This is a genomic window from Archangium violaceum, assembly GCF_016859125.1.
Taxonomy (GTDB): domain Bacteria; phylum Myxococcota; class Myxococcia; order Myxococcales; family Myxococcaceae; genus Archangium; species Archangium violaceum_A.
The window spans coordinates 10,882,977-10,996,169 of the sequence record NZ_CP069338.1 but is presented as its reverse complement, the minus strand read 5'-3'; the positions used below and the strand labels follow the sequence as shown (position 1 = coordinate 10,996,169).

The following is a 113,193-nucleotide window of genomic DNA, read 5'->3' as shown; positions in this document are numbered from 1 at the left end:
CAGAGGCGGCGGACTCCCGCGGCCAGGAACGCCCCCAGGGCGATGGTCACCGCGTAGTGCGCGGGCAGGATGAAGCCCACGCCCATGGCCATCGCCGAGGGCAGCAGGCGCGCCAGCCGGCCTCGCGCGGCCATGGACAGCAACACCCCGGTTCCGAAGCCCAGCCCCACGGCCAGCAGGGCGCGCGGTGGCAGCCCGTCCAGCCCTTTCGAGGCGAACTCCGCCACGGTCTTGAACTGGTGCGCCGCGGGCACGGGCAGCTCCGGAGTCCCCAGCCCGTGGGCGGCCACGAGGAGGGAGTAGGCGGGGAGGGAGACGGCGGCCCCCAGCAGGAGCCCGATGAGTTGGACGAGGAACTGGCGGGAGGGGGTGGCGCCCAGGAGGCGCCCGGCCTGGAGTGAGCACAGGCTCAACCCCGTGGGCGCCGCCGCCCCCGATACCACCGAGCCGGCCGCGACGTTGAGCGCGGCCTGCCCCGGCGACACGAGCCCGAAGGCCACCTGGGTGAGTTGCCCCATCTGGCTGATGGGGTGGATGTCCGTCTGCCCCGCGCTGTGGGCGCACACCAGGCACAGGGGGAGGACGAGCAGCAATGACAGGAGGAGCTGGAGCGGGTGCATGTCCAGGGCGAGGCCACTCGCGACGAGCGCGAGCAGGGCGGTCGGCAGCACCGCGCGCCCCACCCGTTGGGCCGCCGTTGCCTCCCAGCCCACCGTCCCGCGTCCGAGCCACCACAAGTCCCCCAGCACCTTCGGGAGGGTGCTCACCAGTGGCACCAGCGAGCTGATGGCCGCGCCCACCATCAGCCCCACGCCGGGCCAGGTGAGCCACGCCACGAGGGCTCCGAACTCGGCCTGGGCCACATGCCCCTCGCGCACCAACCAGGGGGCCAGACCTCCCCACGCCACCAGCGTGCCCAACAGCAGGCTCAGTCCACCCTGGACCCCCAACATCATCCCGATGCCCAGCATCATCGGATTCCATCCCACCCCGAGCAGCAGCTTCTCCAGGGGGATGCCCCTCCACTGCCCGGGCAGCAGCCAGACCGGGGGAAACACCCCCCCCACATCTCGCAGCCAGGTGAAGAGCATGGCTCCCAGACCCGTGCCCCACAGTCCGCGTGCCCGCCTCCGGTGCGCCGGTGTGGGGGTGTTCAGCGTGGAGATGAGCTCCGCGGTGGCGATGCCGGTGGGGAAGGGCAGACGCTCCTGCTCGAGCAGGCGCCGCCGCAGCAGGTAGGCGATGAGCACCCCCAGCGCTCCCAGCCCCACTCCCCACAACGCCACCCACCCGCCGGACGGCCGCACTCCCAGGAGCGCGAGCGCGGGTATCGCTCCCAGGAGCCCCGCGGCGGAGGGCAGGGTCCCCACCGAGACAGCCAATGTCTGGGCGAGATGGGTCTCCAGGGAAGAGGGGGCGTTACCTCGCCGGCCCACGAGCGCCGACATGCAACTGAAGGTCAGCAGTGTGGCGATGATGCTGCCCGTCTCCCACAGGCCAGTCTTCAACCCCATGTAGACATTGGTGAGGGCCAGCAGCACGCCAATGGTTCCGCCCGACAGCAGCGCGCGTGCGGTGAGCTCGGCGGAGCCGAACGAGAGCGCGGGGACGAAGAGAGACGGTGCGGCGGTGGGGACTTCCGAGACGGGTGCTGAAGCCTCCCCGGAGTGAGACACCCATCCCTTGCTCATGGTGAACCCCCGTTCTTTCGGGAATTCCATCACAAGCAGGGAGTGGATTTCCATCCGCTCCGGCTCTCAATTCCTCTCGATGTCTGATGTTGAACCAGACGGAATGACACACAGCTCGCGGCACACTCCCGCACAAACGCTCACTGTCTCCCCTGGGAATCCTGTCAGGAAGCCCGGAGGGCGTGACGGCGCCGTGCCGCCTCCGTGAGCGTCTCCGCATCCATCAGCACCGCTGCCTTTTCCTGCGCGGAGAGCGGCTCCCGCCGTCCTTCCAGCAGCTTGCGGCGGGCCGAGGCGAGCGCGAGCGGTGCCACACCGGTAACCGGCAGGGACTCCAGCAGCGCCAGGTGCAGCGCGTGCGCGCGAGGATCCGTCAATACCCGCTCCAATCCGTCCTCCACCGGCTCCAGCTCGCGCTGCGCGAGCTCGAGGGCCCGGGCTACCACGGCGGGAGGCGCCGACTCCTCGGGGATGAGGAACAGGCCGTGGCGCGCGGCCCACGCGCCCAGCGACGCGCGCGCCGTCCACACCGACATCGGGATGGACAGCAGCAGTCCCGCCACCACCGGCGACAGCCACAGGAGCAGTCCCGGGGACAGGGCGAGCGCCACGGCCGCCAGCACCACGCCCACCAGCGTGTGCACCGCATGGCGCCGCGCCGCCTCCGCCCACGGCAGGTCCTCGTCGTCGCGCTGCTGGCTCGTCCAGGACACCTTGTAGCCGAGCAGCGTCCCGAAGACGAAGTGCGACTGGAAGAGCATCATCACCGGGGCGAGCAGCATGGACACCAGGCTCTCGGCGAGCACGCTCAGCACCAGCCGTCCCCGGCCGCCCATGAGCGCCGACTCCTCCCTCCGCGTCAGTGCCAGCGCGAGCCCGAAGGCCTTGGGCAGCAGCAGCATGGTCAGGGACACACCCATCAACCCCAACGCGCCCTCCGCGTCGAACGTGGGGTTCAGCGCCGCCACCAGGCCCGACAGCAGGAAGAGCAGCCACAGCGGCGAGGCCACGTAGGACATCACCCCCATGAGGAAGTGACCCCGGCTCACCGGGTGCAGCCCGCCCGCGAGCACCAGCCGCAGGTGCTGGAGGTTGCCCTGGCACCAGCGCCGATCCCGCTGCGCGTAGGCCAGCAGGTGGGGCGGAGGCTGCTCGTAGCTGCCGTCCAGCTCCGGCACCAGCCACACCGTGTAGCCCGCGCGCCGCATCAGCGCCGCCTCCACGAAGTCATGGCTGAGGATGTGGCCACCGAAGGGCTGCTGCCCCGGAAGCACCGGCAGCCCACAGTGCTCGGTGAAGGCCGCCACCCGCAGGATGGCGTTGTGGCCCCAGTAGTTGGACTCGCCGAACTGCCAGGCCGCCGCGCCCGCGGCCACCACCGGCCCGTACAGCCGGCCGGCGAACTGCTGCAGCCGGGCGAAGAGCGTGGCGCGTCCCACGCACCGCGGCGGAACCTGGAGGATGCCCGCGCGCGGGTTGAGCTCCATCAACCGCGCCATCTTCACCAGCGTCTCGCCGGACATGAGGCTGTCGGCGTCCAGCACCACCATGAAGTCGTAGCGCTTGCCCCAGCGCTCGCAGAAGTCGGCGAGGTTGCCGGCCTTCTTGCCCCGGTTGTCCGAGCGCCGCCGGTAGAAGATGCGCCCCTGTCCGCCCACCCGGCGGCACAGGTCCGCCCACGCCAGCTCCTCGGCCACCCAGGCCTCCACGCGCGTGGAGTCGCTCAGCACGTAGAAGTCGAAGGCGTCCAGCCGCCCCGTGGCCTTCAGGGACTCGTAGGTGGCCTGCACGTTGGCGAAGACCGATGCCGGATCCTCGTTGTGGATGGGCATCACCACCGCGGTGCGGCTCTTCAGCGGGGCCGCGGCCTCCGCCGCTTCCGGCCACCGCAGGCCGGCCAGGCGCCTACCAGAAGCGAGCTGGAGGAAGCCCGCCACCGCCGTCCAGAAGGACAGGGCGATCCAGGCGAAGCACAGGGTGAAGAAGCCCCCCATCACCCATTCGGGCGCGGTGAGACCCTGGGCGCTCAGCAGCCGGAACATCTCCCACGTCGCGAGGACGGTGGAGATCGCGGCCAGACCGAGGACACACCCCCGCCGAAGCCCGGCGGTTTCGGGCGAGAACGAATGCGCGTGCATGAGGGCTCCTACGGCTCAGCGAGAGATGGAGATGTCCGGCTCGCCCGCCCGCCACCAGCGGCGGATGAGCTCACCCAAAGGCCACAGCACCAACTGCTGCTCCGGCATCGTCGTGGGACTCTCTTCCGGGGCGGGGACGGGCACCGCGGCGCGCAGGGCCCGCGCGAGGTCCACCGGCAACGCACCAGGACCCGCCGTGAGGACGCCCGCACCCCAGCGAGCCCCCTCGCACAGCACGAAGGCCGCACGGCCCCGCGCCAGCAGCGCGCCACCGCTCGCGTGGGCGACGTCGAACACCCCGGACAGCCAATCCTCCATCCGCGTCCGGGCGAGGGCCTCGGCCTCTCGCGGCCCCACGCCCTGCTTGCCCGCGAGCACCCACTGCGCCAACCGGGAGAGGTCACCGTCCGTGGTGAAGCCGAAGGACCGGAAGAAAGCGTCGAGCGCCTCGCGCGTCTCCGGGGAGAGCCCCTCCACGGACTGGAGGGTGGAGTGGATGGTCGGCGTCTTCACGGTGTCCATAGGTAACTCCATGTCTCGGTGAGGGTTTCGGATCCACGTCGCAGGAAGCAGCGAAGCTCGGTGGGAGCACCCGCTTCGGGTACCAGCTCGAAGGTGGCTCGCCAGCCACCGGTGACGTCGTTGCGCTGCGCGATGGGGTGGAGCACCTGGCCCTTCGAGGTGGTGACGACCGCCTCCACCGGGCCTTCGCCTTCCGGGCCACCGCGCGAGAACTCGAGGACGAAGCGCCGGGCCGCCGGCGTGCTGCCCGCCGCGACGCGCGTGGCAACGGTCTGGGCCACCGTGGGGCGCTCGGGTGGCACGCTGCCCCAGGACAGCCGCCAGCCCATGCGCAGCTCGGCTCCAGGGCCGAAGGGGGCCTCGGGCACCCAGTAGGCCACGATGTTGTCGTTGATCTCCTCGGCGGTGGGGATCTCCACCAGCTGCACCACGCCGCGGCCCCAGTCACCCAGGGGCTCCACCCAGACGCCAGGACGCTTGTCGTAGCGCGCCTCCAGGTCCTCGTAGCTGGTGAAGGCCTGATCCCTCTGCAGCAGGCCGAAGGCGCGCAGTCCCTCCACCTGGAAGCTGGAGACGTTCAGGTGGGCGGGATTCTGGAGCGGGCGCCACAGCTGCTCCCCGTTCTTCATCCACAGGAAGAGGCCGTCCGAGTCATGCACCTCGGGACGGAAGTCGTCATAGGTGCCGCGGTCGTTCTCTCCGAAGAGGTACATGCTGGTGAGCGGAGCCACCCCGAGCCGCTTCACCGCCTTGCGCGCGTAGAGCGTCGCCTCGACCTCCATCACCGTGCGCTCGCCCGGGATGATGACGAAGCGGTACGCCCCCGCGACGCTCGGGCTGTCCATCAGCGCATGCACCACGACGCGATCCGCGCCGGGCGCGGGCTTCTCCAGCCAGAACTCCCGGAACGAGGGGAACTCCTCTCCCTCGGGGAGCGCCGTGTCGATGGCCAGCCCGCGCGCGGACAGCCCGTACACGTTGCCGCGGCCCAGGGCGCGGAAGTAGCTGGCGCCCAGGAAGGCCACCAGCTCGTCGAAGTGGTCCGGCCGGTTGAGCGGGTGGGCGAGCCGGAAGCCCGCGAAGCCGTCCACCTTCGAGGGCGGCAGTTGCTTCACGAGCGGGCCATAGCTGAAGAGGTCCGTCGAGAAGCGCACCTTCTCCGTCCGCCCGCCGTCCACCTCGTGAATGATGATGGGCGAGGTGTAGAAGAACCCCGGATGGAAGAACTGCGCCTGGAAGGGCAGGCCGGCGTCGCGCCACCGGGCCTTCTCCGGGCGGAAGCGGATGTCCCGGTACTGGTCGTACGTGAGCTGCGCGTACTCCTTCGGCACGGCCGGCACCGGGGCCTGGTAACGGCGGCCGGCCAGCTCCCGGGCCCGGGCCCTCACGAGGTCCGCGGTGGAGCTCCGCTTCCCGGGTGCACTGGATGCCTTCGGCGCGGCTCCCGCCACCACCGCCCACACCATCCCGAGCACGCACACCACTCGTGCTCCTCGCTCAGCCCAAGTCCTCGACCTCACTTCCATGACCCTCCTGGCTGTGACGCACCGCGTTCCGGCTGCTAGCAACGGGTGTGCCAATGCCCGGGAGGGCGCTGGAATCAGAGGAGCGTCAGGGCGGCACCCCTCTGTCGACAGTGAATTTCCTTGCGACTCAAACGAAATCGCGGGGTTGCAATGCCAACGGCCGATCCCTTTCGGGGGAGGGCGCTGGCCAGGGTGTGGAGCAGAGGAACAGGGGCGGTGAAGGCATTGTCCGTCTGGTCCCCAACGAGGGGCGTGACTGGGGAGCGGTGGCGGACGTGTTCATCTGTGGGAGACCGGTCATGCCGAGGGTGGCACCAACCGCACCACCCTCTTTCCCGTGTCCTCACCGCGCAGGAGTCCGATGAAGGCCTGGGGTGCGTTCTCCAGGCCGTTCACCCTCCTCCTTGCGTACCTCGTTCCCCGCGGGCCGGTGGATTAGCAGCCTCGCGTCGCGAGCGCTCTATCCCAGCCACTCCGGATGTTTGACCGTGCCATCGAAGCGTTGGCTGACCTTGTACTTCTCGAAGGAGCCGTCCCTGGCGGCCTTCTCGGTCTTCGCGAGCAGGGCCCCCACTTCCTTCTCCGAGAGCGGCTTGAAGCCCCGCGCGACGGAGAGCGCCTGGTTCAGCCGCTCCATCGAATCCATCCCGGTGATCATCACGCTCACCGGCAGGGACAGGGCGTAGCGCAGACAGTCCGGAGCGCTGACGGTCTTGCTCTCCAGGATGATGGCGCCTCCCAGGGGCTTCATTCCCAGCACGCCGATCTCCTCGCGCACGAGCACGGGCAGGACACGCTTCTCGAAGCTGTCGAAGTGCGCGTCCATCACGTTGAGTGGCAGCTGCACGGCGTCGAAGCGGAAGTCGTGCTTCTTCGCTGTCTCGAGCATCTTCAGGTGGATGGCGGGCGACTTGTGCCCGGTGAAGCCGAGGAAGCGCGCCTTGCCCGCCTTGTGCGCCTCGATCATCGCCTCCATGGCGCCCCCCTCGGCGAAGGAACGGTCGGGGTCGTTGTCGCGGATGATCTCATGCAACTGCAGCAGATCGAGGTGGTCGGTCCGCAGGCGCTCGAGCGACTCGTCGATCTGCTTCGCGGCCGTCTTCTTGTCGCGGCCGTCGATCTTCGTCATCAGGAACGCCTTGGACCGGTAGCCGTCCCGGAGGGCCTTGCCCATCCGGATCTCACTCTGCCCGTTGTTGTAGTCCCAGCAGTTGTCGAGGAAGTTGATGCCGCTGTCGAGCGCGCGCCGGATGATGCGGATGCTCTCGGCTTCGTCCTTCTGGATGCCGATGTGGAAGCCGCCGAGCCCGAGACAGGAGATCTGCTCACCGGTGCGTCCCAGCTTCCGGCGGGGGACCGCCTGGGGCGAGGAGGGCTTCCCCGCGGCGAAGGCGCTCGGGGCAATCATCAGCGCGAGTGTGGCTTCGAGAAACTCCCTCCGGTTCATGGCGGCGTCCTCCGACGAGCGCGCGAGCGGACGTGCGCGCGACGCGCGGGGGAGATTGCTCGCCACGGCAACCGCTCACAATCCGTGCATTCGTGGAGACCGAGGGGGTGGGGCACTCACGTTGGGCGGAGTACGTGTCTCGCGTCGGGGCTATCGCGAAGGCAACACTGTCGCGCCCTCGTCGAGGCGTCGCGGGGGAGCGGCCGCCCGGGTTCCGAGCCGTACGCGCTCCGGTGAAGTGAAGGATAGTGTGCAGTGTCCGTGCAATGCGAGTGCAGGTTCCCAGAGCCGCTGCGCGCTTCGGGTGCTGGGTCCTACATGACTGCCTGAAATCTGACGGACCCGATGTGAAGTGAAGCATCTCCGTGCTGCAAAATTCACATTCATACCATGTACACGCCTTCTCCATCCCTGCAGCGAGATGAAGCGCAGCGCCTGCGAGCGCTCGAGCTCTCTGGCCTTCGCGATGCGTTACCCGAGCCAGATTACGAGGACATCGTCCGGCTCGCCGCCGAGGCGTGTGGCACCCCCATCGCGCTCATCAGCCTGGTGGAGCGCGACCGGCAATGCTTCAAGGCGAACGTGGGGTTGCATGGGGTAGGGGAGCAGGAGCGCTGCATCTCCTTCTGCTCCCAGGCCATCGAGCGGGAAGGCGTCCTGCTCGTCGAGGACACCATCGCGGATGAGCGCTTCGCCACCAATCCGCTCGTGCAGGGCGAGCCGTTCATCCGCTTCTACGCGGGCACCCCCATCCAGACGGAGGACGGCTTCCCGATCGGCTCCCTCTGCGTCATCGACCATCGGCCGCGCGGGCTGGGGGAGTCGCAGCTCCGGAGTCTGCTCGCGCTCAAGCGCCAGGTGGAGCTGATGCTGCGCATGCGCTCCCAGGTGCGCCTGCTGAAGGCCCGCAACGCCGAGCTGGAGCAGTCCCAGGAGCGTACGAGCGTCCTCAACACCTACCTCCAGGCGGAGGTGCGCGAGCGCCAACGCATCGAGCGTCAACTCCTGGAGCAGCAGACCCTGCTCTCCAGCATCCTGGCCCACATTCCCCACTCGGTGTTCTGGAAGGACCAGAACAGCGTCTTCCTGGGCTGCAACCCGCAGTTCGCCCGGGACATGGGGCTCGCCTCGCCGCTGGATATCATCGGCAGGACGGACTTCGAGATGCCCGTCTTGAGCGAGTACGCCGAGGCGTACCGCCGGGATGACCGCGAGGTGATGGAGTCGGGCATCCCCAAGCTCGCCTTCGAGGAGCCCCTCCGCCAATACGCTGGAGCGATGTCCTGGGTACTCACGAGCAAGGTGCCGCTGCGGGACGCGAACGGAAAGGTGACGGGGGTGATCGGCATCTACGCCGACATCAGCGAGCGCCGGCGTCAGGAGGAAGTGCTGCAAGAAGCCAAGGAGCTCATCGAGCGGGACGCGGCTCGCCTGGAGGAGCAGGTCCGCGAGGCCCACGAGCGCACCCGTCAACTCATGGAGCACTCCGGTGAGGCCGTCTTCGTGCTCGACGCGGCCGGGAGCGTGCTGGAGGTCAACCCGGTGGCGGAGCGGCTGCTGGGCATCTCCCGTGGGCAGTTGCTCGGCACTCCCTTCGAGGCGCTGGTCCCGGAGGAGGAACGGGAGCCATTGCGACAGGCGCTGAAGGACCTGCTCGCCCGCGGCACGGTCTGCCTGGAGGACCTGGGGTTGCGCTCGGCCAACGGGGCTCGCGTGGCCCTTGGGATCGCCGCCTCGCTCCAGGTGACGGGAGAGACCCGGCAGTTGCTCATCGTCGGCACGGATCTCACCGAGAAGCGGCGGATCGAGCAGCAGAGCATCCAGAACGATCGGCTCGCGGCGATGGGCGCGCTGGCGGCGGGTATCGCCCATGAAATCAACAACCCGACCTCCTTCGTGCTCTCCAACCTCAGCTGGCTCCAGGAGTGGCGGGACGAGCTGGCGCGGGAGCTGGTGGCACTGCCGGGGCTGCATCCACGTCTGGTGGAGTCCCTCTCCGAGGCGGAGGAAGTCATCGCCGAGAGCCTGGTGGGAGGCGGGCGCATCCGGGACATCGTGCGCGACATGCGCTTCTTCTCGCATACGGCGGGCGAGGAGATGGCGCCCGTGGACATCCACGCGTGCCTCGACGTCGTGCTGCGCATGGCCCACAACGAGTTGAAGCACACGGCGCGGGTGGAGAAGCAATACGCCGACGCGCTGCCACTCGTGTCCGGGAGCGAGGGCCGGCTGAGCCAGGTCTTCCTCAATCTGATCATCAATGCCGCCCAGGCCATGCGGTCCGGAGGAGGGCTGGAGCGCCACGTCCTCCGGGTCGTCACCGCGTTGGAGGGAGGGGTGGTGCGCGTCGATATCTCGGACACCGGGCACGGGATTCCTCCCGAGGTGCTGCCACGTATCTTCGAGCCGTTCTTCACCACGAAGCCGACGGGGGCGGGCACCGGGCTCGGCCTGTCCATCAGCCACTCCATCATCCAGAAGATGGGCGGTGAGATGCGGGTGCGGAGCGAGCCCGGCCGGGGCACCACCTTCACCCTGTTCCTTCCGGTGCCCTCTTCTGACACTTGATTCGCGCGGAGCGGCGGGCCCGTGACTTCACACGGGCGCGAGCTCCCGCTTCAGCGCATACTGGGCGGCATGGTGTCGGGCAAGGAGATGGTCCTGATGTTCCTCGCGGCCGCGTGCTTCGCGGTCGGTGGGATTTTCATGAAGCTTTCGGCGGGAGTCTCGCGTCCGCTTCCCATCCTGGCCTTCCTGGCCTTGTTCCTGCTCGGGGCCCTGCTCCAGGCCTTCGCGATGCGCCGCGCCGATCTGGGGGTCGTGTACATCGCGGTGCTCGGATTGGAAGCGGCGCTGGCGCTCGTCTTCAGCATCGCGCTCTTCCACGAGGGGCTCTCGCTCGCACGAGTCGTGGCGGTCCTGCTCATCCTCGCGGGCGTCGCGTTGCTGCGCGTGGCCTAGCGAGCCCGGTCGCCTGGGGATTCGGTAGACGATTTCACCGCTGACGGCCGGCCCATATCGCCCCACCTCGGGGTGTTGAGCACGGTACCCCTCGCGCTTCCCAGGCGTGATAGAGGGGCCCTCGTTCCATGCTCATGAGCAAGCCCCAGCGTCTCCAGAAGCTCGCCGCCGCCGTCTTCACCACCATGGACGAGGCGCGCAAGCGCAAGCTCGCCACCGGTGCCGATGTCATCAACCTGTCCATCGGTAGTCCGGACCTGCCTCCCGCTCCGCACATCACCGAGGCCATGGCCCAGGCCATCCGGGATCCCGGCAACTACGGCTATCCGATGAAGGACCTGCCCGCCTTCCGCGAGGCGGTGGCCGGCTGGTACCAGCGGCGCTTCGGCGTGGCGTTGAACCCGGACTCGGAGGTGCTGGGGCTGATCGGCTCGCAGGAGGGCCTGGCCCACATCACCCAGGCGCTCACGGATCCGGGCGATCTCGTGCTGGTGCCCGATCCGGGCTACCCCATCTACACCGCCGGTCCCGTCCTGGCCGGCGCGGAGCTCCACCCCGTCCCCCTGAAGGCCGAGCTCGGGTACCTCCCGGATCTCGAGTCCCTGCCGGAGGACGTCAAGCAGCGCGCCAGGCTCTTGATCCTCAACTATCCGAGCAACCCGCTGGCCGCCGTCGTCCGGCCCGGGTTCTTCGAGCAGGCGGTCGCCTTCGCGCGCCGCTACGGCACGGTCATCCTGCATGACGCCGCCTACAGCGAGCTGAGCTTCGATGGATACAGGCCGCCGAGCTTCCTGGAGACTCCGGGTGCGCGGGAGGTGGGCCTGGAGTTCAACTCCCTGTCCAAGACGTACAACCTGGCGGGGGCGCGCATCGCCTACGCCGTGGGCAACGCGCGGCTCCTGGGCCTGCTGGCGGAGGTGAAGGCCCACCTCGACTATGGGCTCTTCCGTCCCATCCAGCTCGCCGCGGTCGCCGCCCTCACCGGGCCGCAACAGTGCGTGGCCGACATGGCCGCCACCTACCAGCGCCGCCGGGACGTGCTGGTGGACGGGCTCAACCGCCTGGGCTGGGCCGTCCCCAAGCCGAAGGCCACCATGTTCTGCTGGGCGCCCGTGCCGCGCGGCTTCGAGTCCAGCCTCGCCTTCGCCATGGCGCTGCTGGAGCAGGCCTGCGTCACCGTGGTGCCCGGCAGTGGCTTCGGCGCCATGGGTGAGGGCCATGTGCGCATCGCGCTCGTGCAGAGCGAGGAGCGGTTGGCCGAGGCCGTCGAGCGGATCGCCCGCTCGGGCATCCTGGAGAAGCGCGCGGCGTAGAGCGCTGACGCCGATGACCTTGATGGGTTGAGCAGGGACTGCTGAGGCGCTCGGAGTCGGACATGGCGGGGCTCGACGGCAGGTCGTGCACTCCACCCGGTGGCGAACGCACCTGTGGACGGGGTGTGCCGTCGTGGTCTCCGTTCCACGCCATGTGGTCGCCCTGCCACGATTCCCAGGCACAGAGAGGCTCGACCGTGGCCGGGTGGATCCTCTCGAGAGGAGTGCTTGCCTGCCAGCCAGTTCCCGTTCGTCACCCTGACCGTCAACGTGCGCGATCGCGTCACGGGCAAGCGCGTGGGCGGGCTCACCCGAGACGCCTTCTCCCTGCGCGAGGACATGGTCCCCGGGGAGATCGTCTCCTTCGAGGAGCAGCGCCTGGACGGCCCTTCCTCCACGGCCCCGGTGGACGTGGTCTTCGTCTTCGATCAGACCGGCAGCATGAGCGAGGAGATCGCCGGCCTGGTGGAGCGCTCCCGCCAGTTCGCGGACATCCTCGGCAACAGCGGGTTCGACTTCCGGCTCGCGCTCGTCTCCTACACTGGATGCCGGGCCGGCTGGGGGGCTCCTTCTTCGACAAGGACTCGGGAGATTTCCAGGAGATCGTCCGCTCGCTCGCGGGCGGCGTCGCGGTGAACTACGTGGTCAGCTACCGCAGCCCCCGGCCGCGGGATGACGCCACCCGCCGCGCGGTGGAGGTCCGGGTGAAGGTGGGCAAGGACTCGGGGCTGGACGTGACGCAGTACCAGGCGCCGAGCTGGGTGACCGCCAGCTCCCGCATGGACTTCTTCCAGGGCGAGGAGAGCCGTTACGCGCCGCTCCACGTGGTGGATGGTTCACCCGACACCGTGTGGGCCGAGGGCGTCCCCGGCCAGGGCGTGGGCGAGTGGCTGAACCTGCGCTTCGAGAAGGAGGAGACCGTGAGCCGCGTGATCCTCACGCCTCCGCCGGCCGGCTACGCGTGCCCCCGGGATAGCCCGCTCGCGCCGCACGGTGGCCGCGGCCGAGAGCTCCGAGTCGCTCAACAAGAAGGGCGAGCGGCTCTATCACCAGGGCAAGCTCCGCGAGTCCATCACGCTCTACCAGCAGGCGATCGACAAGGACCCGACGCACGCGCAGGCCTACAGCAACCTGGGCCTGTCCTACCAGAAGGTGGGCGACTTCCCGAACGCCATCTGGGCCAACCGCAAGGCCATCGCGCTCGCGCGCGGGGCGGGGAAGAATGGGGTCATGGCCAGCTCGTACTACAACATCGCGCGCATCTTCGAGGCCCAGGGCGACTGGAAGCAGGCCGAGCAGAACTTCTGGTGGGCCCGGCAGAACCGGCCCATGAAGGTCTACGACGACGCCATCCTGCGCATGCAGGGCAAGCAGGCCGAGGCGAAGTAGGGCCCCCGTCCCCACGTGTTCCCGAGAGATTCCATGCACCGCTCCTTCCGCATCCTGGCCACGCTTCTCTGTACCTCCCTGCTCGCTCCCTCCGCGCATGCCGCGGGCCTGAAGGTGTCACTGACCGAGCGCACCCGGTGGCCCTCGCCCCTGTCGTCTCCCCAGGCCTTCGACGTGGCCTCCCGCGCGGAGATCGCCGCGTTCACCGAGGTGATGGCGGCCTCCGACGCGAGCACCGACGTCCCGGGAGACGCGGCGTCGGTGGCGAAGTGGAGGGAGCGGATGCGTGGGGTGCTGGTGGAGAACTTCGCCCGGGCCCGGGAGACGTGCGCCACCGGGGCCCCCTTCTGCGAGGGCTCCGTCCCGAAGGACTGGGACGCGCTGGTCGCCGCCTCGCGCGCGGGCCTCGCGAAGCTGCCGGCGGAGCTGGCGCCCTGGTACGCGGAGCAGAAGCCCTTCTACCAGGGCTACCTGTACGAGCTGGTCCGGCTGGCGGGGCTCTTCCCCAAGGTGACGAGCGAGATCCTCCCCCTGTCGCCCGCCGAGCGCTTCGGCCTGGAGCTGCCGGACCGCCACTTCCTGCTCACCTTCGATGACGGCCCCACGCCCAGGGGAGGGGAGACGGACACGCTCCTCGCGCTGCTCCGCTCCGAGGGCGTCCACGCGGCCTTCTTCCTGCTCGGGAACAACTACGAGGCCCGGCGCAAGGCGACCTCGGTGGAGCAGCTCCGGGCGCTCTACGCGGGGATGTGCGTGGGCTCGCATGGGCAGGAGCACCGCTCTCACGCCACGTGGGACGGCGCGGTGGCCGGCATGCAGTCCTTCCATTCCAGGCTCGCGGAGAGCCTGCCGGAGGGCCAGGCGAAGCTGACGCTGTTCCGCCCTCCGTACGGACAGCGCAACCCGGAGCTCCTCCAGGCGCTGGAGCGCGGCGGGATGAAGAACGTCCTGTGGAATATCGACTCGCAGGACTGGCACTCGAGCAACACGGGGGCGAAGGCCGCCGGGCGCGTGCTGTCGCTCATGCTCCTGTGGCGGCACGGCACCCTCTTGTTCCACGACATCCACCCGATGGCCCGAGAGGCGCTCCCGCGCATCTGGCGCGAGACGCGCGGCTCGGGGGTGCGCTGGGTGGACTGCCGCGCGGAGTAGGGGAGGCCGGGCCCTGGAAACGACGAAGGGGGGCGTCTCCGCCCCCCTCGTGGAAGTTCCGTGCCTGCGAAGGTGCGTGCACCTTCATGGTTGATTCGAATCGACGGCCCATGGGCCTCGCGGCCCTGGTGCCACGTCGCGTGCTCTGCACCTACGTGTTCACCGTGCAGCATCCCTCGGATCACGGCCACTTCGCCCTCTTCAACACCGCGTCCGCGATCTTCTCTTCCCCTGCGTTCCGTCCCACCCGCCCAACCAGTCAAGTTCGGGACTGGGTACGACTTCTCTGGTAACCTCCGAAATTTTCGGAGGTGTACCGGATGTTCGACGAAGACGGTGGACAGGCAGGACGTGGGTTGCCCTGGCGGTTGGAGCCCGGAGCGGAAGTGGCCGGTTTCATCATCGAGGGGCCACTGGCCTCCGGCAGCTTCGGCTCGGTGTACCGGGCGAGGCGGGGGGAGCGACCCTTCGCCATCAAGCTGGTGGGCATCGAGCCCCGGAGCAACCGGGAAGTGGACGCGCTGCGCCTGATGCGGCACCCGAACGTGGTGAGCTTCCACGGGTACGGCTTCTGGCCGGACGAGGAGCCGCGCTCCCTGGTGCTGGCCCTGGAGCTCGTCGAGGGCCGTCCGCTGGATGTGTGGGCGAAGGAGGAGAACCCCTCCGCGCTCGAGCTCGTCATGCAGGTGCTGCTGCCGTTCGCCCTCACCCTGGCGGACGTGCATGCGGCTGGCGTCGTGCACCGGGACATCAAGGAAGCCAACATCGTCGTGCGCGAGGAGGACGGGCAGCCGGTGCTGGTGGACTTCGGTGCGGCGGGCCTGGAGGGAGCGCAACGGCTGACGATACGGATGCCGCCCGGCACCCCCGAGTACCGCAGCCCCGAGGTGTGGCGCTTCGCGCGGGAGTGGGAGGGCGAGCACTATCCGTTCACGCCAGGAGACGACCTGTGGGCGGTGGGTGTCGTCACCTACCTCCTGCTGACGCGCCGGCTTCCCTTCGGGGATGGGAACGACCCGGACATGGTGCAGGCCATCCTCGGGAAGACCCCTCCGGCGCCGCACGAGCTCAACCCGCGCGTGCCTCCGGCGCTGGGTGAGCTGTGCATGCGGATGCTGGAGAAGGAGCCCGGGGCCCGGTACGCGGATGCGAAGGCGCTCGCGGAGGCGCTGTCCGAGGTGTGGGCCCAGGCCGACAAGTCCTGGCGTGTGCCGCTGTTCCCCGAACCCGGCCGCGAGGAGCGCCCGGCGCCAGTGCCCGCCCCCGCGCCCGTGGTGCCCGAACGTCAGGGGCGCGGAGGGTGGCGGCGCGCGGCGCTCGTTCTCCCCGTGGTGCTGGGGGTGGTCACGTTGCTGGCGCCTACCACCCAACGTCTGGAGTCTGCTCCATTGCCCCCGCCTCAGCAGGTCACTCTTCGCCAAGAACTGGCGCCAGCGAAGGTGACGGGAGAAGTTGGGCAAGACGCGGGACCGAAGAAGTCACCCACCCCCGCGCCCGTCGCCACCGCGACGAACAAGAGCGAGGAACCCAAGATGACGAAATCCCAGAAGACCCGTGCCCTGCTTTCCGCCGGCCTCGTTGCGACCTCCGCCTGCGCGGGGGGGGGAGGGCCGGCGCTGCGTCCACCGCCGAAGCCAGAGGCGTGCCCGCCGGGGTCCATGTCGGGCCACACGAGACTCGGCATCAGCGAGGGCGATACTCTGCAATTCTTCATCCGTCCCTACAATGGCAGTCCTAGCAATCGCATGATTCCTCCCGAAGAAGCCATTCTTTCGGAGGGGGAGGTCGATGGCGAGAACGTTGGTCAATACGGGGAGGTCTCGAGCCGGACTCGTTTCCGTGGCAAGCTGATTTTCGGGAATGGGCGTGTCTATGGCCGTTTCACCGAAGCCCACCTGAATGGCAATGAGGTCGTGCCAGTCTGCATGGAACTCGTGGTGCTGCCTGGGACTTCCGGTATGCCGCTGCTCGGCGCTCCGGTGAGTCCCGGTAGTACCTCCAAGCGGGCAATCGTCAACAACGCATTGTTCATCCAAGCGGTCCGGGCGTTCCACTGACCGGAGCCGGAGGCCATTGCCCGTGCTAGCCCATTCTCCCTCTTCCCTCCTGGTCCTCATGCTTCTCCAGGGTGCTCCTGTCGAGTATCCGCCTATCGTCAGGGTTTGCGAGGACTTGAAGCGCATCGAACTTTCGTTGGCGCCCGCGGGGGAGGCACGCGAGATCTGCGTCAGCCCAGGGCACATGACGACCATCGTCTTCGATGTGCGCACGGATGTGGAGTTGCAGGATGAGGCGCGCTTCCTGGAGGTGACACGGGGACGCGGCATCATCAGCCTCCTGCCACCACAAGACATGGTGCCTGGGGAGCGCCTCCGGCTCACGGCTCATATTGGAGACGGGCCCTCCCAGCAGCGTGTCACTTTCACGCTGCTGGCTCACTCTGGGCTGGCGACACATCAGGTGGAGGTGTATCGCGACCGGCGCTCCAGGGAGTCCTTCCTTCACGAAGTCGCCCTGGAGCAGGCGAAGAACCGGGAGTTGCGTGCGGAGCTCAGGCTCATGCGGGCCCGACTCGAGCAGTCAGGTGGGATTGGGGGCCTGGTTGCCAGGAAGAAGATCGACACGTATGGCATCCAGGTCCGACCATTGAGTGGGAAGGATACGGTCGTTCAATTGAAATCCGATGGCCTCACGTGCGTGAAGGCTGTCAGCTACCGTGCGGACAAAGGCATCGCGGTTCAGGTATCGCTATTGAACTTGAGCTCGGAGCCCTGGATGACGGTCGACGCTTCGCTGGTGGACGCGGGAGGCAGGGAGATGGAGGGACTGAAGATCCGGCAGGACGTGCCTATTCCGCCCAAAGGGGACGGTCCGGTCTTCGTGGAGGTTGATGCTCTCTTATCGGAAGCTCAGGGTGAACTGTCTCTCACGCTGTGGGATGACAGCGCGCGCAGCATCACCCTTCACGGGTTGAAATTCCCGTAGGTCCGTATCAGGCACGTCCGTCGCTCATGGTCCTTTCCACGGGGTGAAGCTCAGACTTCCTCGTCGGGTAGAAGTGAGAGAAGCAGTTCGTCGTCAGGACCGAGAGGCCGCCACCCGGGGGGGAGGCGGCGTGGAAAGGAGAGCTGTCCTGACCTGCCTGGCATAGCGGTTGGCGTCATCCAGCTCGGCCGGCCAGCCGTTGGGAAGACACTCGGAGAGTTCGCGCACAAGCACATCGCGCACAAAGCGTGTGACCTGCTTGCGCTGCTCCGCCTCGGCTTCGTGCAGCGCCTCCATGATCATCCGGTTCCATTCACCGGGCCATGCGCGCCCCAGCTTCCAATTCCCACCGCCATGGATGGCTTGGTGGTATGCCTGCTCCAGTTTGACGCAGAACTCGTCAATGTCCATCTCGCCGGTGAAGCCGCGCTTCTCGAACCACTCGCGGAACTCCTTGGGCATGACATGGTGTCGCGGCGGCTCGGCCATGCCAGCCCCTGCTTTGCCCGTTTCGTGCAGGGCCCCCACCTCGGGCCCATCTCCCAGTACCTCACGCACGCCCCGAGGCAGCTCGCCTCGAGCCTGCGCCAGCATCACCTGGCCGGCCTGAATCCGCACGGTGGCGCTGACGACGGGCAGGGAGAGGACGCCCGCGCGCACCAACTGGCGCACCCTCTCCACCCACTCGGCGGACACGACAATCCGCGTGCCCATCGTCACGCCGTCGCCGCCTACCGTCAGGCCAGTACCCACCAGGGCGGGAGCGGACGGAGGCGCCGAGGGCAGCGAGAACCTCATCGTCGAGAGCATCGTGACAGTCTCGATGGCTTCCTTGAGCACCAGCATCTTCTGGAGGTGCTCCGCCGCCACGCGCATTCTCTCCACGGTGGCCGCGAATTCCTCCGCGAGGTGGCCGACCAGCGGGGGCACGTCTCGCGCCACGGCCTCCACCTGCTCGTGCTCTCGCGAGGAGAGCGCCCGCATGGCGGGCTCGAGCATTTCCTGCCTGCGCCACATGTCCGCGAAGAGCGTCTCCACGGGGTAGAGGTGCTGTTCGAGCGCGACGTCGGCGAGATTGAGGAAGTCGAGCCAGACGGCGAGCAGGAGCGAGCCCACCATGGCGGCCTCCAGCCGTGGGCCAGCCACGCGCAGCAGAGCGAGCTGCATGTCCGGGTCTTCCACCTCCGACGCGGCGTTGGCCAGCCGGGTGGCGGCGGTGAGCTGGGCCTCCTTCCACCTCAGTTGCGTGGCGCCGTAGTCGGCGTAGCGGAGGAAGACACCGTTTCCACTGGCGAGGCCCCGGCCACTGGCGTTGAGCCGGGCGAACTCTCTGGAGATGCGGCGGGTGGAGCCTGACACTTCGCGGCAGGCCCCGTGGCCTCGCCCGGCGTGTAGCGCAAGCGCGTCCCCCTGCCGGGCGGGGGTGTCAGCGACGCACAGCCGGCGGACAGCAGGGCCAGGGCGAGCACAAGACCCACCCACCGGGCCCGGGGCGCTTGGGAGAGCAGCAGCACCAGCAGCGTGGACGTCATCAGCGCCTCCGATGGGGAACTCCCCACTCTAGCGGGCACCTCCGACAGATCCGGATAGCCAAGAGAAGGCGGGTGTGTGCGACCTGATTCCCAGGTCCAATGATTCCGACGACTCAATTCACCTGGATGCGCGAGGTGCCGCGAAGGCAGCACCCGCGTCAACCAGTACGCGGGGGGTGTGGTCCACGTGTGAATCGGAGCACGGCTTCAGGAGGGCGCGGTCTCCAGTCCTCAGCCACCGTTCCAGGTCCTCCCAGCTCGCGTGCCGGTCGAGTCCGGGTTTTTGAAAGATCCTTGTTAGCATGGGTGCCCTCCCTTGGAGGGGCTGATGACTTCCACACTGCTGGTGCTGCTGCTGTTGTCCCAAGCGGAGTGGCCCGAGTCCTCCCCCTCTGGGGCCATGTCTCCGCCGTGGTGGCCAATGCTCGCTGAGACCCTGGCGCGCAGGTGGGTGGCGCTGCTGCTGGGGGTCGCGCTGCTCACCACCGGCTGCGTCACGCTGGAGCCGCAACCTGGCGGGAACTCCTCCCAGGGCCCACGCGCCCTCTCTACGTTGCGCAAGACGACGGCCAGGACGCCCTCATTCGAGGCGCCTCCCTCTCTCTCTTCCGCCGAGCCAGGTGAGCAGGAGCGACCGCAGCGCCGCTGGAGCGCCCGTGGACCGGGCCCGGACGCCGCCCTGGCGAGCATGGGCGAGGCTTCTCCCCGCGAGGTGGCCAGCACGGGGCGTGCTGCCCAGGGCACTGCTACCTGCGGAGGAGAAGCCGTGCCCCCTGGCTGGCCCGACTTCTCCTCCGGCGACAGGGAGGCACTCCTTGCTCCCTTCCTCACGTGTACCTCTCCCACCGAATTTCTCGCGCTGCAGGAGCGCGTGGACATGCCCCGCGTGGTGGCGTCCTTGGATGACTGGCGCGCCGTGCGTCTGGGTGCCCAGGGTACACCGCGCGAGGATGCCGCCCGCCTTCTCAACCGCAAGCGCGCATCCTTCCTCGTGGATGCGACCGAGGACCATGGAGCTGTCAGAGCCGAGGTTCTCTCCCTCTTCATCATCAATTCGGCCCATGACGATGACTTGAGGGAGATTCTCTTTCTTCTCGCCCGTGACAAGCGGCTGGAGGAGATGCTCGGACTGCTGCCCGCCTTCAAGGCGGCGCTGGAGAAGAGAGGGCTGAGACCCTCGGACTGGCCTGAGCGGGACTTTGAATGGAAGGACGTGGGCCGAGGCCTCGCCCGAGCTGGCAGGGACGCTCTTTCCAGCTCTCCGATGAGCGGTGACGGGGCAGCCCTCGCCTTCTCCACCCTACGAAGCCAACTGCCGCCGAACTATCAGGAAGCCCTCGACGAGGCGGAGAAGCGATGGGCTGAGCAGCACTTCTCGGCAGGCCACATGGTGCTGGGTGGCTTCGATCACCTCACCTTTGGCATTCCGCTGGGCTTCTATGGCCTGCTGGCCGGGACGGGCCATGGGGCGTACTCGCTGACACAGGGCAAGTACGAGCAGGCCACGCGCGAACTGGCGCCAGCGGCGCTGCTGGTGGCCCTCTATGCGGGTGGCAAGGGCGTGCGCTACCTCGCCGAGGGTAGAGGTGCATCGAATATGGGGCTGCACCTCCTCACCGGCTTCGAGGCCATGGAACTGCGACTGCGAGCCCTCAAAGACACGGCGCGGCAATTGGAAGGACTGCTGGGCGTGGACGGCCTGCGGGAACTGGCCCGGTACCTACAGGCCAGCAGGGAGGCAAGCCGCTTCGTTGCCATGGGCGGAGTGGACGCCGCCCTGGCGCTGCACGAGGCCCGGGGGGATGTGGCCAAGGCACGGCCGCTCATGTCCAAGGCCAGACCCAGGGCCACGAGCTCTTCCACGGGGAGAAACGGTGTGGGGACACCCAGGAGGGCCGGTGCTGCGGAGCGCTCCGGGGGCCTGGTCTCCCTGGTGGACGAGGAGGCGGGCCTCACCCAGGAGGTGGTGGAGGCCAAGCTCGCGGCGGTGGAACTCGAATCCGTGGGCCCGCGTCTGCCCAGGGACGTGGCAGTGCTGGAGAAGCAGCGCCCCTCCCTTGACGCCCCGCCGCCCGGAGTTGAAGGCAACCCGCGTTGGAGTGAGTACGTCGCCTACTACGAGAAGCGCCTGGGGGAACTCGAGGAGGGCAAGGCCGCCAAGGGTCCTCTGCGCTGGGCGCCCTACGAGCGTCTGTGGGGGTGGTTCACCCGGGGGCTTGCCTTCGAGCGCGTCATGGTGAAACGGCTGCAAGCCGACGTGGAGCTGCCCCGGGCACAGCGCCGTTTTCTCGGGGACTTCGACAAGCCTCGGATTGAGACGTATGTGGGCGTGAAGAAGCCGGTGAGCGGCCTGCGCTTCGCGGATGTGCTCATCATCGAAGAGGGCGACGCCGGACGGTCACCTCGCGTCGAGACGTTGAGCTTCAAGAGCCGAAATCTCGCGCTGCTGGATGTCGAAGCCTTGAAGGCGCAGATGGTTGCGGACGCGAGGGATGCTCTGCGGAAATACGGTGAAACCCTGGATATTCGCCGCGAGTCCCTCCAGCCTCTTCTCCGCGAGGGCAGCGAGGTACCCGTTCAGCGGGTCCGCCTCATCTATGAGGGGGGCGAACTCAAGCCCAAGAACATAGTCGTCTTGCGTGCAGCCGTGGACGCAACCAAGGAAAAGGTTCCGGGAGTGGAGGTACTGTTCCAATGAAGGTGCTGAAATTTCACGATTCGAGGGACGAAGACTACCTCCTGCTATCGTTCAACGGCGCCTTCAGTCCACAAGTAGATCTGGAGAGCGAGTTTGCGTTTTTCTTCCAGGCGTTCGAGGAGTACGCTGGCGGGTGGATGCCGGACGTCGTTCGTGGCAAGCGGCAACGCAGATACTCCCGGGCCGCCATCTGGAAGTCCCTGGAAGAGGATCGCGACGAAAACATCACGTCCATCGGGCTCTACCGGACGGAGTGGCCTGCGTTGGACATGTCGCTCAGCCTCTGGCTCCCGCCACGGCATCCCAAACTGAACATCATCATCAAGGTGAAGCCGCTCTCCTTCTTCGCGGAGACGGAGTGCTGCCGCCACTTCGTGGAAATGGTGCGCGCCTGGGCCGACCGTTACCCAGTCACGTATGCTTGGGCCCACAGCAGTGATGACGCGCAGTTGGCGGACTTTCCGAGCTTTGGTCGCGACGACGAGACTCGACGCAGAGATGGTTTCGACAAAATCTACGAGGTGTGCTGGCTCAACGTCTTCGGACCCAAGCTGGTGGAGACCGTGGGCCGCGAGCGTATGTTGTCCACGCCGGCCCACCGGGTGGAGGAACTGCCCACCGGCTCCGTCCTCATCGTGACGTGGCCCACCGTGGCGGATTTCGCCAGCAAGGAGGCTCGGCTCGCGCAGGCCCGCGCCCACGCGCACCTCCGGCCGGACCTGGACTACGACACCGCGCTGCGCACCCTGAGCGAGCGCAGCACCATACTCGCCCCCGTGGAGCGCCGCTTCCACCCGGACGTGTCGCCGCTCCTCACGCGCGTGGTGGACTTCGTTGCCAGCCACGAGCGCCAGCGGAAGATTGCCGGGTTCAACGTCTGGCAGCCGCCCGAACCCGAGGAGTGGCGCCCCGCGGACTCCGCCCTGCCCCCGGACGTGGACGACCCGGAAGGTGCTCTCGAGCATTATGACACCCTCGCCGAGCACCTCGTGGCCCTTCTGCACACAGAAGTGCCCTCCGTCTTCGAGGCGACGCCCGGGTCGCTCGTGGACGTCGACTTCTATTTCTGGCGCGAGGAATTCCCGACAAGCCGCCTGCGAGAAGCCATTGACGAGCATGCGATACCTGCCATCGGCGCGTATCTGGGCGAGGTGATGGTGCGCAACCTGGGCGGCAGGTGGATTCCGCGAAAGAAGCTCGAGGAGGCACAGGTCCTCGTGGGCAACCGCGTCTGGCTTCCCTTTGTCCGGGCACGCCACTACATGCGCTCGCGACAGGCGCTGCTTGACTACTCCCTCACCCGGATCTACCGGGTAGCCGAGCGTCACCGGGGCTGAAGCGCGAGGTGCCGCGAAGGCAGCACCCGCGTCAACCGGCGCGCGGGGGTGTGGTCCACGTGTGAATCGGAGCACGCGCTTCAGGAGGGCACGGCCTCCGGTTGAAGGGTGGAGCGTTGGCAATCAGCGCGGAGCAGTGCCTCGTTCCAGAGGAGGAGGGCACGCTGGTAGTTGTCGCAGATGCGCTGGGCGGCCTCGGCCGCGGTGAGCTGGCGCCGGTGCATGGCCTGAAGGGGCTCCCACCACAGCGTGCGGCCGAGCGCGAAGCCGATGAAGCCCGGAATGGACGCGGTCACCCTCAGCCACCGCTCCAGGTCCTCCCAGCTCGGGTGCCGGTCGAGGACGATGCAGGACACGTGCTCCCGGCCTCCCGCTCGGGCCTGCATGGCCACGCGCAGGCAGTCCGCCGTCCGGTCCAGGCTCTCGAGCATCCAGATGTCCGGATCCACTCCGCCCGCCTGCAGCTCGCTCACCGCTCGCACCATGAGCAAGGGCCTCAGCTCGTGATCGTAGCGCTCCGCGTCTCCTCCAAGGGCGGCGAGCTGGGCCTGTGTCGCTGGCACTCGCAACTCCAGGAGGAAACGGCGCCCATGTGCCCGCAGCCATTCCGTCAACCTGACGAGTCGCTCCGTCCGCGGGGCGTTCACCGCCTGCTCCTCCTCGGGGTTGTAGTGCACCCGCGCCTGGGCGAAGGCCGGCTCGAACGTCTCGATGTCGCCCTTCTCCGCGGCCATGGCGAGCAGGATGCCCTCCTCGAGCGCCTGTCTCGCCACGTCGTTCCCGTATTGCCCATCCACCAGGATGCCCGTGCCGTCGTGTTTGACGCCTCGCCGGAGGGCCAGCCGGAAGCCGGTGTAGATGACGGTCTTCATGTGGCGGATGGCGTCCGCCTCGTCGGGTGTGGGGGGGCCGGACAGTCCGAGCAGTGCGTTCTCGAAGGAATGCCGCTCGTCGAAGGTGAGCAGGTACAGGTGGGGGACGGGGGGGAGGTGAAGCGTCGACATGGGGAATTCCGGGGGTGGGTTCTCTCTCCTTGAAGGTGAGGCACCACGGCATGGGCTGGCAGCCCGGAAGTTCCCGGGTGCGAAGCAGTGGGGTGGGTCGATCGACCCGGGAGCAGGCCACCTCCCTGGCCCGCGGACCCGGACCTCGCTTCGTGCGCGGGAAGATGTTCTCCAGGACACCCTCCAGCACCCGAGGGTGGGCGGCTCGCCCGAGCGTGCGAATGTTCCCGGAATGAACGCACCTTCCGAACCCCCCCGGACCGCGGTCGTCCTTCTTCACGAGGAAGAACGAGGCCTGGGGCAGCTGGGCCCCGCCTTGCGGCGCTCGGGCTTTACCCTGGATGTCCGTCTGCGAGCCCCTCGCCCCGAGGACGCGGAGGCGGCCCTCGTGGTGATCATGGGCGCGTCCCTGGGTGACCCGGGGGCGGAGGCCGCTCCTCTTCTGGAGGAGCAGCGGCGATTGCTCGCCCGCCGGTTGGAGGCGGGACGGCCGAATCTGGGCATCGGCGTGGGCGCGGAGCTGCTCGCCGCCTCGGCGGGGGCTCGCGTCCATCCGGGAGACAAGGGCCCGGTGGTGGGCGTGCACCCGGTGTCGTTGACGGTGGCGGGGCTGGCGGACCCGCTGTTCGCCGGCTTCGAGGAGTTCTTCGACGTGCTGCACTGGCACGGGGACACCTTCGAGTCCGTGCCGGGGGCGCAGGTGCTCGCCTCGAGCTCCCGCTATCCGCACCAGGCCTTCCGGGTGGGCGCCTCCTATGGGGTGCAGTTCCACCCCGAGGTGGACGTGGGCATGTTCGAGCGCTGGGTCCGGGCCTCGCCAGGGGATGTGGGCCGCGTGGGGCTCGGGGCCGAGGAGTTGCTCGAGCGGGAGCGCTCGCGGCTGGCCCGGGTGCAGCAACACGCGATGCTGCTGGTGGAGCGGCTGGCCCTCTTCTTCGCGCGGCAGGTGGGCGCGGGAGGAGGGGAGCGCTACCTCTTCACCGTGGACTCCACCCACCGGTTGGCGGGCCGGGGCGTGTTGCTCTCACCGGGCATTCCCCGGCGCACCCCCATCGTCCGCGTGGGACAGGCCATCTCGCTCGAGCGTCCCGATGGCTCGCGCGTGGGAGGCACGGTGCGAGGCATGGCCAGTTTCGGGGAGACCGGGGCGGCCATTCCCCTGCTGGTCCTGCTGGATGAGCCGGACGCGGAGGTACCTCCCGGCTCGGAGGCCCTCACCTCCGCGCCGCTGACGGTGTAACCCGCTCCGGGCCCACCTCGATGGCTGCCCGCCCGCCGGTCACGCGAGCAGGTACCGGTAGAGCACCTCCGCGGCGCACGCCGGCTTGGACTCGCCCTCGATTTCGATGGTCGCGAGCAGGAGCGCCTCGACCCCCTTGGGCACGTCCTTGAGCTCCGCCAGCTTCAGGCTCAGCCGGTAGCGGGCCCCGAGCTTGAGCGGCGCCGGGAAGCGCACCTTGTTCAAGCCGTAGTTCAGGACGAGGGCGAAGCCCCGGACGTCGACCGTCTCGAAGAACAGCCCCGCGATGCGCGAGACGCTGAAGTACCCATGCGCGATGGGCACTCCGAATGGCGACTCGCGCTTGCACCGCTCGAGGTCCACGTGGATCCACTGGGAATCACCCGTGGCCTCGGCGAAGCGCAGGATGTCCTCGTGCGTGAGCTCCTTCCACTCGGAGGCACCGAGCTGCTGCCCGACTACCGCCCGAAGTCCGTCGAGACCCTCGATGATCGTCTTGTTGGCCATGACCCGCCCATAGCACGAGGCGGGCCTCGGCCGGGACGCTTGAGGTGGGCCACGGGCGTGCCCGATGATGGCGGGCCCCCTTGCCCCCAAGATGACCATGCCCCGAGCCGCGCTGATCCTGCTCCTCTCGCTGTGCGTCCTCACCCCGCGGAAGGCCCAGGCCGACGTCGTGACCCGCGTCCGGGACTGGTTCGCGAACCTGGGCAAGCCGAAGCCTCCCGAGCCGGAGGAGCTGGGGGCCCGCAACACCTTCACCCTCAACCCGCTGGCGCTCAGGCACTCGCAGCTCGGCGTCGAGTACGAGCGGGCCTTCGGGAAGGGCTTCTCGATCTACCTGGGGCCCGAGTTCGCCTATGGCCGCACGCCGGAGCTCTGGCACCTGTCGCTGTCGGGGACGCTCGGCACCCGGCTCTTCGTGCTCGGGGACGCGCCCAGTGGCATCTTCTTCGGACCCGAGTTCAGCGTGAACTATCAGATCCGCTCCGAGAACCACGTGCGGCGCAGGGCGATTGGATTGGGGCTCGGCGGGACCGTTGGTTGGACCCTGGTGCTGTTCAACCGGTTCACGCTCTCGGCGGGCTTCTCCGCGCAGTACCGCTCGATTCCCGATCTCGAGGCTCCCGGCGAGGGGGCGCTCCGGGTGGAGCTCGTCCCGACGCCGCGCCTGGCCTTTGGCGTGGCCTTCTGAGCGGTCCGCTCACGGCGCTTCGCGCACGAGCTTCCCGAAGGGCGCGAGGGCGAGCAGCGCCAGCTTCACGTGCTGGATGGCGAAGGGGATGCCGATGATCGTCACCGCGAGCCCCAGGGCGAGCGCGATGTGGCTCAGGAAGATCCACACCCCGGCGACGATGAGCCAGAACACGTTCAGCACGCAGCCGATGGGACTGGCCCCAGGCGCGTCGGCGATGTCCTTGCCGAAGGGCAGCAGCCCGAGCCCGGCCATCTTGAAACACTGCACCCCGAAGGGGATGCCGACGATCGTGAGGCAGAGCAGCAGGCCACCGAGCAGGTACTCGAGCCAGATGACGAATCCGCCTCCGAAGATGATCCAGAGGATGTTCAGGAGCAGGCGCATGGGGACAGCTTAACGCGAGCGTCAGCGCAGGCGCAGGCCGTAAATCCACTCCCCGCGCGTGGCCAGCACGGCCATGTCGTCGAACACGGCGGGGGAGGCCTCGATGCCGCCCTTGAGCTGGAGCGAGTGCAACACCTCGCCGGTGCGCGCGTCGAGCAGGTTCACCTGGCCGCTGATGTCGCCTTGCAGGATGAAGGAGTGGCCCTGCTCGTCCCGGCAGGAGGTGGGCGAGGACCAGGCGAAGTGGGCCAGGGGCCGGCGCCAGAGCTCGGCGCCCGTGGCCTTGTCGAGCGCCACCATGAGGCCGCTGGAGAAGTCCGGGCAGCGTGAGAGCGTGAAGACGACCTGCCCCGAGACATCCCCCGTGCCCACCAGGGGGGTGGCGAAGACACCCGCGTCGATCTTCTTCGGCTCGCGCGCGCCCTGGCAGGGGTAGGCGCGCTCCCAGAGGACCTTGCCGGTGAGGCCGTCCAACTTCCGCAGCCAGGACTGGCCCCGGGGCCCTGTCTTGTCCACCTCGGTGCCGGTGTAGAGGACGGGGCGTTCACCCTCGCGCTCCACCGCGAGGCTGGCGTCGGTGTCGTCGCCCGCGGCGAAGGTCCATACCGGCTTGAAGGTCCGCAGGTCGAGCGCCTGCAGCGTGCCGCCGTTGTCGGCGAAGAGGGCCAGGTTGCCCACCACGGAGAGGGAGTTCTCGATGCCGTAGTGCGTGCGCCCGGGGGGCGCGTAGCGGTAGCGCAGGATTTCGGGACGAACCTTCAGCGTGAGCGTGATGGTGTCGAAGTCGGTGTTGAGCCGCAGGACGTAGAAGAGACCATTCTCGCCGCCCACGATGTAGCTGTCGGTGGCGCGGTTGAGCAGGCCCGAGCTGTCGAAGGCCCCCCAGCCCTTGCGCGGTGACTTCGCGTCCCGTCCGGGGAGGAAGAAGATCTGCTGGTGGGTGATGAGGTTGTAGACGCGCAGGCCGATGGGCTTGCTCTCCGGGATGCCCTGGCCGACGAAGAGGAGGGGGTAGCCGCGAGGATCCAGCGACACGCTGCCCTTGATGGGGTTGCCGGTGGGGATGGGGGGGCGAGTGGGGCGGCCGGTGCGCAGCTCCAGGAAGTACACGGAGCCATCGAGCGAGCCCTGGATGACCTCGACGAAGCCATTCTCGAAGCGGCGGGGGCCGAGGCGGCCCATGGAGTGCCGGATGACGGCGGGCCACTGGACGATGGCGGGCTGGCCGGTCCAACCGGCGCCTCCGCCCCAGTGACCACGGCCGCGGCCGGTGGTGGCGATCCACGCGACCTCGAGCTTCCGCTCGCGCAGCGGACAGGTACCCCAGGAGCCGCCCGTGCGGGTGGGGCCTCCGCGGAACGTGAAGACTCCGGGGATCTCCGAGTAGCGCTCGGGGAAGAGCTGGGTCAGGCGAGCGGGGGGTGAGTCGAGCACCGCGCCCGCGAAGATGACGCTGTGCTCGAGCACGGTCCCCTCCGCCGGGATCTCGAAGGCGCGGGGCGACGGGCGTGGGGCGGAGTCCGTGGCCAGGGCGGAGCGCGGTGTGCTGGCGACCCAGGCCACGAGCATGGCGAAGAGCGCCTTGTACCGCGTCTGTCGTCTCAGGAGTGGGTCCATGTGCTTACGGTTGTGCGACGATCGATGGTAGTCGTCGGGCCCGATCCAGGGCCAGTCCTTGCCCTCTTCACGGGGAGTGTGGCCTCATGCCCTGAGACACAGGAGCCAGAGATGAAGCTCGTATCGAGCAGTGCAATCGTGACGGGAGCGGGGCAGGGAATCGGATTGGGAATCGCCTCGCGCCTGATGAGGGATGGAGCCAATGTGCTCCTCGTTGGCCGGACGCGGGAGAAGGTGGAGGCGGCCGCCGGGGAGCTCAACCGCGTGATGGAGGGGCGCGCGCGGGCGGTGGCCTTCGCGGGAGACGTGGTCCGGGCGGAGGACGTGGCCCGGGCGCTCGAGGTCGCCACGCGCGAGTTCGGTCTGCCCGGCATCCTGGTGAACAACGCCGGGACGGCGACGATCCGCCCGATCCTCGACCTGCCGGAGGAGGAGTTCGACACGGTCATGGACATCAACCTGAAGGGCCCCTTCCTCTTCACGAAGGCGTTCGCGCGGGCACTCGTCGCGGCGAAGCAGCCCGGGTCGATCGTCAACATCTCCTCGCTGAACCAGACGGCCGTGACGGATGGCATGGCCCATTACTGTGCGTCCAAGGCGGGGTTGGCGAACTTCTCGAAGGTCGCGGCCTCGGAGTTGGGGCGGTACGGAATCCGGGTGAACGTCGTGGCGCCGGGGGCCATCCTCACGCCGCTCGCCGAGTCGGCGGGACTCATGCAGGGGCCCATGGGGCGGGGGTTCCTCGAGCACACGCCGCTGGGCAAGGTGTGCGGCGAGCCGGAGGACGTGGCGAAGGTGGTGTCGTTCCTGTGCAGTGAGCTGGCGTCGTGGGTGACCGGCGAAACCATCGCGGTCGACGGCGGCAATCACATCCGCGGGCTCCACAGCTACGCGGACACGCTGGGCATCACCCCCAAGGCGGACTGAGCCCGGCCGCTTCGGGGGGCGGTGCGGCGCCGGCGGTCTTCCACCGGCGCCCCCCGTCGTGGCTCACACGACGACGTTGACCAACCGGCCCTTCACCACGATGACGCGGCGGACGCTCTTGCCCTCGATGTGACGCTTCACGGCCTCGAGCTCCAGCGCACGCTGCTGCAGCAGGGCCTCGTCCGAGTCCCGGGGCACCACGAACGTGCCACGCAGTTTGCCGTTCACCTGGACGGCCACCTCCAGTGTCTCGTTCACCGTGAGCGCCGCGTCGTACGTGGGCCACGGCTGCGTCGAGGCGAAGGGCTTGTTCCCGAGCCGCTCCCACGCGGCCTCCGCCAGGTGGGGGGCGAACGGGCAGAGCAGCAGGACGAACGTCTCCAGGTCCGCCCGGGTGGCGCCCTGTCCGAGCGCGCTCGAGTACTCCATCAGCGCGGAGATGGCGGTGTTGAACTTGAATGACTCGATGCGCTCGCCCACCGCCTTGATGGTGGCGTGACGGAGCCGCAGGTGCGTGTCCTCGGTGGGCGCCTTCGCCGGCTCCCACTCATCGACGAGGCGCCAGGCGCGCGAGAGGAAACGCGCGACGCCCTGGATGGCGCGCACGTCCCACGGCTTCGCCTCCTCGAAGTCGCCCATGAACATCTCGTACAGGCGCAGCCCGTCCGCGCCGTACTTCTGGATGACCTCCTCGGGGTTGACGACGTTCCCCCGGGACTTGGACATCTTCTCGATCTGCGCCACGAGCTTGCCGCCACCCTTGAGCGTTGGCGGATCCGTGCTGAAGTCCACCGAGTCATACGGGTGGTAGGCGCCGCGCTCGTCCTGGTAGCTGTACGCGAGCACCATGCCCTGGTGACGCAGCTTCAGGAAGGGCTCCTTCACGGAGAGCAGGCCCAGGTCGTAGAGGAACTTGTGCCAGAAGCGCGCGTAGAGCAGGTGGAGCACCGCGTGCTCGGCGCCGCCGATGTACACGTCCACCGGCATCCACGCCTTCACCACCTCGGGATCGAACGGAGCCCGCTCGTTCTTCGGGTCGATGAAGCGCAGGAAGTACCAGCACGAGCCCGCCCAGTTGGGCATGGTGTCCGTCTCGCGCTCGCCAGGGCCGCCGCACCTGGGGCACTTCGTCTCCACCCAGCTCCGGATGGCCGCGAGCGGGGACTCGCCCGTGCCGGTGGGCTCGTAGCGCTCCACGTCCGGGAGCATCACCGGGAGCTGCTCCTCGGGCACCGCCACGGGTCCTCCGCACGAGCCCTTGCAGTGGATGATGGGGATGGGCTCGCCCCAGTAGCGCTGGCGGGAGAAGACCCAGTCGCGCAGCCGGTAGCTCACCGCCGCCTTCCCCACGCCCTTCTGCTCGAGCCAGGGGATGATCTTCTTCTTCGCCTCCGCGGTGGGCAGCCCGTCGATGGGAGGCGAGCCGGTGACCACACCCTCCTCGGTGAAGGCCTCTTCCTGGACGTCCCTTCCGCCCTTCACCACCTCGACGATGGGGAGCCCGAACTTCTTCGCGAAGGCATGATCGCGCGTGTCGTGGGCGGGCACGGCCATGATGGCGCCGGTGCCGTAGCCGGTGAGGACATAGTCGGCGATCCACACCGGCACGGGCTGTCCCGTCGCCGGGTGCGTGGCATGGCTGCCGGTGAAGACGCCGGTCTTCTCCTTCGCGAGGTCCGTGCGCTCGAGGTCGCTCTTGCGGCGGGCCTGCTGCCGGTAGTCCTCGACGGCGGCCTTCTGCGCGGATGTCGTCAGGGACTCGACGAGCGGGTGCTCGGGGGCGAGCACCAGGTACGTGGCGCCGAAGAGGGTGTCCGGCCGGGTGGTGAAGACCTTGATGGAGCCCGCGGGCGAGACGAAGTCGATCTCCGCGCCGGGGGAGCGGCCGATCCAGTTGCGCTGCATGGACAGCGTGGAGTCGGGCCAGTCGACGCCATCGAGGTCATCCACCAACCGGTCCGCGTAGCGGGTGATGCGCAGCATCCACTGGCGCATGGCGCGGCGCTTATAGCCCATCGGTGCGCGACGTTTTGAATGAGGAGGGGAGGAGTCCGTCTGCACGCGCGCGGATTTCCTCCGCGTCCTGGAATCCAAAGGAAGACGACATGACGAAGAAGAATGTGGTGCTGGGGTGTGCCATGGCGGCGGTGCTGGCGGGGACGGCGGCGTGGGCGGGTAGCCGGTATTCCTATCCGGTCTACATCAACCTGGCGGAGAAGATGGCGTACGGCACCCTCGGAGCTGCCCGGAACAGCACCGATGCGATCCAGTTCATCTCGTGCGACGTGCACGCCTACGACGATGGCGACAAGCGCATGAGCTGTACCGCGAAGAACACGTCCGGTACCAACGTGTACTGCACGTCTTCGGTGGCGGCCCTGGTGGAGACGGCGCGGAGCCTCTCGAGTGATTCGTTCGTCTACTTCGAGTGGGATGCGAGCGGCGCGTGCACGTATCTGGGCGTGGGCCACAGCTCGGAGTACACGCCGAAGCAGCTGTAATCCAGCACGGGGAGGGAGCGCGGCCCACGAGTCCGCGCTCCCTCCCCGGACCCACGAGGAAAGGCCAATGCAGACACAGATGAAGCTGCTGCTCCTGGTGACGCTGGGGTTGGGTGGAGGCCTGGGCTTTGCCGCGGGCAGGGGTTCGGCCCCAGAGGCCTCTCATGACGAACTGCTGAGCCTGCTCGAGCGGCAGGGAGCGCAGCTGGCGGCCCTGGAGGCTCGTCTCGTCCCGGCTTCGCGGCAGGTTCGCTGTGCCGTGGCCTCACCGGGCGGCGCTCCCGGACTGGACGCCGCGTGGCTCCAGGCGGAGCTGTCCCGCATCCTCCATGAGGAGCTGGGCTCGAGGCGCGAGGAGGAGAAACAGGCGCGGACGCCCGTGCCGGAGCCCTCGACGGAGAGTCTGATGGCACTCCAGGAGGGTCATCGCCTCGTCGACGAGGCCAGCAGCGCTCGGCGATGGCGGGAAGAAGATGCGCGGGCGATGCGGCGCGTGCTGCGCGGGCTGAACGGCGCCCAGCGGGAGGAGCTCATGCGGCGGTTCGCCGTCCTGGTCAACGCGGGCGGCGTGGACGTGCAGGTGCGAGGACCTCCGTTCTGATTTGTCACTGTCCGGCGAACTCTGCGCAATACAAGACAGAGGCCGTTGTGAGGAAAGGAGCGTGAGCTCTCCGGAGGGTTGGGGCCAGAAACGAGCGTAAACCCGAAAAAATGCTCGGGCTGCTCATTAAGGCTGTCGCGTTCCTGCCCGACCCAGGCAGGGCCGACATTCATCCACGGTCTTGGGGCCCCCGACCCTTATCAGTAAAGGAGAATTTGATATGTTGCGACAGTCACTGAGTGGCCTTTCGAAGAGCATCCTCTCCGCGGCGATGGTGTTCGCTTCGATGGCGATGGCACTTGCTTCTCAAGAGGCGGCGGCGGCGTGTCGAGGCGCCTGGGCCGAGGGCTCGGCCTACAACGCGGGCGACGGTGTGACCTACAACGGCGGCAGCTACACGGCCCTCGTCTCCCATACCGCCTGCGTCGGTTGCGGCTGGAACCCCGTGGCGGCTCCGTCCCTGTGGTCGCAGGGTGGCGACTGCGGCGGTGGCGGCGGTGGTGGTGGCGGCGGCAATGGTGGCGGCGGCGATGGTGGCAATGGCGGCACCGGGCTGCGCGCCATCCTCAGCGAGGCCACGTTCAACTCGATGTTCCCCGGCCGTAGCAGCTTCTACACCTACTCGGCCCTGGTGGCGGCGGCGGATACCTTCCCCGGGTTCGCCACCACGGGTGACCTCGACACGCGGAAGCGCGAGGTGGCGGCCTTCCTCGCCAACATCGCCCACGAGACCGGCCACCTCGTCTACGTCGAGGAGATCAACAAGAGCGTCATGTGCGACACCAGCTGGGGCCCCCCGGGTTGCGGCTGCGCTCCGGGCAAGTGGTACTACGGCCGTGGCCCCATCCAGCTGTCGTGGAACGGCAACTACTGCGCCGCGGGCAACGCGCTGGGCGTGGACCTCATGAACAACCCCGACCTGGTCGCGCGGGACGCCACCATCGCCTGGCGGACCGGCTTCTGGTTCTGGATGACGCAGACGGGCGCGGGCTCCATGACGGCGCACAACGCCATCGTCAACGGCGCGGGCTTTGGTGAGACCATCCGCACCATCAACGGCGCCCTGGAGTGCAACGGCCGCAACCCCGCCCAGGTGCAGAGCCGCGTGAACAACTACCTGAACTTCACGAGCAAGCTCGGCGTGAGCCCCGGCGGCAACACCGGCTGCTGAGCCACTCGAGGTTCGGTGCGGGTCCCGGGGGCGTGTTCCCCGGGGCTCGGCCCACGAGGCGGGGAGGAGCGCTCGCGAGTGCCCTCTCCGCCGGGGTCGTTCCAGCGAGCCTTCAGCTCCTCTTGTTGTCCCAGGCGCGCATCGCGACCTCCGCGAGGGCGAGAAGCTCGGCCTCGCTCGCGCCGTCCTGCGCCTGCACCGACATGCCCTGGATGATGGCGCCGAAATACCGGGCGAGGGCCTCCGCGTCCGTCCCGGCCGGCAGCTCTCCTTGGGCAATACCCCGAGCGATGCGGTCCCTGAACAGCGCCAGCGTGCCCGATCTCAGTCCGGCGACGAGCTCGGCGATCGGCTGGTTCTCGGCGGCACACGTCAGGACCGCCGTCGAGATCAAGCATCCGCGGGGGTGCTTCCGGCTGGAGAACTCCCTGGCGGACTCCCTCAGAACCCTGGCGATGGCCGCGCGGGCGGTCGGCTCCTCGGCGAGCGCGCGAGCCGTGAAGGCGCCCTGTTCGGCCCGATAACGCTCCAGGGCCTGACGGTAGAGCTCCGCCTTGGACCCGAACGCCGCATAGAGACTGGGCGCCGTGATGCCCATCGCCTCGGTGAGGTCGGTGATCGACGCGCCCTCGTAGCCGAGCCGCCAGAACACCTTCAGGGCCTCATCGAGCGCCCTCGTGCTGTCGAAGCCCCGGGGGCGTCCTCGCGGGCGCCGTTCCGGGATGGAGCTGTTTTTCATGGCGTTCGTTATTGAAATGGGAGGGTGGGCGCCTTATTTGTGTAGCGGTCACTACGTAAACAGGAGTGCCGCACCATGTATTCTGCCATCGCCCCCCTCCTTGTGGTTGCCAGCCTCGCACAGGCTCCCGCCCGCCCCGACGTCCCCGGGGAGCGTGCCCTCGCGGCGCGTCTGGACGGGGCCATCGACCGAGCGCTCGCGGAGAAGCGGATCGTCGGAACCGTCGTTCTCGTCGCGAAGGACGGAGAGGTCGTCTACCGGCGCGCCGCCGGCTTCGCGGATCGCGAGGCGAGGCGGCCCATGCGGGAGGACGCGCTGTTCCGCCTGGCCTCCATGTCCAAGCCCATCGTGTCCGTTGCCGCACTGGCCCTGGTGGACCAACGGAAGCTCTCACTGGACGAGCCCGTCACGAAGTGGATTCCGGCCTTCCGGCCGAAGCTGGCGGACGGCCGTGAAGCCGTCATCACCGTGCGCCAGCTGCTGACCCATACCGCGGGCTTGACCTATGGCTTCTTCGAGTCCGAGCAGGGGCCGTATCACCGGGCGAGGGTCTCCGATGGTCTGGACCTGGATGAGCCCGGTCTGACCCTGGACGAGAACCTTCGCCGTATCGCGTCGGTTCCGCTGTCGTTCGAGCCTGGGACGCGCTGGGGTTACTCCGTGGCGACGGATGTGCTGGGAGCGGTCGTCGCCCGCGCCGGAGGGGCGCCGCTGCCCAGGGTCGTCGAGCGACTCGTCACCCGTCCTCTGGGCATGTCGGACACGGGATTCAGCGTCAAGGACGCCGCGCGGCTCGCGACGCCCTATGCGGACGGGAAACCGGAGCCGGTGCGCATGGGCGGGTCGCACGTCGTGCCATTCGGGGGTGGAGGGATCCGCTATGCTCCCGGTCGAGCCCTGGACCGACGCGCCTTTCCCTCGGGAGGGGCGGGCATGGTGGGCACGGCGGGTGATTTCCTGAGGCTCCTGGAGAGCCTCCGCGAGGGCGGCGCGCCGGTGTTGGCGGCGTCCACCGTCGAGCAGATGACCCGCGCGCAGGTCGGTCCGGAGGCCGAGACGCAGGGACCCGGCTGGGGCTTCGGCTTTGGCGCGGCGGTGCTCGTGGATCCGGTGAAGGCCCGGAGCCCCCAGTCGGCTGGGAGCTACCAGTGGGGCGGAGCCTACGGCCACAGCTGGTTCGTCGATCCGGTTCGCGGCTTGACGGTCGTGGCTCTCACCAACACCGCGCTCGAGGGCATGTCGGGAGCCTTCCCCGTCGAGCTCCGCGACGCCATCTACGGCACCGGCGACTGAAGGGGCGAGCACCCCCGCCCACCCCTTCGACGGGTGGTTCAACCCTCTGTCACGGCTGGCACACGTAGTAGCGCTTGTTGTCGCAATGGTCCCCATTGCACTGCACGCCCACGGCGTAATAGCCGCTACCAAATCCGAGGTAGCCGCCATTCTCCTCGGACATCCACCCGGTCCAATAGCAATTCTTCCTACCGAAGTTGCTCATGTAGGAGCACTGGAGGGAGATGTTGTCGCAATAGGAACCGCTGCAGGCGAGTCCCGTGATCCAATAACCGTAGTCACAGTACCTGTAATTGGTCCCTTCTTCCGAGAAGTAGGGGGTCCAGTACGAGCTACCACGAACGCCGCCCGCGGGCTGGCAATAGGCACGAATGTTGTCGCAATCGGAGCCACTGCATTGAAAGGCGCTGATCAAGCTCCCACCATCACAGCTGATGGGCGCGTATTCCTCGGAGGTGTAGGAGGTCCACCCGGAGGAGATCTCCTGCTGGGTGGTCGCGAGGCTCGCCGCCTCTTCGCCGCCAGCCTCGTCTTCGGTGCCCACACCGCAGCCCCCGAGGACGAAGGTGCTTCCAATCATCAACATGGCAACCAGATGGCTGGACTTGCTCGACATGGCCAATCGCTCCTTTGAATGACTTGTTCGTTTGTATTGCTCCTGTGATGCGACGTCCAAGCTAGCAGCAGTCGCATGTGAGGGTTTGCGTCCGGGCGCCAACTCGTTATGTGAAAGCGTCGGCAGACAGGAAAGACTGGATGCATGTGTTTATTGGCGAACCCGGACCTGCCCCATGGGGAAGGTTCGTGCCGTCAATGCTTCGTCATGAGCGACGGAAGACACACCCCTGGCGCTCGGCCAGCTCATCCTGCCCCTTCAGCGATTGCCCTGGTCCGGCGCTTTGGGTGGCAGCGGGCACCACGATTTCTGTGGTTGGTGTCCGTGGTGGAGGTGGGGAGCTGGAGGTCGGCCACGAAGACGAGCGTGGACATCGTGCCCGGGGCCGGGAGCGGCTGCGGGAACTTGTAGACCTTGCTCGCGCCGGCGTACGACTTGGTGATGATGTAGATGTCACCGGTGGTGGGGTGCACCATGATCGTCTCCGCGTCCTTGGGCGAGTCCGGGTACTTGAACGGGAACGCCTGTGCGGTGAGGTCGCCGCTGGTCTGGCCCGCGCCGATGTTGGGCTCGGGGATGCGGTAGACGGTGAAGGTGGACGGCGGCGTGGGGAGGCTGGCGCTCGCGCGGCCGATATCGCCCATGTAGATGCACTGGCCGGTGGGGCAGGGCCCGGTGGCGACGTCCTCCCAGTCCGCGGGCGTCACGTTGGACACGTTGAAGGTGCCCCGCGTGCTCGCGTCGGTGGTGCTGATGGCGACGATGGCGGTGGTGTCCTCGTTGTGCACGTAGAGGACGCCCGGGGTGAGGCGGCTGGTGGCCAGACCGGACGGCTCCACGATGGCGGTGGACGTCACGGTGCCCTGGGTGGTGTACGTGGTGGAGAACGTGTCCCCCACGGTGCAGGACGATGGGGCTCGCCGGGCACGCCGAGCCCGTCCAGATCTGCGAGCCGAACCACACCGCGAGGCCGTTGGAGGACGTGGTGGTGATGGCGGGCGTATTGAAGCTGGCGGTGAGGCCGTTCTTCTGGCCGCTCTGCGCGTCGATGGGGTGGGTGGGGTCCGCGCCGACGAAGGCCGAGATGCTACCGGCCATGTAGCTGGCGAGGTCGATGGTGAACGCGTAGCTGGTGGGCTCGGACGCGGTGGCGACCTTGTAGAAGACCCAGGCCTTGATCTGCGATGAGCTCTGATCCGAGCGCAGGAGCGTCCAGCCCACGGGCGCCGCCGCCACCGCGGCCACTCAGGTACTCGCGGCCTCCTTCGGCGCGGACGGCGCTCGGGCGCCGACCATCCAGCAGGCAGCGTTGAAGCGGACTTCCGCTCCGTGCACATAGGGCTCGAAAGCGGCGCGGACCGCTTCGATGACCTGGGTGCGAGTCCGGTCGTCCGCCTCGTGAAGAATCAGGCCGAGGGGACCGAGCCGGGTCAGGTACCGGACCAACTCCTTCTCGGGCAGGGTGCAGACAACATCGATCGGCCGGATGTCGATCTCGGCCCAGCCGCCTTCCTCCAGGATGCGATGGACCCGGCGCTGGTCCGCGAAGGCGAACTGCCCCGGCGCGTCCGGCCGGCGAGCGGGGAGGTTCGGCAGGAGCGGTGCCGCGGCGCGCTCGGCCGTCGTCATGAACGGGTTTTCCGAAGGACTCCGCCAGGCGACGAACCGCAATTCGGCGTCGTCCTTCGCGGCTCGTCTCAGGTTCGCGAAGGCCCGGACGGAGTCGTCGAAGAACATGACGCCGAAGCGCGAAATGATCATGTCGAAGCTCGCGGGCTCGAAGGCGTGGTTCTGCGCGTTGGCGCGGATGAAGCTCGCCGGTGTGCCTTCCCGTTCGGCGCGGGCCCGGGCGGCGGTGAGCATCGGCTCCGAAATGTCGATGCCGATGCAGCGGCCGTTCGCGCCGAGCAGCCGCGAGACGGCGAGCGTCGTGCTGCCCGTACCGCAGCCGACGTCGAGCACCTGGCGCCCGGAGCCGGCGAAGACCGCTTCGACGAGCAGGTCTTCGAGCGGCTTGAACATCTGGTCGAGCAACTCCTGCGTCTCGACCCAGGCGCGTCCGGCGGGGCCATTCCAAAGCGTCGTCTGCGCGTCATCGGTCTGGCGCGTGACATTCATGATCGTCTCCTTTTGCGTGCCTTCCAGAATCGAAAGCCGTACGGTGCCACTTCAAGTCGACTTGAGGTCAAGAGGGTGAGAGACCTGGACATCACCGAGGTAGCGCGGCGGTCCGGCGTTCCTGCCTCGACGCTGCGGTTCTATGAGGAGAAGGGGCTGATCGCCTCCATCGGCAGGCGGGGCCTGCGCCGTCTGTTCGATCCCGGCGTGCTGGAGCGGCTGGCGCTGATCGCGCTGGGGCGCGCCGCCGGCTTTTCGCTCGATGAGATCGCCCTCATGTTCGCGCCGGATGGGCGGACGCGCATCGACCGGCAGATGCTCACGGCCAAGGCGGAGGAGCTGGACAGGACGATCCGCGAGCTCAGCGCCCTGCGCGACAGCCTACGGCATGCCGCTGCCTGCCCCGCGCCGAGCCATATGGAATGCCCCACCTTCCGCCGCATCCTGCGGGCCGCCGCGTCTGGAGCCATTGGAGCGCGAACGAAGAAGCATCAATTGCCTTCGGGCGGGCGCTGTCGCTGAGCGTATGTCGGCGTAGATTGCCGTTCATGAAAAGCCTACGCTCCGAACGGTTGCTCCTCCGGCCCCCCCGACCAGAGGATCTCGCACCCCTGTCGGCCATCCTGTCGGATCCGGCGGTCTCCCGGTGGTGGCCGGGTTTCGACGAGAGCAAGGTCGAGTCCGAGCTCATCGCGCCGGATCCGGACGTCACCGTCTATGTGATCGAGCACGAGCACGGTGTCATCGGCGCGATCCAGTTCAGCGAAGAGCTCGACCCCCAGTACCGCCATGCGAGCATCGACCTGTTCTTGAGCCCGCGGGCGTGGGGGAGAGGCTTCGCTCCCGAAGCCATTCGCACGCTCGCGGTCTACCTGTTCGAGGAGCGGGGCCACCATCGGCTGGTCATCGACCCTGCCGCGGACAACGCCCGTGCGATTCGGGCGTACGAGAAGGTTGGCTTCCGGCCGGTCGGCACCATGCGTCAATACGAGCGCGGCGCTGACGGCACCTGGCACGACGGCGTGTTGCTGGATCTGCTCGCGGACGAGCTCGCGCCACCCACCCACCCGCCTCGAGCGCGGGCCTGACTCCCTGCCAAGGGGGCCGCCCCCGGTAGAAGTCAGGCCTTCGGAATCCAGCTGTCCACGAGGGCCTGGTGCTGCTTCGCCCACTCGCGGACGGCCCTGGCCGGGTCGTCCCTCGTCTCGGCGACGGCGCCCATCAAGCTGCCGAGTTGCTGGTCATCCAGCTTGAAGTTGCGCAGGAAGCTGGCCACCTCGGGCTTGTCCTGCTCGAGCCCCCTGCGGGCGATGGTGTGGATGGTCTCCGCCCCGCCATAGATGCCCTTCGGATCCTCGAGGAACTTGAGGTCCCAACGGGCGAACTTCCAGTGCGGCTTCCAGCCCGTCACCACCACCGGGCGCTTCCTGCTGATGGCGTCCTTCAGAGTGGCAGTCATCGCCGGACCGCTGGAGGGCACCAGCTTGAGGCCCAGTGCATACTCGCTCACGGCCTTCTCCGTGGTGGTCATGATGCCCGCGCCCGAGTCGATGCCGACGATCTGCCCATCGAGCTCCGCCTTCAGGCCCTCGAGGTCCTCGATGGAGGAGGCCTTCACATAGGACGGCACTACCAGCCCGATGCGTGCACCCTCGTAGTTGGGGCCGAGGTCGACCACCTTGTCCTTGAAGCGCTCCAGGTAGTCCTTGTGGGTGATCGGAAGCCATCCGTCGAGGAAGGCATCGCTGTCACCGTTCGCCACCGCGGTGAAGACCGGGGCGACATCCGCCATGGTCATCTCCACCTGATAGCCCATCCGGTCCTCGAGGATGGCCCGGGCCAGGTGGGTCATCGCCACTCCCTCGGCCCAGTTCACATAGACGAGCTTGACCACGCCCTTGCCCTGCGGGGCTGGCGCCTGGGTGGCCTGAGCGGGCTGCTCCTTCTTGCAGCCGGTGGCTCCGAGGAGGAGGCCAGCGAGGGCCGCCAGCAGGAGGGCCGGCATGCTTCGTTGTCTTTCGTTCACGGGGGTGTGCTCCTTGTCGGTCACGAAGGACGCGTCCGGGACTGGCCCAGCGCGTGCGTCAGGCGGTCCAGCACGATGGCCAGGATGACCACCGCGATACCGCTTTCGAAACCCAGTCCGATCCGCAGCTGGGTGATGCCCTTGAGGACCTCCTCGCCCAGGCCCCCGGCGCCGATCATCGCGGAGATGACCACCATCGAGAGCGACAGCATGAGGGTCTGATTCACGCCAGCCAGCAGCGTGGGCAGAGCAATGGGGAGCTGCACCTGGAAGAGCAGCTGCCGGGGCGTGGAGCCGAAGGCGATGGCCGCGTCCACCACGTCGCGCGGCACCTGTTTGATGCCCAGCTGGGTGAGGCGCACCGCCGGCGGCATGGCGAAGATGACGGTGGCCACCATGCCCGGCACCTTCCCCAGCCGGAAGAAGAGCACCGCGGGGATGAGGTAGACAAAGGCGGGCATCGTCTGCATCAGGTCCAGCACCGGACGCATCAGCCGCTCCATCCACCGGCTGTAGGTGCTCGCGATGCCCAGCGGGATGCCCAGCAGCAGCGACACCACCGCCGCGCTGAGCACCAGCGCGAGTGTCTCCATCGTCGCCTGCCACAGGCCCATCTTGTCGATGAGCAGCAGGCCCAGCGCGGACAGCACCGCGGAGCCCAGCCCGGACAGCCGCCAGGAGGCCGCCGCCAGCAGCCCGATGATGACGTAGCTGGGCGGCAGGAGCAGCACGGCTTCCAGGCCACGGATGGCGGCGGTCAGGCCATCCGCGAGCGAGTGGAAGAACGGATCGAACCGCTCCTTGAGCATGTCGATGAGGCGCTCGAACCCCTCTCCGAGACGAAGCTTCATCAGCGCTGCTCCCCCACGATGCCCGCCAGGATGGAGGCTCGCCCGACAATGCCCAGGACGGTCTGGTCCTCGGAGAGGACGGCGATGGGAATCCTCGTTCCGGCCGCCACCGGAACCAGCTTCGCGATGGGCGTATCGGCCGTGGTGGTGGGCACGTCGGTGAGGATGGCGTCCTCCAGGCTGTGCTTGTTCTCACGCACCAGGGCCAGCGCGTCGTCGATGCGGACCACGCCCCGGAACCGGCGCGAGGCGTCCGTCACGATGAGGGTGGAGGCGCCCGCCTCCCGCATCCGCTCGACGGCCAGCGCCGGGCCGTCCTGGGGGCTCAGCATGACTTCCGGCCGCTCCATGATGGCGCCCGCGGTGATGATGCGGGTGCGGTCCACGTCCTGCACGAAGGCCCGGACGTAGTCGTTGGCCGGCCGGGTGAGGATCTCCTCCGGCGTGCCGAGCTGCACGATGGCGCCGTCGCGCATGATGGCGATGCGGCTCCCCAGCTTCAGTGCCTCGTCCAGGTCGTGGGTGATGAAGACGAGGGTCTTGTTCATCTTCGATTGCAGCTCGAGCAGCTCGTCCTGCATCTGCTTGCGGATGAGCGGGTCCAACGCGCTGAAGGCCTCGTCCATCAGGAGGATCTCCGCGTCGGTGGCGAGCGCGCGAGCCAGGCCCACCCGCTGCTGCATGCCACCGCTGAGCTCGCGGGGCAGCTTGTCCGCGTAGCCTTGCAGTCCCACCAGCTCCAGCGCCTGGAGCGCCTTGGCCCGGCGCGTGGCCTTGTCCACCCCCTGCACCTCGAGGCCGTACTCGACGTTGTGGACGATGTTCCGGTGCGGCAGCAGCCCGAAGTTCTGGAAGACCATCGCCATCTTGCGCCGGCGGATCTCCAGCAGGCTCGCCTTGCCTGCCTTCGTGACGTCCAGCCCGTCCACCACCACGCTTCCCGCGCTCGGCTCGATGAGGCGGTTGAGGCAGCGCAGCACCGTGGACTTGCCGCTGCCCGACAGGCCCATGATGACGAAGATCTCCCCGCGGTGGACCTCGAACGTGGCGTCCTGGATGGCGACCGTGCAGCCCGTCTTCTGGAGGATCTCCTCCTTGGACAGCCCCTGCTGGAGCAGGGCGAGCGCCTTGTCCGGGCGGCCGCCGTAGATCTTCCTCAGGCCCCGGACCTCGATCTTCGCCTCCGTCATGGCCATGGCCCTCGCTTCGCTCGCGGTGGTCCGCTCGGGGTTGGAGGCAGTCACCCGGAGGTGCTCAGAAGTAGTAGCCAGCATTGATGTTGAACCTCGTTTCCCAACGGGCATCGGGGAGGCCCTCGGCGAGGGCGAAGCCGTAGTCCGGCCCCAGCCAGGGTTGGTTCTTGCCGGACGCGACGTCCACGTAGGTGAAGACGGGGCCGGCGGTGATGAGCGCGCCGAGCACGTTCTGGTGCGAGTCCTCGTACCCGGCGCGTGACTTCAGCAGGAAGCTATAGTCGTCATAGAAGGTGAGCTTCGAGATGGGGCCCCAGGACACGGGCACGCTGTAGGAGACCCCCGCCACGAAGACCGTTCCCCGGCTCGCCAGCCTGTAGGGAGCGTCATAGGCCCCCACCGTCACGAAGGAGTCGTCCACGCCCTCGGGGTTGGCGGGCTGATAGGAATAGTGGAGCGCCTCCAGCTTCACGTTCCAGGGTCCGTAGTCGCCATTGAGGTGCAGCGCGGCGGCCCAGCCCAGCCCCTGGCGCTCGGTGATGTGGTTGTAGAGCTGCCCCACCTGCGCGGAGGCGCCCAGCTCGGTGCCGCCGAGCTCGCCGTGCGAGATGCGATAAGCCACCCGCGCGTTGAGCTGGTTGGTCTCCGAGTTGGCCTGCTCCGTCTCGAGGTACGCCTCGCCGGGATTGGCGGGACTCACCGGCACCACGTCGTAGGAGTAGCGGGCGCTGGCGGTGCTCTTGCCGGTGTAGCTGCCCTCGTCATTCTTGTAGAAGGCGAGCTGCAGGTTCCACGGGCCGTGCTCGTGCACCAGCTTGAGGCCCAGGTCGTAGTCGTCCTCGAAGCCCAGGTAGTACGGCAGCGCGAAGAACCAGTTGTGCGACGCGTAGGGCAGCAGGCCGAAGGGGACGCGGTGGACACCGAATTGCAGTTGGGTGCTCTCCGAGAACGCGTACCCGATGTAGCCATGGTGCAGCATCGAGTAGCCGGCGTAGACGCGGTACTCGGCCGAGAGCAGGAGCGAGGACAGCCGCCCGTCGACGTTGAGGCGGAAGGTATCGAAGGCCACGTCCCCCCAACGCTGGCGGTTGCCCTCCTGCCCCTCCCAGCTCTTCACGAAGTAGTTGAGGCGCAGCGCGCCGCCCACGTGGAGATGATCCTTCGCCGCCGCCTCCTCTTCAGCCGCGGCCCGCTGGAGGGGCAACACGCACAGCAGGGAGGTGGTCAGCAGGAGGGGAACGCAACGGCTGGATTGACTCAACGGCGATGACTCCTGGCCCGAGCAGAGGAGGAGGCATGACCCGGCCATCCCTCTCAGAGGGCTCGTGGGTGCGATGCACCCGGTTTCAATGTGTCGAGAGACCTCGGACGGCTGCTCCCCGTGAGGAGGGGCAGACACGCCCGGAGGCCTCGCTGCTGCCGGACGAAGCGCACGAGAGCGCCTCGCCCGCGGGTAGAGGCCCGAGGGCCTCGGGCCCACAGCCACGGTACGTGGCCGGACACCGCCCGGATGGCATCCAGAACGAACCGGGAGATGCCCATCCGCTCGAAGTAGACCCTGGGATACCACCCGCCCTCCCTGGACGTCCACCAAATTTATTTGTGGTCAAACAACATGGCGGATTCTGAGGCACCGCTGCTTGACAACTCCGGCTGATTGTGAGGTGGCGGGGCGCTTCCCTCCCCAGGATTCGAGCGGCCACACGGCACCGCGAGGCGTTGACTCCGCCTGCACCCTGGCCTCGACACCGCACCTCAGCGGTCACCTCCTGGAGCAGAACGATTCAGGTTGTCACCCGGAATGGGGCTCAGCTACCTTGCGCGCGGAAACAGGAGGGAGCCCATGGACGAGGAGTCACTCCGAAGGAAGCTGGCCGCCATCGAGTCCCTCTTCGCCGGGGCGACCACCCTGGGGGAGCGCGAGGCCGCTGAAGCCGCGCGTGACCGCATTCTCGCCAGGTTGAAGGCCGCCAACGAGGCGCAGCCAGCGGTGGAATACCAATTCTCGCTGGCGGACGAGTGGCAGCGCAGACTCTTCGTCGCTCTGTTACGCCGGTACGATCTGAAGCCCTACCGCTACCGGGGGCAGCGGCGCACCACGGTCATGGTGCGGGTGCCCGAGCGTTTCGTGAAGGAGACCCTCTGGCCCCAGTACCAGCAGCTCGCCGCGACCCTGCGTGGCTGGTTGGACGAGGTGGCCGATCGTGTCATCCGTGAAGTGCTCCAAGCGGAAGGAGATGGGCTCGAGGAGAAGGTAGCCAGCCCTTTGCTGGGCCCTGGCGGGTCTGGGCCCGCCACACCCACTGACTGAGCCACGCCCGGGGGGCCTCTCCATCATTCTGCTTGCTCACCCAGGCCCACTTCTCCCTCATCCAGCGTGCTCGGTAACAGTCTCGTCGAGATAGTCCGCTTCGGGGGCGCGAATGCGTAGTGCGCGCGGTCGATGCCACGGCCCCACGCCTTCGCGTCGACTCCCACTTCGGGCCCGCGCATCCGGCTCGTTTCCGCGCCGATGGAGCCGACACCGGAACGGTCGTGGATTGGAAAGGCGGACCTGGACAAGGCCAGGGCACTGCTGTCTCGGGCACGCGTGGGACGCGGCCGTGCTGGAGCACCTGGACCGGAGGCCCTTCGGACAGCTCGTCGTGCGCGTGCGTGCCTGAGGCGCGAGTCAGCGTGACGCCCTCTCGGGCGGGGTTGCTTCGCGGTCCTTCATCCGACGCCGGAAAGAGCCCGGGGTCTCCCCCACGTGGCGCTTGAAGGCCTTGACGAAAGCGCTGTCTGTCTCGTAGCCGACCGCTTGTGCAATCGCACTCGTCGACGGCCCTCGTTCCGCCATGAGTTGCATGGCCTTGTGCATGCGCCAGCGCGTCAGGTATGTCATCGGCCCTTCGCCGATGAGCGACTTGAAACGCTCCGCGAACACCGAGCGCGACATGCTCGCGATCCGCGCGAGACTTTCGACCGTCCAGGGCTCTTGCGGCCTTTCATGGAGGCGTTGCAGCGCCACACCGAGTTGTGGATCGAAAAGGGCCCGAAGCCATCCCCCCTGCTCGATGGGCAGCGACGCCACATATGTTCGCAGCGCCTGGACCAGCAACACGTCACCCAGCCGGCTCGCAACGGTTTCATGGCCGGGCTGCTCGGCTTCCATCTCCGATGCCACGAACTGCATCGTGGACTCGAGCCACCGCGTGGCGATGCCGCCGTCACCCTTCACATGGAGCACCGTTGGCAGGCACGCGACGAGCGGGCTCAATGACATTCCCTCGAAGACGAAGCTGCCCGCGATGAGCGTCGTGGGTGCTCCCGGTCCTCCATAGCGCATGAGTCCTCCGCAACGCCCTCCCCGGTTCGCGTAGATTTCAGTCGCCGGGACGGGCGGCGTCTTCGTGCTGTCCTTGATAACGAACGGGGTCCCCGCGAGGATGAAGACGAAATCACCCGCCGCGAGCGTGAGACGCGTGTCGCGGGTCTCGAGCACGCAACCTCCGCGGGTGACCACATAGAACGTGGTCACGTCTCGCGCGTCGACACGCATGCCCCAGGGGGCGCTCATCTCCAACCGACCGTTGACGATGCTCCGCAGGTGAACGCTGCGCAGGGTGTCGGCGAGAACATCCATGGGCCTCTCCTCCCGGACGATTGAGCCATAAAACCGGACGAACGGCCAGTGATCGTCCTGGCTCCACGGGCTATCTCCTTCGTACGTCTTGCGACAGACATGCGAACCCTTCGCGTGGAGCGCAGGCTCACGGTGGAGACAGGTATGAAAGCAATTCGAATGCGACGTCTCGGAGGACCCGAGGAACTTCGACTCGAAGAGGTCGAGGCTCCTGTTCCAGGCGATGGCGAGGTGGTGATCCGGGTGCACGCCGCCGGGTTGAACTACGCGGAGGTGCTGCTGCGCGATGGACGACTTCCCGGAGCGCCGAGCCTGCCATTCACTCCGGGCTACGAAGCCGCGGGAGTCATCACCGCGGTCGGCAGCGGAGTGGCACATCTCCGGAGCGGTGCCCGCGTCGTGGCCATGCTGCCCAACCAGGGCGCCTTCGCGGAACTGGCACTCGCGCCGGCCTCTCTCATCACCCCGATTCCCGACGGCCTTCCCTTCGACAAAGCCGTGGCGCTGCTGAACCAGGCCCCTACCGCACTCGCCGCGCTTCGCATCGCGGCCCGGGTCCAGGACGGTGACGCGGTGTTCATCCCGGCGGCATCGGGCGGCGTCGGTTCCTTTCTCGTCCAGCTCACGAGGAGGTTCGGTGCTCGACGCGTCATCGCCGGAGCCAGCACCGAGGAGAAACGCGCGCTCGCGAGGCGACTCGGAGCCGATATCGCCATCGACTACACGCGCGTGGACTGGCCCGAGCGCGTCCGGGAGGTGACGGAAGGCCGCGGCGCCGACGTGGTTTTCGAGAGAAGCGGTGGTGACATCTTCGCGCAGAGTCTTCGGGCACTGGCCCCGCGAGGCAGACTCGTCGTCTTTGGCGCCGACAGTCCGCTCGGTACACAGGTCAACGGCGAGCAACTCATGCGGATGACCTACCAGAATCAGGCCCTGGTGGGCTTTTCGCTGCCGGCGTTGCCGTCCGATGTCCAGGCGGCAGCACTCCGCGAAGCGTTCGAGCTCGTGGCGAAGAGCGAACTCGAGGTGATCAGCCAGACGTTCGCCCTGGGTGAGCTCGCCGACGCGCACCGTGCGATGGAGCAACGAAAGACATCGGGCAAGGTGGTGATCCTCCCGGACGCGTCTCCGCGGCGAGAGTTCCCCGTTTGATACAGCAGCCCGCTCTGTGTGATGTCCACGGAGGACGGACAATGGCGCCTGGTTGCTTGACAGAACACCGAGGTGCTCGACTCGTGACCGGCGGCGGATGTCCGCCCTGTGCGCTCAATCGCCACCTGCATCGGATGCATCCGCATCCCCGCCGGACGAAGCATCAAGGCCCGATGAATCGCCGTCGCTCGACGTCCCATCGACCAGGTCCGCCAACCAACCCCTGAAGGCGCTGATGCCGGCCATGCCGCCGAGCTGGAGGTCGACGGCCGTTGCAACAGAGGCCCTCCTGAATTCCCGGGCCTTACGGTGAAGGTAGACACCTGCCTCCACGGCTCCCAGGAGACTCAACGGGATTGCCAGCACGACCGCCGCTTGGAGCACCCACGACATGACCACCTCCCTCGCCGCACAGCATACCCACTCTCCGTGACGCTCTTGTAACAAGGAAGAGTCTGCTCCCCGGTTCGGTCAGGACATCACGCAGCGCAGCAACTCCGCCTTCGCCCGGTGCCACGGCTGGTGTCAAAGAGCCCGACGACGGCCTGTCCACCGGAATGGCTGCGCGAGGCCTCTCTGTCCGTGCGCTGCGGGCCGTCTCCAACCAGGCGAAGTATAGGACGGATAGGAGCCCTGTTGAGAGGTGGCGGCCTGGAGCGGAGGTGGCGAGGAGGGCCGCTGAGGGGGGCCGGCCCGAGCAGTGAGTCAGGCGGGTGGAGAAGCCGCGTTGCCCCTTGGGGTACACGCCGGCCCAGGCCGCCCTCCCATGAGGAGCGCGGCAGGGGCCTGACTCTGTTGGCGCTGGCGGCTTGAGCTTCAACACCACGAGGCGTGGAGGGGCCCGTGCGCCGGGGCCAGCCTCGCACCTGCCGTGGGCAGGCCCAGGTGCTCCAGAATCGCTCGCACCCCTCCCGCCTCGTTCACGTACGCCAGCACTCTCAAGCCTGCCTCCACACCTCACGCAGGCGAACACGTCGAAGTCGAACGTCCTCGTGAGCAACTCGGCGAAAGTCTACTCGCGGCGTCTTCTCCTTTATCGGCTCCTTGCTGGCCGCTGCCTGGGGCTCCACGCTCGCCTCCTCCGCTCCCGCTTGGGGGAGCAGGACTACGCCAACACCTCGCGGGGCCAGTACCGCCTGACGCGGCCGGACGCCTCCGACATGCTCCAGGCGGTGCAGGACTTCATGAGCAACTGCCCCCGCACGCCGTCCGACGTCTACATCAAGGACGACGTGACGGACTTCGGTACCGAGCCGAGCACGGCTGCGTCCATCTACATGAGCCCGGACATCAAGGTGTGCACCAGCGCCAACGGCTGCCCGAGCAGCGTCAACCCGGTGTTCGGCTCGGCCAACAACAACGTCTTCGTGACGCTGCGCAACAACGGCCCGAAGGTGGCCACCGGCCCCGTCGCCGGTTCGCTCTACGTCTACTACTCCGCCTCGGGCGGCGGCGCGCTCTGGCCGAACCACTGGACGCTGATCAACGTGGAGCACGGCCTCTACCTGAACCCGAACGAGATCCGCGAGGTGCGCCTTGGCTGGGCCAACGTCCCGGCGGCGGGCCACTACTGCCTGCTGGCGCGGTGGGTGTCGCAGGGCGATCCGATGGCCTACCCCGAGCTGATCGGCTCGAACACGCGGACCTGGGCGCCCGCCTCTTCAAGGGCTGGGTGGCGGGTGGCCGTCGCAGCACGGGCATCACCCTGGCCGGTGGAACCTCCGTGAGCGTGAGCCCGGATGGCGGCACCCTGCTGAACGTGGTGCTGGCGAAGGGCGCCTCGGAGAAGCTCGACGTGGCGTTCGCCATCAACGCGGGCGCCGCTCCTGGCCTGCAGCCGGTCCTCATCAAGCAGCTCAGCGGCGATGGGAAGACGGAGATCGGAGGCGTGCGCTGGGACATCAACGTGCTGTCCCTGGATGCTCCGGCAGTGGCGCCGAGCCTGTCGGCCACGCGCAACGCCCAGGGCCTGGTGGAGCTGGCCTGGACGCACACCGCCCACCACAAGCTCTACCGCGTGTGGCGCGTGGACCCGGCCGTTCCGACGGCGGCGGGCCAGATCATCGCGGAGATCAGCGGTGCGGGCGCACTTGAGACGACCGCCCTGCGCTTCGTCGACCGCGAGAGCGCGGGCCGCGCGTTCCAGTACGTCGTCGAGAGCCTCAGCGGCTCCGGCACCACGGCGTCCAGCGAGCAGGTGACTGCTGACGCGACAGGCAACTAGTCGCCCGCGCAGAGCCCCCACGCGGAGGCTCTCGTAGAGAAGGGGGACCGGGCCGTCGAGCCGGTCCCCCTGTCGTCTTTTCAGAAGCTCTGCCGCGTTGGCCGGCCGACACTCGGATGGGCCCCTCATCCAATTATCACTGCCCGTGTACGTCCCCATCTCACGCGAGGGCTTTCCAGTGGGAGATGGTGGAGTGCGTCGCATCGCTTGGGGGGTGCTGTGGGGTGTCGTGCTGGGGACGATGGGGGGCGTGCTCGTTCCGCAAGATCTCCAAGGACGCGGCTTCCGGTGCCATCGAGGCGCTGGGGGAGCCCGGCCAGGAAGAGGAGTTCCGGCGCAAGGTGAGCCGCCTGGCGGACCAGCTCGTGGACGACGCGCTCGAGAACCCGACGCCGGGCCCACGGGAGATCGGTCGTGAGACCGCAGGCGGAATGCTGGAGGGCGTCGAGGGTTACCTCGCCCAGGAAGGGCAAGGGGCGCGACTCGCCGAGGCGGGGGCGGGCTTCGCCCAGGAGTTGGTCCCCGTGTTGTCCGCGGAGCTGCGGCACATGGCGCCCACCAGCCGGCTCATCTTCGAGGAGAGCGGGCGGGGGCTCGTCGATGGCCTCTCCTCGCGCCGGGAGGAGATCGCCGCGCTCATGGGGGAGATCGCCGACGAGGTCGGACGTTCCATGGCCCGTGCCATGGCCGAGCAACTCCGGGCCGAGCTGCGGCAGCAACTGGTTGCGCCGTCGGATCCGGCCCTGACCCGGGCTGTCGAGGGCGTGGCCTACCGCGCGGCGGCCGCGGGCGTGAGAGGTGCCACGGACGAGCTGGGGCAGACGGTGCCCGCGTGCAAGGACGGCCCCTGCGCGCCCCAGGTCGTGTCGCAGCTCAGCCGGTCGGCGCTGGGCGGAGCGTTGGCGGCCATGGTGCCGGTCGTGCTCGTGGGGCTTGGAGCCTTCGTGGTGGGTGTGGTGGTGGCGGCCCTCGCCGCGCGGGCGCTGTCCCGGCGCCATGCCACCCGCCGGGCCTGAGCCTTCAAGTGCGGCAGCGTGGCACCGGGTATGCCAGGATGAGGGGCCATGGCGGAAGACTCCGAGCGCAATCCCTGGACGACCCTCTCCTCGGCGCTGAAGTACGAGAACCCGTGGATCCGCGTAACCGAGCACCAGGTGCTCAATCCCAAGGGCCGTCCGGGCATCTATGGGACCGTCCACTTCCGCAACCTGGCGGTCGGCGTGTTGCCGATCGACGCGGAGGGGTACACTTGGCTGGTGGGCCAGTACCGGTACCCACTGAACCAGTACAGCTGGGAGATTCCAGAGGGCGGCGGCAAGCTCGGTGAAGATCCTCTGCTGGCGGCGAAGCGCGAGCTGCAGGAAGAGGTGGGCCTCATCGCCGGCTCCTGGCAGGAGCTGATGAGGATGCATCTGTCCAACAGCGTCACCGATGAGCTGAGCATCTGCTACGTGGCCTGGTCCCTGTCGAAGACAGAGGCAGCGCCGGAGGAGACGGAGGAGTTGAAGGTGCGCCGTCTCCCTTTCTCCGAAGCCTTCGCCATGGTGGAGCGGGGAGAGATCACGGATTCGATCAGCGTCGCCGCCATCCTCAAGGTGCAGCTCATGATTCTCAGCGGGAAGGCCCCGGCGGGCCTGTGACTGGCAGTCCAGGAGGAGCCCTCATGAAGATCGGGATTATCGGTTCAGGGATGATTGGCGAGACGTCCGCGCGCCTCTTCGTCAAGGCAGGCCACGAGGTGGCCATCAGCAATTCGCGAGGCCCTGAGTCCTTGAAGGACCTGGTCCGGGAGCTTGGCCCGAAGGCACGCGCCATGAGCGTGGAAGATGCAGCGGCCTTTGGCGAGGTGGTGCTCGTCGCGGTGCCCCTCAAGGCTTATGACTCGCTGCCCCGCGCGCAGCTCTCCGGGAAGATCGTCATCGACGCGATGAACTACTACCCGCAGCGTGACGGACAGCTCGACTTCAAGGGAGGAGCCTCGACCGAGTTCGTCGCCCAGCACCTGCCGGGCGCGCGGGTGGTGAAGGCGTTGAACACGATGTACTTCAAACCGCTTGGCGAAGAGGGGAAGCCGGGCGCGCCGCTCGAGGATCGGTGGGTGCTGTTCGTCGCCGGGGACGACGCCGCGGCCAAGCAGACCGTCTCGGGGCTCATCGAACAGATCGGCTTCACGCCCGTGGACACAGGGACGCTGGCCACGGGTGGCAAGCGGCAACAGCCGGGAACGGCCCTCTACAACCGGTTGATGCGGCCCTCCGAGGCGCGCGAAGCGCTCTCGACGTTGTAAGGGGCCGTGGTGCTCGCCGAGGAGAGTGCCAGTCTCTCGGAGACGGCCATGTCCTGGCTCGCTTTCCCGGGGGCCTCCCCTGATCCACACCCCACGAATGCGCCCGCATGCTGAAAGTCTCCCTGGAAGTGCTTCCTCCGGGGAAATGCCTGGGGCCCATGGAATGGACGAAGAACAATCGCAGCCCATGGGAGGCATTCCAGAGCAGCCCGAAATGTCAGACTGAACGCGTAAAACCTCTTCCAGCTCGCAACGGGCACACCTCACGTTGTTGTCCTGGAAGGACGAACTCCATGCTGAAGCAGTGGAATCGCGTGATGAGGACGGATAGGAGCCCTGTTGAGAGGTGGCGGCCTGGAGCGGAGGTGGCGAGGAGGGCCGCTGAGGGGGGCCGGCCCGAGCAGTGAGCCAGGCGGGTGGAGAAGCCGCGTTACCCCTTGGGGTACACGCCGGCCCAGGCCGCCCACCCATGAGGTGCGCGGCAGGGGCCTGGCTCTGTTGGCGCTGGCGGCTTGAGCTTCAACACCACGAGGCGTGGAGGGGCCCGTGCGCCGGGGCCAGCCTCTATCGGCTCCTTGCTGGCCGCTGCCTGGGGCGCCACGCTCGCCTCCTCCGCTCCCGCTTGGGGGCAGGCTTGATTCAAAGTCCCACGGGAGAGGTCATCCCACCCGGGCCTACGGCTGAAGTATAGTCCCGCCTACAGGCGCCCACCGGAGGCGAGCAGCCGCGGGCAGATCGCGAGGGGGAGCGCCAGCACAGAGCCGGAGACGGGCCGGACAGGTCCGGGGAGAAGAAGGATGAGTGGGAAGAAAAACCGGGGCGGGAGGACTGGCGGGCCCTCCACACCCCAAGCGGGAAACGGGAAGGGGAAGAAGGACGAGCAGGAAACCCCCTCCCGCGTGCAGAGGATGATGGCGAGCCTGGGGCTGACATTCAAGGAGGTAAAGGACCCCCGGGCCCGCCGGGGACAGAGGCATCCGCTGGCGGCGATGTTGATGCTGCTGGTGCAGGCGCTGGCGGTGGGGCGGCGGGTGTTGAGGCATGCCGAGGCGCTGGGGGAGGACATGCTGCGCGAAGGCACGGCGCCCGAGGGGCTGAAGCGGCCGGTGTCCGACACGACGTTGGATAGGCTGCTGGGGAAGTTGGAGCCAGAGGGGTTGGAGCAGGAGGTGCACCAGATGGTGCACCGAGGCCTGGAAGTGGGGCTGATACGCCATGAGCTCTTCGCCCGGGGCGTCGTCAGCATTGACGGGAAGGCAGGGGAGAGCACGCCGGGGCAGCCGCCGTGCGAGCCGAGCCACACGACGAAGGATGAGCAGGGGCGGGAGTACTGGTACCCGTACGCGCTGCGCGCCAGTCTCACCAGCAGCGCGGCCCAGCCGGTGCTCGACCAGAAGTTGCTGGAAGGCAAGCAGGGAGAGGCGACGGCGTTCCCGGAGTTGTTCAAACGGGTGGTGGAGAAGTTCGGGCGGCATTTCGAGTACGTGACAGTGGACGCGGGAATGACGAGCGCGGCCAATGCGCGGGTGGTGAGGGAGGCGGGCAAGCACTACCTGATGGCGCTCAAGGAGAACTTCCACCGGCTACATGACAAGGCGTGGGTGGCGCTGGCGGTGGCGCCAGTGAAGGTGCGCACGCGCGAGCGGACGAGCGGGGAGTGGGTGGAGAGGGAGTTGAGGGTGGTGGACAAGCCGCCAGAGGAGGACTTTCCCGGCGCCCAGCAATGGGTATGGGTGAGGCAGACGCGAACCAGAGACGGCGAGCTGCCGAAGGTGGAGACGCGGCTGTTCCTCACCTCCATTCCCACAGGGCAACTGTCCCCGGAGCGGATGCTGACGTTGGTACGCCGGCACTGGGGGATTGAGAACGGGCCCAACTGGACAGCGGACGTGGTGCTGGAGGAGGACAGCGCCTCGCCCAGCCTGCGAGGCAATGCACCCCTGGTGCTCAGCTGGCTGCGTTTGCTGGCCTACAACCTGCTGGCCCTGGTGCGCACGCACCTGCCGACTCGCGACAAACGGCCCCAAAGCTTCGCACGCACCATGGAGGTGCTCTACCAGGGCCTGTTGGGTCTGGCCGTGCTGCCCGAGAGTCTGGCCACACTTGCCTGAGCGCCCGCCAGCTGCTCCCGCTCCGGCCTTCCCGCGCCTCTTCTCCCCTGGCTGTTCGGCCTGTGTACCTTCACTCCTGTCCTTCCACGGCGCCCCTCTTTCAGGCGCCGTCCGGAGGGATGCTCCCTCTTTGCCTGTGAATGTCTGGACTTGCTCTCCGCCTCTTCAAAACCTCTCCTACGGACTTTGGATCAATCCTGCCCGCTTGGGGGAGTTGATTCCTCAGAGTGTAACAAATCGAAGCTTTCTTGGAAATAACAGAAATTAGAGGATCTGTCGGTGCTATCCGGTGCGGCAGGCGAACGTTGCACGCCCAAGCATCACGGTGGCGGGCGTGGCGAGGTGCACTCGCCCGGAGCCTGTTCACAGGCATGCTCTCGTCCGTCGACTCAGAAGCGCTCGCGGACGAGTGCTTCGCTCTTCGCCCAGAGCGCTGCGGCCCGCTCCAGATCGAGCGCATAGGGACGGACCCCTTCACTGCTGGGATCGAGCGGGTCGAGGGTCACCCTCGTGGTGACATGGCAGTTTTCGCAGTAGCGGCCTCCCACCTCGTCCGCCTCGGCCACCACTCCAGCCCAGACCGAGGTCGCCGCGCCTTGGGGAATCGTCTTGAGTGCGAACGGTTGTTTGCCTTGAGCAGCGAGGTCCGCATTGGTTCGCTCGACGAAGGTCGATAGGGCGTCGTCGGGGAGGTGACGCCCGAGTTCGGTCTTGATGGCGCCCGGATGCACGGCGGTGGTGCGCACCCCGCGCTCGCGGAGGCGCCGATCGAGCTCCACCGCGAACAGGATGTTCGCAGTCTTAGAACGCCCGTAGGCGACGAACGGTTCGTAATGCGTGCGCTCGAAATGAGGATCGTCGAGGTCGACGTCAGCGTAGCGATGCCCCGAGGACGATAGCGACACCACCCTTGCGCCCGCCCGCAGCAAGGACGCGATCCGGTTGACGAGCACGAAATGCCCGAGATGGTTCGTGCCGAATTGCAGTTCGAACCCATCCTCGGTGAGTCCGAACGGACACGCCATCACACCGGCGTTGGCGATGACGACGTCGAACGGCTTCCCCTGCCTCAGCAAGTTGTTGGCGCAGCGGCGCACGCTCGCCAGCGAAGCGAGGTCCAACTCCACCAATTCAAGCCGTCCGGAGCCAGCACCTGCCGCTTGCGCCCCGCGGGTCGCTGCTTCCGCTTTCTCGAGGTTACGCGCGGCGCCCACGACGTGGGCGCCGTGGGCTACAAGCGCGCGCGCCGTCTCGATTCCGAGGCCGGCTGACACGCCCGTGACCAAGATGCGTTTGCCGCTGAGATCGCGGCCTTCGAGCACTTCGTCTGTGGTCGACGTCGCCCCAAACAACTGGGTCATCGTTGTCTCCTAGAGAGGAACGCTTGCATCGCCCGTGATTCGGAGGAGCTATCTGCTTGTTGGGACCCACCCCACACCGACGCGGAGAAGCGCGGCACACGCATCCCTCACGTTGGCCTTCATTGGTGTGGGGGTCCCACGCCGCACGTGTTCTTCCGCTGGCTCAGGACGCCTTGTACTCCGTCGCGACGTCCAGGACCCACGTAATGCCGAAGCGATCCTTGAGCATACCGTACAGCGGGGTCCATCCCGACGGCGCTAGGGGCTGCGCGATGGTCGCGCCAGCGGAGAGCTTCTCCCAGAGCGCGGAGATCTCGGCGGCTGAGTCGCCGCGGACCGAGACGAAGAACGGGTTCTTGCCTTGCTCCCAGGGCATCCGGGAGGGCACGTCGTAAGCCATCACGCGGAAGCCGTTCTTGGCGGCGACCTGGCCCCACATCACCTGATCGGCCTCCGACGGAGCCTGGACGTTGTGGGCGTCCTTGTAGGTGACGATGGTGAGGTCTCCGCCGAACACAGACTGGTAGAACTCCAGCGCCGCTCGGGCATCGCCACGGAAATTGAGGTGGTTGGTAACGCTGACGGTCATGACTTTCTCCTATGCAGGTTCAGGGTTTTGAGCGTTTCCGCACGCTCGGGCGATCTTTTGAGTCTGGTGGGACATCGGAGGGCTGATTTCGGAGGGCCGGCAGGACGACTCCGTCAACCATCGACACGAGGAAGGCCAGGTCCATCGGCTTGCGCTGGACCAAGGTGCGGTAGGCAGCCATCGACGGGATGAGCTGAGACAGCGTGCCGATGTCGGCGGACGCCGGGATCTCGCCGCGCGCGACAGCTCGCTGCATCAGCGCGAAATGCGCTTCGGCCCACGGTTGGACTACCGCGCTGTTTGCTGCCTCGGCGAGTGCCTGCTCTTGCGAGAGCAGAGAGGCGAGCCCCGTCATGATCTTGAGCTTGCGTTCGCTTTCTTCGAGCGGCTGCGGCTTGAACAAGCCGAGCAGGTCTCCGCGGAGCGTTCCCGTGCCGGGGAGATTCTCGAGATCGACCTGCTTGCGTTTCATGTGCGAGACAGCGTCGATGACCAGCTCGGTCTTCGACGTCCAACGGCGGTAGATGGTCGCCTTCCCGGCCCCGGCCCGCGCGGCCACCAAGTCCATCGTCAAGCCTGCAGCGCCCACCTCAGCGAGGACCTCGAGCGTGGCGTCGAGAATCTTGGCGTCGCGCGAGTGGTCTCGCTTGCGCCCTGGCTGTGCAGGCTCGACCTCGACGGACTCGTCATCGTTCTGAGTCATGCAGTCACCTCATCCTTGGTGCATATCGATACTAGCCAGTTTCGAAACTGTCAAGTTCCGAAACCGCTCGGTGTCGTTTTGTCGCCGAGGTGTCCTCAAGCCTGGCGTGAAGTTTCGCTCCAGCGTTCCCGGCTCCGTCACGGGCATCCGCTTCTACAAAGGCAGCTCGGCCAACGCGGGCACGCATGTCGGGAGCCTCTGGAGTCGCACCGGACAGAGGCTCGCCTCGGCGACGTTTACCAACGAGACGGCGACCGGGTGGCTGTTACCGCGCAGCTTAGATGGGGGAGAGCGGCCCGGAATCGGACCGACTGGATGATGGAAAGGGGGCCCGGGTCGTGGTGCGCCCCATCACCCAGCAGGTTCGGGTCAAGACATGACGGGTGAGGTAGTGCGCAAGCCCCAGGAGGGCGGGGCCTGTGCGGCAGGGAGTGCCGCTCCGAGGGCCCGGTTGGGGCGCGGAGAAAAAGGAGGCCCGTGACGTGTAGACAGCACGGCACGGGCCAGAGCTCCGCGCAGACAGTGGAGAAAGAGAAGCGGAGCAGCCGAGAAATCATCCGAGTGGCGCTGCCAGTCAAGACTTGGGAGCAGGAGCCACCGGACGTGGAGGCGGTGAGGCCGGGGAGGTGCCCGGGGTGTGGAGCGGCGAGCCGACCGGTGGGAGGGCGGGTGGTGCTGCACGGGCACGGCACGAGAAGCCGGCAGGTGTTGGGGCCCGAGGAGCCGGGAGGGACACCGAGACAGGTGGAGGTACAGGTGCGGCGCTACCGCTGTCAGGCGTGCGGGGCCACGTGCACGGTGGCGCCGTGGGAGGTGTGGACGCGCAGGCTGTACTCGCTGACGGCGATAGTGTGGACGCTGGCGTTGTGGGCTGTGGTGGGGCTTGGGCTGGCGGCGGTGCGTGAGCGCGTCAGCCTGTTGGCGTTCACGAGGAAGCGCGGGAGTTTGGACGAGCCGAGCGTCGCGGCCTGAAACTGGCGGGCAGAGGTAGGAGGAGGTAGCGCAGAGGGCCGGGACGAGGGCGCCAAAAAGAAGAGGGCCCGGAGCTGGTACCTCCGGACCCTCAGGCCGAATCACGGGGACGCGATGCGGGAGGAGCACGCTCGCACGAGGCCGTGAGCGAGTCGAATATCCAGGCGTCTCGAGCCTGGGGACGCGTGGACTCACCGCGGATGGCGCAGTGCGCGCTCGGCACCTGCCGGGCACTCTTCTACCTGTGCCGCCGGCACGACCGGGGCCAGCGCTACTGCTCGCGTGAGTGCAGCGAAAAGGCGCGGCGCCAGAGCCAGCGGGAGTCGGGGCGGCGCTACGCGCGCAGCTTCGCGAGCCGGTGGGCCGCGGCCAGGCGCCAGGCCCGGAGCCGAGAGCGGCGAGCACGGAAAGTCACGCATCAGGGTAGCCCGCCGCTGGAGGGCGCGGGCACCTTGGCGCCGCCGACGCCAGAGGTTGCCCTGGAGGCCACCACTTTTCGCGTCGGCCAGGAGCCGACTGATGCGGACAGACGGGAAGAGAAGGACACGGGGCGAGTGCCCGGTGCCGAGGCGGACGAGGGACGGGCTGGCGAGGGCGCTGTGGCGAGCGTGCGCGCCCCTGCCAGTGCCGGGAGCGGTGCACGCTGCGCGGTGTGCGGATGCCGTGCGGACTTCGTCCGTCATGGGCCGTGGGAGCCACGCCCCCGGCCCCGGGCCAGGAGGGCGCCATGGTGACTGAGGAGCAGCGCGCCCGCCTCCGCCGCCTCTACTTCGCCGAGCACTGGAAGGTGGGCACCATCGCCGCCGAGCTGGACTTGCGGCTGTCCACGCTGCCGGGTGAGCAGGCCCAGGTGGACTGGGCCCACTTCGGCCGGCTGCGCATTGGCGGGGCCGAGCGCCCCCTGTGCGCCTTCGTCCTGGTGCTCTCCAGGACGAAGCGCCCTCTACGCGCGCTTCGTCCTGGAGCAGTCCCTGGAGAGCTTCCTGCGCTGCCACACCCTGGCCTTCCAGGCGCTGGGCGGGGTGCCGCGCTCCCTGCTGTATGACAATTTGAAGAGCGTGGTGTTGGAGCGCGTGGGCGACCACATCCGCTTCCACCCCAAGCTGCTGGAATTCGCTGGCCACTACCACTTCGCTCCCAAGCCCTGCGCCCCCTACCGCGGCAACGAGAAGGGCAAGGTGGAGCGCTCCATCCACTACCTGCGCCACTCCTTCTTCGCCGCACGTACCTACTCCTCGCTGGATGACCTCAACTCCCAGCTGTCGCGCTGGATTGAGGACACCGCCCACGCACGCTGCCTCCCGGGGGACACCTCGCGCCGGGTGCACCAGGCCCTGGAGGAGGAGAGTCCCCGGCTGCTGGCACTGCCAGAGAATGCCTTCGGCTGCGACGTGGTGCGCACCCTCCACAGCGGCAAGCGGGGGAACAGGTGGAGCTTGCCCGTTGGCCACTGGCGCCCATCCCCGCGAATGGTGCCGGTGCCGTCGTGGTGGGCATCAAGGGGGAGCGCGCGCAGCTCGGCTGCCCCTGCACCCTCAAACTATGGGAAGCACAGGGGCCGCGCACCTTCACCCTCGGGAACGTCACCTTCCCCGAGGGGAAAGCGAAGGGGCCCTGAGCACGGCCAGCGCGAGCCGTGCCGAGCCGCAAGGGGTGGAGCGCCCGCCATTCTACGGCATGCGGTCCTTCGCTCCTCCGAGCAGTTCGAACGCGGCGTCCCATGTCTGAGAATCTGATTCAGCGCGCGGCGGAAGACGGTAGTGGGCGGGCAGGCCGTCCTCGTCCGGGGCCCTCGGATCGGCGCCCGCGTCGAGAAGCAGCTTAATCATGGGGAGGTCCAGCCGACGTGCCGCGTGTCCGAGCGCGGTGTATCCGGTCAGACCGCCCCAGTCGTTGATCGTCCGAGTCGCCCCCGCGCCTAAGAGAAGCGAGGCCATCCTCAGATTGCCCATCTGCGCGCACGTCCGCAGCGGCGTGACTCCTTCACTGCTGCACACGTTGGGGTCAGCCCCCGCCTTCACGAGCGCTTCGACTGCCGCCAGCTCGTTTTCGCAGGCCGCCACCAACAAGGGGGTCTTGTCTCGCTCGACGTCCCATGCGTTGACGTCCGCGCCGTGCTCAAGGAGCGCTAGGAGCACGTCGAGTTCGCCCCCATCGGAGAGTTCGTAGATGGCCACTTGCAGCGGACGCAACCCCGGCGGCTCCAGCTGCGGCTCGTTCGGATCGGCCCCCTCCGCCAGCAGCGCCTTGACCCGGGCCGTATCGTGCTGCTCGATCGCTGCGAAGAGTTCTTTCGACATGATTCACTGCTCCGCCATCGGATGACCAGGGGCACAATTCTTTGCTTCGAGTTTCTTGATATTCGCGATGCCCTGTTCGAATTGGATCATTGTTTTATCGTGTGCCTGATCAGGCTTGCCTCCAAAGCACTCCTTCTGAATCTCCCACCGCTTCTCCAGAACTTTCTTCATCGCTTCAAGACGCAGCCGGATCCTGGAGCACGGCACCTTATCCAGCCTTTTTTTGTTCGTCGAGTCGGGCGCCTTCGGATTGAAGGGGGGAATTGATGCGCTGAGCTTATCCTTCTCCGCCTGAAGCTCGTCGAGCCGGCTGTTCTTGCATGTCTGATCCGCGTGGCGGGGGACCCGGTCGTACTCCTCCACGCTGGTGTAGGGCTTACCCGTCGCCGGATTGGTCTTTTTCCACCAAGGGGTGGGAGCCGTGACCGCCGCAACCGGGTCCGAATCAACGTCCAGCACGACCTCCTCTGCTTCCTGACGCTCAAATTCCTCCATGAACCGCCGCGACTCCTCCGCCACCTCCCGCAGACGGGTCTCGTACTCCCCTTGAGCGTCGACCCACTCCGGGCGACGGTCGATGTCCGGCCCGGCGGTGCTGGAGGGGTAGAGCAGAACGAGGCCCACGAGCAACGGGCCCACCCGGGGGAGGAATTCAGCCAACGTCCTGGCGCGTCCCGCCTGCGCGACGCCCTCCGCCCCCCTCACCACCTCGGCGGCGTGCCCGCTCGCTTTCGCGGCGCGCGAGAAGCGCTCGAAGGCCCGTTCCGCTGCGGTGAGCTTGCGGTTCAACTATTCCCACTGACGCGGCTCGATGTCTTGGCGTGCCCGAGATAGCAGTGCCCTGGCCTTGTCCAGGTCCGGCTTTCCAATCCACGACCGTTCCGGTGTCGGCTCCATCGGCGTGGAAGCGAGCCGGATGCGCGGGCCCGAGGTGGGAGTCGACGCGAAGGCATGGGACCGTGGCATCGACTGCGGGGCGGGCGCGCTAGCGCAGGCTGAGGCCACGAGCAGAAGTACAAGGCAGGCTCGGAAACGCATGGGAAGGTCCTCCATTCGAGCTAGGACCTGGCGGGTCCTGGCGGGGCCGATCGGAGTATGACAGGGCGCCCCGACAGCTACGGATGAGCGCGCCGGGGGCACGGAAGGGGCCAGGGGGCCGCAGCCGCAACTCGGGCCAGGGCGAGCGCAAACGCAGCAGGCAGCCCATGCTCGGGGGCAGTGCAGGCTCTAGGAGCGTGTCGGGGAATCAGCCAGAGGGACAGTGGCGCATAGCAGGCGCCATATGGCGCCACAGGTCCAGAGGTCATGGGGGCGGGTGAGGCGACCCACTCGTCGTGCCGCCTCGCGGCGACCTCGCCGCTACGCGGCCTGCTCGGCCAGGCCAGGCAGCGCCCAACCCTGCTTCCACATCTTCTTGAGGTTGTGGACGGCGCACGCCAGCGAGAATTCTCCTCGCACCTTGTCCAGCCCCCGCAACGAGAAGCGTGGCAGGACTGTATTCTTCACCTGTCCAATCACCGGCTCGGCCGTCACCTTGCGCCGCGCGTACGCCTTGCGCCCCCGCTTCGTCAACAGCTTGCGCTTCATCAGCTTGCGCTTCATCCGCTCCTTGAAGCTCAGGCCCGCCGGCGGGCGTCCTCTCGGCGCTGGCGGCGCCTCCTCTCCATGCTTGTCGCGCCCGCCAGCCACGAAGCACTCCACCCCCTTCTGCTCTACCTTCTCAATGTCCTCCTGGCACAGGTAACCCGCGTCCGCGCTCAGCTCCTCGGGCACCAACCCCGTGTTGGCCTCCACCTGCTCCACCATGGGCGCCAGTTGCCGTGCATCGCTGCTGCTCTGCCCCACCTCCTGCGCCACTACCAACTGCGTGTCCGCGTCCACCGCCACCTGCGCGTTGTAGGACTGCTGGAAGGCTCCTCCCTTGGGCATGATTCGCGACTCGGGGTCGGTGAAGTTGTACTGCGCCTTCTTCGCGGGCTTTGCCTCCTCGGGCGACTTCCCCTCGGCCTCGGCCTTCTTCCTGGCCTGCTCCTCCAACTCCTGCTTCGCCTGCCCAATCCTCTCCCGCCTCTTCTCCTTCTCCACCGCCAGAGCCACCTTCTTCTCCGCCTCCACCTGGCGCGCCGCCTCCCGCAGCCGCTCGGCGCGCTTCTTCGGATTCTTCATCTCCTCGGGCAGCTCGTCCCCACGCCGTCCCTTGCCGTGGCGCTCGTCCTCCTGTGCATCCAGCGCCTCGGCCTCCGCCAGCAGGCGCCCCACCTGCTCGTCCAGCTTCTTCATCGCCTCGTCCATGCGCCCGTAGCTCATGGCCTTGTGCTTGCTGGCGTTGGCCTTCATCTTCGTGCCGTCCACCGACAGGTGCCCCACCTTCTCGAGCCCCGCCTGGCGGGCCACCCGCAACGTGTCCACGAAGAGCGCTCGGAAGGCCTCCAGGTGTCTCACCCGGAAGGCGCACACCGTGTCGTGGTCCGGCTGCTCTCCTCCCGTCAGGTAGCGGAAGGCGATGTCCGTCTCGCACCGCCTCTCAATCTCCCGGCTGCTCGTAATGCCCCGCGCGTAGGCGTACATGAGCAGCAGCGTCATCATCACCGGGTGGTAGGGCGGCTGCCCGCACTCCTTGGTGTACGCCCCCAGAATCGGGCTGAAATCCAGCACCTTCACCAGCTCCACGAAGAAGCACGCCAGGTGTCCCTCCCCCAGTACCTCCCTCGCGTACTGCGGCAGCAGCTGCCCCTGGTCCGGCTGCCACTCCCGGAACGGTCGCGGCGAGCTGAAGCGCGCGGAGCTCTTCGTCTCCTCTTGCCGCTGCGGCCTCTGCCCCTCGGGCACATCCAACAGTACGCTCTGCTCGGGCCTCTTCGTCTCGCTGGTGCTCACCCTCCAGCTTCAACCAGAATTCGCCTTCCCTCTGAAGGACCACCTGGGGCGTCACCCCTCTACCCCACCCCCAGCGGTGGGGTTCTCCGACACGCTCCTAGCTATGACCGAGCGTACATCGCTAGTGATCTCGGCGGAGAGAGTTGGCTCGACTTGGGTGCTCCCAGCTGACGCTCGGGCTATGGCGGCAGCGGCGGCTCCAGCTTCGCCCACAACTCGTCTAGCACTCCAGCCGTCGTCCTTCTTCACCAGCCCCACACGACTGCCCTCTTGCTTGCCCAATTCAATAGGTGGGGCTAATTCTTCCCTACCGAATTAGGCATCAAGCCAGCGTGGGCGCGGTGGGGCTGCGCTTGCGCAGCGTGGCCCCGCAGGCGTGCTCCGTCGCCTGCCTATAGGCTCACCACGAACCCCAGCACCGCGAGCCCAGCGTCGACGTGTCCGACGCTTGCGGCTTGGAAGTTGGCCACCTGCCCCAGCGCTCGCCATGAGGCCCCAGCGTTCACCACGAGCCCCAGCGCTCCCCACGTCTGCCATGTTGCACGTATGTCGCAGGAGCGTGCGGAACGGGATGGAACAGGACGGGACGAAACGGGACGCAGCGGGATACCGACTCCCAATCATTCCGGGCGGTTGCGAGGTAAGGGCGCGATTCTGCTGGGAGTTTCGCACCGCCCGGCGCGGGTTCGATTCCCGCCGCCTCCACATTCAGAAGCCCAGCAATCTCACCGGGTTGCTGGGCTTTTTCTTTGCCCTCGTTTCCGCATGTGCCCTCAGATGCCGATGCGCTCGTCTCGGCCGCGCAGCCGCTCGCTTCTAGCGCAGCGCCGCGAGGGCCGTGCCGACCTTCGCCACCGTCACCGACACGGGCGTCGTCACCTCCGGGGCGAAGATGGCCACGCGGAGCTCCTCGAAGGCCCACCGCAGCTCCTGCGCCGCCTCCTGGTCTCGCACGGTGGCGCACCTGGCGAGGAATGTCTCCCACAGGGGGGTGAAGGGCGCGGCCTTCCCTGCGTCCTTGCCGGGGTTCGCCACCGCACGCGACAGCCGTGCCTGGGCCGCGCGGAGGTAGCGCGGGTAGTTCAGCAGGCGCACGAAGGGAATCCACTCGATGAGGTTCGCGGGGAACAGGTGCCCGAGCTGCGAGCGGATGTCCCGCACGGCCGCCGCGCCGCTCGGCCCCTTTGATGCTGCCTTGAGTGCACCGAGCGTCGCGGCGAGCTCCCTGGAGGTGGCAGCGACGGCGTCCGCCCAGTCCCGGGCCGCACGCTCGATGCGCGGTGAGCCCTCTCGGACCAGCGCCTCGAAGGCCGCCTGCGTGCGGGGCAGCGGCGCACCTGGTGCGAGCTTGAACGCATCGTCGACGCTGCGTGCGAGGACGAGCGCCCGGAAGGCGTCGGCCTGGCCCCGCGCGGGTGGCGCGCCGTCCAGGGACGGGAAGGGCGGCGGCATGCGCGCGGCGCTGACGGCCACGTGTCCGCGCGCGGCGAGCATCAGGAGCCGGCGGACCCCCGTGCGCGTGGCCGCGTCGGCGGCGGAGGATGTCTCGAGCAGCACCAGGTCCACGGCAGCGCCCCGGTCGACGAGCGCGGGGTAGCTGCGGACCTCGAGACCGCCGACCCGCCGGGTGACCACGGGGGGCAGCTCGCCGAAGGTCCAGGCAGTCAGCCCCTTGCGCTCCCAGTCCGAAGCCGGTGCCACGCTGCGCAGCGCCGCCCGTGCACGTCCCCCGTACTGCTCGAGCAGCGCGTCGGCGTCGCGGCTCCGCGCGAGCTCCTTTCCCCGCTCGTCGAGCACCCGGAGCGTGATGCGCAGGTACGGCGGCACGGCATCCGCCCGGAGAGATTCCTCGGGCACGTCCACGCCGCACAGCCGGGACACCGCACGCGCGAGCGCTGGAATCATCGGCCCGCGGAAGGGCACGAGTTCCTTCTCGAGACGGTCGACCAGGTCCGGCACCGGCCCCAGTTGCTTGCGCAGGGCGCGGGGGAGCTGCTCGAGCAGGGCGGTGAGTTTCTCCCGCTGCCACCCGGGGATGGTCCAGTCGAGCTCACCCGGGACCAACTGGGCGAGCAGCAGCAGCGGCACGCTCAGGGTGATGCCGTCGTCCTCGGCCGCGGGGTCGAAGGTGTACGTCACCGGCACGGACGAGCCGTGCAGGGTGATGGCGTCCGGGTAGTGCGCCGGGGACAGGCCCGGGTCGTGCGAGAGGGCATCCTCCATCGAGAGGACGAGCACGTCGGGGTCGGCCGCCTCGGCCTTGCGGCGCCAGGCCTCGAAGCTCGCCCCGTCCATCACGTCCGCCGGGACGCGCTGGTCGAAGAACGTCAGCAGCGCCTCGCTGTCGAGCAGCTCGCTGCGCCGGGCCTTGTCCCGCAGGTGCGCCACGCGCTCGAGCACCTGGCGGTTCTTCTCCTGGAACGCCCCCCGGGTGCGGTACTCGCCGCGCACCAGGGCATGCTCGAGGAACATCAGCCGTGCCCGGGCGGGCTCCATGCTGGCCAGGGCCACGGGGCGCTCCTTGAAGACTTGAAGCCCGAAGAGGGTCGCGTTCTCCTTCACCACTGCGCGCGCGGACTTCTGCGACCAGTGCGGTTCGGAGTAGCTGCGCTTGAGCAGGTGGGGGGCCGCCGCCGCGAGCCACTCCGGGTCGAGCTTCGCCACGGTGCGCGCGAACAGCTGGGACGTCTCCACGAGCTCGAACGCCATCACCCAGGCGGGGGGCTTTTTCGCGAGCGCCGACGAGGGGTGAAGCATGAAGCGCGTCTGCTTCGCGCCCGTATAATGGCGCTGCTCCGGATTCCACTGGCCGATGCGGGACAGGAGCCCGGTGAGGAGCGCCTGGTGCAGGGCGTCCCCGCGCGACGGGGCGCCTCGGCCCTTGCGCGGCAGGCGCAGCTCGCGGACGGTCTCCTCGAGCTGGCGCTGGACGTCCCGCCACTCGCGCACCCGCAGGAAGGACAGGAAGTTGTCCCGGCACACGCGCCGCAGATGGGACGTCCCCCGGCCCTCGGCCTCGCGCACGAACGCCCACAGCTTGAGCAGGCCCGTGAAGTCCGAGTGCTCATCTCGGAAGCGCCGGTGCAACTCGTCCGCCTTCTGCGCGAGCTCCCGTGGCCGCTCGCGCGGGTCCTGCAGGTTGAGCGCCGCGGCGACGATGAGCACCTCGTCCAGGCACCCGTACTCGGCGCCGGCGAGAATCATCCGCGCGATGCGCGGGTCCACCGGGAAGCGCGCGAGCTGGTGCCCGAGCGGCGTCAAGGTGCGCTCCTTGCCCTCGATGGCCCCGAGCTCCTCGAGCACCCGCCAGCCCTCGGCGATGGCCCTCGGCTGGGGCGGGTCGAGGAAGGGGAAGTCCTCGACGTCACCGAGGCCGAGGGACTTCATCCGCAGGATGACCCCCGCGAGCCCGGTGCGCTTGATTTCCGGGTCGGTGAAGGCGGGCCGCGAGGTGAAGCTCGCCTCGTCGTAGAGGCGCACGCAGATCCCCTCGCGCACGCGGCCGCAGCGCCCTTTGCGCTGGTCGGCGCTGGCCTGGGAGATCGGCTCGATGTGCAGGCGTGTGGTGCCCGAGCGCGGGTCGTAGCGCGACAGGCGCGCCACCCCCGTATCCACGACGTACACGATTCCCGGGAGGGTGACCGACGTCTCCGCGACGTTGGTGGCGAGGATGACCCGGCGCTCGGGGAGGGTGGCGAAGACGCGCGACTGCTCGGCGGCCGACAGGCGCGCATACAGGGGCTGCACCACCGTGCCGCGGAGCTCGCGTGCGTTCAGGGCATTCTCGGCTTCGCGGATTTCCCGCTCCCCGGGGAGGAACACGAGGATGTCCCCGTCCGGGTCGAGCGAGAGCACGTCCGCCACCGCATCGGCGACGGAGTCGGCGAGCTCGGCGTCCTCGGGGGGCGGCTCGTAGAGCACGTCCACCGGAAAGGTCCGGCCCTCCACCTGGATGACCGGAGCCCCCCCGAAGAACCGCGAGAAGCGCTCGGTCTCGATGGTGGCCGAGCTCACCACCACCTTGAGGTCGGGGCGCCTGGGGAGGATGCGCTTGAGCCACCCGAGTAGAAAGTCGATGGTGAGGCTGCGCTCGTGGGCCTCGTCGAGCACGATCGTGTCGTAGCGGCTCAGGAGCGGGTCGCTGTGAATCTGCGCGAGCAGGACCCCGTCGGTCATGAACTTCACGGCCGTCCGCCGGGACGAGCGGTCCTCGAAGCGAATCTGGTAGCCGACGTCCGTGCCCAGCTCCGTGCCGAGCTCGCGTGCCACGCGCGCGGCCACGCTCGTCGCGGCGATACGCCGGGGCTGGGTGACGCCAATCTGGCGCGGGCGGCCGCGCCCCATGGCGAGCAGGACTTTGGGCAGCTGCGTCGTCTTCCCCGAGCCGGTGGCCCCCGCGACGATGACGACCTGATGGGCGGTGATGGCCGCGGTGATGTCCTCCACCCGGCTCGAGATGGGGAGTTCGGGGGGGAAGTGCAGGGTGGGCAAGCCGCCGGGGGGAGGAATGGGTAGGTCGCCGGACATGGCAGCATGGCCTAGCACTGAAGCGCACGCTGCGCCCCTGGCGAAGTGTGTGGGAGCCTGCTCGCCCAGCGTTCCTGGAGGGATTCGTAGGCCTCGACCCCACAAGCAGCCAGGGGCTCCACGGAGGCCCGTGGGAGGCGGACGGTAGCGTGTGCCCTGGCGAGGTGTGGCTGGGGAGGGGCAGGTGGGGACGCACGGGTGGGCGTACCGGCGAAGGCAGCCGGAGGGGACGGTGCTATACGAGGCGGTGAGGGACAACCTGGCCACGCTGCTGGCGGAGGCCAGCGAGGTGGGGCGCGGCATGCCCCGGTACGTGGAGCGGGACTTCGCCCGGTACCTGGAGTGCGGCGTGCTGGCGCACGGCTTCGCGCGGGTACGCTGCGAGAGTTGCAAGGACGAGCTGCTCGTCGCCTTCTCGTGCAAGGGGCGAGGGGTGTGCCCCTCCTGTAACGCGAAGCGGGCGCATGTGACGGCGGTGCACCTGGTAGAGCGGGTGCTGCCGCATGTGCCCTACCGTCAGTGGACGCTGTCCTTTCCGCACCGGGTGCGGTGGGTGCTGCTCAAGGACGTGGGACTGCTCTCGGACGTCCTCACCGTCTTCCTGCGCGCGGTGTTTGCCCTGCAGCGCCGAAGGGCACGGCGGCAGGGAATGCGGGGTGGGCAGGTCGGGGCCGTGTCGTTCATCCAGTTCTTCGGCTCCGCCTTGCAGGTCACGCCGCACTTCCACTCGCTGGTGCCGGACGGCGTCTTCGTGCCGCGGGAGGGCGGCGTGCGCTTCGAGGCGTTGCCGCCGCCCACGCAAGGTGAGGTGGAGCAGTTGCTGAGGGTGGTGCGTCATCGGGCGCTGCGCCTGCTGGAGAAAAGAGGGGCACTGCCCGCTCAAGGACCCGAGGACGCGCTGCAGGCGTACCAGGCGCACTCCCTGCAGCAACGGCTGCGCTGGACGGAGGTGGACGTCCGGCCCCCTCCCCGAAAGCAGCCCCGGTGCGCCTTGCTGGAAGGCTTCTCCCTGCATGCCAATACGCACCTCCATGCCAACGACAGGCAGGGGCTGGAGCGGCTGTGCCGCTATGGGGCGCGTGGCGCGCTGGCGCTGGAGCGCCTGGCGCGAATGGAGGATGGACGCATCGCCTACCGCATGAAGCGCCCGCTGCCCGACGGCACCACGCACCTGCTCTTCACCGGGCTGGAACTGTTACGGCGTGTAGCGTCCCTGGTACCTGCGCCTCGGGCAAACCTCACGAGGTTCCACGGCGTCTTTGCTCCAGGCGCGCAACTGTTACCGCGCAGGCTTGTTGATGGAGATGCGAGCACGCTTGTTGATGGTCACGCGGCGAGGGTGGAATCACCGCACTGGGTGATGGAATGGGCCTGTCGGCGAGCCCGCGGGAGTTGAGCGAGAGGGGCTCGCCGACAGGCCGCCACTATGCGAGCGCGGGACTGTGCTGGCGCTCGAGGACCTCGCGGACGATGTCAGAGTCGACGAGCTTGCGCTTGCGGCGTGAGGCCTGGCGCAGGCACAGGGAAGCGAGCCGGTCGAGGTCGCGGTGCGCGCCCTGGCAGGACTCGTGCAACAGGGAGACGGCCTCGCGGGGGAAGAGCTCCCTGTCACAGCCCGCGAGCCGGAGGCGGTGGCGCAGGTAGTCGGCGGAGTCGTCGGGAGTCACTGGCTCCAGCCGCAAACGGGAGTGCAGGCGCGAGAGCAGGGACTTGTGAGTACCGAGGCTCAGCCTGTCTTCCAGCTCGGGCAGGCCGACGAGGACGAGGCTGAGCAGGGCGCGACTGTCCCATTCGTAGTTGAGCAATATGTGCAGGTGGGCCAGCACGTCGGAATGCAGCAGGTGAGCCTCGTCCAGCAGGAAGACGGGGTGGAGGCGGGAGGAGGCGAGCTCCTGGACGTGGCCGGTGACGGCGAAGAAGACGGCCGCCGCGGTGGCCTTGGGAGAGAGACCCAGGGCCAGGCACAGCTGGCGGTAGAAGTCGCGCCGGCCCAGGGTGGCGTTGTGGCAGTAGGTGAGGCGGAAGCGCTCGGTGGGCAGACGCTGGCGCAGCGCGCGCAGCACGCAGGTTTTGCCGACGCCGGGCTCGCCCACCAGCAGCACGTTGTGGCGCTGCTGGAGGGAGTCGACGAGCTCGTCGACGAGCTCCTGCTTGGAGGGCGGCAGCCAGAGGTCGGCGTCGGCGACTTCCTTGGTGAAGGGGGACTGGGTGAGGCCGAAGAGGGAGAGGGAAGGCTCGGACATGAAAGGCTCCTGGGGTGCTGTCAGGGGGCGGGGTTGGGGGCGGCGGGCTCGAAGGGCGTGCGCGCCTGCTGGGGCGCGGGAGCGTGAGGCTCGCGGCGGACGGTGCCGTTGAGGCGCCTGTCCAGCGGTTGGAGGGGGTAGCGGTGTCCGTCGTGCTCCACCCAGGCCTCGGTGGGCAGGCCCTCCACCAGGTTGTGGCAGACGTACAGCCGGCGGCCGGCGAGGAAGCCCTGGCGCACCTCGAAGAGCTGGCCGTCCAGGTGCACCACGCCGTCGCGAGAAACCAGGCGCCGCTCGCGCACGGTGAGGGCCTGGCGCAGCTGCTCCTCGGACACCAGGAGAGTCTGGCGCGAGCTCCACACCAGGGCTGGGGTGTCACCGAAGAGGGAGGAGTGGGGCGTGCAGTGGTAGTGGCGTGTGAGGAAGGTGTCCAGGCGCCGCTGCACCTGCTCCAGAGAGAGGCCGCGGTCGAGATGGTCCAGCAGCCCCTCGCGCAGGGTGCGCCAGAAGCGCTCCATTTTTCCCCGAGCCTCCGGGTCATAGGGGCGGGCGTGGACGAGGGCGGTGCCCAGGCGGGCGCAGGCGGTGGCCAGGGCCTTGCCCGAGTAGGTGGAGCCGTTGTCGAGGTAGAGGGAGTCGGGGCGCCCCCAGCGGCGAAGGGTCGCGACGAAGAGGGAGAGCATGTCGCTCTCGCGCTCGCTGCACCGTGCCTCCAGGGCCACCACGTAGCGGCTCTTGTCGTCCATGAGGGCGTGGATGCGCAGGGGCCTGCCATCGGGCAGGGCCAGTCCGTGGCACACGTCCCCGTGCCAGAGGGCGCCCGGGTGAGAGGCCTCCCAGCGCAGCCGCTGCGTGGCGCCCGGCGAGCGGCGCAGGGAAACCCTGTCCAGCCCGGCGCTGGCCAGCAGCCTGCGCACGGTGCTTTCGCTCACCGCGCCCTCGCGCAGCCGCCCGCTCTCCACCAGGGTGCGCACAATGAGGCGCACCGAGGCGCTGGGGTGCTCGCGCCGCACGTCCAGCAGCAGTTGGCGCACGGACTCCTCCAGCGCCTGGGCCGCGCCGCAAGCAGCTCGCGGCTGAGGCACCAGGGCTGACAGGCCCCCCTTGCGCCAGCGGTAGTACCAGCGCTCCAGCGTGGGCACGCTGTAGCGGCGCGTCACCTGCGCACCCGGTGGGCGGAAGCTCTGCTGGGACAACTCCCGCAGCGCCGCACGCAGCTGGCCGCGCGAGAGCGGCCGGTGCAGCAGCGTGCCAATCACCTGGCTGCGGAACACCGCGACGGCCTCCCCCTGGTTTCTGGGAACGAGCTTCTCCATGGCGTCCTCCTGCCCGCCGGGGACGGCATGTCCCCCAAGCCGGGCTGGCAGGGCGTCGCACGGCGCCGGGTGCCAGGCAGCGCCCCAAACCCGGTGGGCGGTGCTTCCGCCGTGGCAGGGCGTGGTTTTCCATCAGCTCACATGGCTGGCCCCCGCGAAGGCCTGCCAGGCCAGTGGCAGCCCTCGCTGAGCGGGCGGTGCATGGCCACACAGCACCTGCGCGGCCCGGGCCGCCACGGTGCGCGCGGCCCCCTCTACGTGCACCTCGAGCGCCGAGAACAGGCTGCCCGTGGCCACCTGCTCCGCCCACCGCCCCAACGAGCGCCAGCGGCCGGGCATGGCCCCGGTGTGCTTCCAGTCATTCACCAGGCCGCGCACCTGCTCCACGCCCAGGCCGCACAGGCCCCAGAGCGCCAGCGCCAAGGCGATGGCCGCTGCCGAGAAGTGCTTGCGCGCCACCGCCGACGCCGGCAGCACCGTCCATACCGCCCCGCAGCCCTGGCACTGGTAGCGCCGGCACGCCAGCACCTGCGTGCGTGCCGGCTGCCCCGGCCCGGGCGGCCCCCGCTGCTGGCGCTGCACCAGTCCGTGCCCGTGGATGCGCACTCGCCCGCCCTCGTACGCCGGCTGTCCACACCGCCCGCACGTGCGCGGCCGGGCCTCTTCCACCGAGGGCGGCCAGGACTTGACCTCACCTCGGAAACGAACGATTCCTTCCTCGCTCCGTGCTCCTTCTCCCAAGTCGTGGTGCGGAGCCCGGCCCGTGACGTGTGCAAGACGTCACGGGCCACTTCTTCTCCTGCGCTCTCAGCTCGCCGGTGGCCCCATGCCCTTGGGCTCCGCCCTCCCCGCGACGTGCTCTACGAGTGCTGGCCTGGCCTGACACGGACCCGCGGGGGCGGGTCTCCAGGGACGACCCTCCCTCTCCCCACCTCTTCGCCGGGTTTTCTGATGGAATCCTGGCCACGCCCGGGGGCCTCTCCATCATTCTGCCTGCTCACCCGGGCCCACTTCTCCCTCATCCAGCGTGCTCGGCAACAGCAACTGCGGCCATTTCTGGTCCCCCAAGCCGGAGCGGAGGAGAGGAGCGTGGCGCCCCAGGCAGCGGCCAGCACGGAGCCGATGAAGGAGAAGACGCCGCGAGTAGACTGGGCCGAGTTGCTCAGGAGGACGTTCGCACTGGACGTGTTCGCCTGTCCGCGGTGTGGAGGCAGGCGAAAGGTGCTGGCGTATGTGACGGCCCCGGCAGGGGTGCGCTCGATATTGGAGCACCTGGGACTTCCCTCGCAGGCTCTGAAGCGGGCCCCGGCCCGGGGACCACCCCAGCAGGCGTGGTGCTGAACCTGGCGCAGCCGCTGTCAATACGCCCCAACTCCCTGCCTCTCTCCTCAAGCGAACTCCCTGCCTCTCTCCTCAAGCGAGGGCGGCCAGGGCAGGGGTGTGCCCCAAGGGGTTGTACCGTCCCGTGTACCGGCGCGGCGCGCGGCCTTGCTGGCCCCGTCAGCGGCCCTTCTCGGCCCCTCCGCTCCAGCCCTCCCCCTCAACATGGCTTCTATCCCGCCTATACGCAGGACACATGACGTCTCGCAACGTTTCGCAGCTTCTCCTCGGCCGTCATACCGTGGACGGCCCCACCTCCGCGGGCCTGCTCGTGTTGAGGTTGCTGGCCGGCGGCGCCATGACCCTTCACGGCGCTCCCAAGATGCTCACCGCGACCAGCTGGATGGGACCGGACAGCCCAATGCCCGGCGTGCTCCAGTTGCTCGCGGCGGTGGCGGAGTTCGGGGGGGGATCGCCTGGATGCTGGGTCTCGTCACCCCACTGGCCACGCTGGGCGTGGTGGTGACCATGCTCGTCGGAATCGTCATCGGCCACCTCGCCGTCGGCGACCCCTTCATCCGGCTCAGTGTGGGCGGGGTTCCTCCAGGGCTCGGCATTCCCTTCGCGGGCCTGCCCACCTGGCTCGTGCGTGCGGGAGGTCGCAGCGCGGCGGCCGTTGGCTCCGGCTCCTCCGAGCTGGCAACGCTCTTCACGGCCATCTCCGTGCTGCTGCTGCTTACGGGGCCGGGACGCTTCTCCCTCGACGCCGTGCTGTCGCGCGCACTCGCCCGGCGCCCCGAGAAGGTGTCAGGCAACTTGTAAGCAGCCCCCGGTGGGTGATTCTCAACCGTCGAGCCCAACGGCACGAAGGTGACCCTGGTATCAGGACTCCAGGCGAGCCCCATGACGGGCATCGAGTCATTGGAGATGGAGGGCAGGAGAGCGCCGCGGGTCGCGTCCCAGATCATAGGTGCGACCCGGGCGCCTCGCGCTACCGGGCGCCGGGGCTGGTGCGCCCGGCCATGCCGAAGCCGAGGTTGCCCGTGCTCATGTGCTGTGCCTTTCATTGATCATCAAAACCGGGCCATGGTGGTTCGAATCGACCGCTGAAAACCGTAGCGCAACGCACTTTTCGAAAACAACACACAGGTTCGAATCCTGTCTCCCTGGTCAGTCAAGGGTTGAAACACCTGGGTGACCGGCACCGTGAAGATGCGCATAGCGTCGACCAGGTCAGTAGGGCCAGTACGCGGCGAAAATCTCGTAGGTCTTGCGGCCGAGAGGACTGCACGTCGCGCTCCAGGCGCACCTCTCCCCTGCGCGGGCGAGCGGTCGCCTCGGGCTCCTCGAGAGGGTGCGACCCTGCGCTGTGAGTGACTCCCAGAGCTCCTGCTGCGCTGGCCCCCAGGCCGGACCGTGGAAGAGAATGTGTTGATTCTCGACAACGCCAATCACACGTCGACATAGCTCGGCCCAGGAGCACCTGGATGTTGGTCGAACTGGCGCGGCGGTCTCGCGTCTTGCCATGGGGGCTGGCTTCAACAAGATTGTGCGTATTTCAACAAGATTGTGCGTATCTTGAGGGTGGCAGTAACGCCAGTGTTAACCAGACTGTGCGCACGGCTGTTTTCCAAGAAAGCGAGAATGAGATTGCGGCATTTCTGGGGGAATCGCCCCGGGACGTGTCGCGGAGGGGGGATAGGGGGCCCAGTGGCTCGTCGCCGGCTCCGCGAATGTCCTCCCTGTGCTCGTCACGCTCCCATCACGCCTGCCCGGTAGACAGGGTGCACCGCTCGCAATCACGCGCAGGTGGTGCAGCGGAGCTTTCGGGCCCGCTGGAAACAAGAGGATTGAAAATGTCGAATATTCGCAAGTGGCTCGGGGTAGGCAGTGCTCTGGTGGGATTGATGGTTGTGGGATGCGGCGGCTCCGTCGAGGAGCCCACGCCGGGCAACGAGCCGCAGCCGTCGGAGGCTGTTGCTGGCGAGGTGGCTGCGAGCGCCTGTGGGGACATCGGTTGGTGGACGTGCCCCGATGATGGGTTCGAGTGGCTCTACTTCGCCTGTCCCTCCAACGGTGATTTCAACAGGTACGAGGCTCGTGATGTGTGCAATGCCTCGTGCGTTGCCACCTGCGTTGACAGCGGCTGGATCAGGGGATGAGGTTCGTCCAGACGACCAGCCGCCGATGCTCGTAACGCTGCGTTGATGCCCGCATCCAACCCTTTTCGGGCGGCACCAGGGCCTTCGTGGCGGAGGTCACGGGCGACTCGTAGGATGGCAGCAGGTAGACGGTAGGACTGGCGTGGAAGGTGTCAAAGGACCCGCGCCGGAATGTGGAGGCGGCAGGTTCGAGTCCCGTCGGGGACCACCTGGGAAGCCCAGCAATCTCAACGGATTGCTGGGCTTTTCGACGAGTCCTTTGCCGCGCGGGGCGGTAGATGTTGATGACCTCCACGCCCAGCCGCTTCAGGCTGTAGGCGATGAAGTTCTTCACCGCGATGGGGCGCGTGTCGTTGCCGTTGAAGCTCCCATCCGGCCCTCGGAGCGCTCCGAACTTCGCGGAGAGCTGGACCTTGTCCCGGCGCCCCTCGATGGCCCGCCCCACGAGCATCTCGTTGTGGCCCATGCCGTGGAAGACCCCCGTGTCGATCAGCGTCACCCCTCGCTCGATCGCGGCCTGGATCGTCCGGACGCTCTCCGCGTCATCGGTCTTTCCATACGTGCCGGACATCCCCATGTAGCCCAGTCCCAGCGGGAAGACCTCGGGACCCTTGGAGCCCAGCTTCACCGTGCGCTTCGTCTGCTTCGTCTCGTGCGTGCCCATCCGTGTGTCTCCTTACTGCGCCAAGACGAAGGATCGACACACTTAAATACAATCAGTAGGACGTATCCCAATCATGCACGGAATCTATGAGAAAAACCTGGACCTCAACCTGCGCTGACTCCCCGGACCCGGGAGGCCATGCGCGAGCACTGGTCGAAGGTCCTCAACTTGGTTACAGGCACCTCCGGCGCGGACGAGAGGGCCGCTTCGTCCAGTCCCCTCGCGATCGAGGTCAGCATCTTTGGACCAGCGGGACGTGCACCTTCACCCTGCCGCCCGGCCTGCCCGCGAGCGGCACCATCGAGGTGATTGGCGAGAACCGCACCATCCCCTACTCGGGCGGGAGGTTCACCGACTCCTTCGCTCACGGTGCCGGGCTCCAGGGTGTCTCCAGCAGGGTGATGATGCTCTGCGTTGCGGGTGTTGCGTGAGCAGTACCGTACCTTCGTCGCGGCGTTCCGAGAGGCGGCGGCTCGGTGGGAGCGGGGGGACTTCTCGGCGAGCTTCCTCTCTACTCGTTCCCGCCGCGTGTTGTGCGAGGTCGCGTCCTCATCGCCGCCAACCATTCCAAGAGTGACCGGACGGATGCGGAGCTGCTGGCCCGGCTGAGGCGAGCGGACGAAACGTTGTTGGCACCCGTAAAGCATCGGGGAAGCGAAGCCCAGGCGGACCCGCAGTAGTGGAAGGTTGAGGCCGCTCGGGCGACGTCACAACGGCAAATTGACTGCAATTCCCTTGCGGCCGGAAATCCACTCGCGCAAGTACTGGTTGAGCTCTCCGTAGAATGACACCGACACCAGCTCAGCCACCGCAAGGAGCTCGCGGAGCAGTGAATCCACATGGTTGTTATGCGTTTCGGCCGCGTCAGCTCTGCGCGAGCTCCCGTGGCCGCTCGCGCGGGTCCTGCAGGTTGAGCGCCGCGGCGACGATGAGCACCTCGTCCAGGCACCCGTACTCGGCGCCGGCGAGAATCATCCGCGCGATGCGCGGGTCCACCGGGAAGCGCGCGAGCTGGTGCCCGAGCGGCGTCAAGGTGCGCTCCTTGCCCTCGATGGCCCCGAGCTCCTCGAGCACCCGCCAGCCCTCGGCGATGGCCCTCGGCTGGGGCGGGTCGAGGAAGGGGAAGTCCTCGACGTCACCGAGGCCGAGGGACTTCATCCGCAGGATGACCCCCGCGAGCCCGGTGCGCTTGATTTCCGGGTCGGTGAAGGCGGGCCGCGAGGTGAAGCTCGCCTCGTCGTAGAGGCGCACGCAGATCCCCTCGCGCACGCGGCCGCAGCGCCCTTTGCGCTGGTCGGCGCTGGCCTGGGAGATCGGCTCGATGTGCAGGCGTGTGGTGCCCGAGCGCGGGTCGTAGCGCGACAGGCGCGCCACCCCGTATCCACGACGTACACGATTCCCGGGAGGGTGACCGACGTCTCCGCGACGTTGGTGGCGAGGATGACCCGGCGCTCGGGGAGGGTGGCGAAGACGCGCGACTGCTCGGCGGCCGACAGGCGCGCATACAGGGGCTGCACCACCGTGCCGCGGAGCTCGCGTGCGTTCAGGGCATTCTCGGCTTCGCGGATTTCCCGCTCCCGGGGAGGAACACGAGGATGTCCCCGTCCGGGTCGAGCGAGAGCACGTCCGCCACCGCATCGGCGACGGAGTCGGCGAGCTCGGCGTCCTCGGGGGGCGGCTCGTAGAGCACGTCCACCGGAAAGGTCCGGCCCTCCACCTGGATGACCGGAGCCCCCCCGAAGAACCGCGAGAAGCGCTCGGTCTCGATGGTGGCCGAGCTCACCACCACCTTGAGGTCGGGGCGCCTGGGGAGGATGCGCTTGAGCCACCCGAGCAGAAAGTCGATGGTGAGGCTGCGCTCGTGGGCCTCGTCGAGCACGATCGTGTCGTAGCGGCTCAGGAGCGGGTCGCTGTGAATCTGCGCGAGCAGGACCCCGTCGGTCATGAACTTCACGGCCGTCCGCCGGGACGAGCGGTCCTCGAAGCGAATCTGGTAGCCGACGTCCGTGCCCAGCTCCGTGCCGAGCTCGCGTGCCACGCGCGCGGCCACGCTCGTCGCGGCGATACGCCGGGGCTGGGTGACGCCAATCTGGCGCGGGCGGCCGCGCCCCATGGCGAGCAGGACTTTGGGCAGCTGCGTCGTCTTCCCCGAGCCGGTGGCCCCCGCGACGATGACGACCTGATGGGCGGTGATGGCCGCGGTGATGTCCTCCACCCGGCTCGAGATGGGGAGTTCGGGGGAAGTGCAGGGTGGGCAAGCCGCCGGGGAGGAATGGGTAGGTCGCCGGACATGGCAGCATGGCCTAGCACTGAAGCGCACGCTGCGCCCCTGGCGAAGTGTGTGGGAGCCTGCTCGCCCAGCGTTCCTGGAGGGATTCGTAGGCCTCGACCCCACAAGCAGCCAGGGGCTCCACGGAGGCCCGTGGGAGGCGGACGGTAGCGTGTGCCCTGGCGAGGTGTGGCTGGGGAGGGGCAGGTGGGGACGCACGGGTGGGCGTACCGGCGAAGGCAGCCGGAGGGGACGGTGCTATACGAGGCGGTGAGGGACAACCTGGCCACGCTGCTGGCGGAGGCCAGCGAGGTGGGGCGCGGCATGCCCCGGTACGTGGAGCGGGACTTCGCCCGGTACCTGGAGTGCGGCGTGCTGGCGCACGGCTTCGCGCGGGTACGCTGCGAGAGTTGCAAGGACGAGCTGCTCGTCGCCTTCTCGTGCAAGGGGCGAGGGGTGTGCCCCTCCTGTAACGCGAAGCGGGCGCATGTGACGGCGGTGCACCTGGTAGAGCGGGTGCTGCCGCATGTGCCCTACCGTCAGTGGACGCTGTCCTTTCCGCACCGGGTGCGGTGGGTGCTGCTCAAGGACGTGGGACTGCTCTCGGACGTCCTCACCGTCTTCCTGCGCGCGGTGTTTGCCCTGCAGCGCCGAAGGGCACGGCGGCAGGGAATGCGGGGTGGGCAGGTCGGGGCCGTGTCGTTCATCCAGTTCTTCGGCTCCGCCTTGCAGGTCACGCCGCACTTCCACTCGCTGGTGCCGGACGGCGTCTTCGTGCCGCGGGAGGGCGGCGTGCGCTTCGAGGCGTTGCCGCCGCCCACGCAAGGTGAGGTGGAGCAGTTGCTGAGGGTGGTGCGTCATCGGGCGCTGCGCCTGCTGGAGAAAAGAGGGGCACTGCCCGCTCAAGGACCCGAGGACGCGCTGCAGGCGTACCAGGCGCACTCCCTGCAGCAACGGCTGCGCTGGACGGAGGTGGACGTCCGGCCCCCTCCCCGAAAGCAGCCCCGGTGCGCCTTGCTGGAAGGCTTCTCCCTGCATGCCAATACGCACCTCCATGCCAACGACAGGCAGGGGCTGGAGCGGCTGTGCCGCTATGGGGCGCGTGGCGCGCTGGCGCTGGAGCGCCTGGCGCGAATGGAGGATGGACGCATCGCCTACCGCATGAAGCGCCCGCTGCCCGACGGCACCACGCACCTGCTCTTCACCGGGCTGGAACTGTTACGGCGTGTAGCGTCCCTGGTACCTGCGCCTCGGGCAAACCTCACGAGGTTCCACGGCGTCTTTGCTCCAGGCGCGCAACTGCGGCCATTTCTGGTCCCCCAAGCCGGAGCGGAGGAGAGGAGCGTGGCGCCCCAGGCAGCGGCCAGCACGGAGCCGATGAAGGAGAAGACGCCGCGAGTAGACTGGGCCGAGTTGCTCAGGAGGACGTTCGCACTGGACGTGTTCGCCTGTCCGCGGTGTGGAGGCAGGCGAAAGGTGCTGGCGTATGTGACGGCCCCGGCAGGGGTGCGCTCGATATTGGAGCACCTGGGACTTCCCTCGCAGGCTCTGAAGCGGGCCCCGGCCCGGGGACCACCCCAGCAGGCGTGGTGCTGAACCTGGCGCAGCCGCTGTCAATACGCCCCAACTCCCTGCCTCTCTCCTCAAGCGAACTCCCTGCCTCTCTCCTCAAGCGAGGGCGGCCAGGGCAGGGGTGTGCCCCAAGGGGTTGTACCGTCCCGTGTACCGGCGCGGCGCGCGGCCTTGCTGGCCCCGTCAGCGGCCCTTCTCGGCCCCTCCGCTCCAGCCCTCCCCCTCAACATGGCTTCTATCCCGCCTATACGCCAAGACACAGCCGGAGCTGGCCAGCAGCAGGCACAGCACCAGCAAGAGGGACGCGCGGGGGAGCGGGAGCATGGCGTCACATCCTATACCCCGCCTCCTCAGAGTGTGACCGTCGTCCCATCGAACCGTGTCAGGGTGAAGCCCCGGAAGCTCTCGTTGAAGGTGAGCCTCTCGTCACGCAGCATCTCGAGGGCCACGGTCTCGCCGAGAATCATCGACTCGATGGCCTCGGAGCGGTAGTGCACGCCCGCGCCGTTGCGCCCGATGCTGCAATTGTAGGCGAGCTTGTCGAGCTCTCCCCCCACGGTGAGCGGCGGCCCTGAGTAGGGGACGAGGGCCAGGCCCTCCGAGTCGGCCACGACCGGGGTGGGCAGGACGTAGGACGCATCATAGAAGGCCTTGAGAATGGTGACGCACGCTCCCGCGGCGGCCGAGTGAGCCGCGCCGTAGGAGGGGTGGATGGGCGAGCCTTCGGGAAAGGCCATCGGCAGCAGGTGGGAGCCGAAGCGAGAGAACACCCTGTCCACGGCCTGGTTGTTCAACACCTCGCTGTGCACCGGGTAGTCCGCGGCCCCGGTACGCACGCGGTGCACACGTCCGGCGTACTCCTCTGGACGGAGCCGGCGGTGGACGGCCCACTTCTGGAAGTACACCGCCTTCTGGGCGCGGTTCGCCGCGGCGGCCACGAGAGGGGCGATGTACTCGTTGCCAAACGTGACGACGCCCTGCTGGGTCCGCGAGGAAAGGTAGGGGTGGGTCGGATTGAAGGGTGCACGCAGGCCCTGCAGGATGAGCTGCGCGTTGAGGTACGCCTGGAAGGAGAAGTCCACATGGACGAACTCCCCCAGGTCACGCAGGTTGCGGAGGTAGCGGCGGGTGGCGTCGAAGACGTTCTTGCCGGGGGCATGGCCATTCTGGATGGCCAGCCATTCCCCGAACACCGTCATGTAGTCATCCGCGGCCACCGGTACCCGGTTCTGCTGCCTCAGGAGTTGAGCGCCATGGGGCACGTCCCACAGGAGGAACTGCGACACGTAGGGGCCGTTCAGATCCCCAGGCGTGGTCCCCCGGAAGAGCGTGCGCGACGTCACCGTGCCATCCGCCTCCCGTGGGCCACGGAAGTCCGAGAGGCTGGAGATGTCCTCGGCCGCCGCGCGCGTGAGCGGGTGCGTGTCGTACTCGGCGAAGGGAATGTCACGGGCGAGCGCCATCCAGTACAGCTCCACCATCTCCCCCGCACTCTCCGCGCTCGCGAAGGCCGGGGCGGGCGGCAGGGTGACGTGGTGGCTGTCTGGCCCGATCAGATCAAAGGCCAGGGCTGCCTGCGGGTTGGCCAGCTTGCGCGCCCCTCCCAGCGGAATCCGCTCGAAGTCGTCCGGCCGTCCCGTGCGCAGGGCCTGGAGAAGCGCGGCGTAGGCCCCGGGCTCCACGTGCCCACGGCTGTCATGCGGCAGGCCCTTGGTGAAGTTGGCGATGAAGCCCGGATGACGCTGCTCATCCCCGTTGGCGAGGTGTCGAGGCAGAGGACGGCGCGCCTGCTGGTTGGCGGCCTCGATTCGGACCTCGCGGGCCTGAGCCACGCGGCGAGGCGCGTTGACGGGCCCCAGCTCCTCGGCCCCTGCCCTCCCGGGGAGGAGCAGAGAGCCCAGGCCGCCCCCCATCGCGAGCCCCGCCACGGTGGCGCCTCCGGCGGTTCCCAGGAGCGCGCGGCGGCTCAACCGGGCAGCCGGTGGAGAGGAGACTTCGGACGACTGCGGGGAGGGGCTCTGCTCATGGGACTGTGGGTCGGTCATTGTGCGCTCCTGGATGCCCTGGGTACGAGGGCCACGGTGTGCTGCGAGAAAGACCGAACGAGCTGTGAAACCCTTACACCCGCGAGTGACACCTGGAAGCTCCTGCTGCCGCGCCTGCGCAACCACCTGCCGATGATGCTGGGAGTGGCGGTGCTGTCCACGGCGGTGGCGGCGGGGTGCTGGCTCCTCGGATGGCTGGGACTGCCAGCCCTGGAGCGCGCCCTCCATGACCGCGCGCTCACCACCTTCACCCGGAGCCAGGCCCAGTCACCCGACATCGTCGTGGTGGCCATTGATCAGTCGAGCCTCGACGGCGTTCGCGACAACCCCGCGTACGCGCGTGACTTCGGCCACTACCCGTGGACTCGTGGCCTGTGGACCCGGGTGATGGAGGAGCTGTCACACCAGGGCGCTCGGGCCGTGCTGTTCGACGGGGTGATGGACGAGCCCTCCACCGACACGAGCGTGGAGTTCGACTTCGCCCGGGTGCTGCGGGAGACCGGCCTGCCGGTGGCGCTGGCGGCGGACCTCTTCGAGGCTCGGGAGCTCGAGTTCTCCGGCCGGGCGCATAAGAAGGAGGGGAGGCGAGTGGAGGGAGAGGGCTGGAGCAGAGAGGTGGAGGAGGGCCGCAGACGGGGGCCGGCCGAGTGGTGAGCCAGGCCGGTGGAGAGGCCGCGCAGTCCCCTTGGGGTACACGCCGGCCCAGGCCGTCCTCCCAGGAGGGGTGCGGCAGGGGACGTGGGCCTCTTGGCTGTCTTGAGCCTCAACACCACGCGGCCTGAGGGGGCGCTCGCGCCGAGGCCAGGCTCGCACTCTTCGTGGGCAACCCCAGGTGCTCCAGAATCGCGCGCACCCCTGTTGCTCCCTTCACGGCCCGCCAACACCCGCCGCCTGCCTCCACACCTGACGCAGGTGAACACGTCCACCGCGAATGTCCTGCGCAGCAGCCCCGCGAAAGTCTACTGGCGGCGTCCTCTCATTCCTCCGCTCCTGCCTCGCCCCTGCCTCCGGCGCCACGCTCGCCTCCTCTGCTCCTACCTGGGGGCGCCTCACGCTCCTCTCCTCCGCTCCTGCTTGGGGGAGCGGACGTGGAAGCCACGGTGCTCGAGCTCCGGCGCCGCGGCGTGGAAACGGAGCCGGTGCGTATCGACGAGTACACCGGCCGCCGCTTCACCTTCTTCGCCGACCCGGACGGGCTCCCCCTGGAAATCTACGAGGAGCCCCCGGGAGCGGCCGACTAGAAGGTGGCGCTCGACTCGTTCGAGCAGGTGCTCGTGCCGGCCTCGCACACGCGGTACGTGTAGGTGCCAGCCGCGCCCGGCGCGTCCGTGTGGGCCCCGTCATTGGCCGTGGTGAGGAGGCGGGTGCCGTTGCGGTACACGTCCACGCTGGTGCCGGCGGCGCCGGACCAGGTCAGGTCCACGTACCGGGTGCCCTTCGTCTTGTAGCCCAGGGTGGAGAGCGAGATGACCGAGGGCGCGGTCACCGTCACCGTGCGCTGCGCCGTGCTCGTCTGGCCCTGGCTGTCCGTCACCGTCAGCGTCACGGTGTAGGTGCCCGCGGCCGCATACGCGTGGCTGGGGCTGCGCGTGGTGGAGGTGGTGCCATCACCGAAGTTCCAGCTCCAGGAGGCGAGGTCGCCGTCCGCATCCGTGCTCGTGTCCGTGAAGCCGCACGTCAGCGCGCTGCACGAAGAGGTGAAGGCGGCCGAGGGAGGCTGCGGCGTGCCCTCGCTGCCCACCGCGAACACGAGGTCGTCGCGGTCGTCGTAGCCGCCCGTGGTGCAGCTGCCCACGGTGCTGCTGTAGCGGAAGTTGCCGCGCACGGCCTGCAGGCCACCCGCGGGCAGCGTGTACGTGGTGGAGAGGACCTGGGCCCCGCCGGCGGCCGGCTTGAGGGTGGTCAGGAAGGTCCACGTCGGGTTGGAGGCATCGCTGGCGTAGTAGAGGTCCAGCGAGTCCGAGGTCCCGGTGGACCAGGCCCACACCGTCGCCTCGATCTTCACCGTCTTGCCCGGCGCCATCGGCGAGCCGTCGAGGGTGGAGACGCGGAGGCGATCCAGCGACTCGTCGCTGTGGTAGGTGCCGCTGTTGCCATCGGCGCACGAGGAGTTGATGGTGTTGGGAGCGTTCTTCTCCGGGCCCATGGTGCCACGGCCGTCCACCAGCACGCCGGTGTCGCAGTAGGCGCCCACGTTGGCGCACGCGGGGGCCTTGCGCGCGCTGTCGTAGCTGGCCATGCCGGGGTTGTTCACCGTAACTCCCTGCCTCTCTCCTCAAGCGAACTCCCTGCCTCTCTCCTCAAGCGAGGGCGGCCAGGGCAGGGGTGTGCCCCAAGGGGTTGTACCGTCCCGTGTACCGGCGCGGCGCGCGGCCTTGCTGGCCCCGTCAGCGGCCCTTCTCGGCCCCTCCGCTCCAGCCCTCCCCCTCAACATGGCTTCTATCCCGCCTATACGCCAGCAGGCGCAGGTAGCGCCCCTCAAGCTCTTCCAGCTCCTCGTCCGTCATTGGCGTCCTGGGTACCCCGTGCTGCCGGGCCGAGTCCATTCGAGGCGTACGCCTCCAAGTGAAGTTGCTCCGTGTCCCTCCCCATGGCGACTGCGAGCTCGCACTCTGTAAGTGCCAGCGCATCGCGGACTCCCAGTACAGCCATCGCAGCCGACTCCGCCGCGCGGTACTCTGCCTTCGCTCGGGCCAGGCGCATCCGAGATTCGGTACTCCCGTCCAGCCCCGCGTACGCCCACTGCAACTCCACCTCTGCCCGCCCCAGGCGCTCGGCGAGCGCCCTCCGCTTCGTCATGTCCATGCCCCAAGGCCGAGAGCAGGGAGTGTGCCGAGCGTCTACATGCAGCCGGCCACCTTTGCGACGGCTTCGGACTTTCAGGTCGGTTGCACTTTTGGTGTGGCCCTTCAGTCCCAGCACGCCTCCTGGATTGCGAGTCAGCCCGGGCCGGTAGGGTTGCCCGGTAGAAGCGGGAGAAGCGGTTTGAATCGATGCGCGCCATGGGGTAGTTCAGCCTCCGCGAGGGCCGGAGGCCGTACCCAGTCACGTTCTCCATCCAGCGCCCCGCCGTTACGTTTCGAAGAGGGGGAGTCTCCATGAGTCACCGGTTACCTGTGCACGTCACCTCTCCCGAGGCGACGTTGGAGCCTCTTTGGGAGAGCCGCTTGGGGCGCATCATCGGGACGGACGGCGAAGGCCGGCCCGTGGTGGACTTCGAGGGCAATCCGGTAGGCCCGCGCGTGGCACGCAAGGCCGTGCGGTTGGACGCTGAGGCGCTTCATGCTGCCGTCGAAGCGCAGCAATCGGTGGAGCTCCGCTTCGAGGATGGAGACCCGTATCGGCCCATCATCATGGCCCTACTCCCCGTCGTTCAGCGGCGCACCCCATCGGAGGCAACTCCGGGTGCGCGGGTCGAGGCCGAGTCGCCCGCTCACGTCATCCAGGGCCGGGACGGACTCGTGCTGCGCTGCGGGGACGCTGCCGTCACCCTGCTGCGCAACGGGAAGGTCTCGCTGGAGGGGACGTCCGTTGAGACTTCGGCGGAGGGCACCGTGCGCATCAAGGGCATGGCGGTTCAAGTCCACACGCCGGGTGCGCAGGGCGCCCAAGGGGGCCAGGCGGAAGCAGACGTCCATCCCGCGGTGGGCCACCGCGCGGGCGACGATGCGGCGGACATCCAGGTCATCCAAGGCAGGGAGAGCCTCGTCCTGCGGTGTGGCAGGGCGCGCCTGACGCTTCTTCGCAGCGGGCGAATCCTCCGGAGAAGCACCGCGAATCACCGCCGCGGCCTATGCACTGCTGGCCCAGGGGCACGTCGAGGCCCTCCTCAACTTCATGCAAGGCGACGCGCTCGAGGCGAGAGCGGCTGTCCGACGCGCGGTGGAGTTGAGTGCGGCCCCCAGCCTGGGTAAGCATCTGCTTCCACTGCTGAAGCGGGATGACGTCGCCCTTCAGGCCCAGTTGCTGGAGGCGCTGGCCTTCCGGCAGGAAGCGCCTGCTGAAGTGCTTGCGGAGTCTTTCCTCCACGAGGAGCCGCAGGCGAGGATGGCGGCGTTACGCGCCAGCCCGCCCCTTCCCGAGGCCACCCTGCGCCGGCTCCTCCCCCGACTCCTGGAGTCCGGGCACCCGGGGATTCGCGCCGCGGCCATGGAGGCCGGCCTGGCCTCGGGCGCCCGAGTGGCCTGGGAGGCCTGCCGTCAGGCGGTGCGCGCGTGCAATGCCCACTCACCCCAGGCCATGGTGCTGCTCGCCCTTTTCGGCACCGACGCCGACACGGCCCTGCTGGTGGACATGTTGGGGACTCAGGAGATGCGCCCGCATGCCCTCTGGGCCCTGGGCTTCAGTGGGCGCCTCGGGGCCATGGAGGCCTGCCTCGCGCTGCTGGAGGACCCCCTGGCGGCACGGCTGGCGGGGGAAGCCTTCTCGGCCATGACGGGCCTCCCGTTGGAGGGCCTCTATGCCCTCCCTCCCGGGGAGCAACCCGAAGGAGCGCCGCTGCCACCCGAGCAGCAGGAGGACCTGGATGCGGACCTGGTGCCCAAACCCGAGGATGACCTGCCCTGGCCGTGCATTGGTGCGGTGAGGTACTGGTGGAAGGAGGCCCGCCCTCGCTTCCATGCGGAGCGGCGCTACCTGAACGGCCAGCCCCTTGAGGGGCCCGCACTGCTGGAGGCCCTCACGCACGGCCCCATGCGGCGCCGGCACGTGCTGGCACGCGAGTTGGCCATTCGCAGCAAGGGCCGGTACCGCATTCCCACCCGGGCCTTCACCCTGCGCCAATGGGCGGCGCTGGCCCAGGCCCGGGCGGGCTGCGCACACCTGAGCCTTCTGCCCCTGGAGCGCACGCTGCGCTGACGCGAGGAGACGCCATGCAAATCAGCGAAAACACCACGGGCATGTCCGCGGGCCTCACCGTGGCGACGGACGCCCAGGCCCGAGAGCACTGCGTCGTCGCCGTCAAAGGCACCTTCCGCATGGACGGCCGGGGCGAGCCCCGACTGGCGGACGTGCAACGTCCGGTGGCCTACACGGACGAGCACCACGGGGCCCCCGAAATGACGAGCCTCCTCCGGGAGAATGACTTCGCGTTGACGAAGCCCCTGGTGGACCTCCTCGTGCTGGGCCACGCCGTCGCGCCCCACGGGCGCGCGACGGAGGCGATGCTGGTGCGCGTGGAGATGCCGGGCCGGCAGAAGGACCTCCGCGTCACGGGGGACCGCTACTGGGACAAGGGGTTGATGGGCATGAAGGCCACGCCTCCCAAACCCTTCGTCCGCATGCCCCTGCGATACGAGTTCGCCTTCGGTGGAGTGGACACCTCCCACCCCGAGCCGAAGCACCACGGCGCGGAGCTGCGCAACCCAGTGGGCAGAGGCTTCCGGCAGAACCCGCGCGCCGCGGATGCGGTGGGGACGCCATTGCCCAACCTGGAGCACCCCCGGCACTTCCTGGACAGCTGGGATGGGAAGACGGTGCCGGTGGGATTGGGCCCGGTGGGCCGTGGCTGGCAGCCTCGCCTCGCCCACGCCGGAACGTATGACGAGCGCTGGCTCGCGGAGGACTACCCCTTCCTTCCTCGGGACTTCAACCCGCGCTACTTCCAGTGCGCGCCCGAGGACCAGCAACTGCCGGCCCTGCGCGGCGGCGAGGTGTTCCGGTGCCTGGGCCTCACCGAGTCCGGCCCCTGGACGGTAACGGTGCCGCGCCTCCAGGTGCCGATAGCCTTCCGCTTTCCAAATTCCTGGGTCAGCACGGAAGCACGCATGGACACGGTTCTCCTCGACGTGGATGCACGCGAAGTGGTGGTGACATGGCGGGCCTCTGTTCCGCTGGCCAAGAAGCTCTCCCACCTTCGCGAGGTGCAAGTCGGCCCTCGCCCCTCAAGCACAAGAGGTGAGCCAGTGACGTACCGACGCGGCAAGCCTTATTTCCGTGGCCTCGGCTCGCTTGTTGCCTGGATGCGCCGAATGAGAAGGCCCGGAGGAAACTCATGAACGCTCTCCCCTTGAACGTGGCTTCCGTGGGGATGGCATGCCCTCTGGGACTGAGCGCCTCGGCCGCGGGGGCAGCCCTCCGCGCAAGGATGAACCGCTTCAAGAGGAGCCGCTACCGCGACAACGAAGGCGAGCCCATTGTCCTCTCCGAATTGTCAGTGCTCTCACCAGGGTTGCTGCACGAGGAGCGCGTCATGGGGCTGCTGGGCATGGCGGTCGCAGATGCAGTCCGGGGAATGGATGAATCCGAGGTCGCCTCCATGCCACTGCTGGTGGGGACGGCGCCCACAGCGCGTCCAGGAGGCATCGCGAACGTATTTCCCCGGGCATTCGAGGACCTGCACCGAGCCCACGGCCTTCGGCTGGAGACGACCCTGTCGCGCAGTCTGGCTGTGGGGAACACGGCAGGGCTCAAGGCGCTGGCCGAAGCTCGCCTGTTACTTGAGCGCCAGCCTCGGCTTCCGGGGTGCTTGGTCGCCTCAGTGGACTCCCTCACCAATGCTCCGACTCTCGATTGCATGCAGCGAGAAGGAAGGCTACTCCGTCCGGAGAACTCGGACGGAGTGATTCCTGGAGAAGCAGCCGCCTGCGTCTTGCTGAAGCGCAGGCCTCGCCCAGACGATGACAGCCCCCAGTGGCTGATGGGCCTCGGCTTCGCTGAGGAAAATGCCACCCTCCATTCGGAGGCTCCCCTCCGGGGTCTCGGCCTCGCCCAGGCCTGCCGCACGGCCCTCGCGGAAGGCAAGCTGGACATGGCGGATGTAGACTTCCGTATCGCTGACGCTTCAGGAGAGGGCTATGGATTCAAGGAGCTTTCCCTGGCGCTTTCCAGGCTATTGAGGACGCGCAGAGAGACGATGCCACTGTGGCTTCCCGCAGAGTCCCTGGGGGAGACAGGGGCGGCCTCGGGCCTCGTGGCCCTGGCTTGGGCCTCCGTGGCCATGCGCCACGGCTATGCGCCCGGGCCCCGGGCGCTTATAACCACATCCGATGAAGCCGGAGGAAGAGCAGCGGCCGTCTTGCGCGGACCTGACACCTACACACCACGAGGGATGCCCTGATGAAGGTTTTTGCCAATGGCAATGAAGTTGCCTGTGCTGACGGGGACGGAAAGGTAGTGGCGGCCTTCCCAGACGTCTGCATGAGTCCTCCTCCCCCGCCAGCCGGGCCGGTGCCGGTGCCTTACCCGAATACTTCGTTCTCCCGGGACATGAAGCAGGGCACGAAGCGCGTAACGATTAATGGGAAGCCCGTCATGCTGCGCGACCAATCGTTCTATGCCACCTCTCCTCTCGGGAACGAGGCGGCCACACGCAACTTCGGTGGCAGCTTGGTGACGCACACCATCACCGGAAAGACATACTTCACCTCCTGGTCCATGGATGTGCTCATGGAAGGAAAGAATGTCACCCGCCATATCGACCTCACCACCTCGAATCACGCAAGCTACCCGGGTTCTACCCCTCCGTACCCAAATCTTTCATCCAGTCAACTGCTGGCCCACCAGCGCATCAAGCTCAAGCAGTGTCCCTGCTGTGGAGAGCCGGGCTGCCCAGCAGCCTTCCGCGAAGGCGATGAGCCTCTGTCGCTCGAGGACTTCTACGGAGTGAATGAAAAGGACGAAAGGGGAAAGCCCACGCCCAGAGCCATACATCGCAGTGACGTTTTGGCCACCATGCGCGCGATGAAGGAGAAGGAGTGCACCTGCGAAGGGCGAGTCTTTCCCACCCCGCCGTGCGACGTCTTTCGCGCTCAGGGTGTTGTTTCAACGGGCTCTATCGAAACTGCGTGGAAAGGCGAATACGTGGACGACCGCACCGGCCGGCGTGAGTCTATTTCCCGAGTCTATCAGGCGGAATTTCTTTCCAAGAATCCGGGCATCGTCGAGCGATTTGTCGCCAGGAACCCTCGGGAGGAGCCACCACGCCGCAGCGGCGGATTCAAGAAAGTAGACCACCTCACCCCCAAGACTGCTGGAGGCTGCCCGATAAACCCAGGGAACCTTCAGCCGCATGACCTTCTATGCAAAGTCTGCAAGACTATCGACGACGTGTTCACTGACTGGCAGGCGGACAAGCCTGACCGGTTCCACGAGCGTTTCCGAAGCTCTGGTGCCAACAGGTCAAGGCTCAGAAGTATCTCCCCGCCATCTTGGATGAAGCCAAAAAAGCAATAGGCCTCACACGTCACGGACACTAAAACCATGCCCCCAAGACGCCTGACATTCTACGAAAACAGACTTAACCCCCGAAGAGACGGCTACTTTCCGGTCCCCACTCCCGCCAATCATCCAGAGCTACTACGCAATGAAGATAGGAAGCTCTGGCTCCGTACGGAGGAAATCTTTGAATCTCTCAAGGCTGGGCGCTTTGAGCACCTGCAGGAACTCTTGTCCATCTACCATTCCGCGAGAGATGGACTCCTTCGGGCCACCATTTGCACTCTTCTGGGGGACGCCGCCACCTTTGACTGCTTCCAGCAGATGCGCGAGGACCTCGAGAGAATGCAAAGGGCCGCGAGGGAGACACGAACCCAGGATGCGCTGTATGACTATCGCGACATGGCTCTTGATTTTTGTGACGCATTTGCCAGCTGGGGACTTCTTGATGCCGCGCCTGTGATTGTAGACCACTACCTCACGCTTCGCAGCAATGGGGTGACGGATATTCGGTCGTTTCCGGTTCTATTGTCGATGATAATGGAGCGAGAGGTGACCATTATCTCAACGGAGCCGCCTGACGATGGCTTGGAGGAGTATTTGGGGCTTGTCCTTCATCGTCATGAGGCCCTTTGCTCTCAATACGAAGGAGGAAATATTCTGCTATTTCAGGGTAAGAAATCAGGCGTGAAGAGCTATGCCAACATTCTGGCGCACGACATGGACGAGGCGTGGCACTTGGCGCTCGAGCTTCGTCGCCGTTTTGAGGCATCAACTGGGATTGATTGTCACGACATGTATGTAGATAAGGTCTTCCAGCCGCTCGCGGCGGCTCGGATTGCCGAGGCCTTTCTCAACAGCCCGGAGGCAGCGAGATATAAAGAGGGTGTTCGCTACTTCTTTGGCCACGAAATTCCGGATTGAAGCGCCTTTCAAGGCCAGTGCATGAGCGCATTGAAGAGAATGGTGCAACAGCCGAGTTGGAGGAGAGCGTAGTGGATGTCATCGCGCCGCTCATAGCGGATGGTGAGTCGGCGCATGCGGCGCAGCCATGCGCTCCGCCTTCCAGCGGTGACGTCCGAAGCGCTGGCAGGAGTCAATACCTCGGCGGGCGATGCGCGGCTGGATGTGACGCAGGCGCAGCCCTCGACGGATGAAGCGATGGTCATACGCCTTGTCGGCGTGAAGCCTGGCGGGCCGCCTTCTTCGAGGCGCTGGCCTCCGCCCAAAAGGACTTGCACTCCGGCCGCGCGGGGGCGGTGGCCCTGGTGGGGGCGGTGGACTCGTTGGTGGACGGCGCCTCCTTGGCTGCGCACGTGAGGGCGCGGCTGCACCTGGGCCGCCGGAACCCGGACGGAAGGATTCCAGGCGAGGCCGCGGGCTTCGTCGCCCTGGCGCGGCCGGGCGCCCCCAAGTCCCTGAAGTTGGAGGCCACGGGCGTCCTGCTGGGCACGGCCCTCGGCGTCGAGCCACGGCCTTTCTCGCAGCGGGCCCCCAGCCAAGCTGGAGCACCTGGGACTTCCCTCGCAGGCTCTGAAGCGGGCCCCGGCCCGGGGACCACCCCAGCAGGCGTGGTGCTGAACCTGGCGCAGCCGCTGTCAATACGCCCCAACTCCCTGCCTCTCTCCTCAAGCGAACTCCCTGCCTCTCTCCTCAAGCGAGGGCGGCCAGGGCAGGGGTGTGCCCCAAGGGGTTGTACCGTCCCGTGTACCGGCGCGGCGCGCGGCCTTGCTGGCCCCGTCAGCGGCCCTTCTCGGCCCCTCCGCTCCAGCCCTCCCCCTCAACATGGCTTCTATCCCGCCTATACGCTCCCTGCCTCTCTCCTCAAGCGAGGGCGGCCAGGGCAGGGGTGTGCCCCAAGGGGTTGTACCGTCCCGTGTACCGGCGCGGCGCGCGGCCTTGCTGGCCCCGTCAGCGGCCCTTCTCGGCCCCTCCGCTCCAGCCCTCCCCCTCAACATGGCTTCTATCCCGCCTATACGCTCCCTGCCTCTCTCCTCAAGCGAGGGCGGCCAGGGCAGGGGTGTGCCCCAAGGGGTTGTACCGTCCCGTGTACCGGCGCGGCGCGCGGCCTTGCTGGCCCCGTCAGCGGCCCTTCTCGGCCCCTCCGCTCCAGCCCTCCCCCTCAACATGGCTTCTATCCCGCCTATACGCAGCAGCGATTCCGGGATCGCGGCGCTCCGCGCATCAACCTGCTGGTCATGCCCGACAACGCTGACGGGCTGGCGTTCTGGCAGCGCATCGGCTATCTCCCGTATCCCGACGTGCTGTGCTCCAAGCCGCTGTAGCTGCCGCCTTCTGACGGACCGCAAGCGCCGGTTAACGGACTGACCACTACCCAACCGTTTCCCGGCCGCCAACGACAGGAAGTTCAGTGACCACGACCGACCACCCCATCCCCCACGTGCGAATCGTCCACCTCACCGAAGCTGCCTTCCACGCCTTGGCAGCTGGTGACTTGGCCACCGCCAACGCCGCTAGCCCCGTTCCGCTTTCCGAGTACTTCGCCGGCCAGGACTGGCGCAGCGTGTGGCGCATGCGCAGTGAGCAGACCCGTCAGGACCCCATCAGCGCTGCCTGGGTCACCGGCGTCATCTGGGACGAGGACCACCACATCGCCGTGGGCCGGGCCGGGTACCACGGGCCACCGGACATCTCGGGCATGGTGGAGATCGGCTACGCCGTCGATCCGGCCCACCGCCGCCGTGGGTACGCCCGCGCCGCGCTGGAAGCGTTGCTGGAACGCGCCCGTGAAGAACCGGCGGTCCGTACGGTCCGGGTCACCATCACCCCCGGAAACACCGCCTCGTCCAACCTGACAGCGCAGTACGGCTTCACCGCAGTCGGCGAACAGTGGGACGACGAAGACGGCTTGGAGATCATCCACGAGATCAGCGCCAGCCTCATCTCTCATTAGGTTGCGAGATGCAGCGACCGTAGGCCTCAGTATCGCAATTTGAAGAACCGCTGATGCCCGTTGACGGACTCACCGATGCCAGATCATTCTCGGGCCGCGAAGCGCCCAGTGGACCAGCATGAGCGCTGCATCCTGCTGCGGCCGACCGGCCGACTACTGGCCGTCGCTCAGGACGACTAGCGGAAAACGGCCATCTCGCTCTAGGTGACCAAAAAGGGGTTCCAAAACGGCGACCCACAATCACCCGATAACGGACAGACCACTACCCACCCGTTTTCGGGCCGGCGAGCACCACCAGCGCGCGGCAGTAGTCCGTCCTTCCGACATCAACTGGCCCGCTGACGTGCTGAGGCTTAGTCAGCGCCGTCTGCTCGACGGGCCGAAGCGGTAACCCATCCCGCCAAGACCTCGCCGGTCAGCTGATCAGATCGGCGATATGAGCCGGCGCCGATGCGACGTCGAGGTGGCTCCCCGTTCCGGTGCCTCGAACAGTCCACCCGCGCTCTCGGGCGGTGGCCGAGTCCGGATCGTAGGACGGTGACAGCTGGACATAGAGCACGTCGGTCGACCAGCTCGGGGGAACCGGCACAGGTACGTCGAAGAAGTCAGCGGGGAGCTCGGGGGCCTCAGCTGACACCACAGCCCCAAGCTCGTCATCCGGGAGCTCCGCCGCCAGATCTGCCGGGTCCCACCAGGTCGGCCACGCAGCGATCTTGTCGCCTCGCCGAAGGTCGGCCACTGCTGCACGCACGAAGTCAGGGGGCAGTGTTTCCCCCTCCGATGCGGGCACACCCGCATCCAGAAATACCGATCGTCCCGCGCCCGCTGCCACGGTGACCATCGGAAGCACCGGGCCGGCGCCTCTTGGCTGGGCCGTGACGGTCCTCACCCTTGCTCCTCGGCTGCCTCCCGGTTAGGTTTGTTATTGTTCAATCACTAACCAAGGAGCGACCATGAACGCCAACCCGGCCCGCGAACTCACCCCCGCACAGCACGCCCTGGCAGAGCACCTGCGGCTGGTGTCCTCCGGCCAGATCGACGAGTGGATCGAGCTGTACGCCGCGGACGGCACGGTCGAGTTCCCCTTCGCTCCCGCCGGTGTGCCTACCCGGGTGCAGGGACGCGAGGCGCTGATCGCCCACATGCGCGGCTTCCCGCAGACCTTCGATGTGAAGTTCGTCGACGTGAAGTTCATCGAGACGACCGACCCCCGCACCGCGGTCGCCGAATACCGCTCGGAGGGAAGCGTCCTCAGCACCGGCAAGCCGTATGAGCAGACGGTCATCACGGTGATCCGCCTCGACGAGGCGGGCCTGGTCGAGCGGTTCGTCGACTACTGGAACCCTCTCGTGGTCATCGAGGCCATGACCCCCGACCAGGCGGCCAGTGGCCAAGACGTGTCGTGGCCCGCAGGGCGCTGATCCCGATTCGACAGGGTGAGAGGGGGCAAGACGGGTCGCCCACCCGTCTTGCCCCCTCGAACCCCGTCTCACCCCGCAGTGAAAGCCTGGCAGACATGCCCGCCCCCGGCTCCAGCGTGAAAAGCGATCAACGCCGTCGAGTCGTGCTGGACGCTGCCGTGGCCTGTTTCGCGCGCAAGGGTTACTACGGCACGATAACCAGTGAGATCGCCGAACGGGCCGGAATCTCTCAGCCCTACGTCTACCGCCTCTTCGCCAGTAAGGAGGCGCTGTTCGCCGGTGCCGTCCTCCACGTGTCCGAGCTGCTCTCGGATGCTCTGACCGGAGCCGGCGCCGGCACCGATGAGGCCGGGCCGCCCCGGCAGGCGGAGGGGGTGATGCGTGCGATCCGGTCCGCCTACAGCACCCTGATCCAGGACCGGGACGTCATGCGGTTCCTCATGCAGGCCAGTTGCGCAGCTGATGAGCCGCTCGTGGCCGAGGCGGTGCGCACGTGCTATGCCCGGCAGGTCGAACTCGTCAGTGAGCTCCTGAACCACGACGACGCTGCGGTCCGGCACTGGTTCGGCGCCGGCATGCTCGAAAATGTCACGCTGACCCTCGGCTTGGCCGACGTCGACGAGCCCTGGGCACGGACCCTCAGCGGGCAACGGTCTCGATCGGACAGCGGTAACTTCACCCACCAGGTTTCGCCCTAGCTTCTACCGCAAGGGCGGGATATGCAGGCGGCCTGCCGGGCCGTCCCACTTCCTTGGAAGTGGGACACCGGCGGCCAGCTTCGGCGCCGATCACAGACGCCCAGGTCGAGACCGTCCCAGAAGTTGTCCCACAAGTGAGTACCGAATGTGTCGTACGGTTTTGACTTTTGGTACGGTAGCGACATGGATCTTGGGTACGCGCGGGTCTCGACCACCAAGCAAGATCTTGATCGGCAAATCATGGCGCTCGAGGCGGCCGACATCCCGCCCGAGCGGATCTACGTCGACAAGAAGTCCGGGGCCACCACCAACCGGCCCGGCCTGCAGGCGGCGATGAGTTTCGCCCGTCACGGCGACGTCATCGTCATCCACACCCTCGACCGGCTCGGGCGGACCGTGCGCGACACCCTGAACCTGATCCACGACCTGGCCGAGCGCGGAGTCGGCATCCGCACCCTCGCCGACCCCATCAAGGTCGACTCCGCCAACCCGGATGATCCGATGGCCCAGCTGGCCGTCGTGCTGCTGGCGCTGTTCGCCCAGATGGAACGCACCTACAGCCTCGAACGCGCCGCCGGTGCCCGCGCGGCCGCGACCGCGAAAGGCCGGCGGATCGGGCGGCCCACCGTCGTCGACCCCGACAAGCTCGCCTACGCCGCGCACCTTCGCGACACCGGCAGCACGATCGCCGAGATCGTCACTAAGACCGGGATCACCCGCACCAGCCTCTACCGGCACCTGCCACCACGCCCCGCGGCCCAGGTCACCGCCGCCGAGCATGAACTGCACGCGCCTCCGACGACCGAGGCATAGCCAGAACCAGCGCTGTGAACACTTCATCTCTGCTGGGGGCTTCGCCGTCAGCAGAGATGGCTACCGCCAAAAACCGTTCCGATCCTCCTCGGACCCCCGGATGCGCGCTGTCCCGCGTGCCCGCGAACTCCGGGCGCGGCCGCAGCTGGGGACGGGGCGGGTAGGGCACGCCCCCGAGTTTGAGCAGTGTCGGACTGGTCAGGCCACCGAACGCCCGATTGCCTCCCTGGGACGGGTGGCATCCCGGTGGGGTCAGCCGGTCCCTGACAGCATGAGCCGGTGAGCGCCGCCGAACTCGATCTGGTCACGCTTCAGCGCCTTCTTCCGGTCGCGAACGCCGAGCAGGTGAGCGTGCTGCTGGGAGCGGGCGCCTCCGCCGCGGCCGGCCTTCCCGACTGGAACAGCTTGGCGACCCAGCTGCTGCAGCTCAGCGGCACGATCGATGACGAGGAGACCGCCCGGGCCTTCCTGGCAGGCCAGGACCCGTCCCTGGCCGCAGAGGCAGCACGAGCAGGCGTCGGCAACTGGCTCGAGCTCGTGCGCGAGGCCCTCTACCCCCCGTCACCGGTGGAGACAGAGCCGGCTGCCCTGCACCTTGCTGTTGCGTCCCTGGCCGCCGGGCGCCCGGTCGGCGACGTCGGCCTCTTCACCCTCAACTTCGACCTGCTCATCGAGTGGGCGCTGCAAGATGCCCTGGAAGAAGTCGGAAGCGACGCCGGCGTCCAGGCCCGGGACACCGAGGATGACCGGGCACCCCGAGGGGCCTTCGAGGTTCACCACCTTCACGGGTACCTGGGCCAAGACCCCGCCGACACTGGCGAGATCGTGCTGACGCTGTCGGATTTCACCAAGCTGAGCGCCCAGTCCTCACCGTGGCAGCGCGCCGAGTTGCAAGGTGCCCTCAGCCGCGGACCGCTGCTGCTGGCTGGCACCTCCTACCGCGACAGCGACATCCGACAGTGGCTGCATGAGCTCAAGCTCGCCACCCGCCCCGACAAAGGCTTCATCCTCTTGGCCCGCGAAAGCTTCGGGCTGTCCCGGCAGCAGTTCGACCTGGTCAAGGACGCCCTGGTAGCCCAGTGGGCATCTATCGGCGTCTCGGCGGTCCTGGTGCAGGATCACAGCGATGCCGCTCAGGCGATCCGCGAGTTGAGCGCCCTCAACAGGGCGGACTATCTGGCCCCGAAGGTGCGGGCCGGTGCGCTCTGGGATGCCATCAAGGGCGACTTCGACCAGCTGCAGCCGGAGCACTCCGACCAGCTGGCCCGTGATCTCACTCGCCTGCGGCCGGTACTGGGCGATGACGCGAACATGACCTTGTGGCTGGCTGATGGGGCCGGTCAGATCGTGCGCTGGAGCTCCCATGACCGCCTCTACCGGAGCCCGGAGCAGCTGCGGACGGTGCCGGTCGGCCATGACAGCCCATGGATCGCCGGGCAGAGTCTGGGCTCGTCCGACATCTGGGCTCGCGACCTATCGGAGGCGATGAGCACTCGGAGGTGGCAGTCGGTGGTTGCCGCGCCTTGCGTCGCAGAGCTGCCTGGTGGACCACCTCTGCCGACGGCGGTGCTGAGCTCAGCGGCGACGACCTCACTCGAGGATCAGGACGTGGATGCGTGGCGCGAGGTTCTTACCGACTTGGCGGAGGAGTGGGCCGAGCGGCAGGTGTGGACCTCGTAGTCGGGGCCGAGCGCCTCGCGCAGGCGGGCGGCCACCTGGGGCGCCTCCTCCAGCCGGTGCACCGCCACGGCGAGCTCGGTGGCGCGCCCCTCCATGCGCAGCAGACGCTGGGCGAGCGCCAGCGGAACCACGGCCGTCTTCGGCTCGTCGGGCATGACCGAACTCTCTCCTCAAGCGAGGGCGGCCAGGGCAGGGGTGTGCCCCAAGGGGTTGTACCGTCCCGTGTACCGGCGCGGCGCGCGGCCTTGCTGGCCCCGTCAGCGGCCCTTCTCGGCCCCTCCGCTCCAGCCCTCCCCCTCAACATCAGGCTTGATTCAAAGTCCCACGGGAGAGGTCATCCCACCCGGGCCTACGGCTGAAGTATAGTCCCGCCTACAGGCGCCCACCGGAGGCGAGCAGCCGCGGGCAGATCGCGAGGGGGAGCGCCAGCACAGAGCCGGAGACGGGCCGGACAGGTCCGGGGAGAAGAAGGATGAGTGGGAAGAAAAACCGGGGCGGGAGGACTGGCGGGCCCTCCACACCCCAAGCGGGAAACGGGAAGGGGAAGAAGGACGAGCAGGAAACCCCCTCCCGCGTGCAGAGGATGATGGCGAGCCTGGGGCTGACATTCAAGGAGGTAAAGGACCCCCGGGCCCGCCGGGGACAGAGGCATCCGCTGGCGGCGATGTTGATGCTGCTGGTGCAGGCGCTGGCGGTGGGGCGGCGGGTGTTGAGGCATGCCGAGGCGCTGGGGGAGGACATGCTGCGCGAAGGCACGGCGCCCGAGGGGCTGAAGCGGCCGGTGTCCGACACGACGTTGGATAGGCTGCTGGGGAAGTTGGAGCCAGAGGGGTTGGAGCAGGAGGTGCACCAGATGGTGCACCGAGGCCTGGAAGTGGGGCTGATACGCCATGAGCTCTTCGCCCGGGGCGTCGTCAGCATTGACGGGAAGGCGGGGAGAGCACGCCGGGGCAGCCGCCGTGCGAGCCGAGCCACACGACGAAGGATGAGCAGGGGCGGGAGTACTGGTACCCGTACGCGCTGCGCGCCAGTCTCACCAGCAGCGCGGCCCAGCCGGTGCTCGACCAGAAGTTGCTGGAAGGCAAGCAGGGAGAGGCGACGGCGTTCCCGGAGTTGTTCAAACGGGTGGTGGAGAAGACTACCTGATGGCGCTCAAGGAGAACTTCCACCGGCTACATGACAAGGCGTGGGTGGCGCTGGCGGTGGCGCCAGTGAAGGTGCGCACGCGCGAGCGGACGAGCGGGGAGTGGGTGGAGAGGGAGTTGAGGGTGGTGGACAAGCCGCCAGAGGAGGACTTTCCCGGCGCCCAGCAATGGGTATGGGTGAGGCAGACGCGAACCAGAGACGGCGAGCTGCCGAAGGTGGAGACGCGGCTGTTCCTCACCTCCATTCCCACAGGGCAACTGTCCCCGGAGCGGATGCTGACGTTGGTACGCCGGCACTGGGGGATTGAGAACGGGCCCAACTGGACAGCGGACGTGGTGCTGGAGGAGGACAGCGCCTCGCCCAGCCTGCGAGGCAATGCACCCCTGGTGCTCAGCTGGCTGCGTTTGCTGGCCTACAACCTGCTGGCCCTGGTGCGCACGCACCTGCCGACTCGCGACAAACGGCCCCAAAGCTTCGCACGCACCATGGAGGTGCTCTACCAGGGCCTGTTGGGTCTGGCCGTGCTGCCCGAGAGTCTGGCCACACTTGCCTGAGCGCCCGCCAGCTGCTCCCGCTCCGGCCTTCCCGCGCCTCTTCTCCCCTGGCTGTTCGGCCTGTGTACCTTCACTCCTGTCCTTCCACGGCGCCCCTCTTTCAGGCGCCGTCCGGAGGGATGCTCCCTCTTTGCCTGTGAATGTCTGGACTTGCTCTCCGCCTCTTCAAAACCTCTCCTACGGACTTTGGATCAATCCTGCCTGCAATGCGAAACGGGCGCATGTCACAGCGGAGCACCTGGTGGAGCGGGTGCTGCCGCACGTGCCCTACCGGCAGTGGACGCTGTCCTTTCCGCACCGGGTGCGCTGGGTGCTGCTCAAGGACGTGGGACTGCTCTCGGACGTCCTCACCCTCTTCCTGCGCGCGGGGGCAAGCCCTGCAGCGCCGAAGGGCACGGCGGCAGGGCCTGCGGGGTGGGCAGCCAGGGGCCGTGTCGTTCATCCAGTTCTTCGGCTCGGCCTTGCAAGTGACGCCTCACTTCCACTCGCTGGTGCCGGACGGCGTCTTCGTGCCGGAGGAGGGTGGCGTGCGCTTCGAGCCGTTGCCGCCGCCCACGCAAGGCGAGGTGGAGCGGCTGCTGAAGGTGGTGCGGCACCGGGTGCTGCGGCTGTTGGAGAAAAGAGGGGCCCTGCCCGCGCAAGGGCCCGAGGACGCGCTGCAGGCGTACCAGGCGCATTCCCTGCAGCAGCGACTGCGCTGGACGGAGGTGGACGTGCGGCCCCCTCCCCGAAAGCAACCCCGGTGCGCCGTCCTGGAGGGCTTCTCCCTGCATGCCAACACGCACCTTCACGCCAACGACAGGCTGGGGCTGGAGCGGCTGTGCCGCTACGGGGCGCGCGGTGCGCTGGCGCTGGAGCGTTTGTCACGAGCGGAGGACGGCCGCATCGCCTACCGAATGAAGCGGCCGCTGCCGGACGGCACCACGCACCTGCTCTTCACCGGGCTGGAACTGTTACGGCGAGTGGCGTCCCTGGTGCCTCCGCCTCGGGCAAATCTCACGAGGTTCCACGGCGTCTTCGCTCCAGGCGCAAAACTGCGGCCATTTCTGGTCCCCCAAGCAGCAGGAGCGGGGGAGACGAGCGTGGCGCTTGAGGCGGAGGCCAGGAAGGAGCCGAAGAAGGAGAGGACGCCGCGAGTGGACTGGGCGGAACTGCTGAGGAAGACGTTCGACTTCGACGTGTTGGCCTGCGAGAGAGGTGGAGGCAGGCGGAGTGTGTTGGCGTACGTGAAGCAAGCGAGCGGGGTGCGAGAGATTTTGGAGCACCAGGGATTGCCCATGGCAGGTGCGCGTCTGGCCCCAGAGCGAGGGCCACATAAGGCCGCGTGGTGTTGAGGCTCAAGAGAGCCAAGAGGCCCACGTCCCCTGCCGCACCCCTCCTGGGATGACGGCCTGGGCCGGCGTGTACCCCAAGGGGACTGCGCGGCCTCTCCACCGGCCTGGCGCACCACTCGGCCGGCCCCCTTCAGCGGCCCTCCTCCACCTCTCTGCTCCAGCCCACTCCCTCAACAGACCTCCCATCCTTCTTATACGCGGTGCGCGCACTGGTTGGCACGGGGCAGTTCGGCGTGCTGGTGTGGCGGTCCAACGGCGGCACGGCGCCCACCGAGCTGCACCTGCCCGCGTCGTTCGCGCCGGGCGCGACGACGGTGGTGAGCTCGATCGGCTCGGTCAGGGGTGTGCCCGCGTACACCGGCGCCGAGTCGGTGGCCGCGGCGGCGGAACCGGGCGTCGCGGGCGTGAACCGGCTCTTGCTCTCGACACGGGACTCCAACCTCCACTTCGCACTGGTGACCAACGGCGCGGGTGGCGCGTCATTGGAGGCAGCAGGGGCCGAACTGGCGGCGTGGGTGTCGGCCACGTTCGGCGGCTGACGCCCTCTACCCCACGGGGTGGTCTCCCCGAGGTCGTCTTGAGTTCTCATCATCCGGCTCTCGCCCGACGAGATGACGCACCTCGAGGAACTGGTGCGAGCTTGATGCACCTCCATCGTGAAGCCCTACATCCACCTGCGAGAGCGCCAGTCCGGGCCGTGGCGCCGCTTCTACTCCTTGCCCGGGAGCGGGGGCCGACGGGCCGGAAGGCTCGGGGTCGAGCCCGTCTCTCCGGCCGGACGCCGCAGCGGCAGCGCATCGAACGGGATGAGGACGACCGTGTCGAGGTTCTGCACCTTCTGCGGCACGGCGCGCAGGGACTGCAGGCTCACGCCCCGCCGGGCGACGACGAGGACGACCTGCTGGCCCGTCTTGTTCTCGCCCAGGGAGACGCGCTCGATGCCCTCCACCTGGACCAGGAGCCGCCGGGCCTCCTCCACCGCGGCCAGGGCCCGTGGCGGTGACGTGGCGCCCTCGGTGCCTCCAGCCGCCAGCTCACGGACATAGCTCCCCTGGGGTCTTCCCGTGGCCAGGAGCCCTCGCGCGCCCGTGAGGGCTCGGGGCGCCACGGGAGCTGGTCCCTCGGCGGGCGGCGGGCGCGGAGGCGCCGGGGCGGGCGGAGAGACCCGAGGTGGCTGCTCGGCCTTGCGCTGGACGCCGAAGACACTGCGCTGGGGATTGGCCTGTGCCGCCTTCTGGAGCTCGGCGGTGACCTGCTGTGCGGAGGCACCCTTGGAGCCCGTGGGCTCCGGGCCTCCCGTGTCCGCCCCGAGTGCCTGCTGCTGCCCGCCCTTGTTCCGGAACTCCTCGACCTGCCGCCAGAGCCGCTCTTCCGTGTCGTTTCTCTTGTCCCCGTTGTGTCCCAGGGAGAGCTCCGAGTCGTCTCCAATCCTGGCGTGCTCCTCCTCCTGCTCATCGATGTGGGGCGGGCTCCCGGGCGCGGACTTGCTCCCGGCACGCCGCCGCTCGTTGGGGCGCGCTCGGGCCATGCCGGCGGGGCGATGGAGATGATGGCGAGGGGGGATCTTCGTCATGGGCTGTAGTAATCTCGCGGGCCCCATGGGAGCCAACGATGGAGCGGGGTTCGATTACGGTCACTGCACCTGCACCGGGATGTATCAGGGACAGTTGATCGAAGTGGAGATGGTCGTCGCCGGCCGCACCGTAGTCATCACCGCCATTCCTCAGGGCGAGTGTCCACGCTGTGGCTCGCAAGTGTACAAGATGCAGGTCATCGAGCGCATGGAGTCCATCCTCAGAGCTGAAAAACAAGCTTAAATGGACTTCATTTGCGTTGTAAGGTAAAGGCAAAAGGATTTCAGGAGACTTTCATGACAATTCGTTCACCTGTGGGTTCTCCTCCCCCCCCGCAGTCCCGACCGGCGGCGACGAATCAGCCCTCGGCTGTCACGCCGCCGGTGCCACCGACACCTCCCGTGGCCGCCGCGCCCACTGCGCCGACCGCGCCCACCGCGCTCCGCGATCTCTTCGCCCAGACCGGGGGGCGTCCTCCTCCTCTGCCTCGCGTTCCCACTGCCGCGCCTGTCGCCACCACCGCTGGGGCGAGCGCGCTGTGGGGGGGGCGCAAGACCTCTGCTCAGACCGCGATGCAACTCCCTGCCTCTGTGGAGGAGGTGCTGAAGAACTACAAGCCCGAGACGCAGATGAAGGCCGAGGCCACCATCGTCAAGGAGGCGTATGAGAACGCGAAGACCCTGCGCGCCAACATCCATACCGCCGAGCAGGAGTTGGAGGGGCTGAAGCAGGAGGTGGCGCGCCTGAAGGAGGCATCCAAGAATGCCCCTGGCGACGCGGACCTGAAGGCGGCATATGAGGAGGCGAGTAAGAAGCGCCTCGATCACAGTGCAGGCCTCAACAGCCTGAAACAACAGTGGAATCGCTACTCGCGGGAGGGCGGTGGGGACGTCGTTCGCGGCATTACCGCTCAGTACATCGAGTCCGCCAAGCAGTGGAATGCCAAGGCGGAAGAGGCGCGCGACACCACCCACAAGGCCAAACTGTACCTTGGTCGCGTCGACGACGTAAGGAATCATACCCATCAAGGCTCGGAGACGCCGAACCCGAATAAAGAAGTGCGGCGGCTCGCTGCCGATGTCTGGAGCCTGGGAGTCAACGATGCATGGGTGGAAGGGGGAATCGATCTCCCGGTCCGTTTCAAGCTGGTCACCCAGTTCCAGGAGCCGGTCAAGGCGCTCTTGAGCAGTGGCAAGAATGGACAGGAGTTCCTCGATGCCCTGAAGCCCCAGGCCGGGCAGTCCCCCATCGACCCCAACCTGTGGGACGTGGAGAATAATCGCTCCACGGTCACCGCGCGTGAGCTCGCGCAGCTGCTGGACGCGGGATACACCTTCCACGAAGGGCCCAAGGCGAACGGTACTGGCAACAAACAGCAGATGCTGCCCCCCAACTATGTCCCCGACGCGCTCCGGCCGGTGACTGACTCCTGACGTCCAGCTCCCAACCCGTGATGTGAGAGCCTCAGCCCCGCACGATCTCAATGCCTGCGTGCGTGAGGGATTGGAGGACCGCGTCTGGTGCGGCGCTGTCCGTCACCAGCCGGTCCACGACCGAGAGCGGCCCGATGAGATAGGGCGAGGTGGTGCCCAGCTTCTCGCCCGCGGCGACCACCAGGACCTCCGCGGCCGCCCCCACCATGGCGCGTTTGACCTCGGCGTCCTCATGAACGAAGGCACCCAGGCCGATGTCCGGGTGCACGCTCGCCGTCCCCAGCACGCACAGGTCCGCGCGGATCCGCCGGTAGCCGTCCACCGTCTCGGCGCCCACCATGGCCTGCGACTCCTTGAGGAGCCGTCCCCCCAGCACGATGACCTCCACCGCCGGATGCTCCGCCAACACCGCGGCAACCGGCAGGCTGTGGGTGATGACGGTCATCGCTAAATCCCTCGGCACCTGCGTCGCGACCGCCCTGGCCGTGGTCCCCGCATCGAAGAACACCACCTGCCCGGCTCGCAGGAAGCGCGCCGCGGTGGCGGCGATGGCGCTCTTGGCCTCCACCGACTCGCTCCACCGTCCCGCGTAGGTGGGCGCTCCCCCAAGCAGCAGGAGAGGGGGAGACGAGCGTGGCGCTTGAGGCGGAGGCCAGGAAGGAGCCGAAGAAGGAGAGGACGCCGCGAGTGGACTGGGCGGAACTGCTGAGGAAGACGTTCGACTTCGACGTGTTGGCCTGCGAGAGAGGTGGAGGCAGGCGGAGTGTGTTGGCGTACGTGAAGCAAGCGAGCGGGGTGCGAGAGATTTTGGAGCACCAGGGATTGCCCATGGCAGGTGCGCGTCTGGCCCCAGAGCGAGGGCCACATAAGGCCGCGTGGTGTTGAGGCTCAAGAGAGCCAAGAGGCCCACGTCCCCTGCCGCACCCCTCCTGGGATGACGGCCTGGGCCGGCGTGTACCCCAAGGGGACTGCGCGGCCTCTCCACCGGCCTGGCGCACCACTCGGCCGGCCCCCTTCAGCGGCCCTCCTCCACCTCTCTGCTCCAGCCCACTCCCTCAACAGACCTCCCATCCTTCTTATACGCCCCCGAGCTGGCCGGCGAAGTTGGCGCCCCAGGCCCACACGGTGCCGTCGTACCGCAGCGCCAGGGAGTGCGAAGGGGCCGCCGCCACGGTGGAAACCCCGCTCATCCCCTGCACCGCCACCGGCAGGAGTTGCCGCGCGGGCGTCCCATCTCCACGCTGCCCCGCGTCGTTGTTGCCCCAGGTCCACACGGTGCCATCGGAGCGCAGGGCCAGGGCGTGGTCCTGCCCCGCCGCGACGGCGGTGACCCCGGTCAGCCCCTGCACCGCCGCGGGGGTCGTGCGGCCACTCTTGGTGGCGTCGCCCAGCTCACCGCCATCGGCGTTGTAGCCCCAGGCCCATACGGTGCCATCGGAGCGCACCACCAGGGAGAACAATGTGCCCGCGGCCACATCCACGGCTCCGGTCAGCCCCTGCACCTGCACGGGCGTGGTCGACGTGAACATGGATACGTACGCGTTGCCCCAGGCCCACACGGTACCGTCAGGTTTCACCGCCAGCGCGTGGTCCGTGCCCGCGGCGACAGCCGTGATGCCGCTCAGCCCCTGCACCTGCACGGGCGTGGAGGAGGCGGTGGTGGTGCCAGTCCCCAGCTGGCCATAGTGGTTGTTGCCCCAGGCCCATACGGTGCCGTCGAAGCGCAGGGCCAGGGACCACTCGTCGCCCGCGACCACGGCCACGGCCCCGGTCAGCCCCTGCACCTGCACGGGCGTGGAGGAGGCGGTAGTGGTGCCAGTCCCCAACTGGCCGAAGCGGTTGCCACCCCAGGCCCGCACGGTGCCATCCGCCATCACCGCCAGGGAGTGATCATTGCCTGAGGCCACCGCCGTCGCCCCGGTCACCCCCTGCACCTGCACGGGCACGGTGCTGGACGTAGTGGAGCCATTCCCCAGCTGCCCATAGGCGTTGGAGCCCACCGCCCACACGGTGCCGTTCGGACGCACCGACAGTGAATGCTCCCCTCCCGCGGCCACACGGGCTCGCGGTCTCGTGCGCACGATGGGTGAGTCCACCGACGCCTCCTCGACGGAATCCCCCGTCGTGGTGGGTTGGCCACAGCCCACCACGAACAACAGTCCGAGGCAGACTCCCAGCCATCGGCTCATCCGCGGCCCATCGCTCCGTTGCATGAATCGCTCCTGGTGTATTCGTCCATCCGGTTGCATTAGCGTTGCTCGCCTCGTCAGGGTGAAACATCTTGAGACCTCGGGTTTGCCGCGATGACGGCACCCGCCGCGCCCGCATCGCGCGCGCGTCGGACCGTCCGCGGTCATCCACCGTGCGCCCCACGGGGGCTACAGGCGCACGGAGCCGCGACGCCGAGTTCATGGACGGACGCGGTCGCCAACGGGTGCTGGAAGGCCGGTCTGAAACCTCCCAAACGCGGGCCCCAGACGTGCCCGGGCTGCGGTTTATTCTCGACCTCGTGCCGAATCGGAGCAGGGTTGCCGGTGACTCGCGGTGCTCGGAACGGAGGCAGGATGCGCGGGGTGAAGCTTGTGGGGTGGGGCGTCTGTCTCGCGCTCCTTGGATGCGTGGGCCCCTGGGGGGCTCCGCCGCCCGCTGATGCCTTGGCACTTCTGCCCGGTGGAGACGCAGGCCTCGCCGCCTCCACCTCCGAGCGCCCCGTCGAGCAATTGCGTGACGCACTCCCGGAGCGCCGCTCGCCGGCCGCGCGGCAACTGCGGCTCGCGCTTGAAGCCGGGCCGCGCCAGCCCGCGGAGGTCCTGCGCGTCGCGGCGCTCCTGCAAGAGGACCCGCTCTTCCTCTCCTATGGCCTCCAGCTCGAGGCCTCGAGCTCGCGCACCCTGGCGAGGGAACTCATGGCCGGGGGCAAGCGCGAGGAGGCGCTGGAGGCGGCGAAGAAGTCCCTCGCGCTCTACCAGCGCGCCGCGGAGAGCTGCCCGTCCCCCGTCGCGGCGAGGAAGCTGCTCCCCCAAGCAGCAGGAGCGGGGGAGGCGAGCGTGGCGCGCGAGGCAGCGGCCAGGAAGGAGCCCAGGCAGCGTGGTGTTGAGGCGCTCAAGACAACCCACAGGCCCAGCTCAGGCTCTTGCCGCGCCCTGATGGGAGGGCGGCCTGGGCAGCAGTGTGCCCTATGGGGGTGCTCGGCCCCCTACACGGGCCTGGCACACAGCTCGGGCGGCTCCCGTCCGCGGCTCTCCTCGGCCCCTCCGCTCCAGCCCTCACCTTCAACCGGCCTCCCATTTTTCTTATGCTCCAAAGGAGTCCACCGTGAGCGATGCCTCGATACACATCACCCGCTGGGGCGAGTCCGGTCCCCGGGTCGTCTTGGTCCATGGAAGCATGCAAGGCAGTCGGGTGGGAGGAGACCGCCACTTCGCCGCCCAGGCGCGTCTGGGCGAGCGGGGGTGGCGGCTGGTCGTTCCGGATCGTCCCGGCCACGGGCGCAGTCCGGCGCCCGGCCGTCCCGATGATGCCGAGGCGGATGGGGCGTGGGTCGCCGACCTGCTGGAGGAGGGGGCCCAGCTGGTGGGACACTCCTTCGGAGGGTGCGTCGCCCTGGCCACCGCCGCGAGGCTATACGCGAGGACTGGCTCCTCCTCCCTCCACACCTCAAGCACGCGAACACCTCCAGCCCAGGAGGAGGTAAGGGGCACCGGAGCACGCCTCCACCACTGGTACCCAGCCCAGATACAGCCCCTTGCTCATCAATCCAACAGAAAGGGGATGAGCAACCGGTTGAAGTGCTCCGCCGCGTCCACGTTCGAGATGTGGAATGCCTCGGCAAGCTCGGCATATCGAGCATGGGGAACGGTCTCGGCCATCCGTCGGCTGACCTCGGGCGGTGACATCGCGTCCTTTTCTCCCGCGATGAAAAGAGTCTCCCTTTTCAGGGACGCCAGTCTCGTCGTGACATCGAAGCCGATGATGCCCTCCGAGACATAGGCGAGCGACGGTCCGTGGGCAGTCGCCGCGATGCCGTGCCAGACCTGGTAGGTCCGCCGACCTTCACCAGATGCCCTGAACGCATCATTGACGAGCATGGGCCAAGTACGCTCGAGTCTGCGGACAGGACCCTCCTCGCTCCTGAACATCCCCGCCCAACCTTCCGCCATGGAACGGAAGCCAGGCGTCGCGGTGGTATCGAAGCTGTTGGCGACCACGAGCCTACCGACCAGCTCGGGCCTCTCGAGCGCCAACTGCAGTGCAACCATCCCGCCGAGGGAAAGCCCGACCACATCGGCGTTCCCGATGTCCAGGTGAGCCAACAATGCAACCACATCGGCGGTGAAGTCCTGGATCCCCCAAGGCCGGTTGACGGGCCCGGATGCTCCGTGTCCCGCGTGATCGGGCACGATCACCCGGAACCCCGCGTCCGCGAGTGGGACGATCTGCGGGCCCCATGCACGACCGGAGTTGCTGATGCCGTGCAGCAGGATCACCGGCCGGCCGGAACCGAACTCCATGAAGTAATTCCTGCGACCTTCATTCTCATAACAGGCCAAGACGAGCCTCCCTGACTTCGAAGAAACTGGTTACCCGCTCATCCGGGCGTATGACGCAGGCGAGAAGCGCAGGGCGATTCCGACGAGCACGAGAGAGAGACCCGCCATCAGCACCCAGGCCAGGCCGAGACTGGCCATGTGTTGCCGGAGAACGCCGGCAATGAAGGGGAACGTCGCGGCGATCAGATATCCGCTCCCCTGCACGAAGGCGGCGAGCTCACCGGCCTGGCGGGGATCGCTCGCATGGTCCATCGCGACAATCAATGACAAGGGGAACAGCGCGCCGATGCCGAGCCCCATCAAGATGGCGGACGGCAAGGCCAGTTGAAGGGGGGCGATGAGCAGACAGAGCAGGCCGACGAATAGCGACAGAATCGCAGAGAGGAGGGCCGGCCGTCGATCTGGCAGGCGGTCGATCCAGAAGGACACAGCAAGACCCGCGACGACTTCGGCGAGCGTCACCACGCCGAGCAATTCTCCTGCGTCCACCGGAGTCCACCCCAGGCCCGTGTAGTAGGGAGGAAGCCACGCAAGAACGAGCGTGTAGGCGCCAGTGCCAAGCCCGAAGAACAGCGCGAGGAGCCAGGCGCGTGGACTGCGGGAAAACGGTGTCCTGGTTGCTTCGGTGATGACAACGGAGTGTCCCGCTCCACGAGTTGCCAGCATCCACGCTCCTGCCGCGAGCAGGGCGGGAAGGCACCAGCTCGCCAACGCCGCCACCCACCCGAAGTGGCTGGCCAGACGCGGGGACAGCACGCTCGCGGATACAGCTCCTCCCATGATCGCGGTCGAGTAGTAACCCATGACTCCGCCGGCCCTTTCAGCGAAACAGCGTCTGATGAAGGCCGGCAGCAATGCCTGCACAATGGCGATCCCGATGCCAGCGGCCACAGCCGTTCCGACCAGCCCCGCGCCGGTAGAGACCCCGGCGCGCCCCGCGCACGCCAACCCGATGACAGCGATTCCGAGCAGGATACCGTAACGCTCACCCGTCAGCCGCCGCAGGCGATAGGCGCTGAGCGCACAGGCCCCCATGAGAAAGACTGGAATGGTGGTCAGCAGACTCGCGCGTGTGTCGGTGAGGCCGATCGCCCGTTGAATCGCGTCGAGAAGCGGCCCGATGGACGCAAGCGCCGGACGCAGATTCAAGCCAACCAGGACGATGGCGATGAGCAACAACAAGGAGCTTTTCCCGAACTTCGACATGTTCGCCTTTCGGCGGGGCCACGAGGCGCGCTCCCGGTTTGCACCCGCATTCATCTCGACGTAGAGTATCTCCACGCCGAGATACATGGGGAGATATCTCCATGTCAAGACACATGGACGGAGCAAGATGGATCGCGCGATGAAGGCGGCCGAGCAGTGGCGAAGGGAACGGCCAGATATCGAAACGGGACCCATGGTGGTGCTGGGCCGCTTGCTCGAAGCGGCGCACCATATTGCCCAGGATCGACTCAATCCGCTCTTCGCCGAGTACGGACTCCAACCTGGAGAGTTCGATGTCCTGGCGACCTTGAGGCGGAGCGGCGCCCCCTATGAGCTGACGCCAACCGCGTTATACGATGCCGCGATGATCTCCTCCGGAAGCATGACCAACCGCATCGACCGGCTGGAAAAGGCGGGGTTGGTCAAGCGCAGACCGCATCCAACCGACCGCCGTGGGACACTGGTCGCGCTGACGCCCAAAGGGCTGGATGTGATTGAACGCGCCATTGGCCCGCACGTACGAAACCAACAGATGATCCTGAGCGTCCTCACGAAGAGCGAACAGGAACAACTTTCCAATCTTCTGGCAAAACTCATCACCGCGGAGCGGAATCCTTCATCCAGATGATACGGCCCCGCACTTCGCCGCGGGTCGCCGCATGAGATGGCGGCCATTGCCAGACGTCCTGCCGCCGCGGCCCGCGCGAGAGCCACCACGGAAATTCTCTACCACCCCGCCTCGGGTGCGCGGCTCAGCCCTCGCGGCTGAGCGCGCATCTTCTCGCCCCCCCGCCAGTCCTTCCACGGTGGTGATGAACTGGCCGTTGAGCTCGCTCACGGGCGTGGAGCACGCGAGCGTGGGCACGGGGTGGGCCTGGGACGTCCGGCACGTGGCCACGGTGCAGGCGCGGCACACGCCGATGCCGCAGCCGAACTTGGTCCCCGTCAGCCCCACCTCCTCGTGGAGGAAGTCCACGAGGGGCAGCGAGGCGGGCACCTTGTGGACGTACGTCTCACCGTTGACCGTGAGGTTCACATTGATGATGGGGTCGCTCATGAGCGAAGGGCCTCCAGGATCCGGGTCGGGGTGATGGGCAGCGAGCGGAAGCGGCGCTGGGTGGCGTCGGCGACGGCGTTGGCGATGGCGGGGGGGGAATGGGGCAGAGCACCGCCTCGGCGATCCCCTTGGGATGATCATCCGGCGGCGGCAGCGGGGGCAGTACGTGCAGCTTCATCCGCCCGAGCGGTAGATCTCCCGCGAGCGCCACCCGGTAGCGGTTGAGGTTCCAGTTGCCCTCGCCCGCTCCGCCCACGCCCAGGGGCAGCTGCTCGAGCAGCGCGTAGCCGATGCCCATGGCCAGGCCGCCCTCGGACTGACCGATGACGAGTTCGGGCTGGATGAGGCGGCCGGCGTCGAGGAAGGTGTGCGCCTCGACGACCTGGACGCGGCCCGTGGTGGGATCCACCTCCACGGCCACCAGGGCGCCCGAGGGCGAATAGACGCTGCGGCCGTAGAAGCCGCTGGCGGCGGTGGGCGCGACGACGTTCTTGCTCTCGAGCCAGCGCCAGGCGGTGGCCTGGGCCGGCCCGTGCACAGCCCGTCGATGGGCTCCCCCAAGCAGCAGGAGCGGGGGAGGAGAGCGTGGCGCTTGAGGCAGCGGCCAGGAAGGAGCCGCAGATGGAGAGGACGCCGCGAGTGGACTGGGCGGAACTCCTGAGGAAGACGTTCGACTTCGACCGTCTCTAAAAACTGCGAAACTCGAACTTAGGAGGCTCGGAAAAATAAATGTTCCACACGGCGTGTTGAGTGTCTGAACTCAGCAAACGGGTGACAGATGAACGTAACGCCATCGATAGAGGCTGTTCAACGCAAATTCGAGGCGCTGCGTGCGGGAATGAACGAGGTGGTTCGTCGGCGCTGGGCGGCTGCGGAGGCCAGGTCCTTGGGAAGGGGAGGCATCAGTTTGGTGGCAAAGGCCACAGGACTGTCCCGGTCGGCAATACGGCGGGGGTTGAAAGAGCTTGAACAGGGGGTGACTCTCGACATCCACCGCGCACGCCGCCATGGTGGAGGCCGGAAGAAAGCGACAGAGAAAGACACAACGTTGCTGTCGGACCTCGAGGTGTTGGTGGAGCCAGCCACGCGCGGCGATCCGATGTCGCCCTTGCGCTGGACTTGCAAGAGCACCGTGAAACTGGCCGCTGAGTTGAGTCATCGAGGCCATGCCATCGATCCCAGCACCGTGGGGAGACTTCTGCGCCAGACGGGCTACAGCCTCCAGAGTAACCGCAAAACGCGTGAGGGCGGCAAGCATCCCGACCGAAACGCACAATTCGAGCACATCAACGCGCTGGTGCGGGCCTTCCACCGGCGCGGAGAGCCTGTCATCTCGGTGGATGCCAAGAAAAAGGAGTTGGTGGGGGACTTCAAGAACGCAGGAAGGGAGTGGCACCCGAAAGCCAAGCCGTCCGAGGTTCGGGTATACGACTTCGTAGATAAGGAGTTGGGTAAAGTCCTGCCGTACGGCGTCTATGACGTGGGCGCCAATGAGGGATGGGTGAGCGTAGGGGTGACACACGACACGCCCGCCTTCGCCACGTCCACCATCCGAACCTGGTGGTTGGAGATGGGCCGAGAGCGCTACGCGCGAGCGAAGGAGTTGCTCATCATCGCAGACAGCGGTGGCAGCAACAGCGCTCGTGCTCGGTTGTGGAAAGTGGAGTTGCAGCACCTGGCGGACGAGATGGGGCTGCGAATCAGCGTCAGCCACCTACCGCCCGGAACGAGCAAGTGGAACAAGATAGAGCATCGGATGTTCTGCCATATCACCCACAACTGGAGAGGGCGTCCCCTGGAGAGTCGAGAGATCGTCGTCAACCTCATCGGGAGCACGACTACCGAAAAGGGCCTACACATTCAGGCAGCACTCGATACGGACGACTACCCTCTTGGCATAAAGGTAACCAACCATGAGATGGAGTCGCTCCGAATAAAAAGGAACAAGTTCCATGGGGAATGGAACTACGTATTCATACCCAACGTGGTTTGAATTTCACGCACAATGGAACATTTATTTTTCCGAGCCTCCTTAGTTCCTATGGATTAGTAGCAGGCGCAGCCCGCAGGCTTCCTGCAGGTGTAGCTGGAGCTGATGCATCTGTCGCCGCAGGGCTTGCTGCCGCTCCCGCAGTGCTTGCAGCAGGACTTGGGGGGGCGTGCTGGAGGTGGACGACGCGCGCACGGTGAGGGGCAGGGTGAAGCCGGAGCTCAGGCCCTGGAAGTCGACGGCCTTGCAGTCCAGCGAGTACGTGGGGCCAGTCGCGGGCGCCGTCCAGGTAATGGCACCATCGGAGGGCGTGCCGAAAGCACCAGAGGTGGCGCTCCACTCCAGGCCAAGCGCAGCGAGTCGCCCGGATTCCTATCCCGGACGGTGGCGCGTAGGGCCACGGTGCCGCCGGCGCGTACCTCGGAGGTGAGGGAGGTGAGGGAGGGCGCCTCGCTCTGGGGGGCGCTCGAGGCCGAGAGGTCGTCGAGGGTGATGAAGACGGGCGTCTTCTCACCGTCGGCGAGCGTGACGCTGGTGGCCTGCCCCGCGTAGAGCTGAACTCCGGCTCTGTCCAGGGCACGGGCGGTGAAGGTCCTGTCGGTGCCCTCGGCGAGAGCGTCCATGCTGCCGGTCCAGGGACTCGTCTTGCCCGAGAGCGTGGTGGTCTCCGGGCCCTCGCTGGGGGCGAGCGTCGTGGCGAGCCGGCTGGAGTTGTGGCTCCAGTCATGCGTCCAGTACCGGTCAGCAGGAGCGGCTGAAACTCCAGCCCCGTGTGTCCCACCCTGACTGGTTGGGTGTCCCGCATCCTATCCTTCAGGGTTGTTCTACCTGGGGGGAGACCAGCGTCATGGCGAATGAGTACCGGAGTCCTGAGGTGGGGGAGGGCGGCGGTACGCGGCTTGAAGCTCAGAGAAAAGCCACGAGGGGTCCGCCGCGGTGGGGACCCGCAGGGGCCTTTGGGCTCGTCGTCCTCTTCCTCCATGCGGCGTGCGCGACGCAGGCCCCCATGGGAGGACACCTCGCCGGGGTGAATCGCTGGCGGCCGCCAGCGACGGAGGCCCGAGCAACGCCGCGCGAGCTCGGGCCCGTGGTAGTCGTCGTCGCGGACAGCCCCCAGGCGCGCGGCAACACCCGCGTGGTGGCGCTCACGGTGGCCGAGTACCAGCGCGCGGTAGAGGTGCTCGGCCAGCGCCTCCAGGTGAAGGGCACGGCCCAGGAAACAGCCCAGGGGCTCCTCCAGGCCATGCCGGAGGAGGAGTTGCTCGCCGAGGTGTACCGGGACAAGGTGCTCACCCTGGTGCCCTTCAACGACAAGGGCCCGCTCGTCCCCGAGGCCGAGGCGGCGCTCAAGGAGAAGTACCTGCGCTGGTGCGAGCGGCGCGGCGGTGGGGACTGTCTGGGCCTCTTCACGGATGGGCCCTACCTGCACACGGACGACAGGCGCACCCTGGCTCTGGCCCTGGCCTTCGGCACGGTGCTCGACGAGACGCGGGCGGCCCTCGGGCACGAGCTCAGCCCGAAGACGATTCTCTCGTCGCTGGTGTGGGCCGCGGGCCTGTATCTGGCGCTCTGGCTGCTGCCGGAGCCGAGCACGAAGGCGCTTGCGGCCGCGCTGTCGGTGGTGCTGCTGGCCTGGCTGGGCGTGGATGCCCTGTGGGGCCTCATGGACGGCTGGGCGACCATGGCTCACCGGGCCCACGAGGCCACCACCTTCGACGAGTTGCGCGAGGCGGGCGAGTCCTTCGGCCGGGTGATTGGGACGGACGCGGCCCGGGCCCTCATTCTCGCGGTGGCCACGCTCAGCGGGCGGACGCTCGGTGAGGTGGCAGCGCATGTGCGCTCGCTGCCGAGATTCAACCAGGTGCAGGCGCAGTGGGCGGCACAAGGCATGGAGGGCTCGGTGGCGGTGGCGATGGAGGAGGCCGCCGCAGTGGAGGTGGTGGTGGAGGAGAGCCGCGCGCTCGTCGTCCTCACTTCCCGGCAGGCTCCCGTGGCTATCAACGTCCTGGCGAAGAGCGGCAGTTCGGGAGCATCTGGAGGGCACTCAGGCACCGTGGCCATCCAGCACCGCGGTGGTAACAAGCAGGTCATCCTCAGCAACGGCGAGCGGTGGCACCTCCCGCGAGGCAAGAGCTACAGGGACATACCGAGGGAGGACAGGCTTGGCGACGAGCTACAGG

Annotated in this window: 101 protein-coding genes and 9 pseudogenes (2 of these 110 running past the window's edge); 61 read left to right on the top strand and 49 right to left on the bottom strand. The window is 67.9% G+C overall.

Annotation, left to right across the window (positions count from 1 at the left end):
• The 5 genes from JQX13_RS46470 to JQX13_RS46450 all read right to left on the bottom strand — a co-directional run.
• Positions 1–1,691 carry the 5' portion of an OPT/YSL family transporter gene (locus tag JQX13_RS46470; protein ID WP_203405816.1) on the bottom strand. 118 nt of this gene lie to the left of the window's left edge, so 1,691 of the gene's 1,809 nt are visible here — the first part of the coding sequence; it begins with the start codon at positions 1,689–1,691; its stop codon lies beyond the left edge, outside the window.
• A gap of 164 nt (positions 1,692–1,855) precedes the next feature.
• Positions 1,856–3,829: a glucans biosynthesis glucosyltransferase MdoH gene (gene mdoH / locus JQX13_RS46465; protein WP_203405815.1), complete on the bottom strand. Its 1,974-nt coding sequence runs from the start codon at positions 3,827–3,829 to the stop codon at positions 1,856–1,858.
• Between the two features lie 15 nt (positions 3,830–3,844).
• The gene (locus JQX13_RS46460; protein WP_203405814.1) at positions 3,845–4,351 is read right to left on the bottom strand and encodes a hypothetical protein; all 507 of its coding nucleotides are present in this window, start codon (positions 4,349–4,351) and stop codon (positions 3,845–3,847) included.
• On the bottom strand, positions 4,339–5,877 hold the full coding sequence (locus tag JQX13_RS46455; protein ID WP_203405813.1) for a glucan biosynthesis protein: 1,539 nt from the start codon (positions 5,875–5,877) through the stop codon (positions 4,339–4,341). Before JQX13_RS46455 ends, JQX13_RS46460 begins: the two co-directional genes overlap by 13 nt.
• A gap of 460 nt (positions 5,878–6,337) precedes the next feature.
• On the bottom strand, positions 6,338–7,324 hold the full coding sequence (locus tag JQX13_RS46450; protein WP_203405812.1) for an aldo/keto reductase: 987 nt from the start codon (positions 7,322–7,324) through the stop codon (positions 6,338–6,340).
• Between the two features lie 390 nt (positions 7,325–7,714).
• Between JQX13_RS46450 and JQX13_RS46445 the strand changes: the two genes are divergently transcribed.
• The 4 genes from JQX13_RS46445 to JQX13_RS46430 all read left to right on the top strand — a co-directional run bounded on the left by JQX13_RS46445 (position 7,715) and on the right by JQX13_RS46430 (position 12,234).
• Complete coding sequence (locus JQX13_RS46445) at positions 7,715–9,892, top strand: PAS domain-containing protein (RefSeq protein ID WP_239014277.1); 2,178 nt, start codon at positions 7,715–7,717, stop codon at positions 9,890–9,892.
• Between the two features lie 21 nt (positions 9,893–9,913).
• Positions 9,914–10,285, top strand: coding sequence for a DMT family transporter (locus JQX13_RS46440; protein ID WP_239014276.1), 372 nt, complete (start codon positions 9,914–9,916; stop codon positions 10,283–10,285).
• Between the two features lie 128 nt (positions 10,286–10,413).
• Positions 10,414–11,598 carry an aminotransferase class I/II-fold pyridoxal phosphate-dependent enzyme gene (locus tag JQX13_RS46435; RefSeq protein ID WP_203405811.1) on the top strand — a complete coding sequence of 395 codons (1,185 nt, stop codon included), beginning with the start codon at positions 10,414–10,416 and terminating at the stop codon, positions 11,596–11,598.
• Positions 11,599–11,826: 228 nt separating this feature from the next.
• Positions 11,827–12,234 carry a hypothetical protein gene (locus JQX13_RS46430; RefSeq protein WP_203405810.1) on the top strand — a complete coding sequence of 136 codons (408 nt, stop codon included), beginning with the start codon at positions 11,827–11,829 and terminating at the stop codon, positions 12,232–12,234.
• A 13-nt stretch (positions 12,235–12,247) separates the two neighbouring features.
• Here the strand turns inward: JQX13_RS46430 and JQX13_RS55740 are convergent, their stop codons facing one another.
• Positions 12,248–12,379: a hypothetical protein gene (locus JQX13_RS55740; RefSeq protein ID WP_275424935.1), complete on the bottom strand. Its 132-nt coding sequence runs from the start codon at positions 12,377–12,379 to the stop codon at positions 12,248–12,250.
• On the opposite strand from JQX13_RS55740, the pseudogene JQX13_RS56675 reads away from it, so the two are divergent.
• The 5 genes and pseudogenes from JQX13_RS56675 to JQX13_RS46410 all read left to right on the top strand — a co-directional run.
• Positions 12,378–12,479: pseudogene (locus JQX13_RS56675) on the top strand (hypothetical protein); the annotation flags it as partial. The gene JQX13_RS55740 and the pseudogene JQX13_RS56675 overlap by 2 nt on opposite strands.
• Before the next feature lie 112 nt (positions 12,480–12,591).
• Positions 12,592–12,987, top strand: coding sequence for a tetratricopeptide repeat protein (locus JQX13_RS46425; protein ID WP_203405809.1), 396 nt, complete (start codon positions 12,592–12,594; stop codon positions 12,985–12,987).
• 33 nt (positions 12,988–13,020) lie between these two features.
• Positions 13,021–14,139 (top strand): polysaccharide deacetylase family protein, encoded by a 1,119-nt coding sequence (locus JQX13_RS46420; protein WP_203405808.1) that lies wholly within the window; start codon positions 13,021–13,023, stop codon positions 14,137–14,139.
• 320 nt (positions 14,140–14,459) lie between these two features.
• On the top strand, positions 14,460–16,196 hold the full coding sequence (locus tag JQX13_RS46415) for a serine/threonine protein kinase (RefSeq protein ID WP_203405807.1): 1,737 nt from the start codon (positions 14,460–14,462) through the stop codon (positions 16,194–16,196).
• 58 nt (positions 16,197–16,254) lie between these two features.
• The gene (locus JQX13_RS46410; RefSeq protein ID WP_203405806.1) at positions 16,255–17,124 is read left to right on the top strand and encodes a DUF2381 family protein; all 870 of its coding nucleotides are present in this window, start codon (positions 16,255–16,257) and stop codon (positions 17,122–17,124) included.
• A gap of 50 nt (positions 17,125–17,174) precedes the next feature.
• Here the strand turns inward: JQX13_RS46410 and JQX13_RS56670 are convergent.
• Positions 17,175–17,586, bottom strand: a pseudogene (locus JQX13_RS56670) (hypothetical protein).
• Positions 17,587–18,984: 1,398 nt separating this feature from the next.
• On the opposite strand from JQX13_RS56670, the gene JQX13_RS46395 reads away from it, so the two are divergent.
• Positions 18,985–21,354, top strand: coding sequence for a hypothetical protein (locus tag JQX13_RS46395; protein WP_239014275.1), 2,370 nt, complete (start codon positions 18,985–18,987; stop codon positions 21,352–21,354).
• Positions 21,351–22,691: a hypothetical protein gene (locus tag JQX13_RS46390; RefSeq protein WP_203405805.1), complete on the top strand. Its 1,341-nt coding sequence runs from the start codon at positions 21,351–21,353 to the stop codon at positions 22,689–22,691. Before JQX13_RS46395 ends, JQX13_RS46390 begins: the two co-directional genes overlap by 4 nt.
• Positions 22,692–22,771: 80 nt before the next feature.
• Here the strand turns inward: JQX13_RS46390 and JQX13_RS46385 are convergent, their stop codons facing one another.
• Positions 22,772–23,695, bottom strand: a complete 924-nt coding sequence (locus JQX13_RS46385) for a 2-deoxy-5-keto-D-gluconate 6-phosphate aldolase domain-containing protein (protein WP_203405804.1) — start codon at positions 23,693–23,695, stop codon at positions 22,772–22,774.
• A gap of 232 nt (positions 23,696–23,927) precedes the next feature.
• Here JQX13_RS46385 and JQX13_RS46380 point away from each other — a divergent pair, with 232 nt between their 5' ends.
• Positions 23,928–24,935 (top strand): type 1 glutamine amidotransferase, encoded by a 1,008-nt coding sequence (locus JQX13_RS46380; RefSeq protein WP_203405803.1) that lies wholly within the window; start codon positions 23,928–23,930, stop codon positions 24,933–24,935.
• Between the two features lie 39 nt (positions 24,936–24,974).
• Here JQX13_RS46380 and JQX13_RS46375 read toward each other — a convergent pair whose 3' ends face one another.
• Positions 24,975–25,442, bottom strand: coding sequence for a MaoC family dehydratase (locus JQX13_RS46375; protein WP_203405802.1), 468 nt, complete (start codon positions 25,440–25,442; stop codon positions 24,975–24,977).
• Between the two features lie 97 nt (positions 25,443–25,539).
• Between JQX13_RS46375 and JQX13_RS46370 the strand changes: the two genes are divergently transcribed.
• Entirely contained in the window at positions 25,540–26,130 is a 591-nt protein-coding gene (locus JQX13_RS46370; RefSeq protein WP_203405801.1) for a hypothetical protein, read from the top strand.
• A gap of 9 nt (positions 26,131–26,139) precedes the next feature.
• On the opposite strand, the gene JQX13_RS46365 is transcribed toward JQX13_RS46370, so the two are convergent.
• Positions 26,140–26,517: a YccF domain-containing protein gene (locus tag JQX13_RS46365; protein WP_203405800.1), complete on the bottom strand. Its 378-nt coding sequence runs from the start codon at positions 26,515–26,517 to the stop codon at positions 26,140–26,142.
• A 21-nt stretch (positions 26,518–26,538) separates the two neighbouring features.
• Positions 26,539–28,134 carry a PQQ-binding-like beta-propeller repeat protein gene (locus JQX13_RS46360; protein WP_203405799.1) on the bottom strand — a complete coding sequence of 532 codons (1,596 nt, stop codon included), beginning with the start codon at positions 28,132–28,134 and terminating at the stop codon, positions 26,539–26,541.
• A 111-nt stretch (positions 28,135–28,245) separates the two neighbouring features.
• Here JQX13_RS46360 and JQX13_RS46355 point away from each other — a divergent pair, with 111 nt between their 5' ends.
• The gene (locus tag JQX13_RS46355) at positions 28,246–29,061 is read left to right on the top strand and encodes an SDR family NAD(P)-dependent oxidoreductase (protein WP_203405798.1); all 816 of its coding nucleotides are present in this window, start codon (positions 28,246–28,248) and stop codon (positions 29,059–29,061) included.
• Between the two features lie 63 nt (positions 29,062–29,124).
• On the opposite strand, the gene leuS is transcribed toward JQX13_RS46355, so the two are convergent.
• Positions 29,125–31,056, bottom strand: a complete 1,932-nt coding sequence (leuS, locus tag JQX13_RS46350; protein ID WP_203405797.1) for a leucine--tRNA ligase — start codon at positions 31,054–31,056, stop codon at positions 29,125–29,127.
• A gap of 110 nt (positions 31,057–31,166) precedes the next feature.
• On the opposite strand from leuS, the gene JQX13_RS46345 reads away from it, so the two are divergent.
• From JQX13_RS46345 to JQX13_RS46335, 3 genes are all read left to right on the top strand, one after another.
• Positions 31,167–31,562, top strand: a complete 396-nt coding sequence (locus JQX13_RS46345) for a hypothetical protein (protein ID WP_203405796.1) — start codon at positions 31,167–31,169, stop codon at positions 31,560–31,562.
• A gap of 67 nt (positions 31,563–31,629) precedes the next feature.
• Positions 31,630–32,163, top strand: coding sequence for a hypothetical protein (locus JQX13_RS46340; RefSeq protein ID WP_203405795.1), 534 nt, complete (start codon positions 31,630–31,632; stop codon positions 32,161–32,163).
• A gap of 220 nt (positions 32,164–32,383) precedes the next feature.
• Positions 32,384–33,334 (top strand): glycoside hydrolase family 19 protein, encoded by a 951-nt coding sequence (locus tag JQX13_RS46335; RefSeq protein WP_203405794.1) that lies wholly within the window; start codon positions 32,384–32,386, stop codon positions 33,332–33,334.
• Between the two features lie 112 nt (positions 33,335–33,446).
• Here the strand turns inward: JQX13_RS46335 and JQX13_RS46330 are convergent, their stop codons facing one another.
• The gene (locus JQX13_RS46330; RefSeq protein WP_203405793.1) at positions 33,447–34,073 is read right to left on the bottom strand and encodes a TetR/AcrR family transcriptional regulator; all 627 of its coding nucleotides are present in this window, start codon (positions 34,071–34,073) and stop codon (positions 33,447–33,449) included.
• A 75-nt stretch (positions 34,074–34,148) separates the two neighbouring features.
• On the opposite strand from JQX13_RS46330, the gene JQX13_RS46325 reads away from it, so the two are divergent.
• A complete protein-coding gene (locus JQX13_RS46325; protein ID WP_203405792.1) occupies positions 34,149–35,366 on the top strand; it encodes a serine hydrolase domain-containing protein in 1,218 nt (405 codons plus the stop codon).
• A 49-nt stretch (positions 35,367–35,415) separates the two neighbouring features.
• Here the strand turns inward: JQX13_RS46325 and JQX13_RS46320 are convergent, their stop codons facing one another.
• Positions 35,416–35,982: a hypothetical protein gene (locus JQX13_RS46320; RefSeq protein WP_203405791.1), complete on the bottom strand. Its 567-nt coding sequence runs from the start codon at positions 35,980–35,982 to the stop codon at positions 35,416–35,418.
• A gap of 245 nt (positions 35,983–36,227) precedes the next feature.
• Entirely contained in the window at positions 36,228–36,881 is a 654-nt protein-coding gene (locus JQX13_RS54960; RefSeq protein WP_239015562.1) for a hypothetical protein, read from the bottom strand.
• Between the two features lie 11 nt (positions 36,882–36,892).
• Between JQX13_RS54960 and JQX13_RS54955 the strand changes: the two genes are divergently transcribed.
• On the top strand, positions 36,893–37,084 hold the full coding sequence (locus tag JQX13_RS54955; RefSeq protein WP_239015560.1) for a hypothetical protein: 192 nt from the start codon (positions 36,893–36,895) through the stop codon (positions 37,082–37,084).
• Positions 37,085–37,227: 143 nt separating this feature from the next.
• On the opposite strand, the gene JQX13_RS46310 is transcribed toward JQX13_RS54955, so the two are convergent.
• Positions 37,228–38,100, bottom strand: a complete 873-nt coding sequence (locus JQX13_RS46310; protein WP_203405790.1) for a class I SAM-dependent methyltransferase — start codon at positions 38,098–38,100, stop codon at positions 37,228–37,230.
• A gap of 75 nt (positions 38,101–38,175) precedes the next feature.
• Between JQX13_RS46310 and JQX13_RS46305 the strand changes: the two genes are divergently transcribed.
• Both JQX13_RS46305 and JQX13_RS46300 read left to right on the top strand, forming a co-directional pair.
• Positions 38,176–38,622 (top strand): helix-turn-helix domain-containing protein, encoded by a 447-nt coding sequence (locus tag JQX13_RS46305; protein WP_203405789.1) that lies wholly within the window; start codon positions 38,176–38,178, stop codon positions 38,620–38,622.
• A gap of 26 nt (positions 38,623–38,648) precedes the next feature.
• On the top strand, positions 38,649–39,188 hold the full coding sequence (locus tag JQX13_RS46300) for a GNAT family N-acetyltransferase (RefSeq protein WP_203405788.1): 540 nt from the start codon (positions 38,649–38,651) through the stop codon (positions 39,186–39,188).
• Between the two features lie 32 nt (positions 39,189–39,220).
• On the opposite strand, the gene JQX13_RS46295 is transcribed toward JQX13_RS46300, so the two are convergent.
• The 4 genes from JQX13_RS46295 to JQX13_RS46280 are packed head-to-tail and all read right to left on the bottom strand — an operon-like array spanning position 39,221 to position 43,431.
• Positions 39,221–40,126 carry a glycine betaine ABC transporter substrate-binding protein gene (locus JQX13_RS46295; protein WP_239014274.1) on the bottom strand — a complete coding sequence of 302 codons (906 nt, stop codon included), beginning with the start codon at positions 40,124–40,126 and terminating at the stop codon, positions 39,221–39,223.
• Positions 40,127–40,146: 20 nt separating this feature from the next.
• Positions 40,147–40,977: an ABC transporter permease gene (locus tag JQX13_RS46290; protein WP_239014273.1), complete on the bottom strand. Its 831-nt coding sequence runs from the start codon at positions 40,975–40,977 to the stop codon at positions 40,147–40,149.
• Positions 40,977–42,221 carry a quaternary amine ABC transporter ATP-binding protein gene (locus JQX13_RS46285; RefSeq protein WP_343211047.1) on the bottom strand — a complete coding sequence of 415 codons (1,245 nt, stop codon included), beginning with the start codon at positions 42,219–42,221 and terminating at the stop codon, positions 40,977–40,979. The genes JQX13_RS46290 and JQX13_RS46285 overlap by 1 nt, the downstream gene beginning before the upstream one ends.
• A 10-nt stretch (positions 42,222–42,231) precedes the next feature.
• On the bottom strand, positions 42,232–43,431 hold the full coding sequence (locus JQX13_RS46280) for a hypothetical protein (RefSeq protein WP_239014272.1): 1,200 nt from the start codon (positions 43,429–43,431) through the stop codon (positions 42,232–42,234).
• A gap of 582 nt (positions 43,432–44,013) precedes the next feature.
• On the opposite strand from JQX13_RS46280, the gene JQX13_RS46275 reads away from it, so the two are divergent.
• On the top strand, positions 44,014–44,481 hold the full coding sequence (locus JQX13_RS46275; RefSeq protein WP_203405787.1) for a hypothetical protein: 468 nt from the start codon (positions 44,014–44,016) through the stop codon (positions 44,479–44,481).
• Between the two features lie 360 nt (positions 44,482–44,841).
• Here the strand turns inward: JQX13_RS46275 and JQX13_RS46270 are convergent, their stop codons facing one another.
• On the bottom strand, positions 44,842–45,795 hold the full coding sequence (locus tag JQX13_RS46270) for an AraC family transcriptional regulator (RefSeq protein WP_203405786.1): 954 nt from the start codon (positions 45,793–45,795) through the stop codon (positions 44,842–44,844).
• Positions 45,796–46,038: 243 nt separating this feature from the next.
• On the opposite strand from JQX13_RS46270, the gene JQX13_RS46265 reads away from it, so the two are divergent.
• Entirely contained in the window at positions 46,039–46,947 is a 909-nt protein-coding gene (locus JQX13_RS46265) for a quinone oxidoreductase family protein (protein WP_203405785.1), read from the top strand.
• 114 nt (positions 46,948–47,061) lie between these two features.
• Here the strand turns inward: JQX13_RS46265 and JQX13_RS46260 are convergent, their stop codons facing one another.
• Positions 47,062–47,340, bottom strand: coding sequence for a hypothetical protein (locus JQX13_RS46260; protein WP_203405784.1), 279 nt, complete (start codon positions 47,338–47,340; stop codon positions 47,062–47,064).
• Between the two features lie 599 nt (positions 47,341–47,939).
• Here JQX13_RS46260 and JQX13_RS46255 point away from each other — a divergent pair.
• From JQX13_RS46255 to JQX13_RS46230, 6 genes are all read left to right on the top strand, one after another.
• Positions 47,940–48,674: a hypothetical protein gene (locus tag JQX13_RS46255; protein ID WP_203412639.1), complete on the top strand. Its 735-nt coding sequence runs from the start codon at positions 47,940–47,942 to the stop codon at positions 48,672–48,674.
• Positions 48,671–49,171, top strand: a complete 501-nt coding sequence (locus JQX13_RS46250; protein WP_203405783.1) for a hypothetical protein — start codon at positions 48,671–48,673, stop codon at positions 49,169–49,171. Before JQX13_RS46255 ends, JQX13_RS46250 begins: the two co-directional genes overlap by 4 nt.
• A 224-nt stretch (positions 49,172–49,395) precedes the next feature.
• A complete protein-coding gene (locus JQX13_RS46245; RefSeq protein WP_203405782.1) occupies positions 49,396–50,187 on the top strand; it encodes a hypothetical protein in 792 nt (263 codons plus the stop codon).
• Positions 50,188–50,235: 48 nt separating this feature from the next.
• The gene (locus tag JQX13_RS46240; RefSeq protein WP_203405781.1) at positions 50,236–50,811 is read left to right on the top strand and encodes an NUDIX domain-containing protein; all 576 of its coding nucleotides are present in this window, start codon (positions 50,236–50,238) and stop codon (positions 50,809–50,811) included.
• Positions 50,812–50,834: 23 nt separating this feature from the next.
• Positions 50,835–51,458: an NADPH-dependent F420 reductase gene (locus JQX13_RS46235; protein ID WP_203405780.1), complete on the top strand. Its 624-nt coding sequence runs from the start codon at positions 50,835–50,837 to the stop codon at positions 51,456–51,458.
• Positions 51,459–52,255: 797 nt separating this feature from the next.
• Entirely contained in the window at positions 52,256–53,569 is a 1,314-nt protein-coding gene (locus JQX13_RS46230; protein WP_203405779.1) for an ISAs1 family transposase, read from the top strand.
• Positions 53,570–53,958: 389 nt separating this feature from the next.
• Here the strand turns inward: JQX13_RS46230 and JQX13_RS46225 are convergent, their stop codons facing one another.
• The 3 genes from JQX13_RS46225 to JQX13_RS46215 all read right to left on the bottom strand — a co-directional run bounded on the left by JQX13_RS46225 (position 53,959) and on the right by JQX13_RS46215 (position 56,222).
• Entirely contained in the window at positions 53,959–54,930 is a 972-nt protein-coding gene (locus tag JQX13_RS46225) for an SDR family NAD(P)-dependent oxidoreductase (protein ID WP_203405778.1), read from the bottom strand.
• A 163-nt stretch (positions 54,931–55,093) separates the two neighbouring features.
• Positions 55,094–55,519: a VOC family protein gene (locus JQX13_RS46220; protein ID WP_203405777.1), complete on the bottom strand. Its 426-nt coding sequence runs from the start codon at positions 55,517–55,519 to the stop codon at positions 55,094–55,096.
• 19 nt (positions 55,520–55,538) lie between these two features.
• The gene (locus tag JQX13_RS46215) at positions 55,539–56,222 is read right to left on the bottom strand and encodes a TetR/AcrR family transcriptional regulator (RefSeq protein ID WP_203405776.1); all 684 of its coding nucleotides are present in this window, start codon (positions 56,220–56,222) and stop codon (positions 55,539–55,541) included.
• Here JQX13_RS46215 and JQX13_RS56665 point away from each other — a divergent pair.
• From JQX13_RS56665 to JQX13_RS54945, 4 genes are all read left to right on the top strand, one after another.
• The gene (locus JQX13_RS56665; RefSeq protein ID WP_430384124.1) at positions 56,221–56,541 is read left to right on the top strand and encodes a DUF4082 domain-containing protein; all 321 of its coding nucleotides are present in this window, start codon (positions 56,221–56,223) and stop codon (positions 56,539–56,541) included. The genes JQX13_RS46215 and JQX13_RS56665 overlap by 2 nt on opposite strands.
• A 158-nt stretch (positions 56,542–56,699) precedes the next feature.
• A complete protein-coding gene (locus tag JQX13_RS46205; protein WP_203405774.1) occupies positions 56,700–57,194 on the top strand; it encodes a transposase family protein in 495 nt (164 codons plus the stop codon).
• Positions 57,195–57,921: 727 nt separating this feature from the next.
• Positions 57,922–58,239 carry a hypothetical protein gene (locus JQX13_RS54950; protein ID WP_239014271.1) on the top strand — a complete coding sequence of 106 codons (318 nt, stop codon included), beginning with the start codon at positions 57,922–57,924 and terminating at the stop codon, positions 58,237–58,239.
• Between the two features lie 384 nt (positions 58,240–58,623).
• A complete protein-coding gene (locus JQX13_RS54945; RefSeq protein WP_239014270.1) occupies positions 58,624–58,812 on the top strand; it encodes a DUF2381 family protein in 189 nt (62 codons plus the stop codon).
• Between the two features lie 52 nt (positions 58,813–58,864).
• On the opposite strand, the gene JQX13_RS46195 is transcribed toward JQX13_RS54945, so the two are convergent.
• From JQX13_RS46195 to hrpA, 4 genes are all read right to left on the bottom strand, one after another.
• On the bottom strand, positions 58,865–59,494 hold the full coding sequence (locus tag JQX13_RS46195; RefSeq protein WP_203405772.1) for an ankyrin repeat domain-containing protein: 630 nt from the start codon (positions 59,492–59,494) through the stop codon (positions 58,865–58,867).
• 3 nt (positions 59,495–59,497) lie between these two features.
• Positions 59,498–60,283 (bottom strand): hypothetical protein, encoded by a 786-nt coding sequence (locus JQX13_RS46190; protein ID WP_203405771.1) that lies wholly within the window; start codon positions 60,281–60,283, stop codon positions 59,498–59,500.
• A gap of 570 nt (positions 60,284–60,853) precedes the next feature.
• Positions 60,854–62,371 (bottom strand): IS1182 family transposase, encoded by a 1,518-nt coding sequence (locus JQX13_RS46185; protein WP_203405770.1) that lies wholly within the window; start codon positions 62,369–62,371, stop codon positions 60,854–60,856.
• Positions 62,372–63,187: 816 nt separating this feature from the next.
• On the bottom strand, positions 63,188–66,898 hold the full coding sequence (hrpA, locus tag JQX13_RS46180; protein WP_203405769.1) for an ATP-dependent RNA helicase HrpA: 3,711 nt from the start codon (positions 66,896–66,898) through the stop codon (positions 63,188–63,190).
• A gap of 184 nt (positions 66,899–67,082) precedes the next feature.
• Here hrpA and JQX13_RS46175 point away from each other — a divergent pair, with 184 nt between their 5' ends.
• Positions 67,083–68,294 carry a transposase gene (locus JQX13_RS46175; RefSeq protein ID WP_203405768.1) on the top strand — a complete coding sequence of 404 codons (1,212 nt, stop codon included), beginning with the start codon at positions 67,083–67,085 and terminating at the stop codon, positions 68,292–68,294.
• A gap of 28 nt (positions 68,295–68,322) precedes the next feature.
• Here JQX13_RS46175 and JQX13_RS46170 read toward each other — a convergent pair whose 3' ends face one another.
• From JQX13_RS46170 to JQX13_RS46160, 3 genes are all read right to left on the bottom strand, one after another.
• Complete coding sequence (locus JQX13_RS46170) at positions 68,323–69,141, bottom strand: ExeA family protein (RefSeq protein WP_203405767.1); 819 nt, start codon at positions 69,139–69,141, stop codon at positions 68,323–68,325.
• A 20-nt stretch (positions 69,142–69,161) separates the two neighbouring features.
• Complete coding sequence (locus JQX13_RS46165) at positions 69,162–70,457, bottom strand: DDE-type integrase/transposase/recombinase (protein ID WP_239014269.1); 1,296 nt, start codon at positions 70,455–70,457, stop codon at positions 69,162–69,164.
• A 132-nt stretch (positions 70,458–70,589) separates the two neighbouring features.
• Positions 70,590–71,063 (bottom strand): hypothetical protein, encoded by a 474-nt coding sequence (locus tag JQX13_RS46160; RefSeq protein WP_239014268.1) that lies wholly within the window; start codon positions 71,061–71,063, stop codon positions 70,590–70,592.
• Positions 71,064–71,546: 483 nt separating this feature from the next.
• On the opposite strand from JQX13_RS46160, the gene JQX13_RS46155 reads away from it, so the two are divergent.
• From JQX13_RS46155 to JQX13_RS46145, 3 genes are all read left to right on the top strand, one after another.
• A complete protein-coding gene (locus JQX13_RS46155; protein ID WP_239014267.1) occupies positions 71,547–71,798 on the top strand; it encodes an ATP-dependent helicase HrpA in 252 nt (83 codons plus the stop codon).
• A gap of 459 nt (positions 71,799–72,257) precedes the next feature.
• Complete coding sequence (locus tag JQX13_RS54940) at positions 72,258–72,599, top strand: hypothetical protein (RefSeq protein ID WP_239014266.1); 342 nt, start codon at positions 72,258–72,260, stop codon at positions 72,597–72,599.
• A gap of 1,034 nt (positions 72,600–73,633) precedes the next feature.
• A complete protein-coding gene (locus JQX13_RS46145; protein ID WP_203405765.1) occupies positions 73,634–73,939 on the top strand; it encodes a hypothetical protein in 306 nt (101 codons plus the stop codon).
• Positions 73,940–74,201: 262 nt separating this feature from the next.
• Here the strand turns inward: JQX13_RS46145 and JQX13_RS46140 are convergent.
• From JQX13_RS46140 to JQX13_RS54930, 4 genes and pseudogenes are all read right to left on the bottom strand, one after another.
• Positions 74,202–74,603: pseudogene (locus JQX13_RS46140) on the bottom strand (aldo/keto reductase); the annotation flags it as partial.
• Positions 74,604–75,467: 864 nt separating this feature from the next.
• A complete protein-coding gene (locus JQX13_RS54935; RefSeq protein WP_239014265.1) occupies positions 75,468–75,977 on the bottom strand; it encodes a hypothetical protein in 510 nt (169 codons plus the stop codon).
• Between the two features lie 62 nt (positions 75,978–76,039).
• Positions 76,040–76,120, bottom strand: a pseudogene (locus tag JQX13_RS56035) (hypothetical protein); the annotation flags it as partial.
• Between the two features lie 26 nt (positions 76,121–76,146).
• The gene (locus JQX13_RS54930) at positions 76,147–76,818 is read right to left on the bottom strand and encodes a DEAD/DEAH box helicase (RefSeq protein WP_239014264.1); all 672 of its coding nucleotides are present in this window, start codon (positions 76,816–76,818) and stop codon (positions 76,147–76,149) included.
• A gap of 261 nt (positions 76,819–77,079) precedes the next feature.
• Here JQX13_RS54930 and JQX13_RS46130 point away from each other — a divergent pair, with 261 nt between their 5' ends.
• On the top strand, positions 77,080–78,468 hold the full coding sequence (locus JQX13_RS46130; protein WP_203405764.1) for a transposase: 1,389 nt from the start codon (positions 77,080–77,082) through the stop codon (positions 78,466–78,468).
• Positions 78,469–78,794: 326 nt separating this feature from the next.
• On the opposite strand, the gene JQX13_RS54925 is transcribed toward JQX13_RS46130, so the two are convergent.
• Complete coding sequence (locus tag JQX13_RS54925; protein ID WP_239014263.1) at positions 78,795–80,489, bottom strand: phosphoesterase; 1,695 nt, start codon at positions 80,487–80,489, stop codon at positions 78,795–78,797.
• Between the two features lie 36 nt (positions 80,490–80,525).
• On the opposite strand from JQX13_RS54925, the gene JQX13_RS46120 reads away from it, so the two are divergent.
• A complete protein-coding gene (locus JQX13_RS46120; protein WP_239014262.1) occupies positions 80,526–81,143 on the top strand; it encodes a CHASE2 domain-containing protein in 618 nt (205 codons plus the stop codon).
• Between the two features lie 434 nt (positions 81,144–81,577).
• Positions 81,578–81,730: a VOC family protein gene (locus tag JQX13_RS54920; RefSeq protein ID WP_239014261.1), complete on the top strand. Its 153-nt coding sequence runs from the start codon at positions 81,578–81,580 to the stop codon at positions 81,728–81,730.
• Here the strand turns inward: JQX13_RS54920 and JQX13_RS46110 are convergent.
• Positions 81,727–82,743, bottom strand: coding sequence for a PKD domain-containing protein (locus tag JQX13_RS46110; RefSeq protein WP_203405762.1), 1,017 nt, complete (start codon positions 82,741–82,743; stop codon positions 81,727–81,729). The genes JQX13_RS54920 and JQX13_RS46110 overlap by 4 nt on opposite strands.
• Before the next feature lie 844 nt (positions 82,744–83,587).
• Between JQX13_RS46110 and JQX13_RS56660 the strand changes: the two are divergent.
• A pseudogene (locus JQX13_RS56660) lies at positions 83,588–83,794 on the top strand (DUF6484 domain-containing protein); the annotation flags it as partial.
• A gap of 54 nt (positions 83,795–83,848) precedes the next feature.
• Here the strand turns inward: JQX13_RS56660 and JQX13_RS46105 are convergent.
• Positions 83,849–84,181: a hypothetical protein gene (locus JQX13_RS46105; protein ID WP_203405761.1), complete on the bottom strand. Its 333-nt coding sequence runs from the start codon at positions 84,179–84,181 to the stop codon at positions 83,849–83,851.
• Between the two features lie 85 nt (positions 84,182–84,266).
• On the opposite strand from JQX13_RS46105, the gene JQX13_RS46100 reads away from it, so the two are divergent.
• From JQX13_RS46100 to JQX13_RS46085, 4 genes are all read left to right on the top strand, one after another.
• Complete coding sequence (locus JQX13_RS46100; protein ID WP_343211161.1) at positions 84,267–85,346, top strand: TIGR02270 family protein; 1,080 nt, start codon at positions 84,267–84,269, stop codon at positions 85,344–85,346.
• A gap of 14 nt (positions 85,347–85,360) precedes the next feature.
• A complete protein-coding gene (locus JQX13_RS46095) occupies positions 85,361–86,485 on the top strand; it encodes a DUF2169 family type VI secretion system accessory protein (protein ID WP_203405760.1) in 1,125 nt (374 codons plus the stop codon).
• A 1,060-nt stretch (positions 86,486–87,545) separates the two neighbouring features.
• A complete protein-coding gene (locus JQX13_RS46090) occupies positions 87,546–88,661 on the top strand; it encodes a DUF4150 domain-containing protein (RefSeq protein WP_203405759.1) in 1,116 nt (371 codons plus the stop codon).
• Between the two features lie 213 nt (positions 88,662–88,874).
• Complete coding sequence (locus JQX13_RS46085; RefSeq protein WP_203405758.1) at positions 88,875–89,567, top strand: hypothetical protein; 693 nt, start codon at positions 88,875–88,877, stop codon at positions 89,565–89,567.
• 8 nt (positions 89,568–89,575) lie between these two features.
• On the opposite strand, the pseudogene JQX13_RS54915 reads toward JQX13_RS46085, so the two are convergent.
• A pseudogene (locus tag JQX13_RS54915) lies at positions 89,576–89,870 on the bottom strand (IS5/IS1182 family transposase); the annotation flags it as partial.
• Between the two features lie 1,144 nt (positions 89,871–91,014).
• On the opposite strand from JQX13_RS54915, the gene JQX13_RS46080 reads away from it, so the two are divergent.
• A complete protein-coding gene (locus JQX13_RS46080; RefSeq protein ID WP_203405757.1) occupies positions 91,015–91,557 on the top strand; it encodes a GNAT family N-acetyltransferase in 543 nt (180 codons plus the stop codon).
• Positions 91,558–91,972: 415 nt separating this feature from the next.
• On the opposite strand, the gene JQX13_RS46075 is transcribed toward JQX13_RS46080, so the two are convergent.
• Positions 91,973–92,407, bottom strand: coding sequence for a hypothetical protein (locus JQX13_RS46075; protein ID WP_203405756.1), 435 nt, complete (start codon positions 92,405–92,407; stop codon positions 91,973–91,975).
• A gap of 103 nt (positions 92,408–92,510) precedes the next feature.
• Here JQX13_RS46075 and JQX13_RS46070 point away from each other — a divergent pair, with 103 nt between their 5' ends.
• The 4 genes from JQX13_RS46070 (at position 92,511) to JQX13_RS46055 (ending at position 96,169) form a co-directional block, all read left to right on the top strand.
• Positions 92,511–92,978 (top strand): nuclear transport factor 2 family protein, encoded by a 468-nt coding sequence (locus JQX13_RS46070; protein ID WP_199443008.1) that lies wholly within the window; start codon positions 92,511–92,513, stop codon positions 92,976–92,978.
• 95 nt (positions 92,979–93,073) lie between these two features.
• Complete coding sequence (locus tag JQX13_RS46065; RefSeq protein ID WP_239014260.1) at positions 93,074–93,676, top strand: TetR/AcrR family transcriptional regulator; 603 nt, start codon at positions 93,074–93,076, stop codon at positions 93,674–93,676.
• A 183-nt stretch (positions 93,677–93,859) separates the two neighbouring features.
• On the top strand, positions 93,860–94,489 hold the full coding sequence (locus JQX13_RS46060; RefSeq protein WP_203405755.1) for a recombinase family protein: 630 nt from the start codon (positions 93,860–93,862) through the stop codon (positions 94,487–94,489).
• A 279-nt stretch (positions 94,490–94,768) separates the two neighbouring features.
• On the top strand, positions 94,769–96,169 hold the full coding sequence (locus tag JQX13_RS46055; RefSeq protein ID WP_203405754.1) for an SIR2 family protein: 1,401 nt from the start codon (positions 94,769–94,771) through the stop codon (positions 96,167–96,169).
• Here the strand turns inward: JQX13_RS46055 and JQX13_RS46050 are convergent.
• Positions 96,091–96,324 carry a hypothetical protein gene (locus tag JQX13_RS46050; RefSeq protein ID WP_203405753.1) on the bottom strand — a complete coding sequence of 78 codons (234 nt, stop codon included), beginning with the start codon at positions 96,322–96,324 and terminating at the stop codon, positions 96,091–96,093. The genes JQX13_RS46055 and JQX13_RS46050 overlap by 79 nt on opposite strands.
• A gap of 317 nt (positions 96,325–96,641) precedes the next feature.
• Here JQX13_RS46050 and JQX13_RS56655 point away from each other — a divergent pair.
• From JQX13_RS56655 to JQX13_RS46030, 4 genes and pseudogenes are all read left to right on the top strand, one after another.
• A pseudogene (locus JQX13_RS56655) lies at positions 96,642–96,956 on the top strand (hypothetical protein); the annotation flags it as partial.
• Between the two features lie 358 nt (positions 96,957–97,314).
• On the top strand, positions 97,315–97,869 hold the full coding sequence (locus JQX13_RS46040; RefSeq protein WP_203405751.1) for a hypothetical protein: 555 nt from the start codon (positions 97,315–97,317) through the stop codon (positions 97,867–97,869).
• A 431-nt stretch (positions 97,870–98,300) separates the two neighbouring features.
• A complete protein-coding gene (locus JQX13_RS46035; RefSeq protein WP_203405750.1) occupies positions 98,301–99,203 on the top strand; it encodes a transposase in 903 nt (300 codons plus the stop codon).
• Positions 99,204–99,403: 200 nt separating this feature from the next.
• A complete protein-coding gene (locus tag JQX13_RS46030) occupies positions 99,404–99,742 on the top strand; it encodes a hypothetical protein (protein ID WP_203405749.1) in 339 nt (112 codons plus the stop codon).
• A gap of 170 nt (positions 99,743–99,912) precedes the next feature.
• On the opposite strand, the gene JQX13_RS46025 is transcribed toward JQX13_RS46030, so the two are convergent.
• Complete coding sequence (locus tag JQX13_RS46025; RefSeq protein WP_203405748.1) at positions 99,913–100,776, bottom strand: hypothetical protein; 864 nt, start codon at positions 100,774–100,776, stop codon at positions 99,913–99,915.
• A 25-nt stretch (positions 100,777–100,801) separates the two neighbouring features.
• On the opposite strand from JQX13_RS46025, the gene JQX13_RS46020 reads away from it, so the two are divergent.
• Positions 100,802–101,020 carry a YgiT-type zinc finger protein gene (locus tag JQX13_RS46020; RefSeq protein WP_203405747.1) on the top strand — a complete coding sequence of 73 codons (219 nt, stop codon included), beginning with the start codon at positions 100,802–100,804 and terminating at the stop codon, positions 101,018–101,020.
• 356 nt (positions 101,021–101,376) lie between these two features.
• Positions 101,377–102,210 carry a hypothetical protein gene (locus tag JQX13_RS46015; protein ID WP_203405746.1) on the top strand — a complete coding sequence of 278 codons (834 nt, stop codon included), beginning with the start codon at positions 101,377–101,379 and terminating at the stop codon, positions 102,208–102,210.
• Positions 102,211–102,241: 31 nt separating this feature from the next.
• On the opposite strand, the gene JQX13_RS46010 is transcribed toward JQX13_RS46015, so the two are convergent.
• A complete protein-coding gene (locus JQX13_RS46010; RefSeq protein WP_239014259.1) occupies positions 102,242–102,778 on the bottom strand; it encodes a DeoR/GlpR family DNA-binding transcription regulator in 537 nt (178 codons plus the stop codon).
• 508 nt (positions 102,779–103,286) lie between these two features.
• Entirely contained in the window at positions 103,287–104,423 is a 1,137-nt protein-coding gene (locus JQX13_RS46005; RefSeq protein WP_239014258.1) for an RCC1 domain-containing protein, read from the bottom strand.
• 1,174 nt (positions 104,424–105,597) lie between these two features.
• Between JQX13_RS46005 and JQX13_RS56650 the strand changes: the two are divergent.
• Positions 105,598–106,002: pseudogene (locus JQX13_RS56650) on the top strand (alpha/beta fold hydrolase); the annotation flags it as partial.
• Here JQX13_RS56650 and JQX13_RS46000 read toward each other — a convergent pair.
• Together JQX13_RS46000 and JQX13_RS45995 are read right to left on the bottom strand one after the other, a co-directional pair.
• Entirely contained in the window at positions 105,963–106,721 is a 759-nt protein-coding gene (locus JQX13_RS46000; protein WP_203405744.1) for an alpha/beta fold hydrolase, read from the bottom strand. The pseudogene JQX13_RS56650 and the gene JQX13_RS46000 sit on opposite strands and share 40 nt — an antisense overlap.
• A 69-nt stretch (positions 106,722–106,790) precedes the next feature.
• A complete protein-coding gene (locus JQX13_RS45995; RefSeq protein WP_203405743.1) occupies positions 106,791–108,053 on the bottom strand; it encodes an MFS transporter in 1,263 nt (420 codons plus the stop codon).
• A 40-nt stretch (positions 108,054–108,093) separates the two neighbouring features.
• Here JQX13_RS45995 and JQX13_RS45990 point away from each other — a divergent pair, with 40 nt between their 5' ends.
• Positions 108,094–108,594, top strand: coding sequence for a MarR family winged helix-turn-helix transcriptional regulator (locus JQX13_RS45990; protein ID WP_203405742.1), 501 nt, complete (start codon positions 108,094–108,096; stop codon positions 108,592–108,594).
• Here JQX13_RS45990 and JQX13_RS45985 read toward each other — a convergent pair.
• Positions 108,583–109,023 carry a (2Fe-2S)-binding protein gene (locus tag JQX13_RS45985; RefSeq protein ID WP_203405741.1) on the bottom strand — a complete coding sequence of 147 codons (441 nt, stop codon included), beginning with the start codon at positions 109,021–109,023 and terminating at the stop codon, positions 108,583–108,585. The genes JQX13_RS45990 and JQX13_RS45985 overlap by 12 nt on opposite strands.
• Positions 108,980–109,561, bottom strand: coding sequence for a molybdopterin cofactor-binding domain-containing protein (locus JQX13_RS45980; RefSeq protein WP_203405740.1), 582 nt, complete (start codon positions 109,559–109,561; stop codon positions 108,980–108,982). Before JQX13_RS45980 ends, JQX13_RS45985 begins: the two co-directional genes overlap by 44 nt.
• Before the next feature lie 240 nt (positions 109,562–109,801).
• On the opposite strand from JQX13_RS45980, the gene JQX13_RS45975 reads away from it, so the two are divergent.
• From JQX13_RS45975 to sitA5, 3 genes and pseudogenes are all read left to right on the top strand, one after another.
• On the top strand, positions 109,802–111,016 hold the full coding sequence (locus JQX13_RS45975; RefSeq protein ID WP_203405739.1) for an ISAzo13 family transposase: 1,215 nt from the start codon (positions 109,802–109,804) through the stop codon (positions 111,014–111,016).
• Between the two features lie 381 nt (positions 111,017–111,397).
• Positions 111,398–111,565, top strand: coding sequence for a hypothetical protein (locus tag JQX13_RS45970; protein ID WP_203405738.1), 168 nt, complete (start codon positions 111,398–111,400; stop codon positions 111,563–111,565).
• 295 nt (positions 111,566–111,860) lie between these two features.
• Positions 111,861–113,193 (top strand): annotated as a pseudogene (gene sitA5, locus JQX13_RS45965) (SitA5 family polymorphic toxin); it runs 315 nt beyond the window's last position.

What these genes read in the sequence shown, in the direction of transcription:
- JQX13_RS46020 (WP_203405747.1), top strand. Translation starts at nt 100,802, where the DNA reads ATGGGAGCCAACGATGGAGCGGGGTTCGATTACGGTCACTGCACCTGC.
- JQX13_RS54950 (WP_239014271.1), top strand. Translation starts at nt 57,922, where the DNA reads ATGGTGACTGAGGAGCAGCGCGCCCGCCTCCGCCGCCTCTACTTCGCC.
- JQX13_RS46395 (WP_239014275.1), top strand. Translation starts at nt 18,985, where the DNA reads ATGACTTCCACACTGCTGGTGCTGCTGCTGTTGTCCCAAGCGGAGTGG.
- JQX13_RS46225 (WP_203405778.1), bottom strand. Translation starts at nt 54,930, where the DNA reads ATGACCCAGTTGTTTGGGGCGACGTCGACCACAGACGAAGTGCTCGAA.
- JQX13_RS56665 (WP_430384124.1), top strand. Translation starts at nt 56,221, where the DNA reads ATGCAGTCACCTCATCCTTGGTGCATATCGATACTAGCCAGTTTCGAA.
- JQX13_RS46060 (WP_203405755.1), top strand. Translation starts at nt 93,860, where the DNA reads ATGGATCTTGGGTACGCGCGGGTCTCGACCACCAAGCAAGATCTTGAT.
- JQX13_RS45995 (WP_203405743.1), bottom strand. Translation starts at nt 108,053, where the DNA reads ATGTATCTCGGCGTGGAGATACTCTACGTCGAGATGAATGCGGGTGCA.
- JQX13_RS46290 (WP_239014273.1), bottom strand. Translation starts at nt 40,977, where the DNA reads ATGAAGCTTCGTCTCGGAGAGGGGTTCGAGCGCCTCATCGACATGCTC.
- JQX13_RS46230 (WP_203405779.1), top strand. Translation starts at nt 52,256, where the DNA reads ATGAGTGGGAAGAAAAACCGGGGCGGGAGGACTGGCGGGCCCTCCACA.
- JQX13_RS46300 (WP_203405788.1), top strand. Translation starts at nt 38,649, where the DNA reads ATGAAAAGCCTACGCTCCGAACGGTTGCTCCTCCGGCCCCCCCGACCA.
- JQX13_RS46325 (WP_203405792.1), top strand. Translation starts at nt 34,149, where the DNA reads ATGTATTCTGCCATCGCCCCCCTCCTTGTGGTTGCCAGCCTCGCACAG.
- JQX13_RS46320 (WP_203405791.1), bottom strand. Translation starts at nt 35,982, where the DNA reads ATGTCGAGCAAGTCCAGCCATCTGGTTGCCATGTTGATGATTGGAAGC.
- JQX13_RS46170 (WP_203405767.1), bottom strand. Translation starts at nt 69,141, where the DNA reads ATGTCCGAGCCTTCCCTCTCCCTCTTCGGCCTCACCCAGTCCCCCTTC.
- JQX13_RS46145 (WP_203405765.1), top strand. Translation starts at nt 73,634, where the DNA reads ATGTCGAATATTCGCAAGTGGCTCGGGGTAGGCAGTGCTCTGGTGGGA.
- JQX13_RS55740 (WP_275424935.1), bottom strand. Translation starts at nt 12,379, where the DNA reads ATGCGGGAGCTGGCGGTCACCCAGCTCGGCGCCTGGTACTGCGTCACG.
- JQX13_RS46410 (WP_203405806.1), top strand. Translation starts at nt 16,255, where the DNA reads ATGCTTCTCCAGGGTGCTCCTGTCGAGTATCCGCCTATCGTCAGGGTT.
- JQX13_RS46455 (WP_203405813.1), bottom strand. Translation starts at nt 5,877, where the DNA reads ATGGAAGTGAGGTCGAGGACTTGGGCTGAGCGAGGAGCACGAGTGGTG.
- JQX13_RS46360 (WP_203405799.1), bottom strand. Translation starts at nt 28,134, where the DNA reads ATGGACCCACTCCTGAGACGACAGACGCGGTACAAGGCGCTCTTCGCC.
- JQX13_RS46365 (WP_203405800.1), bottom strand. Translation starts at nt 26,517, where the DNA reads ATGCGCCTGCTCCTGAACATCCTCTGGATCATCTTCGGAGGCGGATTC.
- JQX13_RS54940 (WP_239014266.1), top strand. Translation starts at nt 72,258, where the DNA reads ATGCTGGGTCTCGTCACCCCACTGGCCACGCTGGGCGTGGTGGTGACC.
- JQX13_RS46435 (WP_203405811.1), top strand. Translation starts at nt 10,414, where the DNA reads ATGCTCATGAGCAAGCCCCAGCGTCTCCAGAAGCTCGCCGCCGCCGTC.
- JQX13_RS46420 (WP_203405808.1), top strand. Translation starts at nt 13,021, where the DNA reads ATGCACCGCTCCTTCCGCATCCTGGCCACGCTTCTCTGTACCTCCCTG.
- JQX13_RS46090 (WP_203405759.1), top strand. Translation starts at nt 87,546, where the DNA reads ATGAAGGTTTTTGCCAATGGCAATGAAGTTGCCTGTGCTGACGGGGAC.
- JQX13_RS46165 (WP_239014269.1), bottom strand. Translation starts at nt 70,457, where the DNA reads ATGGAGAAGCTCGTTCCCAGAAACCAGGGGGAGGCCGTCGCGGTGTTC.
- JQX13_RS46050 (WP_203405753.1), bottom strand. Translation starts at nt 96,324, where the DNA reads ATGCCCGACGAGCCGAAGACGGCCGTGGTTCCGCTGGCGCTCGCCCAG.
- JQX13_RS46390 (WP_203405805.1), top strand. Translation starts at nt 21,351, where the DNA reads ATGAAGGTGCTGAAATTTCACGATTCGAGGGACGAAGACTACCTCCTG.
- JQX13_RS46260 (WP_203405784.1), bottom strand. Translation starts at nt 47,340, where the DNA reads ATGTCGTGGGTGCTCCAAGCGGCGGTCGTGCTGGCAATCCCGTTGAGT.
- JQX13_RS46000 (WP_203405744.1), bottom strand. Translation starts at nt 106,721, where the DNA reads ATGGAGTTCGGTTCCGGCCGGCCGGTGATCCTGCTGCACGGCATCAGC.
- JQX13_RS46065 (WP_239014260.1), top strand. Translation starts at nt 93,074, where the DNA reads ATGCCCGCCCCCGGCTCCAGCGTGAAAAGCGATCAACGCCGTCGAGTC.
- JQX13_RS46220 (WP_203405777.1), bottom strand. Translation starts at nt 55,519, where the DNA reads ATGACCGTCAGCGTTACCAACCACCTCAATTTCCGTGGCGATGCCCGA.
- JQX13_RS46040 (WP_203405751.1), top strand. Translation starts at nt 97,315, where the DNA reads ATGGCGCTCAAGGAGAACTTCCACCGGCTACATGACAAGGCGTGGGTG.
- JQX13_RS46415 (WP_203405807.1), top strand. Translation starts at nt 14,460, where the DNA reads ATGTTCGACGAAGACGGTGGACAGGCAGGACGTGGGTTGCCCTGGCGG.
- JQX13_RS46235 (WP_203405780.1), top strand. Translation starts at nt 50,835, where the DNA reads ATGAAGATCGGGATTATCGGTTCAGGGATGATTGGCGAGACGTCCGCG.
- JQX13_RS45990 (WP_203405742.1), top strand. Translation starts at nt 108,094, where the DNA reads ATGGATCGCGCGATGAAGGCGGCCGAGCAGTGGCGAAGGGAACGGCCA.
- JQX13_RS46095 (WP_203405760.1), top strand. Translation starts at nt 85,361, where the DNA reads ATGCAAATCAGCGAAAACACCACGGGCATGTCCGCGGGCCTCACCGTG.
- JQX13_RS46025 (WP_203405748.1), bottom strand. Translation starts at nt 100,776, where the DNA reads ATGACGAAGATCCCCCCTCGCCATCATCTCCATCGCCCCGCCGGCATG.
- JQX13_RS46385 (WP_203405804.1), bottom strand. Translation starts at nt 23,695, where the DNA reads ATGTCGACGCTTCACCTCCCCCCCGTCCCCCACCTGTACCTGCTCACC.
- JQX13_RS46070 (WP_199443008.1), top strand. Translation starts at nt 92,511, where the DNA reads ATGAACGCCAACCCGGCCCGCGAACTCACCCCCGCACAGCACGCCCTG.
- JQX13_RS46240 (WP_203405781.1), top strand. Translation starts at nt 50,236, where the DNA reads ATGGCGGAAGACTCCGAGCGCAATCCCTGGACGACCCTCTCCTCGGCG.
- JQX13_RS54925 (WP_239014263.1), bottom strand. Translation starts at nt 80,489, where the DNA reads ATGACCGACCCACAGTCCCATGAGCAGAGCCCCTCCCCGCAGTCGTCC.
- JQX13_RS46215 (WP_203405776.1), bottom strand. Translation starts at nt 56,222, where the DNA reads ATGACTCAGAACGATGACGAGTCCGTCGAGGTCGAGCCTGCACAGCCA.
- mdoH (WP_203405815.1), bottom strand. Translation starts at nt 3,829, where the DNA reads ATGCACGCGCATTCGTTCTCGCCCGAAACCGCCGGGCTTCGGCGGGGG.
- JQX13_RS46380 (WP_203405803.1), top strand. Translation starts at nt 23,928, where the DNA reads ATGAACGCACCTTCCGAACCCCCCCGGACCGCGGTCGTCCTTCTTCAC.
- JQX13_RS45985 (WP_203405741.1), bottom strand. Translation starts at nt 109,023, where the DNA reads ATGAGCGACCCCATCATCAATGTGAACCTCACGGTCAACGGTGAGACG.
- JQX13_RS46335 (WP_203405794.1), top strand. Translation starts at nt 32,384, where the DNA reads ATGTTGCGACAGTCACTGAGTGGCCTTTCGAAGAGCATCCTCTCCGCG.
- JQX13_RS46375 (WP_203405802.1), bottom strand. Translation starts at nt 25,442, where the DNA reads ATGGCCAACAAGACGATCATCGAGGGTCTCGACGGACTTCGGGCGGTA.
- JQX13_RS46270 (WP_203405786.1), bottom strand. Translation starts at nt 45,795, where the DNA reads ATGGATGTTCTCGCCGACACCCTGCGCAGCGTTCACCTGCGGAGCATC.
- JQX13_RS46460 (WP_203405814.1), bottom strand. Translation starts at nt 4,351, where the DNA reads ATGGACACCGTGAAGACGCCGACCATCCACTCCACCCTCCAGTCCGTG.
- JQX13_RS46340 (WP_203405795.1), top strand. Translation starts at nt 31,630, where the DNA reads ATGCAGACACAGATGAAGCTGCTGCTCCTGGTGACGCTGGGGTTGGGT.
- JQX13_RS46330 (WP_203405793.1), bottom strand. Translation starts at nt 34,073, where the DNA reads ATGAAAAACAGCTCCATCCCGGAACGGCGCCCGCGAGGACGCCCCCGG.
- JQX13_RS46355 (WP_203405798.1), top strand. Translation starts at nt 28,246, where the DNA reads ATGAAGCTCGTATCGAGCAGTGCAATCGTGACGGGAGCGGGGCAGGGA.
- JQX13_RS46450 (WP_203405812.1), bottom strand. Translation starts at nt 7,324, where the DNA reads ATGAACCGGAGGGAGTTTCTCGAAGCCACACTCGCGCTGATGATTGCC.
- hrpA (WP_203405769.1), bottom strand. Translation starts at nt 66,898, where the DNA reads ATGTCCGGCGACCTACCCATTCCTCCCCCCGGCGGCTTGCCCACCCTG.
- JQX13_RS45975 (WP_203405739.1), top strand. Translation starts at nt 109,802, where the DNA reads ATGAACGTAACGCCATCGATAGAGGCTGTTCAACGCAAATTCGAGGCG.
- JQX13_RS54955 (WP_239015560.1), top strand. Translation starts at nt 36,893, where the DNA reads ATGGGGCTCGCCGGGCACGCCGAGCCCGTCCAGATCTGCGAGCCGAAC.
- JQX13_RS46275 (WP_203405787.1), top strand. Translation starts at nt 44,014, where the DNA reads ATGGACGAGGAGTCACTCCGAAGGAAGCTGGCCGCCATCGAGTCCCTC.
- JQX13_RS46195 (WP_203405772.1), bottom strand. Translation starts at nt 59,494, where the DNA reads ATGTCGAAAGAACTCTTCGCAGCGATCGAGCAGCACGATACGGCCCGG.
- JQX13_RS46370 (WP_203405801.1), top strand. Translation starts at nt 25,540, where the DNA reads ATGCCCCGAGCCGCGCTGATCCTGCTCCTCTCGCTGTGCGTCCTCACC.
- JQX13_RS46445 (WP_239014277.1), top strand. Translation starts at nt 7,715, where the DNA reads ATGTACACGCCTTCTCCATCCCTGCAGCGAGATGAAGCGCAGCGCCTG.
- leuS (WP_203405797.1), bottom strand. Translation starts at nt 31,056, where the DNA reads ATGCGCCAGTGGATGCTGCGCATCACCCGCTACGCGGACCGGTTGGTG.
- JQX13_RS46345 (WP_203405796.1), top strand. Translation starts at nt 31,167, where the DNA reads ATGACGAAGAAGAATGTGGTGCTGGGGTGTGCCATGGCGGCGGTGCTG.
- JQX13_RS46310 (WP_203405790.1), bottom strand. Translation starts at nt 38,100, where the DNA reads ATGAATGTCACGCGCCAGACCGATGACGCGCAGACGACGCTTTGGAAT.
- JQX13_RS46005 (WP_239014258.1), bottom strand. Translation starts at nt 104,423, where the DNA reads ATGCAACGGAGCGATGGGCCGCGGATGAGCCGATGGCTGGGAGTCTGC.